Source organism: Actinomycetospora succinea (genome assembly GCF_004363095.1).
In the GTDB taxonomy this organism is placed as follows: Bacteria; Actinomycetota; Actinomycetes; order Mycobacteriales; family Pseudonocardiaceae; genus Actinomycetospora; species Actinomycetospora succinea.
Map to the genome: position 1 here is coordinate 1 of NZ_SNYO01000014.1, position 113,002 is coordinate 113,002.

General features: G+C 73.9%; 111 protein-coding genes, 1 tRNA gene, 1 rRNA gene and 1 pseudogene (1 of these 114 cut by a window edge). 58 read left to right on the forward strand and 56 right to left on the reverse strand.

Annotated features, from left to right (window positions below):
• The 11 genes from rrf to EV188_RS29165 form a co-directional block, all read left to right on the forward strand.
• A 5S ribosomal RNA gene (gene rrf / locus EV188_RS33295) occupies positions 1 to 76 on the forward strand; the annotation flags it as partial.
• A gap of 134 nt (positions 77 to 210) precedes the next feature.
• Positions 211 to 2,193, forward strand: coding sequence for a tetratricopeptide repeat protein (locus EV188_RS29125; protein WP_208114422.1), 1,983 nt, complete (start codon positions 211 to 213; stop codon positions 2,191 to 2,193).
• The gene (locus tag EV188_RS29130) at positions 2,190 to 3,188 is read left to right on the forward strand and encodes an HAD-IIA family hydrolase (RefSeq protein ID WP_133829854.1); all 999 of its coding nucleotides are present in this window, start codon (positions 2,190 to 2,192) and stop codon (positions 3,186 to 3,188) included. The genes EV188_RS29125 and EV188_RS29130 overlap by 4 nt, the downstream gene beginning before the upstream one ends.
• A gap of 54 nt (positions 3,189 to 3,242) precedes the next feature.
• Positions 3,243 to 3,416, forward strand: coding sequence for a hypothetical protein (locus tag EV188_RS32055; protein WP_166660154.1), 174 nt, complete (start codon positions 3,243 to 3,245; stop codon positions 3,414 to 3,416).
• A gap of 5 nt (positions 3,417 to 3,421) precedes the next feature.
• Entirely contained in the window at positions 3,422 to 4,264 is an 843-nt protein-coding gene (locus EV188_RS29135) for a TlyA family RNA methyltransferase (protein WP_133829855.1), read from the forward strand.
• A 34-nt stretch (positions 4,265 to 4,298) separates the two neighbouring features.
• Positions 4,299 to 5,252, forward strand: coding sequence for an NAD kinase (locus EV188_RS29140; RefSeq protein ID WP_133829986.1), 954 nt, complete (start codon positions 4,299 to 4,301; stop codon positions 5,250 to 5,252).
• Positions 5,253 to 5,385: 133 nt separating this feature from the next.
• Positions 5,386 to 7,293 (forward strand): DNA repair protein RecN, encoded by a 1,908-nt coding sequence (gene recN, locus EV188_RS29145; RefSeq protein ID WP_133829856.1) that lies wholly within the window; start codon positions 5,386 to 5,388, stop codon positions 7,291 to 7,293.
• Positions 7,294 to 7,388: 95 nt separating this feature from the next.
• Positions 7,389 to 8,582, forward strand: a complete 1,194-nt coding sequence (gene steA / locus EV188_RS29150) for a putative cytokinetic ring protein SteA (protein ID WP_208114423.1) — start codon at positions 7,389 to 7,391, stop codon at positions 8,580 to 8,582.
• Positions 8,582 to 9,496 carry a copper transporter gene (locus EV188_RS29155; RefSeq protein ID WP_243742084.1) on the forward strand — a complete coding sequence of 305 codons (915 nt, stop codon included), beginning with the start codon at positions 8,582 to 8,584 and terminating at the stop codon, positions 9,494 to 9,496. Before steA ends, EV188_RS29155 begins: the two co-directional genes overlap by 1 nt.
• A gap of 85 nt (positions 9,497 to 9,581) precedes the next feature.
• The gene (locus EV188_RS29160; RefSeq protein WP_133829858.1) at positions 9,582 to 11,300 is read left to right on the forward strand and encodes a CTP synthase; all 1,719 of its coding nucleotides are present in this window, start codon (positions 9,582 to 9,584) and stop codon (positions 11,298 to 11,300) included.
• Positions 11,297 to 11,974 carry an NUDIX domain-containing protein gene (locus EV188_RS29165; protein WP_133829859.1) on the forward strand — a complete coding sequence of 226 codons (678 nt, stop codon included), beginning with the start codon at positions 11,297 to 11,299 and terminating at the stop codon, positions 11,972 to 11,974. The genes EV188_RS29160 and EV188_RS29165 overlap by 4 nt, the downstream gene beginning before the upstream one ends.
• A 129-nt stretch (positions 11,975 to 12,103) precedes the next feature.
• Here the strand turns inward: EV188_RS29165 and EV188_RS29170 are convergent, their stop codons facing one another.
• Positions 12,104 to 12,997, reverse strand: a complete 894-nt coding sequence (locus tag EV188_RS29170; protein WP_243742085.1) for an LLM class flavin-dependent oxidoreductase — start codon at positions 12,995 to 12,997, stop codon at positions 12,104 to 12,106.
• Between the two features lie 68 nt (positions 12,998 to 13,065).
• Between EV188_RS29170 and ald the strand changes: the two genes are divergently transcribed.
• Positions 13,066 to 14,184: an alanine dehydrogenase gene (gene ald, locus EV188_RS32335; RefSeq protein ID WP_133829860.1), complete on the forward strand. Its 1,119-nt coding sequence runs from the start codon at positions 13,066 to 13,068 to the stop codon at positions 14,182 to 14,184.
• Positions 14,181 to 15,104, forward strand: coding sequence for a site-specific tyrosine recombinase XerD (xerD, locus tag EV188_RS29180; RefSeq protein WP_243742086.1), 924 nt, complete (start codon positions 14,181 to 14,183; stop codon positions 15,102 to 15,104). Before ald ends, xerD begins: the two co-directional genes overlap by 4 nt.
• Before the next feature lie 45 nt (positions 15,105 to 15,149).
• Here xerD and EV188_RS29185 read toward each other — a convergent pair whose 3' ends face one another.
• On the reverse strand, positions 15,150 to 16,607 hold the full coding sequence (locus tag EV188_RS29185) for a cytochrome P450 (RefSeq protein WP_424922961.1): 1,458 nt from the start codon (positions 16,605 to 16,607) through the stop codon (positions 15,150 to 15,152).
• 103 nt (positions 16,608 to 16,710) lie between these two features.
• Here EV188_RS29185 and EV188_RS29190 point away from each other — a divergent pair, with 103 nt between their 5' ends.
• Positions 16,711 to 17,289 carry a TetR/AcrR family transcriptional regulator gene (locus EV188_RS29190; protein WP_208114424.1) on the forward strand — a complete coding sequence of 193 codons (579 nt, stop codon included), beginning with the start codon at positions 16,711 to 16,713 and terminating at the stop codon, positions 17,287 to 17,289.
• Between the two features lie 32 nt (positions 17,290 to 17,321).
• On the opposite strand, the gene EV188_RS29195 is transcribed toward EV188_RS29190, so the two are convergent.
• Positions 17,322 to 18,560 carry an MFS transporter gene (locus tag EV188_RS29195; RefSeq protein ID WP_133829861.1) on the reverse strand — a complete coding sequence of 413 codons (1,239 nt, stop codon included), beginning with the start codon at positions 18,558 to 18,560 and terminating at the stop codon, positions 17,322 to 17,324.
• Between the two features lie 247 nt (positions 18,561 to 18,807).
• On the opposite strand from EV188_RS29195, the gene EV188_RS29200 reads away from it, so the two are divergent.
• The 4 genes from EV188_RS29200 to EV188_RS29215 are packed head-to-tail and all read left to right on the forward strand — an operon-like array spanning position 18,808 to position 22,642.
• On the forward strand, positions 18,808 to 19,761 hold the full coding sequence (locus EV188_RS29200) for a ParA family protein (protein WP_133829862.1): 954 nt from the start codon (positions 18,808 to 18,810) through the stop codon (positions 19,759 to 19,761).
• Positions 19,758 to 20,567 (forward strand): segregation and condensation protein A, encoded by an 810-nt coding sequence (locus EV188_RS29205; RefSeq protein WP_133829863.1) that lies wholly within the window; start codon positions 19,758 to 19,760, stop codon positions 20,565 to 20,567. The genes EV188_RS29200 and EV188_RS29205 overlap by 4 nt, the downstream gene beginning before the upstream one ends.
• On the forward strand, positions 20,564 to 21,151 hold the full coding sequence (gene scpB / locus EV188_RS29210; protein ID WP_133829864.1) for an SMC-Scp complex subunit ScpB: 588 nt from the start codon (positions 20,564 to 20,566) through the stop codon (positions 21,149 to 21,151). The genes EV188_RS29205 and scpB overlap by 4 nt, the downstream gene beginning before the upstream one ends.
• 15 nt (positions 21,152 to 21,166) lie before the next feature.
• Positions 21,167 to 22,642 (forward strand): carboxylesterase/lipase family protein, encoded by a 1,476-nt coding sequence (locus EV188_RS29215; RefSeq protein WP_133829865.1) that lies wholly within the window; start codon positions 21,167 to 21,169, stop codon positions 22,640 to 22,642.
• On the opposite strand, the gene EV188_RS29220 is transcribed toward EV188_RS29215, so the two are convergent.
• Positions 22,639 to 23,031 (reverse strand): hypothetical protein, encoded by a 393-nt coding sequence (locus EV188_RS29220; RefSeq protein ID WP_133829866.1) that lies wholly within the window; start codon positions 23,029 to 23,031, stop codon positions 22,639 to 22,641. The genes EV188_RS29215 and EV188_RS29220 overlap by 4 nt on opposite strands.
• A 109-nt stretch (positions 23,032 to 23,140) precedes the next feature.
• Between EV188_RS29220 and EV188_RS29225 the strand changes: the two genes are divergently transcribed.
• The 4 genes from EV188_RS29225 (at position 23,141) to EV188_RS29240 (ending at position 26,739) form a co-directional block, all read left to right on the forward strand.
• Positions 23,141 to 23,881 (forward strand): pseudouridine synthase, encoded by a 741-nt coding sequence (locus EV188_RS29225; RefSeq protein WP_133829867.1) that lies wholly within the window; start codon positions 23,141 to 23,143, stop codon positions 23,879 to 23,881.
• A gap of 92 nt (positions 23,882 to 23,973) precedes the next feature.
• Positions 23,974 to 24,723 (forward strand): (d)CMP kinase, encoded by a 750-nt coding sequence (cmk, locus tag EV188_RS29230; protein WP_133829868.1) that lies wholly within the window; start codon positions 23,974 to 23,976, stop codon positions 24,721 to 24,723.
• 30 nt (positions 24,724 to 24,753) lie between these two features.
• Positions 24,754 to 26,136, forward strand: a complete 1,383-nt coding sequence (gene der, locus EV188_RS29235; RefSeq protein ID WP_243742087.1) for a ribosome biogenesis GTPase Der — start codon at positions 24,754 to 24,756, stop codon at positions 26,134 to 26,136.
• A gap of 39 nt (positions 26,137 to 26,175) precedes the next feature.
• Complete coding sequence (locus EV188_RS29240) at positions 26,176 to 26,739, forward strand: TIGR03086 family metal-binding protein (protein WP_133829869.1); 564 nt, start codon at positions 26,176 to 26,178, stop codon at positions 26,737 to 26,739.
• Here the strand turns inward: EV188_RS29240 and EV188_RS29245 are convergent.
• The 3 genes from EV188_RS29245 to EV188_RS29255 are packed head-to-tail and all read right to left on the reverse strand — an operon-like array spanning position 26,699 to position 30,388.
• Positions 26,699 to 27,649: an RNA polymerase sigma-70 factor gene (locus EV188_RS29245; protein ID WP_133829870.1), complete on the reverse strand. Its 951-nt coding sequence runs from the start codon at positions 27,647 to 27,649 to the stop codon at positions 26,699 to 26,701. The two genes, EV188_RS29240 and EV188_RS29245, sit on opposite strands and share 41 nt — an antisense overlap.
• Complete coding sequence (locus tag EV188_RS29250) at positions 27,646 to 28,851, reverse strand: NAD(P)/FAD-dependent oxidoreductase (RefSeq protein WP_133829871.1); 1,206 nt, start codon at positions 28,849 to 28,851, stop codon at positions 27,646 to 27,648. Before EV188_RS29250 ends, EV188_RS29245 begins: the two co-directional genes overlap by 4 nt.
• A 37-nt stretch (positions 28,852 to 28,888) precedes the next feature.
• A complete protein-coding gene (locus EV188_RS29255; RefSeq protein WP_133829872.1) occupies positions 28,889 to 30,388 on the reverse strand; it encodes a mannitol dehydrogenase family protein in 1,500 nt (499 codons plus the stop codon).
• A 185-nt stretch (positions 30,389 to 30,573) separates the two neighbouring features.
• Here EV188_RS29255 and EV188_RS29260 point away from each other — a divergent pair.
• Positions 30,574 to 30,647 (forward strand) — tRNA-Pro (locus EV188_RS29260).
• 495 nt (positions 30,648 to 31,142) lie between these two features.
• Positions 31,143 to 31,625, forward strand: a complete 483-nt coding sequence (locus EV188_RS29265) for a hypothetical protein (protein WP_133829873.1) — start codon at positions 31,143 to 31,145, stop codon at positions 31,623 to 31,625.
• 207 nt (positions 31,626 to 31,832) lie between these two features.
• On the opposite strand, the gene EV188_RS32845 is transcribed toward EV188_RS29265, so the two are convergent.
• Positions 31,833 to 32,339, reverse strand: coding sequence for a tyrosine-type recombinase/integrase (locus EV188_RS32845; RefSeq protein WP_243742088.1), 507 nt, complete (start codon positions 32,337 to 32,339; stop codon positions 31,833 to 31,835).
• 706 nt (positions 32,340 to 33,045) lie between these two features.
• Here EV188_RS32845 and EV188_RS29275 point away from each other — a divergent pair.
• A complete protein-coding gene (locus EV188_RS29275) occupies positions 33,046 to 33,846 on the forward strand; it encodes a hypothetical protein (RefSeq protein WP_133829874.1) in 801 nt (266 codons plus the stop codon).
• 430 nt (positions 33,847 to 34,276) lie between these two features.
• Positions 34,277 to 35,542, forward strand: a pseudogene (locus EV188_RS29280) (IS3 family transposase).
• Between the two features lie 184 nt (positions 35,543 to 35,726).
• Here the strand turns inward: EV188_RS29280 and EV188_RS29285 are convergent.
• Genes EV188_RS29285 through EV188_RS29295 form a run of 3 tightly spaced genes read right to left on the reverse strand, consistent with a single transcriptional unit; the run spans position 35,727 to position 39,525 of the window.
• A complete protein-coding gene (locus tag EV188_RS29285) occupies positions 35,727 to 36,866 on the reverse strand; it encodes a cobalamin-independent methionine synthase II family protein (protein WP_133829875.1) in 1,140 nt (379 codons plus the stop codon).
• Positions 36,867 to 36,883: 17 nt separating this feature from the next.
• Positions 36,884 to 38,371: an aldehyde dehydrogenase family protein gene (locus EV188_RS29290; RefSeq protein ID WP_243742089.1), complete on the reverse strand. Its 1,488-nt coding sequence runs from the start codon at positions 38,369 to 38,371 to the stop codon at positions 36,884 to 36,886.
• A complete protein-coding gene (locus EV188_RS29295) occupies positions 38,368 to 39,525 on the reverse strand; it encodes an LLM class flavin-dependent oxidoreductase (RefSeq protein WP_166660157.1) in 1,158 nt (385 codons plus the stop codon). Before EV188_RS29295 ends, EV188_RS29290 begins: the two co-directional genes overlap by 4 nt.
• 239 nt (positions 39,526 to 39,764) lie before the next feature.
• Between EV188_RS29295 and EV188_RS29300 the strand changes: the two genes are divergently transcribed.
• Positions 39,765 to 40,664, forward strand: coding sequence for a MarR family winged helix-turn-helix transcriptional regulator (locus EV188_RS29300; protein ID WP_166660158.1), 900 nt, complete (start codon positions 39,765 to 39,767; stop codon positions 40,662 to 40,664).
• Here EV188_RS29300 and EV188_RS29305 read toward each other — a convergent pair.
• Positions 40,622 to 41,350, reverse strand: a complete 729-nt coding sequence (locus EV188_RS29305; RefSeq protein ID WP_243742090.1) for a class II aldolase/adducin family protein — start codon at positions 41,348 to 41,350, stop codon at positions 40,622 to 40,624. The two genes, EV188_RS29300 and EV188_RS29305, sit on opposite strands and share 43 nt — an antisense overlap.
• A gap of 142 nt (positions 41,351 to 41,492) precedes the next feature.
• Here EV188_RS29305 and EV188_RS29310 point away from each other — a divergent pair, with 142 nt between their 5' ends.
• Genes EV188_RS29310 through EV188_RS29320 form a run of 3 tightly spaced genes read left to right on the forward strand, consistent with a single transcriptional unit; the run spans position 41,493 to position 44,685 of the window.
• Positions 41,493 to 42,539 (forward strand): cupin domain-containing protein, encoded by a 1,047-nt coding sequence (locus EV188_RS29310; protein WP_133829879.1) that lies wholly within the window; start codon positions 41,493 to 41,495, stop codon positions 42,537 to 42,539.
• Positions 42,536 to 43,789: an FAD-dependent monooxygenase gene (locus EV188_RS29315; RefSeq protein ID WP_133829880.1), complete on the forward strand. Its 1,254-nt coding sequence runs from the start codon at positions 42,536 to 42,538 to the stop codon at positions 43,787 to 43,789. Before EV188_RS29310 ends, EV188_RS29315 begins: the two co-directional genes overlap by 4 nt.
• A complete protein-coding gene (locus EV188_RS29320) occupies positions 43,789 to 44,685 on the forward strand; it encodes a fumarylacetoacetate hydrolase family protein (protein ID WP_133829881.1) in 897 nt (298 codons plus the stop codon). Before EV188_RS29315 ends, EV188_RS29320 begins: the two co-directional genes overlap by 1 nt.
• Before the next feature lie 12 nt (positions 44,686 to 44,697).
• On the opposite strand, the gene EV188_RS29325 is transcribed toward EV188_RS29320, so the two are convergent.
• The 8 genes from EV188_RS29325 to EV188_RS29360 form a co-directional block, all read right to left on the reverse strand.
• A complete protein-coding gene (locus EV188_RS29325) occupies positions 44,698 to 45,171 on the reverse strand; it encodes a nuclear transport factor 2 family protein (protein WP_133829882.1) in 474 nt (157 codons plus the stop codon).
• A gap of 36 nt (positions 45,172 to 45,207) precedes the next feature.
• A complete protein-coding gene (locus tag EV188_RS29330; protein WP_133829883.1) occupies positions 45,208 to 46,458 on the reverse strand; it encodes an acyl-CoA dehydrogenase family protein in 1,251 nt (416 codons plus the stop codon).
• Position 46,459: 1 nt separating this feature from the next.
• Positions 46,460 to 47,173: an SDR family NAD(P)-dependent oxidoreductase gene (locus EV188_RS29335; protein ID WP_133829884.1), complete on the reverse strand. Its 714-nt coding sequence runs from the start codon at positions 47,171 to 47,173 to the stop codon at positions 46,460 to 46,462.
• A 72-nt stretch (positions 47,174 to 47,245) separates the two neighbouring features.
• Positions 47,246 to 48,244, reverse strand: a complete 999-nt coding sequence (locus EV188_RS29340) for an AraC-like ligand-binding domain-containing protein (RefSeq protein ID WP_166660159.1) — start codon at positions 48,242 to 48,244, stop codon at positions 47,246 to 47,248.
• Between the two features lie 160 nt (positions 48,245 to 48,404).
• Positions 48,405 to 48,719: an FHA domain-containing protein gene (locus EV188_RS29345; protein ID WP_341770810.1), complete on the reverse strand. Its 315-nt coding sequence runs from the start codon at positions 48,717 to 48,719 to the stop codon at positions 48,405 to 48,407.
• A 26-nt stretch (positions 48,720 to 48,745) separates the two neighbouring features.
• Entirely contained in the window at positions 48,746 to 50,104 is a 1,359-nt protein-coding gene (locus tag EV188_RS29350; RefSeq protein ID WP_133829887.1) for an MFS transporter, read from the reverse strand.
• 53 nt (positions 50,105 to 50,157) lie between these two features.
• Positions 50,158 to 50,616, reverse strand: coding sequence for an SDR family NAD(P)-dependent oxidoreductase (locus EV188_RS29355; protein ID WP_208114425.1), 459 nt, complete (start codon positions 50,614 to 50,616; stop codon positions 50,158 to 50,160).
• A 5-nt stretch (positions 50,617 to 50,621) separates the two neighbouring features.
• Entirely contained in the window at positions 50,622 to 51,737 is a 1,116-nt protein-coding gene (locus tag EV188_RS29360; protein WP_133829888.1) for an NDMA-dependent alcohol dehydrogenase, read from the reverse strand.
• Between the two features lie 211 nt (positions 51,738 to 51,948).
• Between EV188_RS29360 and EV188_RS29365 the strand changes: the two genes are divergently transcribed.
• The 8 genes from EV188_RS29365 to EV188_RS29400 all read left to right on the forward strand — a co-directional run bounded on the left by EV188_RS29365 (position 51,949) and on the right by EV188_RS29400 (position 59,074).
• Positions 51,949 to 52,374, forward strand: coding sequence for a Zn-ribbon domain-containing OB-fold protein (locus EV188_RS29365; protein ID WP_166660160.1), 426 nt, complete (start codon positions 51,949 to 51,951; stop codon positions 52,372 to 52,374).
• A complete protein-coding gene (locus EV188_RS29370; RefSeq protein WP_208114426.1) occupies positions 52,371 to 53,525 on the forward strand; it encodes a thiolase family protein in 1,155 nt (384 codons plus the stop codon). Before EV188_RS29365 ends, EV188_RS29370 begins: the two co-directional genes overlap by 4 nt.
• Complete coding sequence (locus tag EV188_RS29375; RefSeq protein ID WP_133829890.1) at positions 53,522 to 54,061, forward strand: SDR family oxidoreductase; 540 nt, start codon at positions 53,522 to 53,524, stop codon at positions 54,059 to 54,061. Before EV188_RS29370 ends, EV188_RS29375 begins: the two co-directional genes overlap by 4 nt.
• Positions 54,058 to 54,795, forward strand: coding sequence for an SDR family NAD(P)-dependent oxidoreductase (locus EV188_RS29380; RefSeq protein WP_133829891.1), 738 nt, complete (start codon positions 54,058 to 54,060; stop codon positions 54,793 to 54,795). Before EV188_RS29375 ends, EV188_RS29380 begins: the two co-directional genes overlap by 4 nt.
• Positions 54,796 to 54,815: 20 nt before the next feature.
• Entirely contained in the window at positions 54,816 to 55,895 is a 1,080-nt protein-coding gene (locus EV188_RS29385) for a CaiB/BaiF CoA transferase family protein (protein ID WP_133829892.1), read from the forward strand.
• Positions 55,896 to 55,960: 65 nt separating this feature from the next.
• A complete protein-coding gene (locus EV188_RS29390; RefSeq protein ID WP_243742091.1) occupies positions 55,961 to 56,635 on the forward strand; it encodes a GntR family transcriptional regulator in 675 nt (224 codons plus the stop codon).
• 82 nt (positions 56,636 to 56,717) lie between these two features.
• Positions 56,718 to 58,241 (forward strand): class I adenylate-forming enzyme family protein, encoded by a 1,524-nt coding sequence (locus EV188_RS29395; RefSeq protein WP_166660161.1) that lies wholly within the window; start codon positions 56,718 to 56,720, stop codon positions 58,239 to 58,241.
• The gene (locus EV188_RS29400; RefSeq protein WP_133829894.1) at positions 58,238 to 59,074 is read left to right on the forward strand and encodes an SMP-30/gluconolactonase/LRE family protein; all 837 of its coding nucleotides are present in this window, start codon (positions 58,238 to 58,240) and stop codon (positions 59,072 to 59,074) included. Before EV188_RS29395 ends, EV188_RS29400 begins: the two co-directional genes overlap by 4 nt.
• Here the strand turns inward: EV188_RS29400 and EV188_RS29405 are convergent.
• The 7 genes from EV188_RS29405 to EV188_RS29435 form a co-directional block, all read right to left on the reverse strand.
• Positions 59,064 to 59,906, reverse strand: a complete 843-nt coding sequence (locus EV188_RS29405; protein WP_208114427.1) for an SDR family NAD(P)-dependent oxidoreductase — start codon at positions 59,904 to 59,906, stop codon at positions 59,064 to 59,066. The two genes, EV188_RS29400 and EV188_RS29405, sit on opposite strands and share 11 nt — an antisense overlap.
• A 36-nt stretch (positions 59,907 to 59,942) precedes the next feature.
• Positions 59,943 to 61,463 carry a GMC family oxidoreductase gene (locus EV188_RS29410; RefSeq protein ID WP_133829895.1) on the reverse strand — a complete coding sequence of 507 codons (1,521 nt, stop codon included), beginning with the start codon at positions 61,461 to 61,463 and terminating at the stop codon, positions 59,943 to 59,945.
• 72 nt (positions 61,464 to 61,535) lie between these two features.
• On the reverse strand, positions 61,536 to 61,751 hold the full coding sequence (locus tag EV188_RS29415; protein ID WP_133829896.1) for a dodecin family protein: 216 nt from the start codon (positions 61,749 to 61,751) through the stop codon (positions 61,536 to 61,538).
• A gap of 104 nt (positions 61,752 to 61,855) precedes the next feature.
• Positions 61,856 to 62,074, reverse strand: a complete 219-nt coding sequence (locus EV188_RS29420) for a hypothetical protein (protein ID WP_133829897.1) — start codon at positions 62,072 to 62,074, stop codon at positions 61,856 to 61,858.
• Positions 62,075 to 62,231: 157 nt separating this feature from the next.
• Entirely contained in the window at positions 62,232 to 63,227 is a 996-nt protein-coding gene (locus EV188_RS29425) for a TIGR03617 family F420-dependent LLM class oxidoreductase (RefSeq protein ID WP_133829898.1), read from the reverse strand.
• Between the two features lie 18 nt (positions 63,228 to 63,245).
• Positions 63,246 to 63,725, reverse strand: coding sequence for a cupin domain-containing protein (locus EV188_RS29430; RefSeq protein ID WP_133829899.1), 480 nt, complete (start codon positions 63,723 to 63,725; stop codon positions 63,246 to 63,248).
• A 39-nt stretch (positions 63,726 to 63,764) separates the two neighbouring features.
• The gene (locus EV188_RS29435; protein WP_133829900.1) at positions 63,765 to 64,727 is read right to left on the reverse strand and encodes a CPBP family intramembrane glutamic endopeptidase; all 963 of its coding nucleotides are present in this window, start codon (positions 64,725 to 64,727) and stop codon (positions 63,765 to 63,767) included.
• Between the two features lie 201 nt (positions 64,728 to 64,928).
• Between EV188_RS29435 and EV188_RS29440 the strand changes: the two genes are divergently transcribed.
• On the forward strand, positions 64,929 to 66,002 hold the full coding sequence (locus EV188_RS29440; RefSeq protein WP_133829901.1) for an SDR family oxidoreductase: 1,074 nt from the start codon (positions 64,929 to 64,931) through the stop codon (positions 66,000 to 66,002).
• Between the two features lie 15 nt (positions 66,003 to 66,017).
• On the opposite strand, the gene EV188_RS29445 is transcribed toward EV188_RS29440, so the two are convergent.
• The 3 genes from EV188_RS29445 to EV188_RS29455 all read right to left on the reverse strand — a co-directional run bounded on the left by EV188_RS29445 (position 66,018) and on the right by EV188_RS29455 (position 67,771).
• A complete protein-coding gene (locus EV188_RS29445) occupies positions 66,018 to 66,257 on the reverse strand; it encodes a hypothetical protein (protein WP_133829902.1) in 240 nt (79 codons plus the stop codon).
• A gap of 93 nt (positions 66,258 to 66,350) precedes the next feature.
• On the reverse strand, positions 66,351 to 67,115 hold the full coding sequence (locus tag EV188_RS29450; RefSeq protein ID WP_133829903.1) for an alpha/beta fold hydrolase: 765 nt from the start codon (positions 67,113 to 67,115) through the stop codon (positions 66,351 to 66,353).
• Complete coding sequence (locus tag EV188_RS29455; RefSeq protein WP_133829904.1) at positions 67,112 to 67,771, reverse strand: TetR/AcrR family transcriptional regulator; 660 nt, start codon at positions 67,769 to 67,771, stop codon at positions 67,112 to 67,114. The genes EV188_RS29450 and EV188_RS29455 overlap by 4 nt, the downstream gene beginning before the upstream one ends.
• A 67-nt stretch (positions 67,772 to 67,838) precedes the next feature.
• On the opposite strand from EV188_RS29455, the gene EV188_RS29460 reads away from it, so the two are divergent.
• Entirely contained in the window at positions 67,839 to 68,726 is an 888-nt protein-coding gene (locus tag EV188_RS29460) for a sterol desaturase family protein (protein WP_133829905.1), read from the forward strand.
• A gap of 70 nt (positions 68,727 to 68,796) precedes the next feature.
• Complete coding sequence (locus EV188_RS29465) at positions 68,797 to 70,353, forward strand: acetolactate synthase large subunit (RefSeq protein WP_133829906.1); 1,557 nt, start codon at positions 68,797 to 68,799, stop codon at positions 70,351 to 70,353.
• Positions 70,354 to 70,360: 7 nt separating this feature from the next.
• Here EV188_RS29465 and EV188_RS29470 read toward each other — a convergent pair whose 3' ends face one another.
• The 7 genes from EV188_RS29470 to EV188_RS29500 all read right to left on the reverse strand — a co-directional run bounded on the left by EV188_RS29470 (position 70,361) and on the right by EV188_RS29500 (position 79,113).
• Positions 70,361 to 70,696, reverse strand: a complete 336-nt coding sequence (locus EV188_RS29470; protein WP_133829907.1) for a DUF1330 domain-containing protein — start codon at positions 70,694 to 70,696, stop codon at positions 70,361 to 70,363.
• Positions 70,697 to 70,726: 30 nt separating this feature from the next.
• Positions 70,727 to 71,515: an SDR family NAD(P)-dependent oxidoreductase gene (locus EV188_RS29475; RefSeq protein WP_133829908.1), complete on the reverse strand. Its 789-nt coding sequence runs from the start codon at positions 71,513 to 71,515 to the stop codon at positions 70,727 to 70,729.
• The gene (locus EV188_RS29480) at positions 71,512 to 72,303 is read right to left on the reverse strand and encodes an alpha/beta hydrolase (protein WP_133829909.1); all 792 of its coding nucleotides are present in this window, start codon (positions 72,301 to 72,303) and stop codon (positions 71,512 to 71,514) included. The genes EV188_RS29475 and EV188_RS29480 overlap by 4 nt, the downstream gene beginning before the upstream one ends.
• 85 nt (positions 72,304 to 72,388) lie before the next feature.
• Positions 72,389 to 75,133: an ATP-binding protein gene (locus EV188_RS29485; RefSeq protein ID WP_133829910.1), complete on the reverse strand. Its 2,745-nt coding sequence runs from the start codon at positions 75,131 to 75,133 to the stop codon at positions 72,389 to 72,391.
• A 236-nt stretch (positions 75,134 to 75,369) separates the two neighbouring features.
• The gene (locus EV188_RS29490) at positions 75,370 to 75,756 is read right to left on the reverse strand and encodes a YchJ family protein (RefSeq protein WP_133829911.1); all 387 of its coding nucleotides are present in this window, start codon (positions 75,754 to 75,756) and stop codon (positions 75,370 to 75,372) included.
• 37 nt (positions 75,757 to 75,793) lie between these two features.
• On the reverse strand, positions 75,794 to 77,080 hold the full coding sequence (locus EV188_RS29495; protein WP_166660162.1) for a PP2C family protein-serine/threonine phosphatase: 1,287 nt from the start codon (positions 77,078 to 77,080) through the stop codon (positions 75,794 to 75,796).
• 110 nt (positions 77,081 to 77,190) lie between these two features.
• Positions 77,191 to 79,113, reverse strand: coding sequence for an ABC transporter ATP-binding protein (locus EV188_RS29500; protein ID WP_133829913.1), 1,923 nt, complete (start codon positions 79,111 to 79,113; stop codon positions 77,191 to 77,193).
• A 112-nt stretch (positions 79,114 to 79,225) separates the two neighbouring features.
• On the opposite strand from EV188_RS29500, the gene EV188_RS29505 reads away from it, so the two are divergent.
• Genes EV188_RS29505 through EV188_RS29515 form a run of 3 tightly spaced genes read left to right on the forward strand, consistent with a single transcriptional unit; the run spans position 79,226 to position 82,057 of the window.
• On the forward strand, positions 79,226 to 81,190 hold the full coding sequence (locus EV188_RS29505; protein ID WP_133829914.1) for a 3-oxoacyl-[acyl-carrier-protein] synthase III C-terminal domain-containing protein: 1,965 nt from the start codon (positions 79,226 to 79,228) through the stop codon (positions 81,188 to 81,190).
• Between the two features lie 28 nt (positions 81,191 to 81,218).
• The gene (locus tag EV188_RS29510) at positions 81,219 to 81,626 is read left to right on the forward strand and encodes a hotdog family protein (protein WP_133829915.1); all 408 of its coding nucleotides are present in this window, start codon (positions 81,219 to 81,221) and stop codon (positions 81,624 to 81,626) included.
• Entirely contained in the window at positions 81,623 to 82,057 is a 435-nt protein-coding gene (locus EV188_RS29515) for a MaoC/PaaZ C-terminal domain-containing protein (protein WP_133829916.1), read from the forward strand. The genes EV188_RS29510 and EV188_RS29515 overlap by 4 nt, the downstream gene beginning before the upstream one ends.
• Here EV188_RS29515 and EV188_RS29520 read toward each other — a convergent pair.
• Positions 81,990 to 83,639, reverse strand: a complete 1,650-nt coding sequence (locus tag EV188_RS29520) for a class I adenylate-forming enzyme family protein (protein ID WP_133829917.1) — start codon at positions 83,637 to 83,639, stop codon at positions 81,990 to 81,992. The two genes, EV188_RS29515 and EV188_RS29520, sit on opposite strands and share 68 nt — an antisense overlap.
• Before the next feature lie 107 nt (positions 83,640 to 83,746).
• Between EV188_RS29520 and EV188_RS29525 the strand changes: the two genes are divergently transcribed.
• Positions 83,747 to 84,790 carry a hypothetical protein gene (locus EV188_RS29525; RefSeq protein ID WP_133829918.1) on the forward strand — a complete coding sequence of 348 codons (1,044 nt, stop codon included), beginning with the start codon at positions 83,747 to 83,749 and terminating at the stop codon, positions 84,788 to 84,790.
• A gap of 30 nt (positions 84,791 to 84,820) precedes the next feature.
• Here EV188_RS29525 and EV188_RS29530 read toward each other — a convergent pair whose 3' ends face one another.
• A complete protein-coding gene (locus tag EV188_RS29530; RefSeq protein ID WP_133829919.1) occupies positions 84,821 to 86,110 on the reverse strand; it encodes a heparin lyase I family protein in 1,290 nt (429 codons plus the stop codon).
• Between the two features lie 191 nt (positions 86,111 to 86,301).
• Entirely contained in the window at positions 86,302 to 86,892 is a 591-nt protein-coding gene (locus tag EV188_RS29535; RefSeq protein WP_133829920.1) for a TetR/AcrR family transcriptional regulator, read from the reverse strand.
• 99 nt (positions 86,893 to 86,991) lie between these two features.
• Here EV188_RS29535 and EV188_RS29540 point away from each other — a divergent pair, with 99 nt between their 5' ends.
• Both EV188_RS29540 and EV188_RS29545 read left to right on the forward strand, forming a co-directional pair.
• Positions 86,992 to 87,438 carry a DUF4267 domain-containing protein gene (locus EV188_RS29540; RefSeq protein WP_166660163.1) on the forward strand — a complete coding sequence of 149 codons (447 nt, stop codon included), beginning with the start codon at positions 86,992 to 86,994 and terminating at the stop codon, positions 87,436 to 87,438.
• Between the two features lie 10 nt (positions 87,439 to 87,448).
• Complete coding sequence (locus EV188_RS29545) at positions 87,449 to 87,889, forward strand: anthrone oxygenase family protein (protein ID WP_424922962.1); 441 nt, start codon at positions 87,449 to 87,451, stop codon at positions 87,887 to 87,889.
• 11 nt (positions 87,890 to 87,900) lie between these two features.
• On the opposite strand, the gene EV188_RS29550 is transcribed toward EV188_RS29545, so the two are convergent.
• From EV188_RS29550 to EV188_RS29580, 7 genes are all read right to left on the reverse strand, one after another.
• Positions 87,901 to 89,097 carry a cytochrome P450 gene (locus tag EV188_RS29550; protein WP_133829923.1) on the reverse strand — a complete coding sequence of 399 codons (1,197 nt, stop codon included), beginning with the start codon at positions 89,095 to 89,097 and terminating at the stop codon, positions 87,901 to 87,903.
• Positions 89,094 to 90,290 (reverse strand): cytochrome P450, encoded by a 1,197-nt coding sequence (locus EV188_RS29555; protein WP_133829924.1) that lies wholly within the window; start codon positions 90,288 to 90,290, stop codon positions 89,094 to 89,096. The genes EV188_RS29550 and EV188_RS29555 overlap by 4 nt, the downstream gene beginning before the upstream one ends.
• 81 nt (positions 90,291 to 90,371) lie before the next feature.
• The gene (locus tag EV188_RS29560) at positions 90,372 to 90,983 is read right to left on the reverse strand and encodes a dihydrofolate reductase family protein (RefSeq protein WP_133829925.1); all 612 of its coding nucleotides are present in this window, start codon (positions 90,981 to 90,983) and stop codon (positions 90,372 to 90,374) included.
• A 70-nt stretch (positions 90,984 to 91,053) separates the two neighbouring features.
• On the reverse strand, positions 91,054 to 91,482 hold the full coding sequence (locus tag EV188_RS29565; protein ID WP_133829926.1) for an acyl-CoA thioesterase: 429 nt from the start codon (positions 91,480 to 91,482) through the stop codon (positions 91,054 to 91,056).
• 36 nt (positions 91,483 to 91,518) lie between these two features.
• Positions 91,519 to 93,813: a bifunctional salicylyl-CoA 5-hydroxylase/oxidoreductase gene (locus tag EV188_RS29570; protein WP_208114428.1), complete on the reverse strand. Its 2,295-nt coding sequence runs from the start codon at positions 93,811 to 93,813 to the stop codon at positions 91,519 to 91,521.
• A gap of 3 nt (positions 93,814 to 93,816) precedes the next feature.
• Positions 93,817 to 94,020: a hypothetical protein gene (locus tag EV188_RS29575; protein WP_133829927.1), complete on the reverse strand. Its 204-nt coding sequence runs from the start codon at positions 94,018 to 94,020 to the stop codon at positions 93,817 to 93,819.
• Positions 94,017 to 95,378: a phenylacetate--CoA ligase family protein gene (locus EV188_RS29580; protein ID WP_133829928.1), complete on the reverse strand. Its 1,362-nt coding sequence runs from the start codon at positions 95,376 to 95,378 to the stop codon at positions 94,017 to 94,019. The genes EV188_RS29575 and EV188_RS29580 overlap by 4 nt, the downstream gene beginning before the upstream one ends.
• A gap of 104 nt (positions 95,379 to 95,482) precedes the next feature.
• Between EV188_RS29580 and EV188_RS29585 the strand changes: the two genes are divergently transcribed.
• The gene (locus EV188_RS29585) at positions 95,483 to 95,875 is read left to right on the forward strand and encodes a RidA family protein (protein ID WP_133829929.1); all 393 of its coding nucleotides are present in this window, start codon (positions 95,483 to 95,485) and stop codon (positions 95,873 to 95,875) included.
• Positions 95,876 to 95,879: 4 nt separating this feature from the next.
• Here the strand turns inward: EV188_RS29585 and EV188_RS29590 are convergent, their stop codons facing one another.
• Complete coding sequence (locus EV188_RS29590) at positions 95,880 to 96,728, reverse strand: PaaX family transcriptional regulator (protein ID WP_133829930.1); 849 nt, start codon at positions 96,726 to 96,728, stop codon at positions 95,880 to 95,882.
• Positions 96,729 to 96,796: 68 nt separating this feature from the next.
• Between EV188_RS29590 and ppk2 the strand changes: the two genes are divergently transcribed.
• Complete coding sequence (gene ppk2, locus EV188_RS29595) at positions 96,797 to 97,630, forward strand: polyphosphate kinase 2 (RefSeq protein WP_133829931.1); 834 nt, start codon at positions 96,797 to 96,799, stop codon at positions 97,628 to 97,630.
• On the opposite strand, the gene EV188_RS29600 is transcribed toward ppk2, so the two are convergent.
• Positions 97,627 to 98,223 carry a TetR/AcrR family transcriptional regulator gene (locus EV188_RS29600; protein WP_133829932.1) on the reverse strand — a complete coding sequence of 199 codons (597 nt, stop codon included), beginning with the start codon at positions 98,221 to 98,223 and terminating at the stop codon, positions 97,627 to 97,629. The two genes, ppk2 and EV188_RS29600, sit on opposite strands and share 4 nt — an antisense overlap.
• Positions 98,224 to 98,323: 100 nt before the next feature.
• Here EV188_RS29600 and EV188_RS29605 point away from each other — a divergent pair, with 100 nt between their 5' ends.
• On the forward strand, positions 98,324 to 98,953 hold the full coding sequence (locus EV188_RS29605; protein ID WP_166660164.1) for a response regulator transcription factor: 630 nt from the start codon (positions 98,324 to 98,326) through the stop codon (positions 98,951 to 98,953).
• A 3-nt stretch (positions 98,954 to 98,956) separates the two neighbouring features.
• A complete protein-coding gene (locus EV188_RS29610) occupies positions 98,957 to 100,276 on the forward strand; it encodes a sensor histidine kinase (RefSeq protein ID WP_133829934.1) in 1,320 nt (439 codons plus the stop codon).
• 1 nt (position 100,277) lies between these two features.
• Here EV188_RS29610 and EV188_RS29615 read toward each other — a convergent pair whose 3' ends face one another.
• The gene (locus EV188_RS29615; protein ID WP_243742092.1) at positions 100,278 to 100,823 is read right to left on the reverse strand and encodes an NUDIX hydrolase; all 546 of its coding nucleotides are present in this window, start codon (positions 100,821 to 100,823) and stop codon (positions 100,278 to 100,280) included.
• Positions 100,824 to 100,845: 22 nt separating this feature from the next.
• A complete protein-coding gene (locus tag EV188_RS29620; RefSeq protein WP_243742093.1) occupies positions 100,846 to 101,466 on the reverse strand; it encodes a TetR/AcrR family transcriptional regulator in 621 nt (206 codons plus the stop codon).
• Between the two features lie 169 nt (positions 101,467 to 101,635).
• On the opposite strand from EV188_RS29620, the gene EV188_RS29625 reads away from it, so the two are divergent.
• Together EV188_RS29625 and EV188_RS29630 are read left to right on the forward strand one after the other, a co-directional pair.
• Entirely contained in the window at positions 101,636 to 102,439 is an 804-nt protein-coding gene (locus tag EV188_RS29625; RefSeq protein ID WP_133829936.1) for an SDR family NAD(P)-dependent oxidoreductase, read from the forward strand.
• A gap of 5 nt (positions 102,440 to 102,444) precedes the next feature.
• Positions 102,445 to 103,998, forward strand: a complete 1,554-nt coding sequence (locus EV188_RS29630; RefSeq protein ID WP_133829937.1) for an AMP-binding protein — start codon at positions 102,445 to 102,447, stop codon at positions 103,996 to 103,998.
• A gap of 34 nt (positions 103,999 to 104,032) precedes the next feature.
• Here EV188_RS29630 and EV188_RS29635 read toward each other — a convergent pair whose 3' ends face one another.
• The 3 genes from EV188_RS29635 to EV188_RS29645 all read right to left on the reverse strand — a co-directional run bounded on the left by EV188_RS29635 (position 104,033) and on the right by EV188_RS29645 (position 106,611).
• Positions 104,033 to 105,466, reverse strand: coding sequence for an HNH endonuclease signature motif containing protein (locus EV188_RS29635; RefSeq protein WP_133829938.1), 1,434 nt, complete (start codon positions 105,464 to 105,466; stop codon positions 104,033 to 104,035).
• Positions 105,467 to 105,552: 86 nt separating this feature from the next.
• Entirely contained in the window at positions 105,553 to 105,771 is a 219-nt protein-coding gene (locus EV188_RS29640; RefSeq protein ID WP_133829939.1) for a CbtB domain-containing protein, read from the reverse strand.
• Positions 105,772 to 105,864: 93 nt separating this feature from the next.
• Complete coding sequence (locus EV188_RS29645; protein WP_133829940.1) at positions 105,865 to 106,611, reverse strand: hypothetical protein; 747 nt, start codon at positions 106,609 to 106,611, stop codon at positions 105,865 to 105,867.
• Between the two features lie 117 nt (positions 106,612 to 106,728).
• Here EV188_RS29645 and EV188_RS29650 point away from each other — a divergent pair, with 117 nt between their 5' ends.
• From EV188_RS29650 to EV188_RS29665, 4 genes are read left to right on the forward strand one after another with little or no spacing between them, the layout of a single operon-like run.
• Positions 106,729 to 108,288 carry an amidase gene (locus tag EV188_RS29650; RefSeq protein WP_133829941.1) on the forward strand — a complete coding sequence of 520 codons (1,560 nt, stop codon included), beginning with the start codon at positions 106,729 to 106,731 and terminating at the stop codon, positions 108,286 to 108,288.
• A 25-nt stretch (positions 108,289 to 108,313) separates the two neighbouring features.
• The gene (nthB, locus tag EV188_RS29655; RefSeq protein WP_133829942.1) at positions 108,314 to 109,006 is read left to right on the forward strand and encodes a nitrile hydratase subunit beta; all 693 of its coding nucleotides are present in this window, start codon (positions 108,314 to 108,316) and stop codon (positions 109,004 to 109,006) included.
• A 13-nt stretch (positions 109,007 to 109,019) separates the two neighbouring features.
• A complete protein-coding gene (gene nthA, locus EV188_RS29660; RefSeq protein WP_133829943.1) occupies positions 109,020 to 109,622 on the forward strand; it encodes a nitrile hydratase subunit alpha in 603 nt (200 codons plus the stop codon).
• Positions 109,619 to 110,038: a nitrile hydratase accessory protein gene (locus EV188_RS29665; protein ID WP_133829944.1), complete on the forward strand. Its 420-nt coding sequence runs from the start codon at positions 109,619 to 109,621 to the stop codon at positions 110,036 to 110,038. Before nthA ends, EV188_RS29665 begins: the two co-directional genes overlap by 4 nt.
• Positions 110,039 to 110,045: 7 nt before the next feature.
• Here the strand turns inward: EV188_RS29665 and EV188_RS29670 are convergent, their stop codons facing one another.
• The gene (locus EV188_RS29670) at positions 110,046 to 110,420 is read right to left on the reverse strand and encodes a hypothetical protein (protein ID WP_133829945.1); all 375 of its coding nucleotides are present in this window, start codon (positions 110,418 to 110,420) and stop codon (positions 110,046 to 110,048) included.
• A gap of 92 nt (positions 110,421 to 110,512) precedes the next feature.
• On the opposite strand from EV188_RS29670, the gene EV188_RS29675 reads away from it, so the two are divergent.
• Positions 110,513 to 112,027: a hypothetical protein gene (locus EV188_RS29675; RefSeq protein ID WP_133829946.1), complete on the forward strand. Its 1,515-nt coding sequence runs from the start codon at positions 110,513 to 110,515 to the stop codon at positions 112,025 to 112,027.
• A gap of 29 nt (positions 112,028 to 112,056) precedes the next feature.
• On the opposite strand, the gene EV188_RS32060 is transcribed toward EV188_RS29675, so the two are convergent.
• Positions 112,057 to 113,002: the 3' portion of a coiled-coil domain-containing protein gene (locus tag EV188_RS32060; RefSeq protein ID WP_166660165.1), read on the reverse strand. The gene runs 98 nt beyond the window's last position; only the last 946 of its 1,044 coding nucleotides appear in the window; the start codon falls outside the window, past its right edge; its stop codon occupies positions 112,057 to 112,059.

The following is a 113,002-nucleotide window of genomic DNA, read 5'->3' on the forward strand; positions in this document are numbered from 1 at the left end:
GAACCCGGAAGCTAAGCCCTCCAGCGCCGATGGTACTGCGACCGACAGGTCGTGGGAGAGTAGGACACCGCCGGAACACCCGACCACCCCCACACCACGGGGTCGGCAACAGAACGACGACCGCAGAGGTCGCCACAGAAGTGAGCAACACTTGACGGGCAGGACTCCGGCCGGAGCCCTGCCCGTTCGCATGTCCACAGGAGGTCCGTGATGTCGTCCGACCCGTCGGAGGGTGCCGGCGCTCGCGGAGGCGACGACGGCCCTCGCCGCGGCACCACGGCAGGCCCGTCCCGCGACGACCAGGGCTCGGGCGGGCGCACGCCGTCCGGGCGTGACCGCGGCGCGCCGCGCGGTGGCGGTGACCGGCGCGGTGGCGGACGCCCGACGGGCGGCGGCCACCGTGACGACCGTGGCGGCGACCGTCGCTCGGGCGGTGCCGGCGGGAACGACCGTGGTGGCTCCCGGGGTGGCCCGCGCCGTGGCGACGGCGGCCAGGGCGGGCGGCCGAGCGGGCCCCCGCGCGACCGTGGCGGAGCGTCGAGCTCCCGTGGCGGCAGCGGCGGGCCGGGAGCGCGCGGTGGCCGTCCCGACGACCGGCGCGACGACCGCGGCGCCCGCGACTCCCGCCCGCGCGACGGGCAGGCCCGCGACGACCGCGGCTCTGGGCGCCCGCGTGACGACCGCGGCGGCGACCGGCGCGACGACCGCTCCCGCGGCACCGGGTCGCGCGGCGGCGGACCGAACGACCGCCGGCCGGACGACCGCCGCGGCAGCGACGGACCCCGTGGTGGGCGCCCGCGTGACGACCAGCGCGGCGGCGACCGTCCGCGGAACGACCGGCCGCGCGATGACCGGCCGCGTGACGACCGGCCCCGTGATGACCGGCCCCGTACCGACCGGGACGACCGGTCCCGCAGTGACCGGCCGCGGACCGATCAGCGCGGTGGTGACCGGCCGCGGACCGACCGGCCGCGTGACGACCGGCCCCGCGAGGACCGGCCGGGCGGGGCTCGTCCCCGTGGCGGCCGGCCGAACGGCGCGCGTCCACAGAACGGGCGGCCCGGTGGCAGCCGGGACGGCGGTCGTGGGTTCGACCGGCGCGAAGGTCCGACCCGTCAGGACCGTCCCCGTGGCGGGCCTCGCGACGACCGTCGACCCGACCGCCGGCGCGAGGACGCCCCGGCCGGCGCCGCCGACCGTCCGGAGCGCGTCGACCACTCGGTCGAGCCCATCGCCCGGCACCAGGACGCGGCCCCGCGCCCGACGGCACCGCCGCTGCCGGACGACATCACCGCCGACCTCCTCGACCAGGAGGCGCGCCGTGACCTGCGCGGCCTGCCCAAGGACCTCGCCGACATCGTCGCGCGGCACCTCGTGGCCGTCGGCGAGCTCGTCGACGACGACCCCGAGGAAGCCCTCGCCCACGCCCGCTTCGCGCGGTACCGGGCGAGCCGTGTCGCGATCGTCCGCGAGGCGTCGGGCCTCGCCGCGTACCACGCGGGGGAGTGGGCCGAGGCGCTCTCCGAGCTGCGGGCCAGCCGGCGGATGGGTGGTGACGGGCACCTGCCCGTGATGGCCGACGCCGAGCGCGCGCTGGGGCGCCCCGAGCGGGCGATCGAGCTGTCGCGCAGCCCCGAGGCCCGGGACCTCGCCACCGAGGACGCCGTCGAGCTCCTCATCGTCGTGTCCGGTGCTCGCCGCGACCTCGGGGAGAACGAGGCCGCGGTCGTCGGGCTCCAGGTGCCCGAGCTCGACGCGTCGCGCGACGACCCGTGGGTGCCGCGCCTCTTCTACGCCTACGCCGAGGCCCTCCAGGCGGCCGGGCGCACCGACGACGCGGTCCGCGCGTTCCTCGAGGCCGCCCGCACCGACCTCGACGGCGAGACGGACGCCGAGGAGCGAGCGATCATGCTCGGCGTCGGGGACCCGGACGCCGGCGAGGACCCCGCCGACGAGACGTCCGCGGCGGACGACGTCCTCGCGGACGACGAGGACGTCGCGGACGGTGACGCCGTCGTGGACGACAGCGCCGCCGCACATGACGACGCCGTGGCTGACGAGGCCCCGGCGGACGACGACATCGCTGACAGCGACGACGCCGCCGAGGACACCGGCGTCGAGCACGCGCCCGCCGAGGCGCCGCGCGAGAACGCCCCGACGGGCGCCGCGGAGGCCCCGAGGTTCTCCGGGTGAGCGACCACAGCGACCACACCGACCACGACGCGCTGCTCGTCGACCTCGACGGCACGGTCTACCGCGGGCCCGACGCGATCGAGGGCGCGGTCGAGACCCTCGAGGCGGTGCGGGCGCGCGCGGCCGTCTCGTACGTCACCAACAACGCGTCGCGCGGCCCCGACGAGGTCGCCGACCACCTGCGCCACCTCGGGCTGACCCTCGACACCGACGCCGTGGTGACGAGCGCGCAGGCCGGTGCCGCAGTCGTCGCGGAGCAGGTGCCGTCGGGGTCGAAGGTGCTGGTCGTGGGCACGGAGGCGCTCGCCGAGGAGATCCGTCTCGTGGGGCTCGAGCCCGTGCGCGCCGAGGACGACGAGCCCGTCGCCGTCGTGCAGGGCCACTCGCCGGACACGGGCTGGCGCATCCTCGCCGAGGCCGCCCTGGCGCTGAACAGGGGCGCGGTGTGGGTCGCCTGCAACGTCGACCCGACCCTCCCCAACGAGCGGGGCCTCCTGCCTGGCAACGGGTCGATGGTGGCCGTCCTGCGCACGGCCTGCGTGCGGGAGCCGGTGGTGGCCGGCAAGCCCGCGGCGCCGCTGCTGCGGCAGGCGATCGAGCGGGTGGGCGCGCGGCGTCCACTGGTCGTCGGCGACCGCCTCGACACCGACATCGCGGGCGCGCACAGCGTCGACGCCGAGAGCCTCCTCGTGCTCACGGGCGTCTCCACCGCCGCGGGCCTGCTCGCCGCGCCGGCCGGGCAGCGCCCGACCTACCTGGGCGCCGACCTGCGGGTCCTGGGCGGCGACCTCGCCGCGACCGCCGTGGACGACGGCGACACCGGCGGCTTCACCGCGCGCCGCGAGGACGGGCACCTGGTGCTGGAGGGCGACGGCGACGACGCCACCGCCGCTCTGCGCGCCCTCTGCCGCGCCGCGTGGTCGTCGGACGACGGGTGGGACGGGGTACGGGGCGCCGAGAAGATGATCAGCGCGCTCGGGCTGGCCAGCGCCTGACGGGTTAGCGTGGACGCCGACAGCATCCGGGCCGACGCCGGGGGAGGACGCGCCGTGACCGAGCACGACGACGCGCTCGCCGCCCTGCAGGGCGCCGTCGCGGCCCTGCCCGACGCGGCGAGCGGTGCTGACGAGGGCGACGACTTCGACGCCGCCGAGCACGCGACCCGGTTCGAGGCGGTGCACGACGCGCTGGTCGCCGTGCTGGCCGACGTGGACCGGACCTGACCGCGGTGGCCCGGTCCACCGCCCGCCGGCTCCGTCTGGACGCCGAGCTGGTGCGACGCGGTCTCGCCCGGTCCCGCGAGCACGCCGCCGGGCTGATCGCGGAGGGCCGGGTGACCGTCGGGGGCACGGTGGCCACCAAGCCCGCGACGGGTGTCGAGACCGCGGCGGCGGTGGTCGTGCGCGAGGACGTCGACGACCCCGGCTGGGCGTCGCGGGGTGCGGGCAAGCTGCTCGGCGCGCTCGAGGCGTTCGGTCCGCGGGGCCTCGCCGTCGAGGGCCGGCGCTGCCTGGACGCCGGCGCGTCGACCGGCGGGTTCACCGACGTGCTGCTGCGCCACGGGGCGCGCGAGGTCGTCGCCGTCGACGTCGGCTACGGGCAGCTGGTGTGGGCGCTGCAGACCGACCCCCGGGTCGCGGTGCACGACCGCGTCAACGTCCGCTCGCTGACGCCCGACGACATCGGCGGGCCGGTCGACCTCGTCGTCGCCGACCTGTCGTTCATCTCGCTGGGCCTGGTCCTCGACGCGCTCGTCGCGTGCACGGTCCCGGGCGGCGACCTCGTCCCGATGGTGAAGCCGCAGTTCGAGGTGGGCCGCGACCGGCTGGGCGCGGGCGGGGTCGTGCGCGACCCCGCGCTGCGCGTATCGGCCGTCCTCCACGTCGTGGCGTCCGCGCGGGCGCGGGGGCTGGTGCTGCGCGACGTCGTCGCGAGCCCGCTGCCCGGGCCGTCGGGGAACGTGGAGTACTTCTGCTGGCTGCGACGGGCACCAGCGGGAGAGACCGGCGTCGACCCCGAGACAGACGACGAGACGCTCGTGCGACGGGCCGTGGAAGCAGGTCCCCAGTGAGGACGACGGGAGTGAGCCGGTGACCGACGGGCTCGTGGAGGCCGACGCCGCAGGCGTCGCGGGGAACGGCGAGCGCGGCACCCGCGACGCGCTCCTCGTCGTGCACACCGGCCGGGAGGCGACGCGGAAGGTGGCGTCGCAGGCCGCCCGCCGGCTGGCCGACGCCGGGTTCGCGCTGCGGATCCTCCCCGACGAGTACTCCACCGACGAGGGCCTGTTCGACGACCTGCCGGAGGCGCAGCGCCCGCGCACCGTCACCGCCGAGTCCGACGCAGCGCTCGGCATGGAGATCGTCCTGGTGCTCGGCGGCGACGGCACCCTGCTGCGCGCGGCCGAGCTCGCCCGTCACGCGCGGGTGCCGATGCTCGGGGTCAACCTGGGTCGCGTCGGCTTCCTCGCGGAGGCCGACCTCGACGACCTCGACGAGGTCCTCGACGCCGTCGTCGGGCGCACCTACCGCGTCGAGGAGCGCATGACCGTCGACGTCGTCGCGCACCAGAACGGCACCGAGCTGGGCCGGACGTGGGCGCTCAACGAGGCGATCGTCGAGAAGATGAACTGGGCGCGGCTGCTCGACGTCGTGCTCGAGGTCGACGGCCGCCCGGTCTCGGAGTTCGCCTGCGACGGGGTGCTGTGCGCGACGCCGACGGGGTCGACGGCCTACGCGTTCTCCGCGGGCGGGCCGGTGGTGTGGCCCGAGGTGCAGGCGATGCTGCTGGTGCCGAGCAACGCGCACGCGCTGTTCGCGAAGCCGCTGGTGATCTCGCCGGACTCGTCGGTGGCGCTCGAGGTGTCCAGCCGCGGGGACGCCGGCGTGCTCGTCTGCGACGGGCGGCGCACCATCGAGCTGCCGCCGGGCTCGCGCGTGGAGGTCGTCCGCGGCCGCAACCCCGTGCTGCTGGCCCGTCTGCGCGTCCAGCCGTTCACCGACCGGCTCGTCCGCAAGTTCGGGCTGCCGGTCCAGGGGTGGCGGGGGCGCCGGGGCTGACCGTGACGATGGGTCGAGCTTCGCTTCGCTCCGTCTCCCGCCGACCGCGGTGCACCGACCGTTCGACCATGTGTTCGATCGGATCGGCGTGTTCGGCCCCGGAGCGTCGGGGGTCGTGGTTATCGTGAGGCCCGTGCTCGCCGAGCTGAGGATCCAAGGTCTCGGGGTCATCGAGGATGCCACTCTCGATCTGCACCCCGGGCTCACCGTGGTCACGGGGGAGACCGGGGCAGGCAAGACGATGGTGGTCACGGGGCTGCACCTGCTGGGTGGCGGTCGCGCCGACTCCTCGCGTGTCCGCCGCGGCGCCACGCGCGCCATGGTCGAGGGCCGCTTCCTGCTGCCGCCCGCCGAGACGGACGCCGAACCACCGGGAGACGAGGACGCCGACGAGGCGCCACGCTCCGCCCTGCACCTCGCCGCCGACGCGGGCGCCGCGCTCGACGACGACGGCAGCCTCATCGCCGCGCGCACGGTGTCGGCCGACGGGCGCTCGCGCGCCCACCTCGGCGGGCGGTCGGTGCCGATGGCGGTGCTCGGCGACGTCACCGACGCGGCGCTCGCCGTCCACGGCCAGCACGAGGCGCTGCGCCTGCTGCGGGCCGCCGAGCAGCGGGCCGTGCTCGACAGGTTCGCCGGCGCCGCGGTCGCCGAGCCGCTGGCCGCCTACCGGCGCACCCGCACGGCGTGGCGGCGCGCGGTCACCGAGCTGACCCGCCGGCGCGACCAGGCGCGCGAGATGAGCCGCGAGGCCGACATGCTGCGCCACGGGCTCACCGAGATCGAGGCGGTCGACCCCCAGCCGGGCGAGGACGCCGACCTCGTCGCCGAGGCCCGCCGCCTCGCCGACGCCGATGACCTGCGCGCCACCGCCACGGGCGCGCTCGCCGCCCTCGCCGGCCCGCCCGACGGCACGGGCGAGGACCCCGACGCCGTCGGGCTGCTGGGCGAGGCGCGCCGGCGCCTGCAGGGCAGCGACGACCCGGCGCTCGCCGGGCTCGACCCCCGGCTCGCCGAGGCCGCCGCCCTGCTCGGCGACGCCGCCGCCGAGCTCACCGACTACCTCGAGCGCCTCGAGGCCGACCCGGCGCGCCTCGAGCAGGTGCTCGCCCGCCAGGCCGACCTCAAGGGTCTGACCCGCAAGTACGCCGCCGACATCGACGGCGTCCTGGCCTGGGCCGACGACGCGCGGGCGAAGCTCGAGGGCCTCGACACCTCCGACGAGGCGCTCGCCGCGCTGGCGGCGGAGGCCGAGCAGCTCGCGGGCGAGGCCGCCGGGCACGCCGCCACCGTGTCCGCCGCGCGCCGCGAGGCCGCCGACCGGTTCGGCGCCGCCGTGTCCGCCGAGCTCGACGGGTTGGCGATGGGGTCGGCGTCGGTGCAGATGGCCGTGGCACCCAAGGACGCGGCAGGTCCCGAGGCCCTCACCGTCGAGGGCCGGTCGGTCGTCGCCGGCCCCGACGGCGTCGACGAGGTGGAGCTGCTGCTCACCCCGCACGCGGGCGCGCCGGCGCTCCCGGTGCACAAGGGCGCCTCGGGCGGCGAGCTCTCGCGGGTCATGCTCGCCGTCGAGGTCGTGCTCGCGGGGGCGGACACCACGCCGACGCTGGTGTTCGACGAGGTCGACGCCGGGGTCGGCGGGCGCGCGGCGGTCGAGGTCGGGCGCCGGCTCGCGCGCCTCGCGCGCACCCACCAGGTGGTCGTCGTGACCCACCTGGCGCAGGTCGCGGCCTATGCCGATCGTCACCTGGTGGTCGACAAGGGCGGGCTCGCGGACGCCGGCGACACCGACGGCGTCACGCGCAGTGCCGTCCGGACGCTCGACGACGGCGACCGCACGATCGAGCTGGCGCGCATGCTGGCGGGCACCGAGGAGACCGAGACCGGCCGCGCCCATGCCGAGGAGTTGCTCGCGGCCGCCGCGGCCGACCGCTCGGCGAGCACCGAGGAGGGGGACGCCGGCGCCGACGCCCCCACACCGATCACGCGCGGCGCGACCACGCGGCGTAGCGGCAGCCGCCGGAGTCGCCGGGCCGGGTGACCGCGGCGCGTCCCCTCGGCGCGTCGGCTCCGTCCGCGGCGTCCGGCCGACGACCATCGAGGCATGGGTCGCGGCACGGGTGCGGGGTGGCGGGCATGAAGTGGCCACGGGGTCGCACGAAGGAGGCGCCGGCCGGCGTCGTCGGCACGGCACGGCTCGGCGGGCGCTCCGGCGGCGAGGTGTCCCCGGAGCTGCTGCGCCGGCTGGGACGCGGCGACGTCGCGGTGATCGACCAGGTCGACCTCGACCGCGCGACCGCCCACGCGTTCGTCGACGCGGGCGTCGCCGGCGTCATCAACGTCTCGCCGTCGATCTCGGGGCGCTACCCGAACCTCGGCCCGGAGATCCTCACCGACGCCGGGATCGCGCTCGTGGACGACGTCGGCGACGGCGTGCTGCGCCGCGTCCGCGACGGCGCCTCGGTCCGCCTCCACGACGGCGGCGTGTACCTCGGCGAGGACGAGGTCGCCCGCGGCTTCGAGCAGACCGCCGAGACCGTCGCCGACCAGCTCGCCGAGGCCCGCTCCGGGCTCGCCGCGCAGCTCGAGGCGTTCTCGGCGAACACGACGGAGTTCATGGGCCGCGAGCGGGCCATGCTGCTCGACGGCGTCGGGGTCCCCGGGCTCGAGACGGCGATGAACGGCAAGACCGTCCTCGTCGTCGCCGGGGGCTCGGACCGCACCGAGGAGCTGAAGAGCCTCAGGCACTTCGTCCGCGAGGAGCGGCCGGTCCTCGTCGGGGTCGGCGGCGGCGCCGCGGCCCTGAAGACCGCGGGGTTCACGCCGACGGTCATCGTCGGCACCGCGCTGGAGATCGACCCGGACCTCGCGCGCAAGGCCGTCGACGTCGTCATCCCCGCCGACACCGACGGCCACATCGCCGGGCTCGCGCGCCTGCAGGATGCCGGCATCGACCCCGTCGGCTTCCCGTCGTCGGCGAACCCCGAGGACATGGCGCTGATCCTCGCCCAGCGCCACGGCGCCTCGTTGGTGGTCGGGTGCGGGTTCGACGCGACGCTCTCCGGGTTCCTCGACCGCGGCCGCACGGGGAGCAACCCGTCGACGGTGCTCACGCGGCTGCGCCTGGGGCCGACGCTGGTCGACGCGTCGGCGGTGGCCGCCCTCCACCGCCACCGGGTCACCACCGGGGCGGTCCTGCTCCTGCTGCTGGCCGTGATCGCGGTCGGCGCGACGGCGCTGTTCGCCAGCGGCCTGGCCGAGGCCATCGTGATGCTCGTGCGTGAGGGGTGGGCGGCCGCGCTGGCCGCGGCTCAGGGGGTCGGGAAGTGATGTCGCTGCGCTACCACGTCGTGTCGATCGCGGCGGTGCTGCTCGCGCTCGCGCTGGGCGTCGTGCTGGGGGCCTCGGCGCTGTCGGGCCGGGTGCTCGGCGCGCTGACCTCGGACCGCGACCAGCTCGCCGGCGAGGTCGTGCAGATGCGGGGCGAGCGCGACGCGGTCGGCGCCCAGCTCCTGGCCACCCAGCGCCTCGTCGGGGCCGGCGCGCCGTCGACGGTGGCGGGGGTCCTGCCGGGCCGGGGCGTCGCGGTCCTCGCGGCCCCGGGCGCCGACCCGGCGGACGTGGACGCCGTGTCCGACCTCGTCACCCGGGCCGGCGGGCGCGTCACGGGCCAGGTCGCCCTGACCGACGCCGCCGTCGCCCCCGACCGCGCGGAGGCCCTGCGCGCCCTGGTGCCGCGGCTGCTGCCCGCCGGCGCGCAGCTGCCGACCACCACCGACACCGGCACCCTCACGGGCTCGCTGCTCGGCTCGCTGCTGGTCGCCCGCCCGGGCGGCGCGAGCGAGCGGACCACCGGCCCCGAGGTCGCGACGGCGCTGCGCGCGCTCTCCGACGCCGGGTACGTCCGCACGCCCGAGGCGCTCGGCTCCACGCCCGGCGAGCTCGCGCTCGTCGTCACCGGGGCCGGCGCCGACCCGGCCCGCGACACCGTGCTCGCGCGGATCGCGGGGGAGATGGACCGCGTGGGCGCGGGCGCCGTGCTCGCCGGGCGCACCGGGTCGGGCGCGGTCGGCACGGTGCGGGCGGACCCCGCCCTGCGCACCGGCCTGTCCACGGTCGACGCGCTCGAGGGCCCGGCGTCGCGGGTCGCGACGGTGCTGGCGCTGCGCGAGCAGGCCGACGGGCGGACCGGCGTGTACGGACCCGCCGCGGGCACGTTCACGCCGCAGCCCGCCGCCGGCTGAGGGTCGCTCGGGTGGGTGGGGAGCGCGGTCCGTTACCCTGAAGCCCCGTGGATGGCGGAGTTTCTCCTCGGATCGCAGCCCTCTGATGCAGCCGGCGCGGACGACCAAGCACGTGTTCGTCACCGGCGGCGTCGCCTCCTCGCTCGGCAAGGGGCTGACGGCCTCGAGCCTGGGGCAGTTGCTCACCGCGCGGGGTCTGCGCGTGACGATGCAGAAGCTCGACCCCTACCTCAACGTCGACCCCGGGACGATGAACCCGTTCCAGCACGGCGAGGTCTTCGTCACCGAGGACGGCGCCGAGACCGACCTGGACATCGGGCACTACGAGCGCTTCCTCGACCGTGACCTCTCGGCGCGGGCCAACGTGACGACCGGCCAGGTGTACTCGACGGTCATCGCCAAGGAGCGGCGCGGCGAGTACCTGGGCGACACGGTCCAGGTGATCCCGCACATCACCGACGAGATCAAGTCGCGGGTGCTCGCGATGCGCACCGACGACCCCGCGCCCGACGTGGTGATCACCGAGGTCGGCGGCACGGTCGGCGACATCGAGTCGCTGCCGTTCCTCGAGGCCGCGCGCCAGCTGCGCCACGAGGTCGGCCGCGACAACTGCTTCTTCCTGCACGTCTCGCTGGTCCCGTTCCTCGCGCCGTCGGGCGAGCTCAAGACCAAGCCCACGCAGCACTCGGTGGCCGCGCTGCGCAACATCGGTATCCAGCCCGACGGGCTGGTGCTGCGCGCCGACCGCGACATCCCCGAGGACATGACGCGCAAGATCAGCCTCATGTGCGACGTCGACGAGGACGGCGTCGTCGCCTGCCCCGACGCGCGGTCGATCTACGACATCCCGAAGGTGCTGCACACCGAGGGCCTCGACGCCTACGTCGTCCGCCGGCTCGGGCTGCCCTTCCGCGACGTCGACTGGACCGTCTGGGGCGACCTGCTCGACCGCGTGCACCACCCCACCGAGACCGTCGAGATCGCGATCGTCGGCAAGTACGTCGACCTGCCCGACGCCTACCTCTCGGTCACCGAGGCGCTGCGCGCCGGCGGGTTCGCCCACCGTGCCCGCGTCGCCGTGCGCTGGGTGGGCTCCGACGAGTGCGAGACGCCGGCCGGCGCGGCCGCGGCGCTCGCGGGCGTCGACGGCATCCTCGTGCCCGGCGGCTTCGGCATCCGTGGCATCGAGGGCAAGGTCGGCGCGCTCGACCACGCCCACCGCCGCGGCCTCCCGGCGCTCGGGCTCTGCCTGGGCCTGCAGTGCATGGTCATCCACGCCGCGCGGTCGATGGCCGGCCTGGAGGGCGCCAACTCCGCGGAGTTCGACGAGCAGACCCCGCACCCCGTCATCTCGACGATGGCCGACCAGACCGACGTGGTCGCCGGCGAGCGCGACATGGGCGGCACCATGCGCCTCGGCGCGTGGCCCGCGCTGCTCGCGCCCGAGACCATCACCCGCAACGCATACGGCACCGGGCGGATCACCGAGCGCCACCGCCACCGCTACGAGGTCAACAACGCCTACCGGGACCGTCTCGCCGAGGCCGGGCTGGTGTTCTCCGGGACCTCGCCGGACGGCGCGCTCGTCGAGTTCGTCGAGCTGCCGCGCGACGTGCACCCGTTCTTCGTCGGCACCCAGGCCCACCCGGAGCTCAAGAGCCGACCGACGCGGGCGCACCCGCTGTTCCGCGCGTTCGTCGCCGCGGCGCTGCGCCACGTGTCGTCGCAGCGTCTGGACCTGGAGACGGACACGTCCGACGCCGTCGACGCGGTGCTCGACGAGCCCGCCGGCGCGACCACGTGACGGCGCCGCGCACGCCCGACTCGCTCGCCGACCCGCACCACGGACACCCGCCCCACGACTTCGCCGTCGAGAGCAGCGAGACCCTCTACGAGGGCGCGATCTTCGCGCTGCGGCGCGACGACGTGCGGATGCCGGGCGGGCGGATCGCCGGGCGGGAGAAGGTCGAGCACTTCGGCGCCGTCGCGATCGCGGCGCTCGACGAGGACGACCAGCTCGTCATGATCTACCAGTACCGGCCCGCCCTCGGGCGCCGCATCTGGGAGATGCCGGCGGGCCTGCTCGACGACCCCTCCGAGGAGCCCGTCGTCGCGGCGCAGCGCGAGCTGGTCGAGGAGGTCGGGATCGAGGCCGACGAGTGGTCGACGCTCGTCGACATCGTCGGCTGCCCGGGCTTCGCCGACGAGTCGGTGCGCGTGTTCCTCGCGCGCGGGCTGCGCTCGGTGGAGCGCCCGGCCAGCGGTGACGACGAGGAGGCCGACCTCGTGATCCGCCGGATCCCGCTCGACGACCTCGTCGCCGGCGCGATGTCCGGCGCGCTGGTCAACGGGCCGTGCGTCGCGGGCGTGTTCGCCGCGGCGGCGGTGCGCGACGGCCGCTCGGCGGCGCGCGCCGTCGATGCGGAGTGGCTCGACCGCCCCGGCGAGTTCGCCGCGCGCCGGTCCGCGCGCCGCTGACTGCTCCGCGTGGCCCTTTCCGCTCGCCCGTCCGCGGCTCGCCCACACGAACGAACGGCGCTTTCGTTGCTTCGGTAGCAGCGAGAGCTCCGTTCGTTCGTCGGGCGGGCGCGCGAGGGGCGGCGCCGACTACGCGGTCCGGCGGAGCAGGTCGGCCAGCAGGTCCAGGCTCGCGTCGACGCCCGGCGCGACGTACATCGGGTCGACGAACACGTCGGTGAACCCGGTCCTCTCGACCAGCTCCCGCGCGCCGTCGGCGATCTCCGCGGCCCCGAGACCCTCGGCGACGTTGATCCGCAGCGCGGTCCCGACGTCCTTCGGCTCGCGTCCCGCCTCCCCGGCGGCGGCGTCGATGTTGGCGCGGAACCGCAGCAGGGCGCGGGCCTGGCCCTCGAGGTCGGTGCTCGGCAGGCGCCCGACCGGAAGCCACCCGTCGGCGCGTCGCCCGACCCGGCGCAGCGCGGCCTCGCTCCAGGCGGAGAGGTACACCGCCGGGCGGGGCTGCGGGGTCTCGACGTGCACGGCCGGCAGCGGGAAGCGCGAGCCCGTGAGCGGCGCGGGCGTGTCCGACCAGAGGGTGTCGAGGCCGTCGAGCAGCTCGTCGAGCCGGGCGCCGCGGGCGTCGAAGCCGAGCCCGGCGCCGGCGTACTCCTCGGGCGACCAGCCGATGCCGAGCCCGGCGAGCAGACGCCCGGGGGCGAGCGCGCCGATCGTCGTCAGCGAGCGGGCGAGCACCGCCGGCGGGTAGAGCGGCCCGACGAGGACGCTGGTGCCGAGGGTGGCGCGCGTCGTCACCGTCGCGGCCACCGCGAGCAGGGCGACCGGGTCGAGCGCACGGCGGAACTCGACGGGGATGGTGTCGGTGCCGCCGTAGCCGACCTGCGGGTCGACGGCGGCGAGCAGGCGGTCGCCGACCCACAGGCTCGCGGCCCCGGCCTCCTCGGCGCGGGCGGCGAACTCCCCGATCCTCGCCACCTCGTCGGCGGCGTCCCCGAACTGCGGCAGTGTGGTCCCGAGTCGCACGGTGATCAGTCTGTCGCTCCCGCGCGCGGCGGGCCGACCGGGGCGGCGGACGCCGCTATGGTCCGGCCATGAAGGTGGGCGTGCCGCGGGAGGTCAAGGACCACGAGGACCGGGTGGCGCTGACGCCCATCGGCGTCGCGGAGCTGGTGCGCCACGGTCACGAGGTCGTCGTCGAGGCCGACGCGGGCGTCGGGTCGGCGATCACCGACGACGCGTTCCGCGAGGCGGGCGCATCCGTGATCGACGCCGCCGACGACGTGTGGGCGACCAGCGACCTGCTGCTCAAGGTCAAGGAGCCGGTGCCCGAGGAGTACCACCGGCTGCGCCGCGACCAGGTGCTCTTCACCTACCTGCACCTTGCGGCCTCGCGCGAGTGCACGCAGGCGCTGCTCGACGCGGGCGCGACGGCCGTCGCCTACGAGACCGTGCAGACCGAGGACGGGGCGCTGCCGCTGCTCGCGCCGATGAGCGAGATCGCGGGGCGCATGGCGCCGCAGGTCGGCGCGCACCACCTGGAGAACGCGCAGGGCGGGCGCGGCGTGCTGCTCGGCGGCGTGCCCGGGGTGCGGCCGGGCCGGGTCGCGGTGATCGGCGCGGGGACCTCGGGGCTCGCGGCCACGACGATCGCGGTCGGGCTGCGGGCGTCGGTGGAGGTGCTCGACGTCAACGTGCGCGCGCTGCGGCGCGTCGACGAGATCTTCTCGGGGTCGGTGCGCACGGTCCTGTCGAGCACCCCGGAGGTCGAGCGCGCCTGCCGCGAGGCCGACCTCGTCATCGGGGCGGTCCTGGTGCCGGGCGCGAAGGCGCCGGTGCTGGTGCCGAACGAGCTCGTCGCGCAGATGCGCAGCGGGTCGGTGCTCGTCGACCTGGCCGTCGACCAGGGCGGATGCTTCGCCGACACCCGCCCGACCACCCACGCCGAGCCGACCTACCGGGTGCACGACTCGATCTTCTACTGCGTCGCGAACGTCCCGGGCGCGGTGCCGACGACGTCGACGCGGGCGCTCACCGGCGTCACGCTGCCCTACGTCGTCGCGCTCGCCGACCAGGGGCTGGCGGCCGCGGCCGCCGCCGACCCGGCGCTGGCCAAGGGCGTGAACGTCGTCGACGGCGAGCTGACCTCGGCCGCGGTCGGCGCGGCGCACGACCTGCCGGTGCGGTCGCTGGCCGAGATGCTGCCGGGGTGACGCCGGACCGGGCGGTGAGCGTCTACCTCGACCACCTGCTCGTCGAGCGGGGCACGGCGGAGAACACGCTCGCGTCCTACCGGCGCGACCTGCGCCGCTATCTCGAGCACCTCGAGGCGGCGGGCGTCGGGGACCTCGCCGACGTCACCGAGCGCCACGTCGGCGACTTCCTCGTCGCCCTGCGCACCGGCGCCGACGGGCGGGCGCCGCTGGCGACGGCGTCGGCGACCCGGGCCGTCGTCGCCGTCCGGGGCCTGCACCGCTTCGCGCTGGCCGAGGGCATGGTGGCGCTCGACGTGGCCCGCGAGGTGCACCCGCCGTCGCCGCCGCGGCGGCTGCCCAAGGCGCTGGACGTCGCGACCGTCGACCGGCTGCTCGAGGCGCGCGGCGGCGAGGCGGACGACCTCGCCGGCGTCCGCGACCGGGCCCTGCTCGAGCTGCTGTACTCCACCGGCGCGCGGATCTCCGAGGCCATCGGCCTGGACGTCGACGACGTCGACAGCACCCAGCGCGCAGTGCGCCTGGCGGGCAAGGGCGGCAAGGAGCGGATCGTGCCGATCGGGCGCCCGGCGCTCGCGGCCCTGTCGGCGTACCAGGTGCGCGCCCGGCCGGGGCTCGCGAGCAAGGGCCGGGGGACGCCGGCGCTGTTCCTCAACGCGCGGGGGGCGCGCCTGTCGCGGCAGAGCGCGTGGGCGTCGCTGCGCGAGGCCGCCGACCGGGCGGGCATCGCCGGCGACATCTCCCCGCACACCCTGCGCCACTCGTTCGCGACCCACCTGCTCGACGGCGGCGCCGACCTGCGCGTCGTGCAGGAGCTGCTCGGCCACGCCTCGGTGACCACGACGCAGATCTACACCCAGGTCACCGTCGACACCCTGCGCGAGGTCTTCGCGATGGCGCACCCCCGCGCCCGTATGTGAACGAAATTCCCGGCTATAGCCGGGGATTTCGCTCACATGGGCCGATCAGCGCAGCGGCTCCAGGCGCAGCGGGAGCCCGTCGGCGGGGACGGGCAGCGAGGTGTTGTCCCAGCGCGGGCGGTAGCCCGGCGCGACGGTGATCCGGTGGTTGCGGAGCAGCTCGTGCAGGATCGCGGTGACCTCCAGCGAGCCGAAGAGCATGCCCAGGCACTTGTGCACGCCGCCGCCGAACGGGATCCAGGCGTCGCGGTGGGCCTTGTCCTCGCGGCGCGGCTCGGCGAAGCGCTCGGGGTCGAAGACGTCGGGGGCGGTCCAGACCGCCGGGTCGTGGTGGTTGGTCGCGCCGGCGGCCATGACCAGCTGGCCCGCCGGGACGTGGTGACCCAGCAGCGCGGTGTCCTTCACCGTCCGGCGCATGACGACCGGCACCGGCGCGGCGAGGCGCAGAGACTCCTTGATGACGAGGTCGAGCGTCGTCAGCGACTGCAGGGCGGCGAGGTCCGGCGGTGCCCCGGTCATGGAGTCGAGCGCCAGCGACTCCTCGCGCGCCCGTTCCTGCCACTCCAGGTGGGCGGCGAGGTAGTACGCCGCGGCGGCGCTGGTGATCGTCGAGGTGTCGTGCGCCGCCATCATCAGGAAGATCATGTGATTGACGACGTCGTCGTCCGAGAACGCCTCGCCCTCCGGGGTCGTCGCCCGGCACAGCACCGAGAACAGGTCGTCCCCGTGGCCGGCGCGCTTGGCCGGGAGCGCCGCGCGGAAGTAGCGCTCGAGCAGGGCGCGCCCGCGCAGGCCGGCGCGGTAGCGGGTGCCGGGCAGGTCGCGGCGCACGATCGAGCTCGCCGCCTGCACGCAGTCCATGAACGCCTGGTTCACGGCGTCGGACTCGGGGCCCGAGCGGTCGTCCATGAAGACGTGGGTGGCGACGTCGAGGGTCAGGCTCTTGAGCATCGGGTAGATGCGGATCTGCTGCCCGCGGGGCCAGCTCGGGATCGCCTCGCGCAGCACCGGCACGGTCCGGTCGACGTACCCGCGGATGCGCGGCGCGGTGAACGCCTCCTGCATGACCCGGCGGTGCACGCGGTGGTCGTCACCGTCGAGCAGCATGAGGCCGCGGTGGAAGAAGTCGTCGACGAGGAAGCGCCAGCCGTCCTGCGAGTAGGCCTTGTCGGGGTTGGTCAGCACCTCGTGCGTGGCGTCCGGGCCGGCGGCGATGACGACGTGCTCGCCGACGAACCCGCACCACGAGACCGGGCCCAGGGCGGCGTGCCGCGCGCGGGTGAAGGCGCTGCCGTAGCGGATGTAGGACAGCGTGTGCCCGATGACCGGCGGGCCGGCGTCGCCCGGGACCGGCTTCAGCCCCGACCCGGCGGGCGGTGCCGCGAGCGGCACGATCCGCTGCGGCCGCGTCTTGTCGAACAGGCGCCGGTCGACCTTCGCCGGCATCGGCGTGAGCACGACGGACGACAGGCGCTCGCCCGTCGCGGTGCGGACCAGGGACACGGCCACCTCCAGGACACCGGCTGCTGCGTCCGCACGCTAGACACGAATTGCTGTTGTGTCCACGGAGGAGACGCAAGGCTCAAGAGCGTCTACAGTCCGGGGCGTGCCCAGCCGGACGTTCGCCGACCGCACCCGCGGGCTCGTGCGCGACGAGGCGCTCGAGCGGGCGGCCGAGCTGCTCGTCGCCGGCGGCTGGCGCGGACTGCGGCTGCAGGACGTCGCCGACGGCATCGGTGTGAGCCGTCAGACGCTCTACAACGAGTTCGCGAGCAAGCAGGGGCTCGCCGCCGCGCTGGTGCTGCGGCGGACCGAGGAGTTCCTGGCCGGCCTCGAGGCCGCGCTCGACGGCGAGGACGACCTGTACCGGGCGTGGGTCGAGGCGGTCCGCACGACGCTCGACACGGTGGCGCGCGACCCGCTGCTGCGGGTGCTCCTCACCGGGCAGGGCGCCCAGGACCTGCTGCCGCTGCTGACCAGCGAGGCGGAACCGCTCATCACGGCGGCACGCGACCGCGCGGCGGCGTTCCTGGTGCGTCGCCGGCCCGACCTCGACCCGGCGACGGCGAGCGCGGCGGCCGAGATCGCCGCGCGGCTGACGATCAGCCACGTCGTGCTCCCGCTACACCCGCCCGACGTCGTCGCCGACCAGATCGCGACGACGGTGGTCCGCTTCCTCATGTGAGCGAAATTCCCGGCTATGACCGGGAATTTCGCTCACGTACGAGCGGGCGCCCGGCCGACGAGGGCGACGCCGACGGCGCCGAGAGCGGCGACGACGGCGAAGGCGTAGAAGCCCCACGGGTAGGCGATGCCGGCCTGGAGCAGGGCGCCGCCGAGGATCGGGCCGGCGATGGCGCCGAGACGCCCGATCCCGCTCGCCGTGCCGAGCGCCGTGCCCCGTGCCTCGGCGGGGTAGAGCTGCGACACGTACGCGTAGACCAGGACCTGCGCGGAGAACACGAAGATGCCGGCGAGCAGCACGCTCACGTACACGCCGATCCCGGGCAGGCGGATCGACAGGAGCGCGAGGAAGAGCGTGCCCGCGGCGAACCAGCCGATGGCCGCGGGGCGCACGCCGATCCGGTTGGCGACGGTGCCCGCGAGCAGGAGCCCGAGGATCGCGCCGATGTTGAGCACGAGCAGCAGGGCGAGCGCCGCGCCGAGCTCGTAGCCCGCCGAGCGCATGATCTCGGGCAGCCACGTGTTCAGGCCGTAGACCAGCAGCAGGCCCATGAACGACGCGATCCAGAAGGCGATCGTCGGGCGCGCCAGACCGTCGCGGAAGAGCGAGCTCAGGGGGTTGCGGCGCTCGCGGCGCCAGCTCGAGTCCCGCGTCCCGCGCCGCTGGAGGAACTCGGCGGACTCGGGCAGCCGCATGATGATCAGCGGCAGCAGGATCACCGCCGGGATCGCGCCGGCGACGAACATGGCCTGCCACCCGAGCGGGCCGATCAGCAGGATGCCGAGCAGCGCGGTCAGGACCGCGCCGACGTGGTAGCCGGTCATGAGGATCGTGGTGGCGCTGCTGCCCTTGCCTGCGGGCGCGTACTCGGCGACCAGGGCGAGCGCGACCGGCAGCACGCCGCCGAGCCCGATCCCCGCGAGGAAGCGCAGCACGCCCAGCACCTCGGGGTTCGGCGCGAACGCGCACGCCAGGGTCAGCACCGAGAAGCCGGCGACCGTGGCGATCATCGTGGCCCGCCGGCCGATGATGTCGGCGATCGGCCCGACGGCCAGGGCGCCGACCATGACGCCGAGCAGCCCGACGGTGACCACCACCGAGGCGCCGGCGGGGTCGAGGTCCCAGCTCGGGTCGCGCAGCAGCACGGGCAGCACGACGCCCAGCACCACCAGGTCGAAGCCCTCCAGGGCCACCGCCGACCAGCACAGCGGGCGCACCCAGCCGGCGGTGGCGGCGCGCGGGCTCGCGGAATCGGTCTGTCGGGTCGTCATCGCTCACGTCCTCGTGGTGTCGACGGGGGGCGACAGTGGACGGGGAGTATGCGAGTCGTCACACGACGGCGTCTCCGATGGTTCCGCCCACCGGAAGATCGTGACACAACGGGCAGACGGTGTGGCCGTGGGTGATGGGACGAGGTGGCGAACGTCCTGCTCGGCGAGTCGCGCGCCGACGCGCGCGGAGCGCCTCCTAGGCTGATCGCACGAGCACACGGCCGGGCACGCGAGGGAGGGACACGCGATGTCGAACCCGCAGCCGGTCCTCTGGTCACCGGGCGGGCAAGCCTCTGAGCAGGAGCACCCGCCCGCACGACCGGACACCGGCGTCGGCACCCCGGGCGTCGCGGACACGGCGGTGGAGCCCGCCGGCGAGGTGCCCCCGGGTCGCCCGCGCCGGCACATCCCGGTCCCCGGCCCCCTCGACGGGCACGGTCCCGCGACGGTCCTCGCGATGTGCAACCAGAAGGGCGGCGTCGGCAAGACGACGTCCACGATCAACCTCGGTGCGGCGCTCGCCGAGTACGGACGCCGTGTGCTGCTGGTCGACTTCGACCCGCAGGGCGCCCTGTCGGTGGGCCTGGGCGTCCAGCCGCACCAGCTCGAGACCACGATCTACAACCTGATCATGGAGAAGGGCGTGACGATCGACGACGTCATCCGCCCGACCACCGTCGAGGGCATGGACCTCCTGCCCTCGAACATCGACCTCTCCGCCGCCGAGGTCCAGCTGGTCACCGAGGTCGGCCGCGAGCAGACCCTCGGCCGCACGATCGGGCCGGTGCTCGACCGCTACGACTACGTCCTCGTCGACTGCCAGCCCTCGCTCGGCCTGCTGACGGTCAACGCCCTGGCCTGCGCGGACGGCGTGCTGATCCCGCTGGAGTGCGAGTTCTTCAGCCTGCGCGGGGTCGCGCTGCTCATGGACACGATCGAGAAGGTGCAGGACCGGCTGAACCCCAAGCTGGAGATCACCGGCATCCTGGCCACCATGTACGACCCGCGCACGCTGCACACGCGCGAGGTGATGACCCGCGTCGTCGAGGCGTTCGGCGAGCTCGTCTTCGACGCCGTCATCAACCGCACCGTCCGGTTCCCGGAGACCACCGTGGCCGGCGAGCCGATCACCCGGTGGGCGTCGCGCTCCACCGGCGCCGAGGCGTACCGCGCCCTGGCCCGCGAGGTCATCGCCCGGTGACGCTCACCCCGGAGAGGACGGAGGCTCCCGAGCGCGCGAGGTTCCAGGTCAGCCTGGACAACTTCACCGGGCCGTTCGACCTGCTGCTCCAGCTGATCGGGCGCCACGAGCTCGACGTCACCGAGGTCGCGCTGTCCCGCGTCACCGACGACTTCATCGCCTACACCACCGCGCTGGGCGACGACGCCGACCTCGAGGAGACCACCGGCTTCCTCGTCGTCGCGGCGACCCTGCTCGACCTCAAGGCCGCGCGGCTGCTGCCGCAGGCCGAGGTGGAGGACGAGGACGACCTCGCGCTGCTCGAGGCGCGCGACGTCCTGTTCGCCCGCCTGCTGCAGTACCGCGCGTACCAGCAGGTCGCGGCGCTGTTCCGCGAGCTCGAGGGCGCTGCGCGGATGCGTTACCCGCGGGCCGTGACGCTGGAGCCGCGGTTCGCCGAGATGCTCCCGCCGGTCCAGCTGGGCGTGGACGCGGACGGGTTCGCCGAGCTCGCGGCGGCGGTCTTCCGGCCGAAGCCGCCCCCGACGGTCGGCCTGGACCACCTGCACGCCTCGACTGTCTCGGTGCCCGAGCAGATGACGATCCTCGCCGGACGCCTGCAGGCGCAGGGTGCGGCGACGTTCGCCGAGCTGGTCGCCGACTGCGAGGAGGGCATCGAGGTCGTGGGACGCTTCCTCGCGGTGCTCGAGCTCTACCGGGCCCGCGACGTCGCCCTCGACCAGCCCGAGGCGTTCGCCGAGCTGCGCGTCCGCTGGGCGCCCGGGGGTGACGCGGGCAGCGCGAGCGCGACCGGGGAGGACGAGTGACCGATCCCGACCCGCTGCGGGCGCTCGAGGAGGACCTCGAGGACCCCCTCGCCTCCGACGGCGAGCTCGTCGCGGCGCTCGAGGCCGTGCTGCTGGTGGTCGACGCGCCGGCGCCGACCGACCAGCTCGCCGACGTCCTCGGCCAGCCCGTCGCCCGCGTCCGGGAGGCGCTGGAGACCCTCGCCGCCGAGTACACCGAGCGCGAGCGCGGGATCGAGCTGCGCGCCACCGGCGAGGGCTGGCGGCTCTACAGCCGCGACCGGTTCGCCCCGTACGTCGAGCGCTTCGTCCTCGACGGGCAGCGCACGCGGCTGACCCGGGCCGCGCTCGAGACCCTCGCCGTCGTGGCCTACCGCCAGCCGGTGACCCGCTCGCGCGTCGCGGCGGTGCGCGGCGTCAACGTCGACGGCGTGATGCGGACGCTCGCCGCCCGCGGACTGATCATCGAGGCGGGCACCGACGTCGGCGGCGGCACGCTCTACAGCACCACCGAGCTGTTCCTCGAGCGCCTGGGCCTGCAGTCGATCGACGAGCTCCCGCCGATCGCGCCGCTGCTGCCCGATGTGGACGACATCGACGAATAGGGGACCCCGGGCCCGATGTCAGAGATCCGGAAGACCACGGGTGGCGCGGTCCGCGGACTCGTCGCCGACGGCGTCGCCTCCTTCCTCGGCGTGCCCTACGCCGCCGCGCCGGTGGGGGAGCGGCGCTTCGCCCGCCCCGAGCCCGCGCGCTGGGACGGCGAGCGCGACGCGACGACCCACGGCCCCACCGCGCCGCAGCTGCCGACCCGCCCTGGCATGCCCGACCTGAGCCCGATCACCGGCCCGGGCTGGGTGCCCGGCGACGACTACCTGACCGCCGACGTGCGCACCCCCGACACGGGCGCGGCCGGCCTCCCGGTGATGGTGTTCGTCCACGGCGGCGCGTTCACCCTCGGCGCGTCCCGGGCCTCGGCGTACGACGGGACCCGGCTGGCACGCGAGGGCGCGGTGGTCGTCACCGTCAACTACCGGCTCGGCGTGCCCGGCTTCGCCGCCATCCCCGGCGTCGTCGCCAACCGCGGGCTGCGCGACCAGATCGCCGCCCTGCAGTGGGTCCGCGACAACGCCGCGGCGTTCGGCGGCGACCCCGACCGGATCACCGTGTTCGGCGAGTCCGCGGGCGCCCTGAGCATCGCCGACCTGCTCGCCGCCACTCCGCCCGGCCTCGTGCGCCGCGCGGTCGTGCAGAGCGGCGGCGGCTCGCACCTCCTCGCGCCCGTGCAGGCCGCCGTGACGACGCGGGCGCTCGCCGACGGGCTCGGGGTCGACCCGGGCGGGCTGGTCGACGTGTCCGACGAGGACCTCGTCGCCGCCGTCGGCGGGCTCGCGATGAACCCGCCGGACCTCGCCGTCCAGGGCCTGCGCGACCCGCTGATGGACCTCGCGCCGCTCGGTCCCGTGATCGACGGCGACCTGCTCGACGGCCAGCCGGTCGACGCGCTCGCCGCCGGCGCGGCCGCGGACGTCGACCTGCTCGTGGGCGCCAACGCCGCCGAGATGGCGCTCTACACCATGATCGGCGAGGCCGTGGGCCTGCCCGCGCCCGACGACGAGGTGCTCCGCGCCGCCGTCGCGCGCCTGCACCCCGACCCCGACCGCGTGATCGACGCCTACCGCAGTGCGAAGCGCGGCGCGACGCCCGCCGAGCTGCACGACGCGATCCGCACCGACTACATGTTCGCCGTGCCCACCCGCCGCCTCGCCGACGCCCACACGGGCCGGACCTGGCGCTACGAGTTCGCCTGGGGCTCCGGCGACCGGCTCGGCGCCTGCCACGGCCGCGAGCTGCCGTTCGTGTTCGACGTCGTCGACCGCGTCGACACCGGGGCCTTCGCGATCCCCGACAGCGAGGAGACCCGCGCCCTGGCCGCCCGGATGCGCACCGCGTGGGTGGCGTTCGCGCGCGACGGCGACCCGGGCTGGCCCGCCTACGAGGCCGACCGGCCGACGACGAGGCGGTTCGACGTCACCGACACCGACGTCGACGCCCCCGACGGCCCGGAGCGCGACCTCTGGGACGGGGTCCGTTAGACCGGCGCGACGTCCTCGCCGAACCGCACCGACAGCTCGGCGAGGAACGCGTCGGCGAGGCGCTCGACGGCGTCGGCGTCCGGCGCGATGCGGTCACCGGGCTGCAGGCCCAGCACCGAGCGCTCCGGCTGGTACTTGATGACCTTGTTCGGCGTCAGCACCCCGCCGTGGTCGAGCAGCGACTCGGCGATGAGCTCCAGCTCGGTGACCGGGTTGGTGTCCTTGCCGGACGCCGACCGGATGCGGTGCACGAAGCGGCGGTCGAGCGCGAGCAGCAGCGCCGTCGCGAGCACGGGGTCGTCGTGCACCCGCAGCGCCGCGACCTCCGCCCGCACCGCCGTGCGCGCCTGGTCGATCTCCGCGGGGGTGAAGGTCTTGCGTCCGAGCATGGTCCGGCCCTCCTCGTCGGTGTTCCTCACCTCCAGGTCGCAGCCCGGGCCGCGAATGTGACGAGATGCGCTGCGTAGGCTTGAGGACGAGGTCGATCAGAGGAGTGCCGTGAGCGGGTCGGAGGGCGTGCGCCTGCAGAAGGTGCTGGCCGAGGCGGGTGTCGCGTCGCGGCGGCAGGCGGAGATCCTCATGCGGGACGGCCGGGTCGCGGTCGACGGCAAGGTCGTCAAGGAGATGGGCATCCGGGTCGACCCGGACACCGCGGTGATCCACGTCGACGGCTCCCGGATCGTCACCGACACCGAGACCGTGCACCTCGCGCTGAACAAGCCCGAGGGGATGCTCTCGACGATGTGGGACGACCAGGGCCGCCGCTGCGTCGGCGACATCGTCCTGGAGAAGGCCGAGGGCCAGCGCCTGTTCCACGTCGGGCGCCTCGACGCGGCCACCGAGGGCCTGCTGCTGCTGACCAACGACGGCGAGCTCGCGAACCGGCTGATGCACCCGTCGTACGAGGTGCCCAAGACCTACCTCGCCGAGATCCGCACGCCGATCCCGAAGGACCTCGGGCGCCAGCTGCGCGCCGGTGTCGAGCTGGACGACGGCCCGGCGGCCGTCGACAGCTTCAAGGTCATCGACCGCTCGGGCGCGCGGGTGATGGTCGAGCTCGTGCTGCACGAGGGCCGCAAGCACATCGTGCGGCGCATGCTCGAGGCCGTCGACAAGCCGGTCCAGCGCCTCGTGCGCACCGCCGTCGGCGACGTCCGGCTCGGTGAGCAGCGCCCGGGCACGCTGCGCAAGCTCGGCCGCGACGAGGTGGCCTCGCTGTACCAGGCCGTGGGGCTGTAGAACACAACGGCCGGGGCGGACATCCCCCCTGTTCGCAGGGCACAATGGTCTTCCGAACGAAGAATGCTCGACGTTCGGGAGGCACACCGGTCATGGACGGGACGCTGCGCGGGGTGGTCGCCGTCGACGGGCCCTCCGGGACGGGCAAGTCGACCACGGCGCGCGGGCTCGCGATGCGCCTCGACGCCCGCTACCTGGACACCGGCGCGATGTACCGGGCGGTCACGCTCGCGGTGCTGCGCTCCGGGCTGCCGCTCGACGTCGCCACCACCTCCGCGGACGGCAGCGACGACGTGTCCGCGGTGGCCCTCGCGGCGCGCGTGACCGTGTCGACCGACCCGGCCGAACCCCGCGTGCGCCTCGACGGCGAGGACGTCGCCGCCGAGATCCGCGGGACGGCCGTGACGGGCGCGGTGTCCGCGGTGTCGGCGCTGACCGATGTGCGGACCCATCTCGTGGCCGAGCAGCGGCGCATCGTCGCCGAGGCGCTCGCGGACGGGGCCGGCATCGTCGTCGAGGGCCGCGACATCGGCACGGTGGTCCTCCCCGACGCCGGGCTCAAGGTGTTCCTCACCGCCTCGTCGCTCGTGCGCGCGGGCCGGCGCACCGCGGAGGACACCGCGGCCGGCCGGGTCGACGCGCCGGACGCGCAGACCGACCTGGCGCGGCGCGACCAGCTGGACTCCTCCCGCGCGGCGTCGCCGCTGCGCCCCGCGGAGGACGCGGTCGAGGTCGACACCTCGGCCCTGGACATCGACGGCGTGCTCGACCGCCTGCAGGACCTCGCCGGCGACCGGGATATGATCGTGGGCTTCGCCGACGCGGGAGTCGGCTCTCACTAGGGACACAGATTGAACGAGGAAGGGCCCGCTGTGCTCGCCGACGGCGACACGGGAACGGGCATCAACGGAGACGACGCACGCCCGGTGCAGCCGGTGCTCGCGGTCGTCGGACGCCCCAACGTCGGCAAGTCGACGCTGGTCAACCGCATCCTGGGGCGCCGCGAGGCCGTGGTCCAGGACGTCTCGGGCGTGACGCGCGACCGCGTCGCCTACGACGCGCTGTGGAACGGGAAGCGGTTCACGCTGCTCGACACGGGCGGCTGGGAACCCGACGCCAAGGGCATGCAGGCCGCGATCTCGGCGCAGGCCGAGACGGCGATGGCGACCGCGGACGTGATCCTGCTGGTGGTCGACGGGCAGGTCGGCGCGACCGCGGTCGACCAGGCGGTCGCGCGCACGCTGCGCCGGTCCGACCGCCCGGTGATCCTGGCCGCCACCAAGATCGACGACTCGCGCGGCGAGGGCGAGATCGCGGCGCTGTGGCGCCTCGGGCTCGGCGAGCCGCACCCGGTCTCGGGCCTGCACGGGCGCGGGTCGGGCGACCTGCTCGACGTCGTGCTCGACGCGATGCCCGACAGCCCGCGCGACGACGTCGACCTCACCGGCGGACCGCGCCGTGTCGCGCTGGTCGGCAAGCCGAACGTCGGCAAGTCCAGCCTGCTCAACCAGCTCACCGGCGAGAACCGCTCCGTGGTCGACGCGGTCGCCGGCACCACCACCGACCCCGTCGACTCGCTGGTCGAGATCGACGGCGAGGTCTGGAAGTTCGTCGACACCGCCGGCCTGCGCCGCAAGGTCGGCCAGGCGTCGGGCACCGAGTACTACGCGTCGCTGCGCACGAAGGCCGCGATCGAGGCCGCCGAGGTCACCGTGCTGCTGCTCGACGCCTCGGAGCCGATCAGCGAGCAGGACCTCCGCGTCGCCTCCCAGGTCGCCGAGGCCGGACGGGCGCTCGTGCTGGCCATGAACAAGTGGGACCTCGTCGACGAGGACCGCCGCCACGCGATGGTCCGCGAGCTCGAGCGGGCGCTCGTGCGCTTCCCCTGGGTGGAGCGGGTCAACATCTCCGCGCGCACCGGCCGGGCGGTGCAGAAGCTCGCGCCCGCCATGCGCACCGCGCTGGAGAACTGGGACCGGCGGGTGCCCACCGGCCAGCTCAACCAGTGGATCTCCGACATCGTCGCGGCCAAGCCACCGCCCGTGCGCGGCGGCAAGCAGCCGAAGATCCTCTACGCCACCCAGGCGCAGAACCGGCCGCCGACGTTCGTGCTGTTCACCTCGGGGTTCCTCGAGGCCGGGTACCGCCGCTTCCTCGAGCGCAAGCTGCGCGAGACGTTCCCGCTGACCGGCACGCCGGTGCAGATCAACGTCCGCGTGCGCGAGAAGGGTGCCCGCGGCGGCCGCAAACGCTGATACATTCCTAGGACCATCGAGTCCTGAGGGGTGAACAGCATGCTCGATCTCGGTCCTGCCGCTCGTGAGGTGTCCCGCGTGATCGGGGGGATCGGCGACGACGACCTCGACCGGCCGACGCCCTGCGGGGAGTGGCGGGTGCGCGACCTCGTCGGCCACCTGCTCGCCTTCACCGCCCACTTCATCCGGGTGGCGCGGCACGAGGCGGCGGAGGCCGGGGGCGGGCCCGAGGACGTGCCGGCCGACTGGCGCGCCGTGCTCGACGGTCGCCTCACCGAGCTCACGGCGGCCTGGGCGGAGCCGTCGGCCTGGGAGGGCGAGGGGAGCGCCGGCGGGCTGACCATGCCGCGCGCCGACCTCGGGGTGGTCGCCGTCGAGGAGCTCGTCCTGCACGGCTGGGACCTGGCGCAGTCGGTGGGCGCGGAGTTCTCCGTGCGCGACGAGGACCTCGACGCGGTCCGCGGCTTCGTCAGCCAGTTCGAGCACGCGCCGCAGGAGTCGCGTACCGGGCTCTACGGGCCGGTGGTGGACGCCGCGGCGAGCACCGAGCTCGAGCGCGTCCTCACCCTCGCCGGTCGGGACCCGCGTCAGCCGGTCGGTTAGCGGCCCGGCGCGCCATCGCCTCGTCGCGCAGGCGCCAGGCGTCCGCGACGGGGCCCAGGTGGGCGAGCTTGTCCGGGTTGACCACCGTGCGGACCGTCTGGACCCGCCCGTCGAGGACGTCGAGGGCCATGACGGCGACGATGTGCCCGTCGGCCTCGGTGACGAGCACGCCCGGCTGGTGGTTCACCTCGCGCGGCTCGACGCTCATGGTGCCGTCGAACATCGCCGCGAACGCACCGATCAGGCGGGCCACCTTGGCCGCGCCGACCACCGGCTTCGTCAGCGCCGGGCCCTTGCCGCCACCGTCCGCGACCGCGGCGACGTCGGCGGCGAGCAGTTCCTCCAGGCCGTCGAGGTGGCCGTCGGTGATGGCCTCGACGAACCGGGCGGCGAGCTCCTCGCGGGCCCGCCGGTCGGCCTCGAACCGGGGCCGACCAGCGGCCATGTGCTGGCGCGCCCGGACCGCGAGCTGGCGGCACGCCGCCTCCGAGCGCTCGACCGCCGCGGCGATCTCCGGGAAGTCGAACGCGAAGACCTCGCGGAGCACGAACACCGCACGCTCCAGCGGGCTCAGGCGCTCGAGCAGCAGCAGTGCCGCCATCGACACCGAGTCCGCCAGCTCCGCCGAGCGCGCCGGGTCGTCGTAGGGATCGGTGAGCAGCGGCTCCGGGAACCACGGCCCCACGTACGACTCCCGGCGCACCCGCGCCGAGCGCAGCACGTCGATCGAGATGCGGGTGACGACGGCCGAGAGGAACGACTTGACCGACGCCGGCTCGGTGTCCGTCGACGCGAAGCGCAGCCAGGTCTCCTGCACGGCGTCCTCGGCCTCGCTGACGCTGCCCAGGATCCGGTAGGCGATCGCGAACAGCAGCGGTCGCAGCTCCGTGAACTCCTCGGACCGGCTCATGCCGCGGGCTCACCCCGGACGGGTCGCGCCGCCCGCTCGGCGTGCGGCCAGCGCACGGACCCCGGCAGCCGGCGCTCGACGCCCGCGGCGCGTGCCGTGCCCCGGACCTGCACGTTCTTGGCCAGGACCGCGGCGCGGCCGGTCCACGCCCGGCCCCGCGCGACGTCCTCCTTCGTCGTCGGCTGCAGCACGGCGTGGCGCCGGCCCAGGCTGACGACGCGGGCGGTGAAGCCGAGGTCGAGGGGGACGTCGTCGCCGGAGCGCCCGAGTGCCTCGGCGCGCAGCACGTCGGCGGCGTGCGCGGCCGAGGGGAACGCGTACTGGCACGACATGCTGTAGCGATCGCCGCCGGGCGCGGGGGCGTGCCCGGCGTCGCCCACGGCGACCACGTGCGGGTGGGAGACCGAGCGCAGCGTCCCGTCGGTGAGCACCGCGCCCTGATCGTCGACCGCGAGGCCGGCCCGCCGGGCCAGGGGAGGGGCGGCGAACCCGCCGCACCAGACGGTGAGGTCGGACGGCAGCACGTGCCCGCCGTCGAGCAGCAGCCGGTCCCGCTCGACGGCCCGCACCCGCGTCCCGCCCACGAGCTCGACGCCGAGTGTCCCGAGGGTGTCGCGCACGTGCTCGCGCCCGTCCGGGGTGAACCAGCCGCCGACGTCGCCACTGGTCACGAGTCGGACCGCGACGTCGGGGCGGCTCTCCGCCAGCTCGGCGACCGTCTCCAGGCCGGTGAACCCGCCGCCGACCACGGACACCTGGGCGTTCTCCGGCAGCGCGGCGAATGCAGGTCGCAGCCGGCGGGCGGACTCCAGGTCCCCGACGGCGTGCACGTGCTCGGCGCCCGGCACCGGCACGGTCGTCGTGCTCCCGGCGGCGATGACGACCCGGTCGAACGCGAGGTCCCGCACCCCGTCGGGTCCGGCGACCGTGGCCCGGCCGGTGTCGGGGTCGAGCTCGGCGACGGTGCCCTCGATCAGGGTGACCCCGGCGCCGAGCAAGTCACGCAGACCCGGCGCGGGGACAGGACGCCCGATCGCGACGTGGTGCAGGCGCAGCCGGTTGACGAACTGCGGGCGCGGGTTGACGACGGTGACGTCGACGCGGTCGCGGGCGCGCCCGGCGAGGCGGACGGCCGCGGTGGTGCCGGCGTAGCCCGCGCCGACGACGAGGACCTTCAGAGCAGCGGTGGGTGCGGTGTTCATGCTCCCGTGACGAGACGGCCGCCGCGGCTGTGACACGTCAGCGGGGGAGACGTGCCTCGAGCTCCTCGACGGTCGCCCGCGCGCCCTGCTGGTGCAGCGCGTCGAGGTGGGCGCGGTAGGCCGTGGTGAACCGCTCGTCGTCGATCAGGCCGCCGAACAGGTCGCGGTCGGCGAGGAACGCCAGCGGCTCGTCGGGGTAGCGGCGGGCGGCGGCGATGCGGTCCTCGGCGCGGCCGGTGTCGACGACCTCGATGGGCTCGCCCGCCTCGTCGACGCCCTCCGCGTACCGGGCCCACGACGCGACGATCAGCGCCGAGCGGTCGATCTCCCCGCCGTTGTCGAGGTTGATGCGGATGACCGGCACCAGCCACGTCGGGATGCGGTCGGAGCTCTCGGCGGCGAGCCGGGCGAGGGTGTCGCGGATCTCCGGGTTGGCGAACCGCTCGATCAGCGTCGCCTTGTAGTCGTCGAGGTCGACGCCCGGCACCGGCTGCAGCGTCGGCGTGCCCTCGCGGTCCATGTAGGCGCGGGTGAAGCCGGCGAACAGGGGGTCGCCCGCGACCTCGTGGGCGTAGCGGTAGCCCGAGAGGTAGCCGACGTAGGCGATCGCCTGGTGGCTGGCGTTGAGCAGGCGCAGCTTCATCAGCTCGTAGGGCTCGACGTCCGCGACCACCTGCACCCCGACGTCCTCGAACGGCGGGCGCCCGGCGGCGAACCAGTCCTCGAGCACCCACTGCGTGAACGGCTCGCACACGACGGGCCAGGCGTCGACGATCCCGGTGCTCGCCTGGAGCTCCTCGCGGTCCTCGTCGGTGGTGCGCGGCGTGATCCGGTCGACCATCGAGTTCGGGAACGGGACGCTGGCCTCGATCCAGTCGGCGAGCTCGGGGTCGCGCCGCCGCGCGTAGGCCGTGATCATCGCGTGCGCGACGTGCCCGTTGCCCTGGATGTTGTCGCAGGACATGACCGTGAACGGGCCGGTGCCGTCGTCCCGGCGGCGGCGCAGGGCCTCGACGACGTAACCGAAGGTGGTCTGCGGCGCGGCGCCCTGCGCGGCGGCGATGTCCGCCTGGATCGCCGGGTCGCGGTCGTCGAACTCTCCGGTGCTCGCGTTCTTGTGGTAGCCGCCCTCGGTGACGGTGAGGCTGACGATCCGGGTGGCCGGGTCGGTCATGCGGTCCAGGACGGCGTCGGGGTCGTCGGGGGCGTAGAGGTAGTCGACGATCGAGCCGATGACGCGCGCCTCGCGCCGGCCGTCGGCGTGCTTGAGGACCAGCGTGTAGAGGTCGTCCTGCGCCTCGGTGACCTCGGCCATCCGCTTGTCCGACTCGAGCACGCCGACCCCGCAGATGCCCCAGTCCAGGGCCTTGCCCTGGTTCATGAGCTCGTCGAGGTACATCGCCTGGTGCGCCCGATGGAACCCGCCCACCCCGAAGTGCACGATGCCGACCGACACCGCGCCGCGGTCGTAGGTCGGGCCCGGGACGTCCGCGGGCAGGTGCGCCAGGTTCGCCGCCGTCAGCGTCGTTGCAGCCACGATGTTCACTATGGCGTGGACCACCCGCCGAACGCAGCCGGGTGGCGGGGGAAGATCGCTGCGGATGTTCCCGCGGGCGTGTGGTGTGGGCCGTGCGGAGCAGCGCGGGCGATCTTGATCCCCGTGCACGGAGGCGCCGACCCTGTCGGGTACCGTGGTCACGTCGCGGGCACGAGGCGACGGTGCGGGACGTGGCGCAGCTTGGTAGCGCACTTGACTGGGGGTCAAGGGGTCGCAGGTTCAAATCCTGTCGTCCCGACACGCACCACGAACCCCTCTGGCCAGGGTATCCGCCCAGGTCAGAGGGGTTCTTGTCGTTCAGGGCGTGGATCATGAGGTTGCTCCCTCGGACGAGCGCTTGGGACCACTTTGGGACCACGGCTGGAGTTGGCTTCGTGGCAGGCCCCGGCTCGGTGTGCCCGCTGGCTTGCGGGGCGACGGCGGTGCAAGATTGGCCGGCGTCGGTTACTGAACCACTTCTTGGGGGCGCTGGTAGATGACGCTAGACTTCGTCGTCAATGTCGTTGCCGGTGTTTTTCTTCTTGTCGTCGGGTTTGTCTCTCGTCGACTCGTGTCAAGGGTGAGGACTCGTTCGACGAGGCGTCTGTGGCGACAGAAGGATCGGCGGAACTCCCTCGTTGTCGCGATGACTACGTACCAGGGGCCGCACCCGTCAAGTGGTGTTCGCACCAGCTTTCGTGAAGCGAGAGTGTTAGCCGAGCTCATGCCGACCCTTGTCAGTATTGGAGCCTCGGTGTCTGTCAGTGAGACAAGGATCGAGCACGCCACCGGAATAACCAATAACGATATAGTGGTTCTGGGTGGTACCCATACGAACAAGCTGGCTACTGAGTTCCTTCAAAGATTGGCTCCTCACGTCAAGACCCACGGAGAAGATCGGACTGCCCGGTCCTTCGAGATCATGGGCAAGCCCTACAAGACCGAGTACTCCGAGAGTGGGTCGCACGTCGAAGTAGATCACGGCCTGATTGTGCGAATGCGAAACCTGTATTCCAGTGACCCCGCCCGTTTGGCTACATTCTTGGCTGGCTGCCACGGTCTTGGAACTGGTGGTGCAGCACAGGTGCTGGTGAACGAGCACCTGGCTCGGCAGGTACTCAAACGGGCCACCGATGCTGACAGTTTCATCGCAGTGATTCGCGCACGCGAAGTCGGATCGGATTACGTAGTAGATGTCGAAGACGTTCACTCGCCGATCAATCTCCCTGCGCAATAACCGTCACGCTTCTTCTGTCGAAGGGGGGGGCGGCTCGCTACACCGCTCGGAGCGTCGGTCCGCCGTGGCACCCCGCAGGTAGTTCGTCAGCAACTCGCCGTCCCCGAGGACAGCGTCGTGATTTGGGTGCAAGTACCGCTGCGTGGTCGAGAGCAAGCCGTGTCCGGCGATCTTGCGGAAGATGTGTACCACGCCGGCGTCGGCCATTCACGTCAGTCCGGTGTGCCGGAGATCATGGCGGCGGAGGTAGCCCAGACCGATCGACTCGACGACCTCGTCCCAGTGCGTCGCGTCTCGCGCGTCTCGCGCGTCTCGCCGCATCGCCGTAGTGATTCGCCCGCTGCGCGGGCCCACGAACAGCCGGCCGTCGGTGAGCGAGGAGCGAGCGACCAGCTCGGCGATCATGGGCCGAACTTCTTCGATCAGCGGGACGAGCCGAGCGCGCTTGCCCTTGGTGGCCTTATCCACGAGACCGCCCGGGGAGGGCGTGGTCTGGCGGCGGACGTTCCAGGTCCACGTGGTCGTGTCGATGTCGTGCACCCAGCAGTCGGACACCTCGCCGATGCGGGCCGCGGTCGCGCCGGCGAAGGTGAGCTGATCCCGACCGGCGCGGGCGGCTGCGATCTTCTCGGCGGGTCGCGGGCGGGTGCCTTCCCGGCGCCGACGGTCCTGGCGAAGACCTATTGCCCCTTTACCGAGAACCCGCCCGCTCACCGGGCACCACCCACGGTCAGAGCCGGCGCTGGCGCGCCAGCGTGGCCCGGCCCTGCCGGGCCACGCCTCCCCGCACCCCCAATGACTGCGTCGGGGGCGGGGCGGCGAACCCGGGCGGGCCAGGCCACCACGACAACGACAGCGACGACCTGGACCACGATGGCACCAGGAGCAGCACGAGGCTCGGCCTCCGGCGGCCAGGCGCTCCGCCCTGGACCAGGGCACCGACCTCAGGAGAGCCCCCGACAGCGACGAGCTCGGGGGAGTGGTGGTGGTCGGGGCGGGGCCTCACCCACGACGACGCGCCCGAGGGCTGCCAGACCGCCCGCACAGCCGCAAGCGCCACCAGACAGGCCAGCCGGCGGATCAGCACGACGGGGGCGCTTGCACCCGCACGAGCGGCCCGGCAGGGCAGAGCCCGCGCCGCCGAGGGAGAGACCCCGAACACGCGCCATGGCGGGCTCGCCGTGGATCTCTGAGCCGAACCTTGGGCTAGGCACGAATGGGACACACGGGCGACGATGTTGTGGTCTTGTCGCGCTCTAGTCAGTGAACTCGGGATAGACGTGAGTGTCCTATTCGGTGGTGGGTGCTGCGAGATTCGAGTCACGGCCGGTAGCTGTGGTCTGCATCGACCGTGATATCGCCTCAGGCTTGACGTCGATCGCTCTTCCTGCCAAGTTCTCTTCCGTGCCGAGGGGGGACGATGACCGCTCACGAATCGAGCAACACAGCCAGTTCCGCGGCTGGGAACGATGGTCCAATTCGTAACCCGCTCTGGGTCATCTCGCTCTTCCTCGGACTGTGCGAGGTTGTAGCGGGCACTGTCACGGCGCTAACCTTCGGCTTAGTTCAAATCGTCTTCGCCTTCTTCGTGGTGTCGTTCCCGCTCCTGGTTGCCGGTGCGTTCTTCTACACTCTGTGGTCGCGCCCAATGGTGTTTTATGCCCCTCGGGACTATCCAGATGCAGTCGAACCGATGGCCTTTGCAAAGGCCGTTAATACTCGGACTCGACAGGTGGTTGAGGTTGCGACTGATGCAGCTCTCGCCTCCGTCGGAGGCCTTGCCGACTCGCTGCTGAGCCAAGGGGCTATCAGCACTGACACATGGACGGAGATCGAGCGCGAGAGTCGGGAAAGAGTTCAGGCGTCAATGAAGCGCAAGGTCATCGACGTGGATTTCAGTGCGCTCGGAGCGCCACGGATCGAGGAGTTCCTAGTGACACCTCTCTCGACCGTGGCTTCCTTTCTTGACGATGTTTGGTTCTTGCTTGACGATGACGGATATCTAAGCCGGTTTCCCGCTCATACTTATGGTGAGAGATGGGTGTTGCAGGATACGAAGACAGGCCATATCTATTGGGAGATTGGGGGCACGTGGGCCGCAAAGGATCACGGAAATCGGCAGGATTCGCGGTCGCTGGGCGCGGTGGGGGTGCAGACGGGGGACGTACTAAGGGTGGTCGACCTGAACGAAAGGAACTCGGAGCCTCAAGCTGATGGCTGAGCTGGAGAGCTGTTCTGGTGCGCAAACTAAACACCAAGCTCAAGCGTTCTGCCGGTGTGCAGCGGCCTTCTCTGCTGCCATACGCCGGCGGTGCAAGTCGAGGAGACGACGTATCTCATGCATGAGGGACGGCTGAGCGGAGGCGGACTCTCCGCGGCCCGAGCAGAGGCGGCGCGAGCACTGGGACCAACTTGGGACCACACGAGCCGCGCTACGGGGCACAGCTCCTGCGCATTTGATTCCGCGGGTTCGCCCCTGCACACGCTCTGAGCTGCAGTGACCGCTTGCCCGCCGTCGTGGGGGTCAACGGGTCGCAGGTTCAACTCCTGTCGTCCCGACGCACTTCACGGGTCCGCTGACCACGGTTTAGCCGCCGGTCTGAACCGCCCCGGCGTGTCCGGATTTCAGACCGTCTGAGGAAGATCTGGTCATGTCACGTCGATCCCAGCCGCCGTATCCCGCGGAGCTGAAGCAACGAGCGGTGCGGATGGTCGGCGAGATCGAGGCGGACTACGAGTCGCGGTGGCAGGCGATGCGCGCGGTCGCTGAGAAGCGCGGGATCGGGTCGACCGAGACGGTCCGGCTCTGGGTGCGCCAAGTCGAGATCGATGGCGGGACCCGGACGGGCACCACGAGCGAGGACTCCGAGGAGCTCAAGCGACTGCGCAGGGAGAACGCTGAGCTGCGGCGGGCCAAGCACATCCTCAAGGCGGCGTCGGCTTTCTTCGCGGCCGAGATCGACCGGCCACATCGGCGCTCGTGAGGTTCATCGACGAGCACGCCGCCCACACCTCGGCTGGGCGGCGTTGGGGCGTCGAGTCGATCTGCACCGTGCTCACCGAGCTCGGTGTGTCGATCGCCCCGTCCACCTACTACGACGCCCGCCGCGCCCTGGCCGAGCCGTCTGCCACCGCCCAGCGCGATGAGCGTCTGGCCGGCGAGGTCGCCCGGGTGCATGCCGAGAACTACGGCGTCTACGGCGCCCGCAAGGTCTGGGCCCAACTGAACCGCGAAGGCGTCCCGGTCGCGCGCTGCGCGGTGGAACGGCTCATGCGCGCCCAGGGCCTGGCCGGGGTACGTCGCGGATCCGCACCACCGTCGGTGGTCAGGGTCCGCGGGCCCGGGATCTGGTCGGGCGGGAGTTCAACCCGCCCGCCCCCGACCGGCTCTGGGTCGCCGACTTCACCTACGTCGCGACCTGGCCGGGCATGGTCTACGTCGCCTTCGTCATCGACCCTACTCGCGGCGCATCCTCGGATGGCGGGCCGCCACCACCATGCGCATCAGCCTAGTGCTCGACGCGCTCGAACAGGCCGTGCGGACCCGCGCCCAGCAGGGCGTCGACGAGCTCGGCGAGCTCGTGCACCACTCCGATGCCGGCTCGCAGTACACCTCGATCGCGTTCACCGAACGCCTCGCCGACACCGGCGCCGCACCCTCGGTCGGCTCGGTCGGCGACGCCTACGACAACGCCCTGGCCGAGTCGACGATCGGGCTGTTCAAGACCGAGCTGATCAAGCCGCGAGCGCCGTGGCGCACCGTCGAACAGGTCGAGATCGCCACCCTCGAATGGGTCGATTGGTTCAACCACCGCCGACTGCACAGCACCTGCGGCGACATCCCACCCGCCGAACTCGAAGCCGCCCACTACCGTCACCACCGGCCCCACCCCGAGCCGGTGCACTCAAGCCCGTAGCTCTCCGGACACGTCGGAGCGGTTCAGGCAGCGGGCCCTTCTCATGCTTGGCGTCTGTGCCCAGTAGCGGCAGCGTCAGGGGCCGGGGACCGGGAGGGGACCACGGAGGTCGCAAGAGAGGTCGGGCTCCGACGCCGCGCCGCGTGGGGCCTCCGGGGTGAGGCACGCGGTCGAGCACGGCGCGTCAGGCCCAGACCGTCTCGGCGGCGCGGAGCAGCACGTCGAACTTGCGCCACTGCTCGTCCGCGGTGAGGTCGTTGCCCTCGATGGTGGACGCGAACCCGCACTGCGGGCTGATCGCGATCCGGTCGAGCGGGACGTACCGCGCGGCGTCCTCGATCCGGCCGATGACCTCGTCGACGGTCTCGACACGGGCGGACTTGGTGCTCACGACACCGAGCACGACGGTGGTCCCCGGGCGCACGAACCGCAGCGCGCGGAAGGACCCGGCCCGTTCGGTGTCGTACTCCAGCAGGAGCCGCTGATGGACCAGCTCGCCGAAGACCTGCTCCGCGATGGCGTCGTAGGAGCCCTCGCGGTGCCAGTGGCCCTGCTCGTTGCCGCGGCAGAGATGGATGCCGAACGTCGTGCCCGGTGTGTCCCGGACGACGGCGTTCTCGGCCGCGAGCGTGCGGGTGAGCAGCTCGGCGGGGTCCAGTCCCCGCCGCCGGAAGCGCTCGAGCGAGGGCGGGTCGACGTAGGCGGTCAGGCCGGGCGCGTCGACGTGGACGTAGCGGCACCCGGCGTCCACCAGGCCGGCGACGATGTCGCGCTCCACCGCGACGACGTCGTCGAGGAACGCCCACGGGTCGGGGTAGATTGCGGACGAGCCCGCGGCGTCGAAGGTCTGGAAGATCCTGTCGGGGCCGAGCAGCGTCGTCTTCACCGGACGGTCGGTGCAGTCCTGCGCGAACACGAACTCCCGCCGCGGGGCGCTCTCGCGCAGCCGCAGGTGCTCGGTGGCGACGGTCGCGCTCGACGCGGACGGGGCCTCGGCGCGGTCGCCGGCGGCCGCGTCGAGCACGCGGTCGGCGTGGGCGGCCCACAGGTTCCCGCCCAGCTCCCGGTACCCGTCGACCTCCGCGAAGCTGTCCATGAAGGTGGAGCGCCGGTACTCGCCGTCGACCACGACGGGCAGGCCGACCTTCTCCTGCGCGCGGACGACCTCGCGTACTGCGTCGTCCTGGGCGTCGCGCAGCGCCTCCGGCGAGAGCCCGCCGCTGCGGAACCGGGCGAACGCCTCGATCAGTGACGGCGGGCGCAGGAGGCTCCCGACGTTGTCGACCCGCAGGTCGTCGAGGGGGCCCGCAGAACCCGGAGTCATGGCGTCGTCCTTCCTGGTCACAGGGCGAGGTTCACGGACTTGACCCGCGTGTAGCTGAGTAGCTCGTCGGAGGACTCCTCGAGCCCGACCCCCGAGTTCTTCCAGCCGCCGTAGGGCATGCCGAGGTAGTGCGGGCCCGCGGTGTTGATCCAGACGTAGCCGGTCTCGAGGGCGCGGGCGACGCGGTGCGCCCGGCGGACGTCGTCGGTGAAGACGCTCCCGGTCAGCCCGTAGCGCACCCCGTTGGCCATGGCGACGGCCTCGGACTCGTCACGGAAGCGCAGGACGGTCAGCACCGGTCCGAAGATCTCCTCGGTGGCGACCGGGTGCGTCGGCGGGAGGCCGTCGAGCACGGTCGGCGCGATGAACAGGGCGTCGCCGACGCCGTCGGGGCGCCCACCGCCGACCAGGACCTGCGCTCCGTCGCGCCGTGCGTCGTCGAGGTAGCCGACGACGCGGTCGAACTGTCGCTGGCTGACCATCGTGCCCTTGTCGGCGGCGGGGTCGAGGGGTGAGCGGTAGTGCTGCTCGCCGAGCAGGCCGCGGAGCCGGCCGACGACGTCCTCGGCGATCGACTCGTGCAGCAGGAGCCGCGACGTCGAGCCGCACGACTGGCCGGACCAGGTGAAGTTCATGCCCTGCACCGCGACGCGCGCGACCTCGTCCGGATCGGTGTCGGGGAACGCGATCAGCGCGTTCTTCCCGCCGAGCTCGAGGGTGACGGTCTTGACGCCGACCTCGGCGGCGGCGCGCTGGATGCCGCGGCCCGTGCGCTCGCTGCCGGTGAAGCCGATGCGGTGGACGTCGGGATGACGCACCAGGGCGTCCGGGACCTCGGGGCCGTCGCCGACGACGACGTTCACCACGCCCGCGGGCAGGACCTCGCGACAGATCTCGGCGAGCAGCAGCGCCGAGAGCGGGGTGGCCTCGGCCGGCTTGAGCACGACGGTGTTGCCGGCGACGAGCGGCGCGGCGATCTTGCTGGCCGCGAACATGATCGGGTGGTTGAAGGGGATGATCTTGGCGACCACGCCGTAGGGCGCTCGCTCGGTGAAGTGCAGGCCGGTGCTGGCGGGCACCGATGAGCCCTTCATCTCCAGCGCCAGCCCGGCGAACCAGCGCAGCGCGGTGACGGCCATCCGCACGTCTCCCGCCATCACGGAGATCGGCGCCCCGCCGTCGACGGCGTCGAGCAGCGCCAGGTCGTGGGCGCGTGCGGCGACGGCGTCCGCGAGGGCGCGCACCACGTCGGCGCGCGCCGTCGCCGGCAGCGCGGCCCACCCGGGGTACGCGCGCCCGGCCGCGTCGACCCCGGCGGTGGCGTCGGCCGCCGTCCCGTCCGGGACCTCGGCGATCGCGCGCCGGCTGTAGGGGCTGGTGACGGTGAACGACCGTGCGGTCCCCACCAGCTCGCCGCCGATGAGGAGGCGCCAGTCCCGGTCGAGCAGCTCGCCGGCCCGCCGTTCGTTGGCCTCGAGTGCCGTGGTGGCCTGCAGAGAAGTCACCGCACGCCCGCCTGGACGAGCAGCGGGTGGGTCTCCTCCTGGAACCGGGCCATGTCCTGGAGGTAGCGGGGCCACGACAGCACGATCCCGTCGAGTCCGCCGGTCGTGCTCAGCTCGACGAGGGTGTCGGTGATCTGCTCCTTCGTCCCGACGATGGGGTAGCCGGCCCAGCCCGCGATGAAGTGGAACTTCATGGCCTCGAGCGTCTCGGGGGCGAACGACTGCGAGTTGATGCCCATGCCCGTGACGAGGTTGTCGACCGCCTCCCAGTCGCCCCGTTGGTTGACGTAGTAGTCGAGGAACTGCCGGGCCTCGGCCTCGGTGTCCTCCTGCACGACGTACGCGTTGGTCCAGACCTGCACCTCGCGGCCGTACTCCTCGCGCGCGAGCCGCTTGAGGTCGTCGACCTTCACGCGCATCGCCTCCGGGCTCTGCTGCGCGAGGTCGGAGCTCGCGAAGAGCACGTCGCAGTTGCGGGCGCCGAAGTGCCGTCCCGCCCCGGAGCTGCCGGCGTTCATCAGCACGGGGTGGGGCGCCTGCAGCGGCCGGGGCGCGATCGAGGCCTCGGTGACCCGGAAGTACTTCCCGTCGTAGCTGAACGGCTCCTCGGCGGTCCAGAGTCGCACGATGATGTCGACCCACTCCTGGCCGACCGCGTAGCGCTCGTCGTGGGGGAGGAGCTCCGCGCCGAACATCTCGATCTCCGGTGCGTGCCAGCCCGTGACGACGTTGAGCGCGAGCCGCCCGCCGGAGATGTGGTCGATCGTGGCGGCCTGCTTCGCGGCCATGACGGGGTGGATGGTCGGGACGTGCGAGGTCACGAAGAGCCCCGCACGCTCGGTGGCGCTCGCGATCCCGGCCGCCCAGGTGAAGCACTCGAACCCGGCGCCGTTGAAGTTGGTGGGGCCGCCGAAGCCGCGCCAGCGGCCCACGGGCACGAGCGCCTCGAACTCCATCGCGTCGCCCATCGCGGCGAGCGCGGTCGTCTGGCCCCAGTCGGCCTCGAGCACGCCGTCGATGGTCGAGATCGCGCAGCCGCCGGACAGGTTGGTCGAGAAGGTCCCGAGCCGGAGCGTCCGGTCGACGTAGACGGGGTGGCGGGCCTCGCGCAGCTGGTCGGCGCGGCGCGTCTCCGGGCGGGTTCCCACGGTCACGGCGTCCTCCTCGACGGCAGGGAAGGAAATACAACGTATACGGAGTATTGAGGAAGCTACGAGCGCTCTACATGCCTGTCAACGACCTGATGTGCAGCTTCCGTCGCCTCGGCGGGCTCTCGCCTGCGATCCGTACACGGTCGACCGGGCCGAGTACGATCTCCGCAGAGGGGGAAGGGAGGGCTCGCCCGGTGACGGACGTGATGCCAGAGCGGGGACGACCCCACGCGCAGGCCTCGATGGTCGAGCTCCGGGAGGCGCCCGGGCACCTCGTCCGTCGCGCGCAGCAGCGGCACACGCTGCTCTGGTCGCGCGAGTTCGGGGGCGACCTCACCGGCCCGCAGTACGCCGTGATCTGCGCGATCGGCGCCGACAGCACGCTCGACCAGCGGGCGGTCGGCGAGCGCGCCTCGCTGGACAAGTCGAGCACCGCCGACGTCGTGGCCCGCCTCGAGGGTCAGGGCTGGCTGCGGTTCCGCAAGGACCCCGCCGACGCGCGGCGCAAGACGCTGAGCCTGACGGCGCTGGCCCGCACCGCGATCCCCGACGTCACCCGCCGGGTCGCCGCGGTCCAGGCGAGCGTCCTCGCGCCCCTGCCGGCCGGGACGCGGGAGGCGTTCGTGGACGCCCTCCGGCTGGTGGCATACGCCGGGGAGCCCCCGGTGCCCGGCCACGTCGACGACTCGATCCTGGTCCTGGCGAACTCGCCCGGCCACCTCATCCGGCGCGCCCAGCAGGTGCACACGGTGGCCTGGAACGAGGAGGTCGGCCGCGTGATGACGGCGCCGCAGTACGCGGTCCTCAGCGCGCTCTGGTCGCACGCCGAGGGCGTCGACCAGGGCACCGGCGCCGAGCTCGCGTCCGTCGACCGGTCGAGCATGGCCGACATCGTCGCCCGGCTCGCCCGCCGCGGCTGGGTCGCACGGACGCGGGACGTCGCCGACGCCCGCCGACGCCTGCTGACCCTCACCGACGACGCCCGCGGCGAGGTCGCCCAGATCACCGCCGCGGTCGAGCGCGTGCAGGTCAGGATGCTCGCCCCGCTGCCGGACGAGCGGGACCGCGGTCTGTTCCTCGACCGGCTCCGGCTGCTGGCCTACGCCGAGGACGTCGACGGTCCCGACCCGGCGGGTCCGTAGAGCGCGTCCGCCCGCCGCACCAGGTAGCGGAAACCGGCGTCGAGCTGCCGGGTGTTCCAGACGCTCTCGCGCTTGACGCGGACCTCGGCGTCCGGCGTCCAGATCGCCGGGCCGCCGCCCCCGGCGGCGGCGAGCTGGATCCGGCACGCGCGTTCGAGCAGGGCCGCGAACATCACCGCGCTCGCCACGTCGGCCCCGACGGTGACCAGCCCGTGGCCCGGGACGAGGCACCCCGCGGCCGTACCGACCGCCACGGCGAGCGCGTCGCCCAGCGCGGCCGTCGCGATCAGGTCGCTCGTGCGGCGGAACCGCACGACGTCGGGGTCGGCGAACGGGACCGCGTCGTGGGACAGGGGACGCAGCGGCACGTCGAGCGCCGCGAACGCCGCCGCGGACTCGGCGTGCGTGTGGACGGTCGCCGACGCGTCGGGACGCGCGCGGAGCAGGGCGGCGTGGATGTGGAACTCGATGTGCCGTGGTCCGTCGCCGGCCAGGACCTCCCCGTCGTCGGACAGCAGCACGACCCGCTCGGGCGTGACCTCCTCCATGCCCCAGCCCGCGGCCTTCATCCAGAGGCCGCGCCTCGCGGGGTCGCGCACCGCGGCGTGGCCCCACACCAGGTCGGCCTGACCCGCGGCGGCCAGGGCCCGATGGGCGGCCACGACGTCACCGACGACCTCGGACACGGCGCCTCCTCGCAGATCGGCAGGACGAACGTGTACGGATGATAGTCGGCGGACCGGTGCGGGCTTGACCGCCGATGTGCCCGAACGTAGCGTGCAACAGATAGTCAGTATACGTAGCATTTCCGGTGAACGGAGAAGGACGATGGCGACCCGGCGCTTCAAGGCCACCGACCCGGAGCTGGACGAGCTGTACGGGCGGTTCGCCGATCAGGGCCTGCAGCCGCTCTGGGAGCTCGCCGGTCTGCTCACCGCCGAGCCCCGCGTCCAGGCCGTCCCGTACCGCTGGTCCGGTCGGGTCCTGCGCGAGCTCGGCACGCGCGCCGGGGAGCTCGTCCCCGTCGACCGCGGCGGCGACCGCCGGGTGCTCGCCTGCGCCAACCCTGGACTCGGCGGCGCCCCGTACGCGGTCGGCACGTTGTGGGCGGCGATCCAGTACCTGCGGGGTCACGAGGTCGCGCCCGCCCACCGCCACACCCCGGCCGCGCTGCGGTTCGTCGTGGAGGGCGAGGGCGTCTGGACACTCGTCGACGGCGATCCCCTGCACATGGGCACCGGCGACCTGGTCCTCACGCCGAGCTGGACCTTCCACGAGCACCACAACCCGCGCGACGAGCCGATGATCTGGGTGGACGTGCTCGACCTGCCCGTGGTCGCGGCGCTCGATGCGATCTTCTTCGAGGAGGGCCCCACCGAGGAGGCGGACACCCGCACCGCGGTGCTCTCGAACTCGGAGGCCCGGTACGGCGGCGGTCCCGGACTGGTCCCGAGCGGGGCGGCCCCGCCGGTGGGCCGGTCCCCGCTGCTCGCCTATCGCTGGGCGGAAACCGACCGCGCGCTGGCGGGGCTGCTGGAGGCCACGGGGGAGGGCGACGCCGTCCTGCGCTACACCGATCCGGTCTCGGGCGGCGACGTCATGCCGACCATGCGCTGCGAGATCGCGCGCGTCCTGGCGGGCGTCGCGACCACCCCGGCCCGTCAGACCGGCGGGCGCGTGCTCTGCGTGCTGCACGGACACGGCGAGATCCGGATCGGCGCGGAGCGCTTCGAGGTCGAACCGGGCGACCTGCTCGCGGTGCCGTCGTGGACGCCGTGGTCGGTGCACGCCGAGGCCGAGATCGACCTGTTCAGCACCAGCGACGCGCCGGTGCTCGAGGCACTCGGGCTGCTGCGCGCCGAGACGTGCGGATGACCCGGTCGCGACAGGTCCCGGCCCTCGTCGTCGGCGGCGGGATCGGCGGGCTCGCGACGGCGCTGTCGCTGGCCCGTCACGGTCAGGCCGTGCACCTGATCGAGCGGAACGCGGGCTTCACCGAGATCGGGGCCGGCCTGCAGTTCGGGCCGAACGCGAGCCGGGCCCTCGACGCGCTCGGGGTGCTCGACGACGTCCTGCCGCGAGCGGTCCGGCCCCCGCGGGCGCAGTTGATGGACGCCCTCACCGGCCGGCCGATCACGACCCTCGACCTCGGGCTGGCGTTCGTCGAGCGCTACGGCTACCCCTACCTGGTCCTGCACCGCTCGGACCTGCTCGAGACGCTCGTCGACCACTGCCGCCGGCACCCCCTCGTCACCCTGGAGAACGGCCGGACCGTGGTCGACGTGGGCCTGCACCCCGGGCTCGCCCGCGTGCGCTGCGCCGACGGCACCGTCTACGAGACCCCCGCGCTCGTCGGCGCCGACGGGCTGCACTCGACGCTGCGCGCCGCGGTCGTCGACGACGTGCCCGTCTGCGCCGGGTACGCCGCCTACCGCGGCACGATCCCGCGGCGCGACGCCGCCCACGCGATCGCGCCCGACGAGGTCGTCCTGTGGATCGGCCCCGGCACGCACCTCATCCAGTACCCGGTGCGCGGCGGCGAGCTCTACAACCAGGTCGCGGTGTTCCGCAGCCCCCGCTTCCACGCGGGACACACCGCGCCCGGCGACTGGGCGTGGCCCGAGGAGCTCGATGACGCCTTCGCCCGGGCGTGCCGGCCGGTGCGCGACGCGGTGGCCAGCATCGGGCGGGACCGCCACTGGCCGATGTACGACCGCGAGCCGGCGAGCACCTGGATCAGCGGCCCGCTGGTGCTCACCGGCGACGCCGCGCACCCGATGCTGCAGTACCTCGGGCAGGGCGCGTGCCAGGCGCTCGAGGACGCCGTCGAGCTCGGGTATCGGTTCGCGTGCCACACGACCGATGTCGACCGGGCGTACCGCGAGTTCGAGGGGGCCCGGTGGGCGCGGACGACGCGGTGCCAGACCAGCGCCCGTCCCTGGGGGGAGCTCTGGCACACCGAGGACCCGCTGGTCCTGGCCCTGCGCCGTCGCGTGCTCGGCGACCGCGCGGCCGACGACTTCCGCGAGTTCGACTGGCTCTACGCGCCCCTTCCCGCGGACGCGGCCGCTCCCGCCCTGGCCGGTGTCCCGGCCCCGCCCCCGACCCGACTGGGAGCCCGCTGATGCGCTACTCGTCCTTCCGCGACCGTGACGGGCGCACCCGGGTCGGCGTCGCGGAGGACGGAGCGCTCCGGGACGTCACCGACCTCCTGCCCGACGGTCCCGGCAGCCCGATGCGGCGCCTGATCGCGAGCGTCCCCGACCGGCGGGCGTTCGCCGGGGCCCCGGAGATCGACCCGGCGACCGTCGAGGTGCTGCCGGTCGTCCCCGACCCCACGAAGATCGTCGCCGCGCCGGTCAACTACCGCGCCCACCAGACCGAGATGAGCTCGGCGAGCACGATCGACGCGCTCGGCGTCTTCCTCAAGGCCCCGAGCTCGCTCGCCGCCGACCGCGGGGTGATCCGCCTGCCCTACGTCGACCGTCGGGTCGACCAGGAGGGCGAGCTCGCCGCGGTGATCGGGCGGACGGCCCGCCACGTCGCCGAGAGCGAGGCGCTCGACGTCGTGTTCGGCTACACCGGTCTGCTCGACATGACGATGCGCGGCGGCGAGGACCGCTCCCTGCGCAAGTCGTTCGACACCTTCACCCCGCTCGGCCCGACGGTGGTGACGCCCGACGAGGTGCCCCCGATCGACGAGCTCGAGCTGCACCTGCGGGTCAACGGCACCCTGCGGCAGCGCGCCGACCTGCGCGACCTGATCTGGGGTCTCCCGCGCCTGCTCGCCTACGTGTCGAGCGTCATGACGCTGCACCCCGGCGACGTGGTGTCCACCGGGACGCCCGAAGGGGTCGGCGAGGTCCACGACGGCGACCGCATCGACCTGAGGATCACCGGCCTCGACGGGCTCACGGTGACCGTGAGCGGCGAGGGCGCGACGATGTGCCCGACCCTCGGCGCGGGGCGGGGACCGGTCCCTCCGTCCGCACTCACGCCGGTCGCGGAACGCCGGGCATGACGGGCGGTCCGGTCACGCGCCGAGCATGACCTGCGGATCGCCCGACCAGAACCTGTTCTCGATCACGAGTCGCGACATGCGCCAGGCCGCGTCGGATCGGACGAAGGTCATGTCGTAGCGGTTGTGCATGGTGCAGTGGCGGTCACGGACGCCGCGCGGGTGGTGGATGGCGTTGACGGAGGCCGTGACGCGGAGCCCGTCACCCTCGGCGTGCAGGACTCGGACGTTGGTGGCGAGGTGCAGTGTGTCCATCGGTCCGACGCTGGCCGCGACGCCGTCGAGGATGCCCTGGCGGCCCTCGAGGACGGGGAAGTCGATGCCCATGGCGCGGGCCGCGGGTCCGAAGTCGAGGGTGGCGTCGGCGGTGAAGACCGGGCCGAGGATCATCGGGTCGTTCTCGTCGATGCCCGCGGCGAAGTCGGCGAGCGCGGCCTCGATGGCGAGGCGGTCGTCGGCGGTGAGGTCAAGGCTGATGGGCGTGGCCATGGGGTGGTCGTCCCTTTCACGAAGTGGCGGTCGGCGTCAGCTGTCGACGGTGACCCAGGGGTCGTAGGAGGGGTTGGCGAGCAGGGTGTGGAGGCGGCGGCGCCGGAAGCCGTTGTTGCCGCCGCTGAACAGGGGGTAGGCGAGGGCGTCCTGGAGGAGGCCGGCGAGGGGCAGGTGGTGGCCGTAGGACTCCACGCCGATGACCCGCATGAGCTCGACCAGGGTCTGGACCGCGGCTTCGGAGCCGAAGATCTTCGCGTGGACGGACAGCTCCTCGGCGGCCGGTGAGCCGTTGTCCACCGCGGCACACGCCGCCCGGGTCAGGCCGCGGACGGCCTGGATGCGGGTCTTGACGTCGGCGAGGGCGAACCCGACGCCCTGGTGCGCCACGACCGGGACGAGCCCGCCCCGCCGGTCGGTGCGCGCGAACTGCAGGGCGACGTCGAACGCGGCACGCATGACGCCCGTGGCGCAGGCCCCGATGAGGGCGCCGCCGAAGGACGCGGCGACGATGCCGAGCCCGTCGCCGACCTCGCCGATCAGGTCGGCGTCCGGGACGCGGACGTCGGTCAGGGTGAAGCGGGGCAGGAGGTGCGCCCGGTGGCCGACCGGATCGAGGAGCTCGGTGATCGTCAGTCCCTCGATCGGGCCCGGGACGAGGAACGCCGCCGTCGAGCGCTGCGGGTCGGGGTCGCCCCCGGCGCGGCACACGACGGTCATGAGGTCGGGCCCGTGGCCGTCCCAGCCCGTCGCGTGCGACACCCACTGCTTCTCGCCCAGGATCGTCCACTGCCCGTCGTCGTGACGGGCCGTGGTCCGGAGGCCTACGTCCGGGCCGGTTCCGGGGTCGGGCTGGTCGAGGTTGGCGGTGCCGCCGGGCTCGGAGAGGGCGAGGGAGGCGATGGGGGTCCCGGTCGTCGCCAGGAACGGTCCGAGGAACCGCTCGTGCTGGGCCGGTGAGCCTGCCCGCAGCAGCGGGGTGAGCCCCAGGCCGGTCGAGAAGAGGTGCAGGGCGACGCTCGGGTCGCCGGCGACCAGTTCCTCGGCCAGCACCGCGGTCGTCGAGGCGCCCGTCCCGTCGCCGCCGAGTGCCTGGGGGACGAGGCGGCGCAGGAAGCCGGCCTCGACCATCTGCCGGTAGAAGGGTCGGGTGGCCCGGTAGCGCTCGGTCGCGGTGGGCAGGGGGTCGGTGACGTCACGGACGTGGGCGAGGACGTCGCCGGCGAACTCGCGGGCCCGGGCGCGCACGGCCGCGTGCTCGCTCCGAGGGGTGGTCGTCGCGGTCACGTCAGTGACCCGCGCTCTGGCCGCCGTCGACGTGCAGCGTCTCGCCGGTCACGAAGGTCGCGGACTCGAGGTAGAGGACGGCGTGGACGATCTCGTCGATCTCGCCCATGCGGCCCAGCGGGTGGAGCGCGGCGTAGGCGTCGTGCGCCTCGACGGGGTGCATGGGGGTCTTGATGATCCCGGGCGACACCGCGTTGACCCGCACGCCCGAGCCGGCGTACTCGATGGCCAGCGACCGGGTCGCCGCGTCGAGCCCGCCCTTGGTGAGCGAGGCGAGCACCGAGGGGACCGCGCGCATCGGGTGGTCCACGAGCGAGGTGGTGAGGGTGACGACGTGGCCGCCGCCCTGCTCGAGCATCGTCGCGACCGCGCGCCGGGTGATGGCGAAGAAGCCGGCGAGGTTGAGGCCGACCATCGCGGCGAAGTCCTCGTCGGTGTAGGCGGTGAAGGGCTTGGCGAGGAACGAGCCCGCGTTGTTGACCAGCGTGTCGATGCGCCCGAACCGCTCCAGCGCCGCGTCGACCACCCGCTCGGCGGTCCGGGGGTCGGTCAGGTCCCCGGGGACGATGTGCACCTGCGGGTCGTCCGTTGGCGCGACGGAGCGCGACGTGGCGACGACGGCGTGGCCGAGCTTGCGGTAGCCCTCGACGACACCGGCGCCGATGCCCCGTGATGCGCCGGTGACGATGACGACCTTCTGGTCGGTCGCGGTCATGGTTCTCTCCCTGGACGTGCGTCGTCGAACGAGCCGCCGTCGGGCGGCCGTGGGGTGGGGTATCGGTGGGGTCTAGGCGTGCAGCGGTCGTGGACCGCCGCGCTCCCACCGGCCCGAGCGGCGGATCTCGCCCGCCGTCATGCCGAACTCGGCCTTCAGGGCCCGGCTCAGGTGCTCGGTGTCGGTGACGCCCCACCGGGCGGCGATCGCCGCCGCGGTGCGGCCGTGCAGCGACTCGTCGACGAGGTCGCGGCACACCCGCTCCAGGCGTTGCCGCCGGATCCAGGCCGACAGGGTGCTGCCGGTCGGCGCGAGCACCTTGTGCAGGTAGCGCACGGACACCCCGTGGGCCCGCGCCACCGACTCGACGGTGAGGCCCGGGTCGGACAGGGACGCCAGGCAGTGGGCCAGCACCCTGTCGGCGAGGTCGTCGCCCGCGCTCTGCGGGGCGATGTCGACCAGCTCGGCGATGACGAGCGAGACGATCGCGTCGGCGAGGTACTCCTTGCTCCGGCTTGCCGCACCGAGGGTGCAGGCGTCGACCTTGGCGGCGAGGCCCTCGAAGAGCACGCCCACGACGTCGCGGGGGCCGCAGTCGGTACCGACGGCGACGGCCGTCCGCCCGGACAACGCATCCGCGTGCGAGCCGAGCGCGGCGACCGGGACGGTGACGACGACGGCCTCGTACGGCTCCCAGAACGTGACCTCGTAGGGCCGCGAGGTGACGTGGTTGACCAGGTCCCCGGGGCCGAGCAGGCAGTGGCGGCCGTCCTGGGTGACCCCGGCCCGTCCCTCTCGGAGCAGGGCGACGGCGAGGAACGCGGGGTCGCCGGGATCGATCAGCTCGGGGCCGCGGGTCAGCACGCAGGGACTGCCGCTGACCACGGAGACCTGGACCTCACCCGCCGCGGCGCTGCGCACCGAGCTGTGGAAGGTCCCGTCACCGAGGGGCCGCACCCGCAGCGGCGCGAGCGACCGCGCGAGGTGCGCGGCGAACCGGTCGCCGTCGTCGGTCTCCGCCGCGGCGACCGGGCGGGGCGGCACGGAGTCCTCGAGAGCCCCTGAGCTCATCCGCCACCTCCTCGGTCGACCGAGCCGATCCCCGATCGGGCCCGTGCGACGACTGTAGGAGGGCCCGACGGGCTCCGGCCGCCACCGAGCGCACCGGCAGGCGCCAGATCGTGCACAGCGACCCCCGCCGCGCTCGCGCCCCGGAGCGAGCATCTCCCCGCTAGGTGCGGGCGCGGAAGAGCAGCGCGGAGTGTCCGACGCGGATGGTGTCGCCGTCGGCGAGTTGCCGGGTCTGCACGGGGACGCCGTTGACGAAGGTGCCGCTGGTCGACCACCGGTCGTACAGGACGGCGTGCCGACCGTCCCACTCGATCACGAAGTGCCGGCGGGACACGAGGACGTCGGTGAGCACGAAGGCGGCGTCGTCGCCGCGACCGACGACGTTCGCGCCGAGGACCACTCGGTAGGAGCGGTCCGAGCCGTCGTCGACCGTGAGCAGCGGACCGTCGGTCGCGCCCTCGATCGGACTCGCCACACGACCGGTGTACCGCATCCGTTCGATCACGACAATCGGGAGGAGGAGTTCACGGGCCCCAGGTCGGCGGTCGTGGCGGCGAGCGAGCGGTGCGCGGTCTCCGGCAGGACCTTCAGGAGGACCAGGCCGACCGCCAGCGCGATGGCGGCCAGGTAGATCGCGGGCGCGACCGGGCTGCCGGTGGCGGCGGCGAGGGCCGCCGCGACGAGGGGAGCGGTGCCGGCGATCGGCCCGACGCCCAGGCTGTAGGCGAGCGCGGCGGCGCTCGAGCGGGTCCGGGCGGGGAACAGCTCGACCAGGACGATCGACGACATGACGTTGAGTCCGGCCTGCGGGACGGCGAACAGGCACATGCCGACCAGCGCGAGCACGGGCGAGCCCGACCCGACGAGGAACAGGACCGGGACGGCGAGCACCGCGTGGGCGAGCGCGCCGCCGACGTACACGGGCCGGCGTCCGATCCGGTCGGAGAGCCGGCCGGCGAGCGGGCACAGCACCACGTAGACGAGCAGGGCGAGCGATACCACGCCGAGAGCGGTGGTGCGGGAGCCCTCCACGGACATCGCGGTCGCGAAGTAGGTGGCGAGGTAGTAGAAGCCGACGCCGGTCACCGAGGCGCAGGCGAAGGCGATCCACAGGGTTCGGCGCTGGCTGCGGAGGGCCTCGCGCAGGGGCGTGGCGAGGACGTCGTCGTTGCGGCGCAGCTCCCGGTAGACCGGGGTCTCGTCGAGCCGTAGACGCAGGTAGAGCCCGACGAGTCCGAGCGGCGCCGCGAGCAGGAACGGCACCCGCCAGCCCCAGGCCTGCATCTGGGCCGGGTCGAGCAGCGCCTCCAGCGCCAGCACCGAGAGCGTGCCCGCGACGATGGCCAGGCCGCCGGAGGCGGAGACGAGGCTGGCCCGGGCTCCCCGTCGCGCGGCCGGTGCGTACTCGACGAGGAAGGCCGACGCGCTCGTCCACTCGCCGCCGGCCGAGAGGCCCTGGATGCAGCGCAGGAGGACGAGCAGGACCGGGGCGGCCAGTCCGATCGACGCGTACGAGGGGAGCAGGGCGATGACGGTGGTCGCCCCGCTGATACCGAGGACGGCGGCCGACAGGGCGACCCGCCGGCCGTACCGGTCGCCGATGGAGCCGAGCAGGGCGCCGCCGAGGGGACGGAAGACGAACGCGGCGCCGAAGACCGCGAGGGAGGCCAGCAGGGAGGCCGTGGGGTCGGTGGACGGGAAGAAGACGCGTCCGAGCACGGTCGCGACCGCGCCGTAGATGGCGAAGTCGAACCACTCGGTGAAGTTGCCGATGACCGTCGCGGTGACGACGGATCGCGGCAGCGTCGAGGGCCGCGATGGCTGTGCCGAGGACTCGGTCGAGGAGTCGGTCGATGACATGGAGGTGCTCCGGATGTGCTGAGGGCGCGGTGGGCGAGCGAGAAGGGGCGGGCTCAGCCGGCGGCGACGCTCGTGCCGCCGTCGGTCATGGCCACCGACCCGACGAGGTACGAGGCGCGGTCGGAGGCGAGGAAGGCGATGACCTCGGCGATCTCCCGGGGCTGGGCGGCGCGCCCGATCGGGGTGTTGCTGCCGTGGTCGAGCGTCATGTCGGCGACCGTCTTGTCGATGATGACGCCGGCGTTGTTGACGAGGACGTCGAGCCGCCCGAACCGCTCCCGGGCGAGGGCCACCGCCCGGCGGGCGCTGTCCTCCTCGGTGACGTCGGCGACAGGCGCGACGTTCTCGCCGCGCAGTTCCTCGACCGCGTCGTCCCGGTCCTCGGCGACGACACGGACGCCGCGCTCGACGAGCAGCTCGACGGTCGCGCGACCGATCCCGCTGGCGGCGCCGGTGACGATGGCGACCTTGCCGGCGAGGTCGTCGGGACGGGTGCTGGGGGAGAGGCTCACGATGTCTACTTGGTGAAGTCGAGGATGCCGCGGATGATCTTGCCGTCGCGGAGGTCCTGGTAGCCGTCGTTGAGCTGGTCGAGCGTGTAGCGGCTCGTGATGAGCTCGTCGAGCTTGAGCCGGCCGGCGTCGTAGAGGCGCAGCAGTCGGACGATGTCGTACTGGGGGTTCGAGGAACCGAAGAGCGTGCCCTTGACGGTCTTCTGGTTGTAGACCATCGCCGAGCCGGACAGGTGCACCGTCAGCTTCTCCGGGTTCGCCACCCCCGTGATCACGACGGTGCCGCCCTTGCCGACCACGTCGAACGCGTCGCTGACGACCTGCTCGTCCATCACGCCGACGACGCACAGCGCCTGGTCGGCGCCCTCGCCCCACGTCAGCTCCTTCACCGCGGCCGCCGCCTCGGCGGCGTCGGCGAAGGCGTGGGTGGCCCCGAACTCGAGGGCGGTCCGCCGCTTGAAGTCCACGGGGTCGACGGCCACGACGTACTTGGCGCCGGCGTGCACGGCGCCCTGGACCGCGTTCATCCCGACGCCGCCGACGCCGTAGACGACGGTGGTGTCACCGGGACGGACGCCACCGGCGTTGACGGCGGTACCCCAGCCCGTGGGGACGCCGCAGCCCACGAGGACCGCCGAGTCGAGGGGCAGCCACGGGTCGACCTTCACGCACGAGGCGTCCGAGACCGTCGCGTACTCGGAGAACGACCCGAGCATGCAGAACGCGCCGACCTCGCCGAGCTCGTCGTGGCGCATGCGGAAGGTGCCGTCGGGCATGCTGCCCTCGAGGATCGTGGCGCCCATGTTGCACAGGTTCTGGCGGCCGGTGGAGCAGTAGCGGCAGATGCCGCAGGCCGGGGTGAAGCTGCAGACCACGTGGTCGCCGGGCGCGACCTTGGTGACGGCCGAGCCGACCTGCTCGACGACGCCGGCGGCCTCGTGCCCGCCGACGATCGGGAACCGGACGACGTTGTCGCCGTCGACCATGTGCAGGTCGGAGTGGCACAGGCCCGACGCGGTCATCTTCAGCAGCACTTCGTGCGGGCCCGGCTCGTCGAGCTCCAGCTCGAGGATCTCGAACGGCGTATGCGGTCCGGTCAGGACGGCGGCGCGGGTCTTCATGGGTTCTCCTCGGTGCGATGCGTATCTTTGATACAAACCGACGACTCAAGCGTGGCAAGATCGGAGTCTCTGACTCGCTTCGCAGCTGCTCAGCGCGGGACAGCGCTGCAGCGGAAGTCCGATCCACCATCGCATGGTGACAAACTTGTATCAAGGATTTATTGTCAGTCCTGCTCGCTGGTCCGGCGGGCGTCTGAATCAGGAGGGACCGATGTCCATCCCCGTCGCGGTCGACCGCCCGTTCCGGTCCGACCTGCTCACGCTCGACCCGCCCCGTCTGCGGGGCTCGCGCTGCCCGCGGTGCGCGACGACCGTCTTCCCGCCGCGCGCGTTCTGCCCCGCGTGCCGCTCGGGCGCCGAGCCCGAGCACGTCGCCCTGGGCGTGGAGGGCCGCGTCTGCTCGTTCACCGTGGTCCGGCAGGCGCCGGCGGGCATCGAGGTGCCGTACGTCCTGGCCCAGATCGACCTGCCCGCCGACGGTGTCCGCCTCATGGCGACGGTCGTCGGTGTGGCCCCCGAGGACGTCGTCCTGGACATGCCGGTGACCCTCGAGACCTGCCCCTTCGGCAGCGACGAGGACGGTGCCGTCCTGGTCGGCTACCGCTTCCGCGCCACCGGGGCGGAGGTGACGGCGTGACCCTCGCCCCCGCCCACGTCGCCGGCGTCGGCATGATCCGTTTCGGGCGCTACCCGGCGGACGTCACCCTCGAGGACATGGCCGTCCGCGCCGCGCGCGCGGCGGTCGACGACGCCGGGACGGACCTCTCCGTCATCGACGGCCTCTACGTCGGCCACGTGTTCGGCGGGCCGGTCGCCGGGCAGCGCGTCGCCGCCCAGCTGGGTCTCGACGGTCGACCCGTGTCCAACCACGAGAACTACTGTGCGAGCGGTGCGAGCGCGGTCCGCGAGGCGTGGGTGGCCCTGGCCGCCGGCCTGCACGACGTCGCCCTGGTGATCGGCGTCGAGAAGATGACCGACCGCGTCTCCGGCGGTGTCCGTCCCGACCCGGGTGACCTCGACGCGGCCGTCGGCTACGTCATGGCCGCCGGGCACGCGATGAGCGCCCGGCGCTACATGGCCGACCACGGCGCGACCCGCGAGCAGATCGCGGCGGTCGCGGTGAAGAACCACGCCCACTCGGTGCACAACCCGTGGGCGCAGTACCAGAAGCCCATCGACCTCCCGACGGTCCTGAACGCCCGCCCGATCGCGGAGCCGCTCGGGCTGCTCGACTGCAGCCCGATCTCCGACGGGGCCGCCGCGGTGCTGCTCGTCAGCCCCGCCGGCCTGCGCCGACTCGGGATCGACGGGCCGACGCCCCGGGTGCTCGGCGTGGGTCTCGTCAGCGGCTCGGTGCAGACCGGCCTCGGCGACCCGAACGCCGAGGACGTGTCGCGGCGGGCGGGGGAGCAGGCGTGGGAGCTGTCGGGGGTCGACCCGGCCGACCTCGACCTGGTCGAGATGCACGACTGCTTCACCATCGCCGAGATCGTGCGGATGGAGGGGCTGGGCCTGGTCCCGCGCGGCCAGGGGGCGGCGTGGACCGCGGCCGGCGAGACCGCGCTCGGCGGCCGCCTCCCGGTCAACCCGTCGGGCGGTCTGCTGTCCCGCGGCCACCCGGTGGGCGCGACCGGCGCCGCCCAGGTCTGCGAGCTGACCTGGCAGCTGCGTGGCAGCGCCGGCGGCCGGCAGGTCGAGGGCGCGCAGGTCGGGCTGGCCTACTGCAAGGGCGGCACCGTCAACGGCACGGACGGCGGCTCGGTGACCACCGTGGTGATGACGCGATGACGGGCGTGCTCGACGACCGCCGCGACCTCGTCGCCGGCGTGCTGGGGGAGGGCTCGCTCGTCCCCGCCGTCCGCGCGGCCCTCGACAGCATCACCCCGGGGCTAGCCCGCGCCTTCTGCGTCGTCCCGGCCGTCCCGGACCCGGCGCCCCTGACCGACCTGGACGACGGGCGTCTCGACCGCGAGGTCGGCGACGCCCTGGCCGCCACGCTCGCCCACGTGCAGCAGGCCGCGGCGACGTTCGCCGGCGGTGGGCGACTCGTGGTCGTCCTGCCGCACGCCCCACTGCTGGGGACCACCCGCGGGGCCGCGGCCTCGGCCGTCACGAACGGCGTGCTCTCGATGGCCCGCACGCTCGCCCTCGAGCTGGCCCGCGACCGCGTGACCGTCAACGTCCTCGCCGTCGACGCGGACGCGCCGTCCGTCCGGGCGCTCGCCGCGGAGCTCGAGGCCCTCCTCGGGGACGCGGGCGCCGACGTCACCGGGCAGGAGATCTCCCTGACCGCCGGGGCCGGACTGGGGAGGCTGCGACCGTGAGCAGCACCGGAGCACCCGTCGCGCTCGTGACCGGCGGCGCGGGCGGCATCGGCCGCGCGATCGCCGCGCGGATGGCCGTCGCGGGCCACACCGTCGTCGTGGGCGACCTGGAGGCAGACGCCGTCCGCGCCACGGCCGAGGAGACGGCCGGGGCCCACGGCGTCGTCCTCGACGTCGCCGACCCGGGCTCGCGCCGCGCCGCCGTCGCCGCCTGCGAGGACCTCGGCGGGATCGACGTCCTGGTCAACTGCGCCGGGGTGCTGCGCGACGCGCGGCTGGCGAAGCTCGACCCGGGCCTGTTCCGCCGCCTGCAGGACGTCAACCTCCTCGGCCCGCTCGCGCTGACGCGGCTCGCCGCGGCGGGGATGGCCGCGCGGGGCAGGGGCGCGGTCGTCAACCTCGCGTCCCGTGCCTGGCTGGGGACGTTCGGGTCCACGGCGTACTCGACGGCCAAGGGCGGGCTGGTCGGGGCGACCCGCAGCCTCGCGCTCGAGCTCGGTCCCCACGGGATCACGGTCAACGCGCTCGCCCCCGGCTTCGTCGACACCGCGATGACCGACGGGCTCCCGCCCGAGATCCGCCGGCGGACGCTCGCCGCGATCCCCGTCGGGCGGGCCGGGCGCCCCGAGGACGTCGCCGACGCCGTCGCCTACCTGGCCGGCGCCTCCTACGTCACCGGCCAGGTGCTGCCCGTCTGCGGCGGGCGCAGCGTGGCCGACCCCTACGCGGCCTGACACCACCGGAGGTGGACACCATGACCGGCCCCCTCGAGGGCATCCGCGTCGTCGAGTTCGGCGGCCTCGGCCCGGCACCGTTCGCCAGCATGCTGCTCGCCGACGCCGGCGCGGACGTCGTCCGCATCGACCGCCCCGGCGGACCGGTCGACGGGGGCGCGCTGCTGCGCGGACGCCCGTGGATCGGACTCGACCTCAAGGACGACGCCGACCTCGCCACCGCCCGCGAGCTCGTCGACGCGGCCGACGTCCTGCTCGAAGGGTTCCGGCCCGGCGTGATGGAACGTCTGGGACTCGGGCCGGAGTCGTGCCACACCGGGCTCGTCTACGGCCGGATGACCGGCTGGGGACAGGACGGCCCCCGCGCCCGCCAGCCGGGCCACGACATCAACTACCTGGCCCTCACCGGCGCCCTGCGCTCGATCGCGCGCCGTGGCGAGGCGCCGGTTCCACCGCTCAACCTGGTCGGTGACTACGGGGGCGGGGGGATGCTGCTCGCGGTCGGCGTGCTGGCCGCGCTGCTCGAGCGTGGACGCACCGGGCGGGGGCAGGTCGTCGACGCCGCGATGGTCGACGGGGTCAGCCTGCTGATGACGGGGATCTGGAGCCGCGCCGCGCAGGGGCGGTGGCCGGGGGAGCCGGGGACCAACGACATCGACACCGGCGCCCCGTTCTACGACGTCTACGCCACGGCCGACGGCGAGTACATGGCCGTCGGCAGCATCGAGCCGCAGTTCTGGCGCCGGCTCCTCGACGGCCTGGGGCTCGCCCCGGAGGTCGTGGGCGATCAGTGGGACCGCGCACGGTGGCCCGAGGTCAAGGTCCTCGTGGCCGCGGCGTTCGCCACCCGCACCCGGGCGGAGTGGACCGAGCGCTTCGACGACGTCGACGCCTGCGTGACGCCCGTGCTCAGCATGCGCGAGGCCGCCGCCGACCCGCACCTCGCCGCCCGCGCCACCCTCGTCCGGGACGCGGACGGCCACCCCGGACCGGCGCCGGCGCCGCGGCTGTCGGGGACCCCGTTGCGCTGCGGGCCCGCCGACGACCCGCGGGCCCTGCTCGCGCGCTGGGGCGTCGGGACCGTCGGGGCGGCGTCGTGAGCGCGGCCGGGACCGAGCCCTCGGCGCTGATACGTTATCCGCGACGGCGAGGGCAGGAGGCGGACGTGACGGGACGCCGGGCGGGCCGGCCGACGATCCAGCGACGACGCAGCGGCATCGAGGTCGCGGAGTACATCCGCAGCATGATCTTCGACGGCACGCTCTCCGCGGGGCAGCGCGTGCCGCAGGACACCATCGCCGCGGACCTCGGCGTCAGCCGCCTGCCGGTCCGCGAGGCACTGATCACCCTCGAGGCCGACGGGCTCGTGGCGTCCGAGCCGCACCGGGGCACCTACGTGGTGCCGATCCGGGCCGAGGACATCGAGGACCACTACCGCATCTACGGCATGGCCCAGGGGCTCGCGGCGGCCGGCGCGGCCCGGCGCATCACCGAGCCCGTGCTGGAGCGTCTCGGGGAGCTGCACCAGCAGATGGCGGGCAGCGACGACCCGGAGCTCGTGCACGACCTCAACTGGGAGTTCCACTCCCTGATCAACCACACCGGCGCCAGCCGCCGCACCCTCTCGGTGCTGCGTCACCTGTCGCGCAACCTCCCCCGCGAGGTCTACAGCCTGCCCGCGGCAGCGAGCGCGCAGGCCAACGAGGAGCACGCCGCGATCGTCGCCGCCCTGCGGGCCGGCGACGCCCGCGAGGCCGACCGGACCAACCGCGAGCACATGCAGCACGAGGGCGACCAGGTCGTCGCGGCGCTCAAGCGCTCCGGGGTCCTCAGCGACTGACGCGGGCCGGAGGCGTCGACGCCTCCCTTGACCACGAGGATTATCAATGATCACAGCTGACCCGCGTCCGAGCGAGGACTCCGTGGCCACCGCACACCCCCAGACCCTGGTCGACGCCGTCGACCTCGCCCCGCCCGGCGCGGAGGCCGTCGTCGGCGACGAGGGCCGGCTGACCTACGGCGCACTGCGCGACCGCAGCACGCGCCTGGCCGCCGATCTCGTCCACCGCGGGCTCCGGCCCGGCGACCGCCTCGCGATCCTGCTGCCGAACGGGGTGCGCTGGGTGGTGACGGCGCTGGCGGCCCACCGCGCCGGTCTGACCGTCGTCCCGCTCAACACCTGGTACCGCGCCGCGGAGCTCGGACACGTCCTGTCGGAGGCCGACGTGGCGCTCGTGGTCACCGACCGCGCCGTCTTCGGCCGCGACACCGTGGCGGAGCTGGACGCCGCCGGGTTCCCGCGCGACGGCGTCCTGCTCTGGGGTGACGGCGACGACCTCCCCCTCGCCGGCGACCCGCCGACCGTCGACCTGCCGGGCCCGGCGCCGACCGACCTCGCGCTGATCCTCTTCACCAGCGGCAGCACCGCGCGCCCCAAGCCGGTGCCTCTCGAGCACGGCAAGCTGATGGCCAACACCCGCGAGATCGCCCGGCGGCTGAACCTGCGTCCCGACGACCGGCTCTGGCTGGGCGCACCGATGTTCTTCGGCTACGGCTGCTCCAACGCCCTGCCCATGGCTCTCGGCGCCGGTGCCGCGCTGTGCCTCGAGTCGCGGATCGACGGCGACCGCTCGCTCGCCGTCATCGCCCGCGAGCGCTGCACCGTCTACTACGGCTTCGGCGCCACCACCCGGCTGCTCCTGGCCGCGCCGACGTTCGCCGACCACGACATCTCCTCGCTGCGCACCGGCACCACGGGCTTCAGCGCCGAGGAGAAGCGGCTGGCGATCGAGGAGCTCGGCGTCGACGGCGTCTGCAGCGTCTACGGGCTCTCCGAGGCCTACGGGCACTCGGCGATGTCCGACGCCGACGACGACCGGGAGGTGCGCCTGCACACCAGCGGCACGGTCCTGCCGACCCAGGAGCTGCGGATCTGCGACCCCGACGGCGCCGCCCTGCCGCCGGGCGGGACCGGTGAGATCGAGCTGCGCGGCTGCGTCATCGACAGCTACCTGGGGCGCGCCGACCTCGACGGCGGTGTCTTCCGGACCGGCGGCTGGATGCGCACCGGTGACCTCGGCACGCTCGACGAGCGCGGCCGCCTGCGGGTCGTCGGGCGGCGCAAGGAGATGCTCAAGGTCAAGGGCATCAACATCGCCCCGGTGGAGGTCGAGGACCTGCTGGTCGCCCACCCGGAGGTCGCCGAGGCGTACGTGGTGGGGCTGCCGGGGGAGGCCGGCGACGAGACCATGGTCGCCGCCGTCGTCGCCCCCCGCGCCGACCCCGACCTCCCCGGCACCCTCGTCGCCTGGATCCGCGAGCGCGCCGCCAGCTACAAGGTCCCGTCGCGCATCGAGCTGCTCGCCGCCGGGGACGTCCCGCTGACGGCGACCGGCAAGGTCAGCAAGCAGCTGCTGCGCGACGAGCTCGCGAGGAGGACGCGATGACCCCGCTACGTTCCCTGCGGCTCCTCGCCGAGGGCATCGGGTTCACCGAGGGGCCCCTGGTCACGCGCGACGGCCGGCTGCTCGTGGTCGCGCTGTCCCGCGGCCTCGTGGTCGAGATCGACCTCGAGCGCGGCGGCGTCCGAGGCGCCGTCGAGACCGGCGGCGGGCCCAACGGGCTCGCCGAGACCGACGACGGTGCGGTCTGGGTCGCCCAGAACGCCGGAGCGGTGACGTCCAGCCGCTCGTCCCGGCCCACCCGGCCGGGGCTGCAACGGGTCGTCGGCGACGCGGTCCTCGACGTGCCGGTGCCCGGCACCCGGGCTCCCAACGACGTCGTCGTCGGGCCCGACGGCCGTCTCTGGTTCACCGATCCCGGACCGCCCGGCGACACCGACCACGGCCGTCTGCTCGCCCTCGACCCCGCGACGGGCGAGAGCGAGACCCTGCTCGACGAGCAGGACTTCCCCAACGGGCTGGCGTTCGACCGGGACACCACGACGCTGTGGCTGGCGCACACGGAGGAGGGGCGGATCAGCAGGCACCGCTGGGAGGACGGACGGCTCCTGCCCCTCGCCGCGGGACCGCGGCTGCCCGACGGGGGCCCGGACGGGCTCGCGCTCGACGCCCACGGGCTGCTCTACGCGGCGGCGCCGGCCGCCGACGCGGTCTTCGTCTACGCGCCCACCGGGGAGCTGCACGCACGCCTGGACCTCGGGGAGCGCACCTTCCCCACCAACGTCTGCCTCGCGGGTCCGGGTGGTGAGCAGCTCGTCGTCACCGCCGCGCGCGGTGGTCGCGTGCTCGTGCTGCCCGCGTCGGGCGTCACACGCTGACCGCCCCGGACGCCGCGGTCAGCTGGAGCTCGTGCGTCCAGCACGACCGGTCCTGCCGGTGCAGGTAGTGGAAGGCGTCGGCGATGCCCACGGGGTCGATCAACAGGTCCGGACGCTCCTGCAGCGCGGGGAGGGCCCGTGTGCCGGGCGAGTCGATGAAGCCGTCCACGACGACGTTCGCGACGTGGACGCCGTGCTCGGAGTACTCCTCGGTGAGGGCCTGGGCGAGGGCCCGCATCATGGTCCGCGGGTAGTAGAGCGACTGGCCGGTCGACCGCTTGCGCCCCCGCAGCGAGTACTGGTTGTTGGAGAACAGGATCGAGCCCGAGCCCCGCCGTCGCATCGCCGGCAGGACCTCCTTGGCCACCAGGAACGGACCGCGGCACGCGGTCGCCACGGCCTCCTCGAAGAGCTCGTCCGGGAAGTGCTCCAGGAGCTCCTGGTCCTCGGGCAGCTCGCGCCCCGCCATGTAGCCGGCGTTGTAGATCAGCACGTCCGGGTCGCCCGCCTGCGTGCGGATCGAGGCGAACGCGCCGGCGACCGACTCCGCCGACCCCACGTCCAGCTCGACGACCGAGCAGGAGCCGCCGTCGTGGTCGATCGTCGCGGCGAGCGCCTCCGCGTTGGCGCGCCGGCGGGTCGTCAGGACGACGTGGTGACCCTCGCGCGCGAACCGTCGGGCCAGCGCCCCGCCCAGCCCCCACCGGCGCTCGGCCGGGAGGTCCTGTCCGACGTCGCGGCCGTGGACGAATCGCGTGTTCGGCCCGTCGGGCTGCCACTTCGAGGTGGCGCCGACGATCACGGTGACGGGCAGGGCGCGAGGGTTGTCCACTCGATCTCCTGTCGTGGGGACGGTGCGCGGCGCCGGTCAGCGCAGCAGGGCGGACGCGCGCTCGGCGACGAGGATCGTGGTGGGGTTGGTCGGTACGCGGGGGATCGTCGGCAGCACCGAGGCGTCGACGACCGCGAGCCCGTCCACCCCGTGCACCCGGCAGTCGCTGCCGACCACGGCCTGCGGATCGCTCGACGGGCCCATCCGGGCGGTCCCGCAGGCGTGGTTGTAGTGCGACGGCGCGCGGCGCACCGCGTCGGCGAGGTCGTCGTCGCCGACGTCCGGGCCGGGCGCGCGCTCGCCGACGAGCAGCTCGGACAGCGGCGGGGTCGCGGCGAGGCGGCGTGCGATCCGGACCGCCTCCGCGACCCGGGGCGCGTCGTCCGGGTGCGTGTAGAGACCCAGGTCGATGATCGGTGCGTCGCTCGGGTCCGCCGAGCGCAGCCGCACGCTCCCGCGCGAGCGCGGCTGCACGCAGGCCACGAAGAAGATCATGTCCCAGCCGGTCGGGTGCTCGCTGACCGGCGGGACGAACGCCTCCGGCAGCGCCGCGGTCGGGACCGCGGCGGTCGGCAGCACGTGCAGGTCGTAGTCCGGGTCGGCCGGGTCGTGCCGGACGCTGAGCGCGGTCTGGAACATGGGTGCGGCCGTCGTGTCCGGGGGGCGCGCGGCGTGGATGTTCCACATCACGGGGTGCTCGGTGAGGTTCTGCCCGACGCCGGGCAGGTCACGGACCAGGTCGACGCCGAGCTCGGCCAGGTGACCCGCCGGTCCGATCCCGGAGCGCAGCAGGATCGCCGGGGTGTTGTAGGTCCCGGCCGCCAGGACCACGGTGGCGGCCGCGATCTCCTCGCCGGACCGGAGCCGGACACCGACGGCGCGGTCGCCGTCGACGAGGACCCTGTCCACCTCCTCGCCGCCGCGGACCTGCAGATTCGCGCGATCGCGGACGGGGTTGAGGTAGGCCAGCGCCGTGCTCTGGCGGATGCCGTCCACGGCGCTGAGCGGAGCGAGGCCGAAGCCGGGCGGGCCCGGCGCGTTGACGTCGTCCACCTCCGCGTAGCCGAGCGCAGCCGCGGCCTTCGCGCTCGCCGCCGCCGTCGGGGCGAGGTCCTGCCAGCCGTCGCGGGTGATCCGGTAGACGCCCGTGCGGCCGTGGAACTCGTCGGCGCCGTGGGCGAAGCTCTCCATCGCGCGGTAGTCCGGCAGGACGTCGTCGTAGCCCCAGCCATGGTTCCCGCGGTCGACCCAGGCGGCGTGGTCGGCCGGGCGCGCGCGCATGGCGAAGCAGTAGTTCGTCGACGACGAGCCGCCGATGACCTTGCCGCGGGGCACGGCGACCGCGTTGCCGAACTCGTCGGGCTCGGCGGTGTAGCCCCAGTCATGGGTCTGCGGTGCGTAGGCGGCGCCGGCGATGTCCTCGGGGAGCTCCGCCTGCGACAGGTAGTCCGGACCGGCCTCGATCAGCAGCACCGACCGGTCCCCGTCGACGCTGAGCCGGTTCGCGAGCACGCAGCCGGCCGAGCCACCACCGACGATCACGACGTCGTACGCCATCTCCGACCTCCCGCCGCCACGGTCCGGTCATCGCGACGTTAGCCCGCGGACGTCGGTGGTCAAGACGTGGCGTCAGTCGCTCGTCTCGAACTTGAAGGAGATCTCGAGGCGGACACGGAAGGCGCTCACCCGACCGTTCTCGATGACGAGGTCCGAACGGACGAGCTCGGCGATGCGGATGTCGCGGACCGTCTTGGCGGCGGTCTCGACGGCGTTGCGGGCAGCGGCCTCCCACGACTCGGTGCTGGTGCCGATGACTTCGGTGACGCGGTAGACGGTGTCAGCCATGTCGAGACCTCCTGAGGGGACGCATCGCGTCGCGGGGTGAACTGTGACCCAGGCCACAGCGTCCAGCGACGATATCCCCCGCTCGTCGTCGTCGCCAACGTCGCTCAGGGAACCGGCTCTCCGTGGGCGACGGGGCACGTCGTCTCGATCAGCGGACTCGTCGAGGCGCCGCAGCGGTAGGCCGCGTTGGCCAGGACCGAGCACCCGCACCCGGCGGCGCGCGCCGCCGGGCTCCCCGGCAGCAGCATCTCCGCGCCGGCCGGTGCTGGCGGGCCCGGTCCGACGTCGGTGCCGGGTCGTGGGGTGGGTTCTGCGGGGTCCATCGCGTACCGAGTCTGCGAGGCCGTCGGGGGCAGGCGGTGCTGCGATGAGGGAAGTAATTGCCGCATCCGAACGGCGCGGTGACGACGGGCCCGCGATCTGCGGCATCTCACCGGAGCTGTGGACGGGACGGGACGGCCGACCGCGACGGGCCGGGACTCAGGAGCGGTCGAGGTCCCGGAGGCTCGCCACCAGCTCGGCGAAATGGCTGGGCGGAGGGCTGTCGCCCGGGCGGTTGAGCCGGATGCGGTCGGCCACCGCGGCGTAGCGCTCCCGGAGGAGCCCGGCGACCTCGCCCGGCGACCCGACGGCGCACATCGCGTGGAGGAGGTCGTCGTCGACGAGGGCGGGCATGTCGTCCCACCGGCCCTCCTTCGACAGCCGGTGGAGCTCGTCCTGCAGGTCGCCCTGCCCGTGGAGCTCGAGGACCCGGCGGTACGCGGGCGTCGAGCCGTAGAAGGAGATCTGTCGACGGACCGCCGCGACGTCGCTCTCGTCGAGCGCGACGAACGGGGAGAGCGCGATCCGCAGGGGAGGGCGGCCCGGCGGCCGGTGGGTCCTGACCTCGGGGAGGATCACCTCCTCGAGGTAGGCCTGGGTGCAGAAGGGATGGACGAAGAGCCCGTCGGCTACCTCGGCGGCGACGCGGAGCATCCGCGGCCCGACCGCCGCGAGGAAGACCGGCGGCGGGCCGTCGGGGTTCGGCGGCGGCGTGAAGGCGGGCGGCATGAGGGAGTGCTCGTAGAACCGTCCGCGGTGCGCCAGGGGCTCACCGGTCGCCCAGGTGTGCCAGATCGCCCGCAGCGCGACGACGAACTCGCGCATCCGGTCGGCCGGCTCCGACCAGGGCATGGAGAACCGCCGGGCGACGTGCGGCCGGATCTGGCTGCCCAGCCCGAGGATCAGCCGCCCGCCGGAGAAGCGCTGCAGATCCCAGGCGGGATACGCGACCGTCATCGGGGTGCGGGCGAAGGCGATCGCGACCGACGGGCCCAGCCGGAGGCGCTGCGAGTGCTCGCACGCCAGGGTCAGGGACAGGAACGGGTCGGCCCGGTTCTCGGTGTTCCACGCGCCGTCGAACCCGATCTCCTCGCACGCGCGGACGTCGCGGGCGACCGAGGACAGGGCCGTGTCGAGCCGTGCGTCGATCTCCATCGGACGTGGAGTTTGCGCCTATGCGCCGGGGACGGAGCCGGGCGGGAGGAACTCCACGTCGTGCAGCGCGGACTGCCGGACCACCTCGTCGGGGTCCTGGAGGTCGTGCAGCTGATCGAACAGGTGGGCCAGGTTGCCGGTCGGGCTCACCCAGAACAGGGCGCGGGCGTCGGACTCGCCACGGTTGTAGTAGGCGTGGGGGAGGCCGCGCGGCATCAGCACCGTGTCCCCGGGACCGGCCTTCTCCCACTCCCCGTCGAGGTAGAGCGTGAAGACGCCGCCGAGGACGTGGATGTGCTCGTCCTGCGTGGGGTGGACGTGGGGCGGCACGCCGGTGCCCGGCGGGTCGAGGGTCTCGAACGCGAAGCTGGACTCGCTGATCGCCTTCGCCCAGTAGGTGTGGCCGAGCACGTTCCACACCCGTCGGTGCTGACCCTCACCGGCGCGCACGATGCCCTTGGGCAGGGGCCCCAGCACGATCTCGTCTCCCTCGAACATGCTCGGACGGTACTGCGGGTGTCCACGCCCCGGACCGGGTCAGGCGACGGCGCGCGGCTCAGCGGCCCCCGTGACCGCCATGGGCCGGCTGGTCTCGACACCCCGGCGCCGGGACAGGATCAGCACGGAGGTCGCGTAGAGCACCGTCCCGAGCATCGACACGGCGAACACCCCGGCCCCGACGTCGGTGTAGTCGGCGATGGCGTCGGTGCCGCCGGAGGCGGCCGCGGCGACCCACGCAACGGTGTTGTGGACCAGGTGCAGGGCCAGGGCGGCCTCGAGGCCTCCGGTGCGCAGGGTCAGGACCGAGAGCACGACCGCGAACACGACGAGGTCGGCGAAGCCCCACACGCTCGCGGTCGCACCCTCGTGGACCAGCGCGAACAGGACGGCGCTCACCGCGACGCCGGGCCACGGGCTGCGGACGACGGCGCCGAACGTCTGCACGATCCAGCCCCGGAACAGGTACTCCTCGGCCGCGACCTGCAACGGCGTCACGGCGAGGGCCACGACCGCGACCCCGACGAACGACGACCAGCCCACGAAGGCGCCCTGGGTGGGAGCGACGAGCTCGCCCACCAGCCCGGTCACGGCGGAGACGGCGAGCGCGGGGACCAGGCAGACGGCGAGCCAGCGACCGCGCAGGCGCCCGGTGACGGACGACAGCGTCCCCGGGCGGCGTCGCTCGACGAACCGTACGACGAGGAGCACCGCGGGCAGTGTCGCGGCGATGATCAACAGGCCGAACCCGGCGGACCAGGCGGGATCGGCCGGGAGGCCGTCGACGTCGAGGGGAACGCCGGCGATCGCGGCGGCCAGGCCGGTCGTCATGCCGACCACGAGCACGAACAGCAGGCCGGCGACGACGATCGACAGCAGCGCCGCGGGACCGACCCACCAGCGGCGTCCCGGTGTCCGGGCGAGGTGGTCGTAGGTCACCGGGGGCGGGGCGTCGGCCTCCGGAGCCGGTGTCGGCGGGGTGGACGGGTGCACAGCGGTCATGGGTTCCTCCGGCAGAGTGCAGTGGCGGGCGTGACGGCCCTGCCAGCAGCGTCCTGCGGTCGACCGGCGAGGTCTGTGGCGTCGTGGCGCGAATGTCCTGGTCGCGGGAGCAGGCTCTTGTCACCGGGAGGACAGGTCACGGCCGGGGCGTGATGGCCCTGCTCACGGTTCGCGGCGGCCCGGTCGGGTGCATCCGAGGACATGTCACCCCTGGATCGACCGCTCGTCGTCGGCGTCACCGGCATCAGCGGGCACGCCCTGGCCGAGCGCCTCGCCCCGCAGACCGGGCAGACACTCGGGCTCTCCCGCGGCAGCACGTCCCCGGTGCCCGGTGTGGAGCCCCTGCACGCCGACCTCACCGACCCGGAGGCGCTGCGCGAGACGCTGGCCGGCACGAAGGCGACGTCGGTCTTCCTCACCGCCTGGTCGCGGCAGGAGACCGAGGAGGACAACATCCGGGTCAACGGCGCCCTGGTGCGTGATGTCCTGGACGCGGCCTGCGCCGACGGGACGGTCGAGCACGTCGCGCTGGTGACCGGGCTCAAGCACTACCTCGGCCCGTTCGAGGCCTACGGCCAGGGCGAGCTCCCGGAGACGCCGTTCACCGAGGACACCCCGCGCCTCGATGCGCCGAACTTCTACTACGCGCAGGAGGACGAGCTGGTCGCCGCCGCGGAGCGGCACGGTTTCGGATGGAGCGTGCACCGCGCCCACACGATGATCGGGTTCGCGGTGGGCAACGCCATGAACATCGGCTCCACCCTCGCCGCCTCTGCGGCGATCTGCCGCGAGACGGGCCGGCCGTTCCGCTTCCCGGGCTCGGCCCAGCAGTGGCACGGGCTCACCGACATGACCGACGCCGGCCAGCTCGCCGACCAGATGGTCTGGGCGGCGACGACGCCCGGCGCGCGGAACGAGCCGTTCAACATCGTCGACGGTGACGTCTTCCGGTGGCGGTGGATGTGGCCGCGGCTCGCCGAGCTGCTGCACGTGACGCCCGAGGGCTTCGACGGCGAGCCCGCCCCGCTCGAGCAGCAGATGGAGGGCATGGCACCGGTGTGGGAGCGGATCGCCGAGCGCGAGGGCCTGCGCGAGTCGCAGCTCGACCGCGTCGCCTCCTTCTGGCACACCGACGGTGACCTCGGGCGCGACATCGAGTGCGTCACCGACATGACCAAGTCCCGCCTCGCCGGCTTCACCGGCTACACCCGGACCCTCGACGCCTTCGCCCGCGTGTTCGACCGTCTCCGCGACGAGCGCGTCGTGCCGTCCTGAGGGGGAGAGCGGCGGCTACGCGGCGGCCAGGGCGGCCCGTCCGACGTCGGTGATCGTCGCTGTTCCCCGACCGGCCTCGGTGGCGATGAACCCGGCGGCCGCCAGCCGGAGTCCGACCTGCTGGTCGCTGCAGTAGACGCCGTCCACCATCAGCGTCATCCCGATCTCGCCGGAGCGACGGCAGCGTCCGCCGGCGACCGCGCGGAGCACCGCCCGGTCCCGCTGGCTGAGTGGTTCGCGCGTCGTCGTGGTCATGGTCGGCTCCCTTCGAGGTCGTCCTGCTTCTCACCTCCTCGACGAACGGGACGACCTGATTTCGACACCCTCGGCCAACGTTCTCCGGTGGGGTCAGGCGCTCCAGGCCCGCGCGCGCCAGAAGGCGGTGAGCACGCGCGCGGCGCGGGCCGGGTCCTCGCTCATCCACCAGTGACCCAGCTCGTCGAGCACCGCGACCTCGGCGCCCGCGCGGTCGGCGGCGCGCCGGCGGAGCTCCTCGGTGCCACCGAAGGGGTCGGCGGTGGCGAGGAGCGCGAGGCCCGGGCGAGCCGCCAGGGTCGGCAGCTCCTTGCCGAGCGTGGCCATCGCCGGCTGGGCGGCGGACCGGTAGAGCGCGAGGATCGCCTGCTTCATGTCTTCGTTCTGGGCCCCCGCGAGCTGCAGGGCCTCGGCGTGGCCCACGCCGAACGATTCCATCTGCTCGGCGCGCTGAGCGGGGGTCCCGCCGAACAGCTCCTCGAGGTGCGCCTCGCCGTCGCCGGGCGTCTGCCAGATCTGCGCGAGGTCGTGCCACGTGTAGTCCGGCTCGAAGAGGCCCAGCGCGTCGCTGGCCCAGCTGCGCACCAGCTCCGGGCGCGCCATGAGCGCGGTCGCGAGGTGCCCCCCGCCCCAGTCGTGGCCCAGCAGGTCGACGGGCCGCTCGAAGCGCTCGAGCTCGCCGATCAGCCAGTCGCGGTACGCCGTCACGGTCGCCGGGAAGCCGGCGGGCAGCGGCACGCCGAAGCCGGGCGGCGAGAGGCGGACGACGTCGTCGACGCCCGCGCGCGCCAGCTCGGCGACGAGCGGGTCCCACAGCGCCGCGCTCTCCGGATTGCCGTGCACCAGTACCACCGTCATGGCGCTGCATCCTGCTCTCTCGGTGTGGGTGCGGCGACGCGGCGGGTGTGGTCGGACACCAGCGCCGCGATCAGCCGGGTCACCCGCTGCGTCATCTCCGCGGCGTCCTGGTCGGGGTGGGCGACCCACCAGTCCATGAACGAGTCCACGATGCCGAGCCACGTGCGGACCATCGCCGAGACGTCGAGGTCGTCGGTGATCCCGGCGCCGCCCAGCAGCTCGAGGACCCCCTCCCGGGCGAGGGCCTCGATGCGCGCCGCGTACTGCGCGACGACCTCGGCCGCGGGCCCGTCCTGCGGGGCCGTGCGGTCGCGCAGCAGGCGCCAGACGTGGCGGCGGTCGTCGAGCACGGCGAACATCGCCGCGAGCGTGCGCACCCCCCGCTCGACGCCGGCGCTCCCGTCGCGGGCCACCCGCTCGATCTCCGTGGCCAGCAGGCCGCCGGCCTCGGCGAGGCACGCCGCGTGCAGGCCCTCCTTCGAGCCGAAGTAGCTGTAGACCAGCGTCTTGGAGATGCCCGCGGCGTGCGCGACGTCGGCGACGCCGGTGGCGGCGAAGCCGTCGGTGCCGAAGGCGGTCGACGCGATGCGCAGGATCTCCCGCTCCCGGTCGGCGCGCGGAACCCCCTTCGTCCCGGCGTTCGGTCGCGCAGCCACGGTCCGACCCTAGCGCGGAATATGACCCTGCGGTAACTTACCCGACGGTCATATCGCTGGAGGGTCCATGGACGCACTGCTCGACCCGATGCAGAACCCGGTCACCTACGCGGCCCCGTTCTTCGTGCTGGCGATCCTCGTCGAGCTCGCGGCGCTGCGGTGGCTCGACCACGACGACTCGGTCAGCGGCTACGCCTTCCGGGACGCGCGGACGTCGATCTCCATGGGGGTCGTGTCGCTCGTGTTCCTGACGGCGTTCAAGGTGGTCACGTTCTTCGCGTTCAGCGCCGTGTACGTCTACCTCGCGCCGTTCCACCTGCCCACCGACACGTGGTGGTACTGGGTGCTGGTCGTGCTCGGGGTCGACCTCGGCTACTACGGGCACCACCGCTTCAGCCACCGCGTGCGGATCGCCTGGGCCGGGCACCAGGCGCACCACTCCAGCGAGTTCATGAACTTCGGCACCGCGCTGCGCCAGAAGTGGAACCCCTGGTTCGAGTTCTTCTTCTGGCTGCCGCTGCCGTTCCTCGGCTTCGCGCCCGGGACGCTCTACGCGGCGTTCGGCGTCAACCTCGTCTTCCAGTTCTTCGTCCACACCGAGCTCGTCGACAAGCTCCCGCGGCCGATCGAGTACGTGTTCAACACCCCGTCGCACCACCGCGTGCACCACGGCCGCGATCCCGAGTACCTCGACCGCAACTACGGCGGGATCCTCATCGTCTGGGACCGGCTGTTCGGCACCTTCGCCGCCGAGGCGCGGCGACCGTCGTACGGGCTCACCACGCCGGTCGAGACGTACAACGTCCTCACCCTGCAATACGGGCACTACGCCGACATCGCCCGCGACGTCCGCGCGGCCCGCGGCTGGCGCGACCGGCTCGGCTACGTCCTCGGCCCGCCCGGGTGGCAGCCGTCCGGGGGCCCTGCCCCGGAGCCGACCCTGCCGCGACGCTGACCGTGGTGTGAGGTGGACCCATGACGACCTCGCCGTGGTCCCCGTCCGCCACCCGCGACCGGCGCGACGCGTGAGGGGCGCCGAGGCCCTGGTCGGCTCGCTGGTCGGGGCGGGCGTCGACGTCTGCTTCATGAACCCCGGCACATCCGAGATGCACTTCGTGCAGGCCCTGGACGACGTCCCGGAGATGCGCGGCGTCCTGACCCTGTTCGAGGGCGTCGCGACCGGCGCGGCCGACGCCCACGCCCGGATCACCGGCCGGCCCGCGGCGGTGCTGCTGCACCTGGGGCCCGGGCTCGGCAACGGGCTGGCGAACCTGCACAACGCGCGGCGGGCCGGCACCCCGCTGGTGTGCGTCGTCGGTGCCCACGCCACCGACCACGTCCGCCACGACGCCCCGCTCGAGTCCGACATCACCGCGCTCGCCCGGACGGTCTCGGGCTGGGTGCACACGTGCGGCGACGTGCGCGACGTCGCCGACGACGCGGTGCGCGCCGTGGCGGCGGCCGCCGAGCGCGGCGGCCGGGTCGCGACGCTGGTCCTGCCCGCCGACGTGTCGTGGTCCGAGGGCGGTGCCCCGGCGCCCGCGCTGCCGGCCGCGGCCCCGTTCCCGCCGGCGCCCTCGCGCGTGGCGATCGCGGCGGCCGCGGTGCGCTCCGGCGGCGCGGTGATCCTGCTGGGCGGCCCGGCGCTGACCGAGCGCGCGATGGACGCCGCGGGCCGCGTCGCCGCCGCCACCGGCGCCCGCCTGCTCGTCGAGACCTTTCCGCGGTGCTGGGACACCGGCGCCGGCCGCCCCCGTGCCGACAAGCTCGCCTACTTCGCCGAGCAGGCGCTCGAGCAGCTCGACGGCGCGTCGTCGCTGGTGCTGGCGGGGGCGCGCTCGCCGGTGTCGTTCTTCGGCTACCCCGGGATCCCCGGCGACCTCGTGCCCGACGGCGCCACCGTGGTCGGGCTCGCGGACGCGGCGACCGACGCGGAAGCCGCCCTCGAGGCGCTGGCCGTCGAGGTGGCGCCGGACGCGGCCGCCGAGCCCGCGCCGCGGGACGCGCCGGAGCCCGCGCCCGGGCCGCTGGACGTGCGCTCGCTGTGCGCGGCGGTCGCGGCGACGCTCCCCGAGGACGCGATCGTGATCGACGAGTCGCTGACCGCCGCGGCGGTGCTCGCGCCGGCCCTGCAGACCGCGGCTCCGCACACCCAGCTGGCGCTCACCGGCGGCGCCATCGGCCAGGGCCCGCCCGCCGCGGTGGGCGCCGCGGTCGCGGCGCCGGACCGGTCGGTCGTCGCGGTGCAGGCCGACGGCAGCGCCCTGTACACGCTGCAGGCGTTGTGGACCCAGGCCCGCGAGCAGCTCGACGTCACCACGGTGCTGATCAACAACGCGGCGTACGCGATCCTCCGGGTGGAGCTGGCGCGCACCGGCGTGGGGGAGGCCGCCCACTCCGGGCGCGCCGGGCGGATGCTCACCCTGACCGACCCGACGCCGGACTTCGTGTCGCTGGCGACCGGCTACGGCGTCCCGGCGCGGCGGGTGGAGACGACCGAGGACCTGCTCGACGCCCTGCGGTGGGCCCACGACGAGCCGGGCCCGCACCTCATCGAGGCGATCGTCCCCGCCGTGGGGTGAGCGCGCCTCACACGTCCCTGTCGTTCAGCACGGGCCGCAGGTCGTCGAGCTTGTCGTAGGCCCACCACAGGTAGTTCTCGGTCCCGCCCTCCCGCAGGGGGTGGAGGTCGACGTGGTCGGGGTCGTCCTTGAACGCCCGGAACGCGTCGCTCGAGGGCCACTCGACCAGCACGAGGACCTGGCGGGGGGAGCCGCCCGTGCTGGGCGAGTCCTCGCTCAGCCGGCCGAGTGCGACGACGCGGCCGCCGTGCTTGCCGACCGCGTCGACGGATCGCTTCGAATAGGCCTTGTAGTCGTCGTTCGGGGCGAGGTCGAAGAGGTTCAGGGCGTAGACCGCACTCATGGCGGCAGCCTCCCAGGTGCCGCGTGCCGATCACATGGTGCTGACCATGCCCCCGTCGATGAGCACGTCGGCGCCGGTGATGTTGCCGGCGGTCTCGGAGGCGAGGAGCAGGACCAGCGAGGCGACCTCCGACGGGTGGGTGAACCGGTTGGTCGGGGTCCCGGCGACGGCGGCCGCCTGCACGCTGGCGGGGTCGGCGCCGTTCGCCTGGCCGATCGTGTCCGCGACCCCGCCCGGGCCGAGCCAGAGGGCGGTCTCGACGGGGCCCGGGCTGACCGTGTTGACACGGACCCCCGACGGCCCGAGCTCCTTGGACAGCGACTTGCTGAAGCTGCGCAGCGCGGCTTTGGCCGCGCTGTAGTCGATCACCCCGGGGTCCGGGAGCGTGGCGTTCACCGAGCAGACGGTGACGATCGACGAGGGGGCGCTGCGGACGAGGTGCGGGACGGCCGCGCGCGTGGCGCGGACCGCGGACAGCAGGTTCACCTCCAGTGCCCACTGCCAGTCCGCGTCGCTGACCTCGACGAACCCCTCGGTGCGGGGTCGGACGCCGCCGACGTTGTTGACGAGCAGGTCGATGCCGCCGAAGCGTTCCACCGCCTGGTCGACGAGCGTCCGGCTCCCCTCCGCCGTCGTCAGGTCGTCGAGGACGACGATCACGTCGCCCTCGTCGGCGAGCGCGTCGAGGTCCGCCGACCCGCTGCGCGCGCCGGCGGCGACCCGGACGCCCTCGCGGACGAGGGCGCGTGCGATCTCGAGCCCGATGCCCCGGCTGGCGCCCGTCACCACGGCGGTCCGGCCGGTGAGGTCGAGCTTCACAGCCCCTGCTCCTTCAGCCAGGTCAGGCAGAGGTCGGCGACCGCCGGCCACCCGGAGTCGATGATCAGCGAGTGGCCGCGGTCGGGGAAGGTCTCGATGTCGGTGACGGCGCTGGAGTGCCGGTACTGCTTGAGGGTCGAGCGCGTCACGGACTCGGGCACCGTGTGGTCCTTGCCGCTGGCGATCAGCAGCAGCGGCCCGCGACCTTCGTTGCCGGTCGCCACCTTCGCCGGCGAGTGGGGATCGAAGTTCGCCGACGCCGCCTCGAACAGCGGACGCCCCGGCGCCGGGATCGTCCAGCGCTCGTGCAGCCGGTCCGACTCGTCCTCCGGGACCGCGTTCGCGAAGGCGAAGCGGAACTGCTCGGCGGTCAGCGACACGGAGCGGTGCTTGTTGGCGGGGTTCTTGAACACCGGCAACGTCGCCCGCAGCGCCGAGAGCGGGACCGGGAGCACGCCCTTGATCTGGGCCGCGTCGATCGCCACGGCGGCGCGCCCGCGGTCCTGCCCGAGCAGCTTCTGGGCGATCAGGCCGCCGAAGGAGTGCCCGATGAGGATGGGGGCGGTGGGCAGGGCGTCGACGATCGCGGCGTAGTGCGCCACGACGTCGTCGATGCCGTGGTCCGCGATCGCGTCGGGGTCGCGGCGGGACGCCTCGACGGTGTCGCTGTCGCCGGGCCAGCCCGGGGCCGTCGGCTCGTAGCCCGCCGCGCGGAACCGCTCGATCCACGGGTCCCACGACGAGGCGTGCAGCCAGAGGCCATGGATGAAGAGCACGGGAGTGCCCACGGTCGTCTCCTTCGCCGGTACCGGCGGCCGGTGTCGTCCAGCGCCACGGACTCCCGACGCTAGGAGGACCGGGACCCCGTCGGCTTCAGTCGCGATGACTCAACACGGCCGGCAGCTGCGTCCGGCTGGTCACCCCGAGCTTGGGGAAGACCCGGTAGAGGTGCGAGCCGACCGTCCGGTGGGACAGGAACAGTCGCTGGCCGATCTCCCGGTTGGACAGCCCCTGCGCGGCCAGCTCGGCGATCTGCGCCTCCTGGGGCGAGAGCTGCTCGCGCGGCCGTTGCGCCGGCCGCCAGCCGCGCTCGCCCGTCGCCCGGAGCTCACGGTCGGCCCGGCGCGCCCAGGGGCGCGCGCCGGCGGCGTCGAAGGTGGTCCGGGCGGCGCGGAGCGGGGCGCGGGACTCGGCGGTCCGATGTTGCCGGCGCAGCCAGGAGCCGTGCGCGAGCTGGAGACGGGCGTGGTGCCACGGGTACATCGGACCGGCGCCGTCGAGAGCGGCGCGGAAGAGCTTCTCGGCCGTGGCGGGCTCCGCCAGGACCGCCCGCGAGTACTCCAGCGCGATCGTCGGCCCGGTGGCGGGGGAGTCGCCGGCGAGGCGCTCCGCCCCGGTGAGCAGCCCCGCTGCCTCCTCGCGGCGCCCGGCATGGGCGGCGGCGTCGGCGAGGTAGCTGATCGTCCAGAGCTGCTGGACGCGCTGGCAGGCCGGGTCGGTCGGGACGAAGACGCGGTGCAGCTCGCCGTACGCCGGTTCGGGACGCTCGGCGCCGAGCGCGGCCACGCCCCGGGCGAACTGGGCGGCGGCGAGCAGGGACGAGCTCGCGTTGGGCGTCCGCGAGGCCGTGTCCTCGGCCTCGGCCAGCAGCGGGTGGTGGACGTCCCAGCCCCCACTCAGGGCCTCGTCGACGACGAGGGCGAGGCGTGCGGTGGCGGCCCACACCGCCTGGCCGGTCTCGTCGGCGAGGCGGCGGGCCTCGTCGGCCGACCGCGAGGCGTCGAAGATCCCCAGGTTGATCTCGGCCCAGCTCCGCAGCGCGAGGGCCTCGGCCAGCAGGCCCAGCCTGCCGTGCGTGCGGAGCTCCTGGATCGCCGCGGAGAGGAAGGAGTCGGCACGGCCGAAGTCACCGACGCAGAACGCGGCGATGCCGAGCAGCCCGGCGAGGTCGGGCCGCCCGCCGGCGTCCGCGGGCCACTGCTCCAGGTGACCGACCACCGCCGGGGCCGTCTCGAGGGACTCCGAGAGCCCGAGCACGGCCAGCAGCCGCGGGTCGCCGGCCGCCAGCCCCACCTCGTGAGCGGCGCGCACGATGTCGTCCCGGACCTCCGGCCCGGGATCGCGCCACCACACGCGGCGGGCGGCACCGAACAGCAGCTGCATCGCGAGGTCGGTGTCGTCGTCGGACCGGGCGCGCCGGGACAGGTCGACGAGGTGCCGGATCTCCGCCGGCTCGCTGGTCGAGCCGTCGTGGAAGACCCCCGCGAGCCAGGTCAGCCGGGAGCGCTCGCGGACCTGCAGCGACATCGTCGAGACCTGCGCCGTGATCTGCTCCACCTGGGCGAAGCGCCCCAGCTCGTAGCCGAGCTCGGCGGCGCTGAGCAGCCGGGCGGCCCGTCCCTCCGGCGCGGGGCTCAGGGCGGCGGCCCGTTCGAACCAGGCGACGGCGGTGGCCGTCGCGCCGCGGCGCTGCGCGTCGGTGGCCGCCTTCTCCAGCTCGGTCGCGATCTGCTCGTCGGGACCGGACGCCGAGGACGCGCGGTGCGCGACGGCGCGGTCCGGGTGGGCGGACAGGACGCGGGCCAGCGCGGCGTGCGCCTCCCGCCGGGCGGCCGCCGGCATGGCGTGGCGGAGCGCCGACCCCACGAGGGGGTGGGCGATCCGGTAGGTGTCGCCGTCCACGGTCAGCAGCCCGAGATCCAGCGCCGGCGCTGCCGCCGCCGGCCGGCCCGCCGACGGCCGCAGGCTCGCGGCCGCGGCGAGGACCTCGTCGACGTCGTCGCCGTCGTTCAGCGCGGCCAGGTCCACGATGAGGCGGGCATCGACATCGAGCTCGTCGGCCCGCGCGACGAAGGCCTGCTCCAGCCGGGCGGTCATGGGCATCTCGTCGTCGGTGTCGGTCCACCCGCGCCCCTGCTGCACGGCGACGGCCAGCTCGCGGAGCGCGAGGGGGTTGCCGTCCGCGTGACCCACGATGCGGTCGCGCACCGCGGGCATCAGGCCGGGGGCTCGCGCGTCGAGCAGGGTCGCCGACGCGGCCTCGTCCAGGCCCCGGACCTCGAACCAGGCGACGGCGTCGTCGTCGGTGAAGGGCGCCGACGGACGGGGCGAGGCGCAGACCATCGCGATCCGCTCGGACCCGATCCGTCGCGCGACGAAGGCGAGCGCATCGACCGAGGGCTGGTCCATGCGGTGGAGGTCGTCGAGGCACACCAGCACCGGCGCCTCGGCGGCCGCGTCGACGAGCAGCTCGAGGACGGCGAGCGAGCTGAAGAAGGGATTGACCACCAGCGAGTCGCCCATCGCGAAGCAGGCGAGCAGCGACTCCCGCTGGTGCTCGGGCAGCCGGTCCGCGCGCGGGAGCAACGGCCGGACGAGCTGGTGCAGGGCCGCGAACGGCAGGTGCGCCTCGGCGTGGGCGCCCCGCGCGGCCAGCACGCGGAACCCCGCCGCCCGGGCGTGCTCCGTGACGCCGGCCAGCAGCGCGCTCTTCCCGACCCCGGGCTCACCGACCAGGCCGAGGACGACGCCGCCGTGGTGGACCGCGTCGAGCCGCTCCACCAGGGACGTGAGCTCCTCGTCGCGCCCGACGAGTCGCTCGTCCGGTGTGGGGGTCACGAGTGGAGCATCGTGTCCGCCGCCCGCGGCGTCCAGGAGTGGCGGGGGAGGGCCTCAGACCCCGCCGACGAGTGCCGAGCCCTGCCGGTAGGACTCCCAGGGGATCGTCCGGTCGGCGATGTCGCCGTCGGCCGGGGTGAGACCGGCGCGGGATCACCTCCGTGAGCACAGAGGCCGTCCACCGGGGTCAGGCTCTCGTCACCCCGAGGCAAGCCCCGGGATCACCCGGCATCGGGTCAGCGCACGGACCCGTCGCGGTAGAACCACCGCCCGGCCTCGCGGACGAACCGGCTGCGCTCGTGCAGGACCCCGGTCTGCTGTCCCTCGCGGTGGTGGGCGCGGAACTCGACGACGCCGTCGCTGTCGAGGAGGCCGCCGCCGACGCGGTCGAGCACCTCGAGCTGCGTCCAGCGGATCGCGGGGTCGAGCGTCAGGTTCGTCGGGCGGGTCGCGGGGTGCCAGGTCCGCAGCAGGTGGTCGACGTCGCCGCGCGCGAAGGCCGTGTAGCGCGACCGCATGAGGGCCTCGGCGGTGGGGGCCGCGCTGCCGGTCTCGCCGAGGTACCGGCCGCAGCACGCGTCGAACGGTTCGGGCAGGCCGCACGGGCACGGTCGGGGAGGCACGACCGTCGAGTATGCCGCCGCGGTGACGACACCGACGTCAGGCCGGCGGCGTCACCTGGACGACGACGACGGCCGCGTCGTCGTCGTTCGAGACGGCGCGCGTGTGGTGGTGCACCGCCGCGACGAGGGTGGCGGCGACCTGCTCGGGGTCCTGGCCGGCCGTCGTCGCGAGGGCGTCGCGCACGCCGGGCTCGTCGAACTGGCGGCCCCCGGGGTCCCTGGCCTCGGTGATGCCGTCGGTGTAGAAGACGAGCGCGTCACCGGGGCGCAGGTCGACGACGTCGATCCCTGTGGGGTGGTCGGCGGTCAGGCCGAGGACGCGCCCGCCCCCGGGCCGCTGCTCGACGGCGCCGTCGTGACGCCGGACGAAGGCGGGCGGGTGGCCCGCCCCGGCGATCACGACGGTCCAGCCGGTGTCGCTGCGGGTGAAGGTCGCGTAGACCGCGGTGACGAAGCTGCGGCCGGCGCCGAACCAGGACAGCAGGACCTCGTTGACGGTCGCGAGCACCGTCGTCGGGTCCCGCTCGGTATGCGCCGCCGTGCGCACCGCCGACCGGGCCATCGCCGTGGTGCGCGCGGCGGTGGGCCCCTTCCCGCACACGTCGCCGATCACCAGCCCGAAGCCGTCGGGGACGGGGAGGACGTCGTAGAAGTCGCCGAGGACGTCCACCCCGGTCCCGCCCGGGGCGAAGTGGGTGGCGATCGCGACGCCGGGGATGCGGGGCGGGTGCAGGGGGAGCAGGGACTCCTGGAGGGTCTGGGCGAGCTCGGCGGACTCCCGGGCGTAGATCTGCAGGTCGTGGACCGCCAGCCGCAGGGCGATCGCGTCGTTCGCCGCCGCGGCGAGCGTGCGCAGCGACTCGAGGTGTCCCTCGGTCCACGGCCGGACGCGGCCGTCCATGGCGCACAGGTTCCCGAGCACGTACCCGTCGGGATCCCGGATGGGGACGCCGATCCACGCGCGCGCCCCGAACGCCTTGATCTGCGCCAGGTCGCGCAGGCGGGGGTCGGCGGCGGTGTCCTCGACGACGATCTCCTCGCCGATGTCCACGATCACCTGGCAGGCCGCCTCCCGCGCGGGGACCTGCAGGGTGCCGTCGGGGCCGACCATGGCGGCCGAGTCGGGCGCGCCCTTGAGGAACGAGCGCACGTCGTCGACGACCGTCATGTACGCCATCGGCGCGTCCAAGAGGGTCGCGGCCAGGCTGCACAACCGGTCGAACGCCGCCTCCGGGCCGGTCTCGAGCAACCGGGTCGCCCGCACGGCAGCCGTCCGCGACGGGGACTCGACCCCCGTGCGTCCCGCCGTCACCGCTGCACTCACCCGCGCATCATCACAGACCGCCACGCTCGAGTCGGCCATGCGAGCGACCGTCCGAGGCGTCTGGGACGTCCGCCGACACGGGATCCACCAACGGGGTGATCGCCCCGGGCTCAGGCGACGTCGGTGCGCTCCTGCCGGAGCACCGCACCGTCGCGGAACCGGACCCCGTCGGCGCAGCGCGCCTCCACCTGGCCCGCGCCGAACTGCTCGGCGTAGAGCTTCGCGTAGAGCCCGCCCTGCGCCAGCAGCTCCGCGTGGGTGCCGTGCTCCACGAGGCGGCCGCCGTCCATCGCGAAGATGACGTCCGCGGCGAGCACGGTCGAGAGCCGGTGCGCGATCGCGATGGTGGTGCGACCGGACATCACCGTCTCGAGCGCGTGCTGGACGAGGCGCTCGCTGACGGTGTCCAGCGCCGAGGTGGCCTCGTCGAGGATCAGGATTCGGGGGTTCGCGAGGATGACGCGGGCGATGGCCAGGCGCTGCTTCTCGCCCCCGGACAGGCGGTAGCCCCGCTCGCCGACCACCGTCTCGTAGCCCGCCTCGAAGCCGACGATCCGGTCGTGGATGTTCGCCGCCCGGGCGGCCGCCTCGAGCTCGGCGTCGGTCGCGTCGGGGGCGGCGTAGCGCAGGTTCTCGGCGATCGTGGCGTGGAAGAGGTAGGTGTCCTGGGTGACCATCCCGATGACCTGCGCCAACGACGCCTGGGTCAGGTCCCGTACGTCGATCCCGTCGAGGCACACGGCGCCCCGGTCGACGTCGTAGAGCCGGGGCACGAGGTACGACAGGCTCGTCTTCCCGGCGCCGCTGGGTCCGACGACGGCGGCGAGCTGCCCGGGCTCGATCAGCAGCGACAGGTCCTGCAGCGCCCAGGTCGGCTCGCGCTCCTCGTCGGGCTCGGCGCCCGTGTCCTCGTCCTCCTCGGAGCGCGGGTAGCCGAACCAGACCTCGCGGAACTCGACCGACCCCCGGGCGTGCTCCTTGTCCAGGACCCGGGCCCCGGGCGGGTCGGTGACGGCGGGGACCAGGTCGAGGTAGGCGAAGATGCGCTGGAACAGGGCGAGCGAGGTCTGGACGTCGAGCGACACCCGCAGCAGCTGCACGGCGGGGAACAGCAGCCTGCTCTGCAGGGTGGTGAACGCGACGAGCGTGCCGGCCGACAGGAGCGCCGCGCCCGACCCCGCCCCGATGTAGCCCGCCACCAGGTAGACCGCGGCCGGGGTGATCGCGAAGAACGCCTGCACGACGGCGAAGAACGACTGGCCGGTCATGGTCTGGCGGACCTGGAGGTCGGTCTGCCGCGCGTTCTCGGCGCGGTAGCGCTCGATCTCGTGGTCCTGGCGCCCGAACACCTTCGCCAGCAGCACCCCCGACACCGACAGCGACTCCTGCGTGATCGCCGACATGTCCGACAGCGACGCCTGGGTGTTCGCCGCGACCTTCCGCCGGACCCGCCCGACCCGGATCTGCAGCACGATGAACACGGGCATGAGCACGAACGCGACCAGCGAGAGCTGCCACGACAGCGCCAGCATCGCGATCACCGACGCGACGACGGTGACGACGTTGCCCAGGATCGACGACGCGGTCTCGGTGACCACCGACTGCACGCCGGCGACGTCGTTGTCCAGCCGCGACTGGATCACGCCGGTCTTCGTGGACGTGAAGAAGCCCAGGTGCATGCGCTGGAGGTGGGCGAACAGCCGGTCCCGCAGGCCCTGCATGACGCGGTTGCCGAGCACGGTCGTCAGGTAGGTCTGCCCGACGCCGATGAGCCCGGAGACCAGGGCGATCACGATCATCGCCGCGACGAGGACCGTGAGCAGCCCGAGGCGGGGCCCGTCCGGGGCGAACAGGGCGTCGTCGAACACGGCCTGCGTGAGGAACGGGTTGGCGATGCCGAGCCCGGCGGTCACGAGGATCGCCAGGCCGATCAGGAGCAGGCGTCGCCGGTAGGGCGCGAACAGCGCGACGACCCGCCGTCCCAGCGGCGTCTCGTCGGCGGCCGTGCCCGCCGGTGCTGTGGTGGTGACCATCGCCGTCCTCGGGTTCCTGCTCGGGCGCACTCGACGGTCTCGGATGATCCGCCGCGCAGCGGAGTCCCGCAGCCCTCGCGCTCTCTAGGGTGGGCTTCTGAGGGGGTGGGCCGTGAAGCCGTTCGTCATCAACCGCCGGGGCCGTCTCGTCTTCCCGGCCAACTTCTTCGGCGAGCTGGACTTCACGGTCCTCGACACGCTCGAGCAGTTCACCGCGGTCATCGAGCGGGACTTCGAGGCGAAGGCCCCGACGGGCACCGACATCCTCCACCGGGTGGAGAGCGGCTCCTACCCGACCCGCTTCGAGCTGCTGCGCGACCTCGGCCAGAACCTGTTCTGGGTCAACCGGTACTCGATGACGATGTTCGACAAGCGTCCGACACGGTGGCGCGACGTCCCCCGGCACCGCGACGACGTCTTCCTCCCGGTGCTGACCCCGTGGGAGGACCGCGAGCGCAAGGTCGCGGCGGTCGAGCGCGCCTACCAGGAGCTGCCGGCGCGCTGGGCCGCCGACGCCGAGGACCGTGTCTTCGCCCTGCTCTTCGACGTGTTCCGGCACAAGCTCCACCACGCCACCGAGCTCCCCGCGATCAAGCCGACCGTCGCCGAGTTCCTCGAGCAGCCCGACGCGCTGACCTTCGTCATGCCCGACCACGACCCCGACCACCACCTCTTCCCGGTCGACGAGATCTTCGACGCCGACGAGGAGGTGCCCGAGCTCGAGGCGCTGATGCGCTGGTCGATGGTGCTGCACAACCTGTATCCGTGGGACGGCTCGCGCACGACGCTGCGCCACCCGGCCGACATCGGGCCGGACGACTTCGTCGTCACGTTCCACCCGCGCGACCGCGAGGTCGCGGCGTTCATCGACCGGGTCAAGCAGGCCCGCGCGACGGGTGCCCGCACGACGACCACGTCGACGCCGGTCGAGGCGGTACCGCCCCGCACGCCGTTCCCGCCGGTGCGGGTGCGCGAGGCCTTCCGGGTGCGGCCCGCGCTGGAGGCCCTGGCGATCGTGCGCGGCGAGCACGTCTGCGACAACGTCGACGTCATCCGCAACGCCAGCTTCTCGTGGTCGCCGATGAGCGCGGACGAGATCGCCCGCAAGACCGGGATCCGCCAGCGGCGCTACACGGCCCGCGAGCCCCACCACCTGGCGCTGGACGCCGCGCGGGCGGCGCTCGCGAAGTCCGGCCGGGCGCCCGCCGAGATCGGCGCGGTCCTGGTCAGCACCTGCACCAGCAACCGTCAGATCCCCTCCATCGCCACGTGGGTGTCGGGCGAGCTGGGGCTGGCGCAGACCCACACGTCGATGGACATGGTCGCCGCCTGCGCCGGGCTGCCCTACGGGCTCGCCGAGGCCGTCCGGCAGATCCAGGAGGTCGAGCGGCCCGTGCTGCTGGTGTGCGTCGAGAAGTTCTCGGACAAGATCGGGAGCGCGCGCACGTCCAGGATGATCTTCGGGGACGGCGCGGCGGCGATGGTCGTGGCCCCGGCCGCCGACGGCGCCCCGGTGGACGTCGAGGTGCTGCAGACCTACGCCAGCGGGCCGGTGTCGGAGGTCAACTCGATCATCTGGCCGAACCCGGAGTTCGACAACGACATCACCGTCTACGGGCCCGAGGTCAAGTCGCTGGTCCAGCGCTACCTGGACCAGATGCTCGGCGAGCTCTCCGAGCAGACCGACCCCGACGACCCCGGCCGCAGCCTGCTCGACAGCATCGAGCTCATCGTCCCGCACCAGGCCAACAAGACGATGATCCTCGACCTGGCCGCGAAGGCCGGGCTCTCGGAGGACCAGCTCTACTTCGACATCGAGTCCGTGGGCAACGTGTCGGCCGCGAGCATCCCGATCGCCCTCCACGACGCCGTCCGCGACGGGGCGATCGGCCGCCCGACGAGGGTCTTCGCCCCCGGCTTCGGGGCCGGCGCCGTCGGCGGCTACGCGGTGCTCCGCCTCGACCCGGCGATCGTCGCCGACGAGGTGGTGCTCGACCCCGTCGAGACCGACCGCGCGGCCCCGGCGCCCCAGACCCGGACGACGACCGACGACGTCCGCGTGGCCTTCGGCGAGTAGCCGGCCGTCACGGACAGGGAGGCCGCCCGTGGGAAGGGTCGCTCAGGAGTTCGCGGACGTCCCCTACGAGGACCTCGAGCCGGGCGTGGTCCGCACGACGACCCACCGCCTCGACCCCTCGCTCGTCGCCGAGTACGAGCGACTCGTGGGCCCCTCGCCGGACGGCTCGGTCTCGCCGTGGGTCTTCTGCACCTTCCTGCCCATGTACCGGGCCCTCGGCGGGCGCATGGAGCAGGGATCGATCCACACCCGCCAGCGGATGGTCGAGCACCGTCCGGTGTCGGTCGGAGCGACGCTCACCGTCGAGCTGCGGGTGCTGGAGAAGATCGAGGAAGGGGGTCGACGGCACGTGACGCTCGAGATCGTCTTCGCGGACGAGGCCGGTCCGGTCTGTTCCTCCACCGGTACCTACCTGTGGGGACACGCCACCCGATGACCCCGGCGGACCCCGTGCTCGCCGTCGTGCGGCGGACCTTCACCCAGGACGACATCGACGCCTTCGGGCACGTCAGCGGCGGCACCGGCCACATCCACACGGACCCGGAGTTCGCGGCGGCGACCCCGTTCGGTCGCACCCTGGTCCAGGGCCTGTACCTCCTGGCTCTGGTCGAGAGGGCCGTCGCCGAGGCCGCGCCGGGTCGGCACGAGGTGTCGGTCCGGTTCGTCGCGCCCGTGGGCGTCGGCGACGAGTTCCGGGTCGAGGTCCGTGACCACCCCGACTCGCCGGGAGACCTGGCGATCACGGCCTCCGTGGGGGAGCGGACCGCGGTGGTGGGCACGGCGACCAGGGCCCCGGAGGTCACTCCTCCAGCAGCGCGCGCAGGCGGAACTTCTGAATCTTCGTCGCCGACATCGGCCAGCTGGTGACGAAGCGGATCTCCCGCGGCACCTTGTAGGACGCGAGGTCGCCGCGGCAGAAGGCGATGAGGTCGGCTCCCGTGCACTCCGCGCCGTCCGTGGTCTCGACGAACGCCACCGGCACCTCGCCGTAGCGCGCCGACGGGCGGCCGACGATCTGGGCCATCCGGACCTCGGGGTGCGTGCTCAGGAGGGCCTCGACCTCGAGCGGCGAGACGTTCTCCCCGCCGACCTTGAGCACGTCCTTCCTCCGGCCGAGGAAGAGCAGGGAGCCGTTCGCGTTCAGGCTCCCGGAGTCGCCGGTGCGCACCCAGCCGCCGGGGAGGATCGTCGCGGCCGTGGCCTCGGGGTCGCGGTAGTAGGCGCGGAAGGCGTTCACGCCCCGGAACTGGATCTCGCCGGGCGCGTCGACGGGCACGAGCGTCTCGGGGGCGTCGGGATCGGCGATGCGCACCTCGATCCCGGGGATCGGGTTGCCGTTGCGTCCGAGCCGGTCGCCCTCCGGCTCGTCGAGCGCCGTCGCGGTGATCATGCCGGCGCCCTCGGTCATGCCGAAGTCGGTGAGCAGCGTCGCCTCGGCGGGCAGCAGCGCCTGGATCATCTCCTGGGTCTCGCGCGGCGCCACGTTGAGGACCGTGCGCACCGAGCGCAGCCGCTCAGGGGCGTATCCGGGGGCGCGCAGGAGCCCGAGCGTCAGCGGCGGGAACGCCGGGAACAGGTGCTCCGCGTGCCGGCGTTCGATGTGCTCGAGCGCGACCTCGGGATCGAAGTGGCTCATCGACATCACCGCGGCGCCGCGGACGAGCGCCGAGACGGTGGGTCCGATCCCGCCGACGTGGAAGAAGGGGCACGGGGTCCACATCGCCTCGCCCCGCCGCAGCCCGACGACGTCGGCGAACGCCGACCAGCTGCCGCGCAGCGCGCGGTGGGTCAGCTCGCAGCCCTTGGGGTCGGCGGTCGTCCCGGAGGTGTAGAGCAGGACGGCGGTGTCGTCGGCGGTCCTCGCGTGGGTGGCCGCGGTGACCGCGTCGTCGGGGACCCCGCGTCCCGCCTCGATCAGCCCGGGGAGGGGCGCGGCGAACGGCACCTCCTTGGCGCCGTCGAGGTAGATGCGGCGCAGACGCGGCGCGCCTGCCGCGGTCACGGTGCCGTCGGGGCCCGGGCGCAGGTCCGGCAGCGCCTCGGACACGAGCGCGGTGAAGTCGGTGTGCTCGTCGACGGCGTCGGTGGTGACGAGGAGCTCGGCGTCGCACCGGCCCAGGACGTAGCTCAGCTCGCGGCGCTTGAAGCGGGCGTTCAGGGGGACGAGGACGCCGCCCGCGAGGTGCACCCCGAACAGGAGCTCGACGTAGGTCGGCGAGTTGGTCATGAGGGCCGCGACGTGGCCGCCCGGGCGCAGCCCCGCGGCGATCAGACCCTTCGCCATCGCGACCGCGCGCCGCAGGAACGCCGCGTAGGTCAGGTCGACGTCCGGGAAGGACACGAAGGTCAGGTCGGGGTGCTCCTCGGCCCGGTGCACCAGCTCGACGGCCAGCGTGCCCTCGGTCGTCGCGGTGGCCCGCTCTCCACCGCCCGGCAGTGCCGACACCATCGCGACCTCCACGGCCGAGCGCCAAACAAACGGCAGTTTGACAACCTGCGCCGAGCGGTGTCAACGTCGGTCCCACCTGCTGGGGAGCCCGGAAGGACCGGCCACTGATGCGCTACCACGTGTACCTGGAGGGCGAACCCACGCTGGAGTCCTACCGGCTGAGCCACCGGCCGCGGGAGGACTACGCCCCCGTCTTCATCTGCCCGTTCGTCGTCCTCACCGACTCCTCGGGCCGGCTCTACAACGCCATGCGCGGCATCCAGGGCCAGAACAAGAACGAGACCCTGAACATGGGCGTCTACCGCCTCGACGGTCGCCTCGACGCCCAGTGCCCCGTCCTGTTCCCCTACGCCGAGAACCCGATCACCGAGCGGTACCGGGTGACGGAGACCGCCGACGCGGTGAGCTACGTCGGGGAGACGTGGCGCTACGACTTCGGGGTGAGCGACTACCGCTGGGTGGACGGCTCGGGTCGTCTCGACCTGACCGCGCGGCGGCTCGGCCAGGTCTGCACGTTCTGGGTGCCCGAGCAGGAGGGCTACGAGTACCCGCAGATGCTGCGCTCCCACCTCGGCAAGGCCACCGGCACGCTCGACGGCGAGCCCGTCGAGGGCCTGTTCATGCTCGACTACATCTACAGCAGGCCCGACGCGATGTGGAACGAGATGGGCATGCTCAGCAAGCTCCACAACGTGTGGCTGAACTGGCTCGTCGAGTACGAGGACGGGTCGTACGAGGGCGGCTACGCCTGGCGCGGTCGCCCGGGCACGGGGTTCGCGGCCGCGCACCAGGTGGTGGACGGGGTGAGCACCGCCCGCAGCGACGCGAGCGTGTCGACCCACTTCACCGAGCGCGGCACGGTCACCAAGGTCGACCTCGCGCTCGGGGCGGACGCCTCCCTGACGCTCGAGCAGTTCGGGTCGACCGACTGGCCGCTGCACACGTGCGGCACGGTCAGCTCCGCGGGCGCCGGCAAGACGATCGCCCGCAGCTGGAACTACACGGAGTTCTTCCCGCTGAACTGGAGCGCCGTGGCCGACTACCAGGCCGCCCACCACGCGCTCTACGGCCGGCGGCCCTCGTTCGCGCGACTGATGGAGGGCGCGCGGATCGAGGACCAGCGACTGGTGTTCCCGCGGGAGAGCGCCTGAGCTCGACCACCGCTCGGCCCGGCGGTCGGTCTACTCGGCGCTGCCCCGCTCGCCCGCGTCGTCACGACCCCCACCGTCGGTCTCCGTGGACGCGCGATCCCGGTCGGGGTCCCGGGGCGGATCGGTGTCCGCCGCCGCGCGGGAGGACGCGTCGTCGCGCGGCGTCGCGTGCCGGCCGGCCGTCGAGGCGTCCCGCGTGCGCGTGGTGTCGCGTGCCGGGTGGTCGCGGGAGGAGTCCCGGGTGCGCGTGGTGTCGCGTGACGAGTGGTCGCGTGCCGGGTGGTCGCGGGAGGAGTCCCGGGTCCGCGTGGTGTCGCGATCCGACTGGTCACGTCCGGTCCGGCTCGTCGGCTCGGGCGGCGCGGGGCGACGGCCGCCCTCCGCGACGGCCTGGTGGCGTGCCGGGGCCTCGCGGCTCGGGTCGGCGGCGGCTCCGTGCTCGACGCGCCAGCCGCCGAACCGCACCGTGCTCGGGACCCCGATCGTCCGGTCCCGGTGGAGGCCGATCTTGAGGTAGCTCTGCTGGCCCGGGTAGAGCGTGCCGCCCCTGGGGTGGTCGTCGACGACGACGGGCCGGCCGTCCCGCCAGACACTGACCTCCCCCTTGTCGGGGTCGGCGGAGAAGCGCACCAGCAGCCGCAGCCGGGTCCACTCGCCGACCGGTGCAGGCCCGAGGGAGCGCGTGAAGGTCCGTGCCCCCGAGGGATGGCCCTCGCCGCCGTGCAGGACGAGCTCGCCGTCCTCCACCCGGAGGTCCAGCGGCGCCTGTCCCGGACTGTCGTTCTCCCAGCGGGCGATGACCTGCCGAGCCGAACGCCCCGGGGCGAACGTGCCGTCGAGACGTACCGAGAAGGAGACGTCGTGCCGGGATCCCTCGCCGACGACGGGGATGGCCGGCTCGAGCTCGCTCCGCTGCCCGCGCCCGCTGAGGTGGAAGGACACCTCGTCGCCAGCAACGTGCGGAGGCGGCGCCGCGACGGTGTTCCACGGCGTCCGCTCGAAGGCGCGCGGACCGTCGCCGCGCCACACCTCCGACGGCGGTGCCTCGGCCGGCGCGGGTGGGAGCTCCGGCCGTTCGGCCGGGACGGCGCCGCTCGGGCCCTCGCCCGACGGGGGCGGCGCGGGGAGCACTCCCGGTCCGGCGCCCGAGGTGCCCGAGGCGTCGCCCCCGGAGCCGGCGTCCGGGTGGGGGAGGGACGCCTCGCGGAACCAGGGCATCGAGGTGCTGGCGACGGCGATCCCGCCCGCGAGGGCGCCGACGGCGACCAGGGACACCGCGCGGGCCCGCGCCACGCTCGGCGGTCGCCGGTGCGAGCGCACCTCTCCTGCCGTGATCGGCACCGGGCGCGTTCCCGCGCCGGTATCGCGATGGCGTCCCATGATCGCGCCGGCGACCCCCGGATCTCGACGACTCCACGGAGACGTTGCCGGAGGATCGGGCGGGAAACGCCCTACCGGCGAGCTTGGTGCCGGCGTTCCAACGGATTGCGCCGCCTGCGCGCGTCCGCTGATCAGCCCGCTGCGCCGACGAGGCGGTCCACGAGCACCTCCAGGCGCGCGGGCGCGTACTCGGCGGGCAGTCGCCCGGCCCGCGTCAGGGTCACGAGCCCGTGCAGGGTGGCCCACGCGACCTCGGTCAACGTTCCCGAGTCGGCGGACCCGGCGACCCGCGCGAAGACCTCGTCCAGGGCCTCGAACGCCGCCCGGAGGGGCGCCGGGGTGGCCTCGTCGGCGAACCGCAGGCCGGTGCTCATCGAGAAGATGGCGTCGTAGACCGCGGGGTTCTCGCGGGCCCAGTCCAGGTAGGCCGTGGCGAGGGCGCGCACGGCGGCGGTGCCCGAGGCGTCCGGCACTGCGGCGTGCACCGCCCGGTGCACCGCCTCGGTGAGCTCGGCGGCGCCCTCGAGCGCGACCGCCGACACGATCTCGTCCTTGCCGCCGAAGTGGCTGTAGAGCACCGGCTGGCTGTACTCGATGCGCCCGGCGAGCCGCCGGGTGGTCACCGCGTCCCAGCCCTCCGCCTCGGCCAGCTCGCGCGCCGTCGCGAGGATCAGGCGATGGCGCGCGGCCCGGTCGCGCTCCTTGCGCTGCTGCACCGTCACGACGTCACGCTAGCACGTTTTCTAGCGGCGCTAGACATGCGAGCGTTGACTGTCTAGCGTCGGTTGTGTTCCTAGCAGCGCTAGATTCCAGGAGACGCCGTGAACAGCAGACGGATCGGGACAGCCCTCCTCGGGGCGGTCGGCGTGGGCATCGCCGTCGTCGGCAGCAGGTACCTCGCCGACCCGGTGGGACAGGTCCCGGGCTACGTCGGGAGCACCACGCTCGACCCGGCGGTCGTCGCGGGCAACGCGAAAGGCGTGCGCGACCTGGCCGCCGGTGGCGCCGTGACCGTGCTCCTGGCCGCGCGGCAGTGGCGGGCGGCGGGGTGGTTCGCCGTCGGCGCGGCGACGATCCCGGTCGGCGACATGCTCGTCGTGCTCGCGCAGGGCGGGTCGGTGCTCACCGCCCTCGCCGTGCACGGCGCGACCGCGCTGGTCGTGCTGCTGGCGGGCGTGCTCCTCCTGCGGGGCAGCGCCCCGGCCACGGTGCCGGCTCGCGGCCGGCGGGCCGGCCGCGTCGTGACCAGCGCCGTCGGGCGGGTGTGACGTGATGCCGGTGATCCTGGGAGTCCTGACCGTCGTCGTGGTCGGCCTCATGGTCGGCGTCGAGCTCGCCGTCGCGGTGTTCGTGAACCCGATCTTCGACAGGCTCCCCGCGGACGGCGGGCCGGCGGCGCGCAGCGACGGGGCGCGCGTGCTGGGCCGGGCGATGCCGTTCTGGTACATCGGCGGGCTCGCGCTCGCCGTGGTGTGGGCCGTGCTGGCGTGGGGCGCGCCGGCGACACCGCTCGTGCTCGTCGCGGTCGGGCTGCTCGTGCTCAGCGTGGTGATGTCGGTGACGCTGCTGGTGCCGATCAACGACCGTGTCGCGGCCTGGGCGGCCGACGGGACACCGTCCGACTGGCGCGCGCAGGTCCACCGCTGGGACCGCTGGCACCACCTCCGCGTGGCGATCATCGTGGCCGCGTTCGTCCTGCTCGTGGTCGCGGTGGCGTGACCGGGGGAGCGTCAGCCGCCCCACGTGACGGGGAGCGCGGTCATCCCGCGGAACACCCAGCCGAACCAGGTGGTCTCGCGGCGCGGATCGGTGCGGAGGCCGGGGAGCGCGTCGTAGAGCATCGGCAGCGCCACCTCGCCGATCGCGATCCGCGCCGCCCAGTGCCCGGCGCAGACGTGCACCCCGCTGCCGAAACCGAGGTGTGCGCGCTTGGTGCGGGCGATGTCGAACTCGTCCGGCCGGTCGAACACCGCCGGGTCGCGGTTGGCCGCCCCGACGACCACGCCGAGCGAGGCCTCGGCGGGCAGCGCGATGCCCGCGAGCACACAGTCGCGCGTGGTCCGGCGCGGGTACATGCCGATCGGCGCCTGCCAGCGGATGGTCTCGTCGACGACCCGCGGCCACCAGGACGGGTCGGACAGCACGCGCTCGCGCTGCTCGGGGTGGTCGGTCAGCGCCCAGACGATCGCGGTGATGGTGTGCTGCGGCTCGTTCATGCCCCCGGAGATGGTGAGCTTGACGTTCGTGCGCACCGTCGCCTCGTCCAGCCCCGCGTGGAGCAGCGCCGAGGTCACCGACGCGTCGGGCCGGCGCCGGAGCACGGGGAGCAGCGCGTCGAGGTGGGCGTCGACCTCCTGTTGCGCGGCGTCGCTCCGCGCCCAGATCCCCGGGTCGTCCTGGAGGTTGCCGATGCCGGCGATGAAGGCGAGCGACCACCGGGCGAGCTCCTCGGCGGTGGCGTCGGGGAGCCCGAGCATGTCGACGAGGTTCTGCGCCGCGAGCGGGCCGGCGAAGTCGCGGTTCAGGTCGGCGTCGTCGGGTCCCCGCGCGCGCAGCGTCTCGAGATAGGTGCGGGCGTTGCGCTCGAAGCGCGCCAGCCAGGTCGCCCGGATCGCCTTCGGTCGCAGCGGGGTGTTGATCGGCGTGCGCTCCTCGGCGTGCGCGGCGCCGTCCTTGCGCAGCATCGGCCGCCCGCCGAGGGCCCGCGCCATGGTCGCCGACCCGCCCCGCACGTCGGCGGAGAACGTCGCCTCGTCCGCCTCGACGGCGCGGCACGCGTCGAACCCGGTGACCAGGTACCGGTTCAGGACCGGCACCCACGCGACCGGGCCGAGCTCGTGCAGCCGGGCGTAGGTGGCGTACGGGTCGTCGAGCAGCGTGGCGACGTCGATGTCGTCGGCGACGGGCGGCGGGACGGCGGTGCTCACGACGAGGCCGGCGCGGGGGAGCGGTGGACGATCACCTCGAGGCTCTCGAGACCGCGCAGGCCGTTGTTGAGCAGCGGGCGGGAGGAGACGACCTCGAACCGTTCGACGACGTCGGCGAGCCGGTCGAGCAGCGTGCCCATCTCGAGTCGCGCGAGGTTCATCCCGATGCAGACGTGCTCGCCGCGGCCGAACGCGAGCTGGTCCGACGGCCGGCGGGTGATGTCGAACCGGTCGGGGTCCGGGTACTTGCGCGGGTCGCGGTTGGCCGCGCCGTAGAGCAGCGCGACGCGGGAGCCCGCCGGCAGGGCCACGCCGTCGATCGTGTGGTCCTCGGTGAGGACGCGGCTGAACTGCGGGACCGGGGACTCGATCCGCAGGCACTCGTTGACGGCGTGCGGGATGAGCGACCGGTCCTCGCGCAGCCGGTGCCACTGCTCGGGGTGCTGGGCGAAGAGCGCGATCGCGGACGTCGTCGCGAGGATCGTCGTGTCGAGGCTCGGGGTGACGTAGTCCAGCATCAGGGCCGGGCACTTGTCGCGCGGGAGCTCGCCCCGGTCGGCGGCCTGGTAGAGCTGGTCCGCCCAGCCGTCGGGGACGATCTTGCCGGGGACGGCCTCCTCCGCGGCGAACCCCAGGAACTCCTCGACCAGCGGCATCGCGGCGGTGAACCGCTCGTTGGCCGGACCCTGGACGTCCCAGATCGCGGCCGCCCACTCCAGCATCTTGCCGCGGTGGCCTTCGCCGAGCCCGACGAGGTCGGACACGACCGTCATCGGCAGGTGCTCGGCCAGCTCGGTGGCGGCGTCGAACCGTCCCCGCCCGACCAGTTCGCCGACGATGTGGTCGGCCGCCGCCTCGATCCTCGGCGCCATCTCGCGGCTGAGCTCCGGGCGCAGCGGCCGGCCCAGCACCGAGCGCAGCATCGTGTGCTCGGGCGGGTCGCTGCACAGGGTGATGCCCTCGAGCGAGGCGTTGACGCCGGGATCGACGAACACGCCCTTGGCCGAGGAGAACGTCGGCCAGTCCATGAGGGCGGCGCGCACGTCGGCGTAGCGGGTCAGGGCGTAGAGGTCCTGGCGGGTCAGCCGGACGACGGGGCCGGCCTCCCGCAACCGCTCGTAGATCGGGTACGGGTCGATCCGCGCCTCGTCGCTGAAGAGGTCGACGTCGTCGACCGGGATCGTGTCGGTCACGGTTCGGCCCCCACCTCGGGTCGGCTGCCAGCGGCCGGGTCCGTGTCTAACACCCTCCGGGACCCGCAGCGAGGGGATCGATCAGCCGGCTTCCACCCTGCGGTAGCGGATGTGCGTGGACAGCGGCGAGTGCAGCACCTCGACGGGCTCGTAGTCGAAGGACGCGACGCCGTCGAACATGCGCTCGCCCCCGCCGAGCAGGGTCGGGGCGATGTCGAGGGTGAACTCGTCGATCACGCCCGCGTTGAGCGCCTGCCGGACGGTGGAGGCGCCCCCGGCGATGTCCACGCCCTGGTCGCCGGCGGCCTCGAGCGCCTGCGCGTAGGCGGCGTCGAAGCCGTCGGTGACGAAGTGGAACGACGTCCCGCCCTCCATCTCGATCGGCGCGTGGGCGTGATGGGTCAGCACGAACACCGGCGCGTGGTACGGCGGCTCGGCCCCCCACCAGCCGCGCCAGTCCTCGTCCCACTCGCCGCGGACCGGCCCGAACATGTTCCGGCCCATGACGTAGGCCCCGCGGGGGCGCATGAGCCACCCGGTCGCGATCTCGTCGGCCTCGGTCGCCCGCGGGTCCCCGATGTGCCACGTGTGCACCTCGATGCCCCGCTTGCCGAGCGGGTCGTCGCGGCTCTGGTCCGGCCCGGCGACGAAGCCGTCGAGGGAGATCGACATGTGGCAGGTGGTGTCCGTCATCCGCGCTCCTGAGCAGTTGCGAGTTGCAAGCAGTCAGGAGGTTAGCGGGGATGCCGCCCGCGCGGGAGAGTCAACCGGTCGGCGCGGTGCGGACCTGCAGACCCTCCAGCGCGGCGCGGCGCTCGCCCTCGATCGGCACCGTGTCCTCGGTGGCCCGGTCGACGAAGGCCTGCACGAACTGCCCGGTGAAGAACAGCTCGCCGTCGCCGCGGTACAGGCCGACCTCGAAGCGCACGCTCGAGGTGCCGAGCTCGCCGACGCGCAGGCCGGCCGAGACGACGTCGGGGAAGCCGGCCTGGGCCTTGTACTCGCAGTTCACCTCGATGACGAGCCCGACCGTGTCGCCGCCGTGCGGGTCGAGACAGCCGTTCTCGATCATCCAACGGTTCACGACCGTGTCCATGATCGCGTGGTGGACGACGTTGTTGAGGTGTCCGTACTGGTCGTTGTCGTTCCAGCGGGTCGTGACGTCCTGCCAGTGCACGTAGTCCTCGGTCACGGCCCCGGTGATGGGCGCTGCGGGGCGCGGGCAAACTCAGGGCGTCTGTTCGCGCCGGCGGGCCGAGAGCCCGGAGCGGTACTGCTTCGGCACCGGCACGTCGCGGTGGTCCTGGTCGAGGGCGGCGTTCCAGGTCCAGTACGGGTCCACGAGGTGCGGGCGGGCGATGGCGCAGAGGTCGGCGCGGCCGGAGGCGATGATCGTGTTGGCGTCCTCCACCGACGCGACGGCGCCGACGGTGATCGTCGGGATGCCGGTCTCCTGACGGATCCGGTCGGCGAACGGGGTCTGGTAGAGCCGCCCGTACTGCGGGTCGGCGTCGGTCGACGTCTGGCCCGTGGAGACGTCGACGACGTCCGCGCCGTGGGCCGCGAGCATCGGGGCGAGCGCGACGGCGTCGTCACCCGTGAAGCCGCCGTCGTCCACCCAGTCGGTCGCGCTGATCCGGACGCTGACCGGCTTGTCGTCGGGCCACACCGCCCGCACCGCGTCGAGGATCTCCAGCCCCAGCCGGGCGCGGTTCTCCGGCGAGCCGCCGTAGGCGTCGGTGCGCCGGTTCGACAGCGGCGAGAGGAACGACGACACCAGGTAGCCGTGGGCGTAGTGCAGCTCGAGCAGGTCAAACCCCGCCGCGGCGGCCCGGCGCGCGGCGTCGGCGTGGGCGGCGACGACGTCGGCGATGTCGGCGTGCGTCATCTCGCGGGGCACCGGCGAGTCCGACCGGTACGGGATCGGCGACGGGCCGATGACCTCCCAGCCGCCCTCCGGGAGCGGGTCGTCGATGCCCTCCCACATGACCTTCGTCGAGCCCTTGCGCCCGGAGTGGCCGATCTGCGCGCCGATGAGCGCCGGGGTCTCACGGTGGACGAAGTCGACGATCCGCCGCCAGGCCTCGGTCTGCTCGTCGTTCCAGAGCCCGGGACAGCCGGGGGTGATCCGCCCCTGGGGCGTCACGCACGTCATCTCGGTCATGACGAGCCCGGCGCCGCCGACGGCGCGCGAGCCGAGGTGGACGAGGTGCCAGTCGGTCGGGCACCCGTCGACCGCGGAGTACTGCGCCATGGGGGAGACGACGATCCGGTTGGGCAGCGTGACCCCGCGCAGCCGGAACGGGTGGAACATCGGCGGGGTGCCGTCGGCGACCTCGAGGCCGCTCGCCCGGGTCTGCGCGGCGAGCCACGCGTCGAGGCGTCCGACGTACGCGGCGTCGCGCAGCCGCAGGTTGTCGTAGGTGACCCGCTGCGAGCGCGTGAGCAGCTGGAACACGAACTGCAGCGGCGCGAGGTGGCGGTAGCGCGCCAGCCCCTCGAACCACTCGAGGCTGGTCTGGGCCGAGCGCTGCAGCGACGCCACCACCGGCTTGCGCTCCTCGGCGTAGGCCTTGAGCGCGGCGTCGACGTCGGACTCGCGGTTCAGCGCCCCGGCCAGCGCGATGGCGTCCTCGAGGGCGAGCTTCGTGCCCGACCCGATGGAGAAGTGCGCGGTGTGCGCGGCGTCGCCGACGAGGACCACGTTGCCCGCGTGCCAGTGCTCGTTGCGCATCACGGTGAACGACAGCCAGCCCGAGTTGTTGCCGATCAGCGGGTGGCCCTGCAGGTGCTCCGCGAAGATCTCCTCGCAGAACCGCATCGAGACCTCGTCGTTCTCGCCGGGCCGCCGTTCCACCGCGGCGTGCGCGTCGAGGCCGGCCCGCCGCCAGGTCGCCTCGTCGGTCTCGACGATGAAGGTGGAGCGCTTCTCGTCGAAGGGGTAGATGTGCGCCCAGAACAGGCCGTGGGGCGTGTCGACGATGAGGAACGTGAAGCAGTCGAACGGGCGCTCGGTGGCGAACCAGGCGTACCGCGCGGTGCGGCCCTCGCGACGGGGGACGAACCGGTCGGCGAGCGCCTCGCGGGTCCGGCTGTTGGCGCCGTCGGCGGCGAGGACGACGTCGTGGCCGGCGCGCAGCTCCTCCAGCGGCGGCGCCTCGGTGCCGTAGCGGACGTCGACGCCCAGCTCGGCGGCGCGCTCGCCGAGGATCTGCAGCAGGCGCTTGCGCTCGAGGGCGGCGAAGGCGTGGCCGTCGGAGCGCTCGACGGTGCCGAGGAAGTCGGTGTCGATCGCGGTCCAGTGCCGGAACTCGGCCTGGATGCGCTCGATCGACTCCGGGTCGGCGTCGGCGATGTTCTGCAGGGTCTCCTCGGAGAACACGACGCCGAAGCCGAACGTGTCGTCCGCGGCGTTGCGCTCGTAGACGACGATCTCGCGCTCGGGGTGGGACCTCTTGGCGAGGATCGCGGTGAAGAGCCCGCCCGGGCCGCCGCCGATGCTCGCGATCGTCCGTGCCGCCACGGCTCAGACCCCGTCGTCGAGGAGGTGCTCGAAGCGCAGCCCCAGGTCGGTGACGACGACCCCCAGGTGCGCGAGCGCGGCGCGGACACCCGCGGCGGCGCAGGGGGCGAGGTCGTCGTCGGCGGCGAGCGCGCGCAGGGTGTCGTAGGCGCCCAGCAGCGCGGTCTCGGGCGCGGTGAGCTCGGTGCCCAGCAGGTCGGTGGTCATGCGGACTCCATCACGGCGAGGGCGGCACGCTGCTGCTCGGCGCGCAGGTCGGTCAGGCGCTTGGCTTTGAGCTCGAAGCGCGGCAGTTCGTCGGCGGCGGCCCGGCGCAGCCGGAACCGCAGCCCCTCGTGGGCGTCGGCGAGCGCGGTGCCGAGGTCGGCCGCCAGCCGCTCCCACCCGTCGTCGGGCAGCGTCGCGACGGTCTCGACGACGAGGATGACCTCGTCGCGGCCGTCGAGGTGCTCGAGGCGGATCTGGAACTCCTCGATGCCGTCGAACCCCCGCACGACGGCCTCGACGGCGCCGGGATAGACGTTGGTGCCGCGCACGAGCTTCATGTCGTCGACGCGGCCGATGATGCCGCCGCGGTAGAGGTCGAAGGTGCGGCCGTTGCCCGCGGACTCCCCGGGGACCTTCACCACCAGGTCGGCCGTCCGGTAGCGCAGCAGGGGAGTGGTGCTGCGCCCGAACGACGTGCACACCCGCTCGCCGCGCTCGCCGTAGGGCACCTCGAGGCCGGTGGACGGGTCGACGACCTCCTCGATGAAGTGGTCCTCGATGACGTGGCAGCCGCCCGGCTGGTTCCCGGGCTCGAACATGACGATGGTCGACACCTCGGTCATGCCCGCGGTGTCGAAGGCCTTGGCGCCCCAGGCCCGCTCGATGAGCGCCTTGGTCTCGGGGATGGAGCCGGCGGGCTCGCCGGAGAGGATCAGGGTGTGGACGCGGCTCGCGGGCAGGTCGATCCCCATCGCCTCCGCCTCCTGGGCCAGGCGCAGCGCGTAGGTGGGGGTCGACGCGACCACCGTCGCCCCGAAGTCGACGATCTGCCGCACGCGGTTCGGCGTGGTCTGCGCGCCGCCGGGCACGGCGAGGGCGCCGAGCTTCTCCAGGCCGTGGTGCAGGCCCCAGAAGCCGATGAAGCTCCCGTAGCCGAACGCGACGTAGCCGACGTCGTGCGCGCGGACGCCCGCGCCCCACAGCGCGTAGCACCACATCTCCGCGGCCCACGACCAGTCCTTGCGGCTGTCGAGGGCGCGCAGCGGGGTGCGCCCCGAGGTGCCGCTGGTGGTGTGCAGGCGGACCGCGGCCTCGGGCCCGACCACCGGGAGCTCCCCGTAGGGCGGGTGCGCCTCCTGCCCGGCCATCCACTCCTCGCGGGTCAGGAAGGGGATCCGCCGCAGGTCGTCCCAGGTGCGCAGCCGCTCGGGATCGACCGCGGCCAGCGTGCGCGCGTAGTGCGGGCTGCGGTCCCTGGCCCAGGCGACGACGCGGCGCAGCTTGGCGAGCTGGAGCTCGCGCAGCTGCTCGCGGGGCAGCGTCTCGGTCTTGGGGTTCCAGAACGGCTGGTCGCTCACGGCGGTACCTCCGACGCCCGGTAGATAGCGTCTACGTCACGGCGGTCACGAAACCAAACTAAACTCGCTGTGCCGTCGGCACCAGGCCTCCCCGAGGAGAACCCATGAGCGACATCGCCCTGATCAACCCGGACGCGCTCGCGAAGCCCAAGGGCTTCACCCACGCGGTGCGCTGCGGCGAGCTCGTGCACCTCGCGGGGCAGACCGCGCTGGACCGCGACGGACGGATCGTGGCCGGGGGCATCGTCGAGCAGTTCCGTCAGGCGCTGTCCAACGTCGTGACGGCCCTGCGGGAGGCCGGCGGCGACCCGGCGCGCTTCCTGTCGGTGACGATCTACCTGACCGACATCCCCGACTACCAGGCCCACGGCAAGGAGATCGGCGGCGTGTGGCGCGAGCTCGTCGGCACCGACTACCCGGCGATGACCGGGGTGGGCGTCACCGGCCTGTGGCAGCCCGAGGCGCTGGTGGAGATCCAGGCCGTGGCGGCGCTGTGAGGTCTCAGCTCTCCTGGACGAGCCGGACGTAGCGCGCGGCGGGCTCGGCGAGCAGCGTGCGGAAGCGCGCGAACAGCTCCTCGGCGCGCAGCCCGATCCACTGCTCGGGGAGCGCCGCGAGCGAGAGCCCCGGGTCGAGGTAGGGGAGCCGGCGCCAGGCGGTGATCGCCGGGACGTAGTCGGCGAACGCCCGGTCCCGGTGCTCGTCGGGGTCGGCGTCCGCCTCCCAGCGCGCGGCGACGCCGGAGAACCGGCGCAGGTAGTCGGCGTAGGTGGCCTCGAGCGCCTCGAGGTCCCACCAGGCGGCGACCGTCCCCCGGGGGTCGGCGTCCGAGAGGTGCGCCGCCCGGAAGACGTCGGTGAACCCGCGTAGGCCGGCGCGGTCGAGCGCGGCGAGGACGGCGTCGGCGAGGTTGGCGGGCGCGACCCACGTGCCGGGGCCGATCGTGCCGAGGCCGAGCCGGGTCAGCGTCGAGCGCAGCCGGTGGCGCTTGTCGCGCTCGGACTCCGGCACCGAGAACACGACGAGCACCCAGCCCTCGTCGGCGGTGGCCCGCCGCCGGCCGTAGATGCGGTCGTCGCCCTCCTCGAGGATGGCCAGGGCCTCGGCCGACGCCCGGTAGCCCGCGACCCGGCCCTCCTTCTGCGGCTCCAGCCAGCCCCGCTTCTTCAGCCGGAAGACCGCCGACCGCGTGGCCTGCTCGTCGACGCCGAGGTCGCCCATGAGGCGCACGATCGTCGCGATGGAGAGCCAGCCCGCCCGCTCGCGGGCGTAGAGGCCGAACAGCGACACGATGAGCGCGCGGGGGGTCGCGGCGTCGATCTCCTCGGGCTCCGCGCGCGCCGTCGTCACGCGGTCACCGTAGGCCGCTCCTCTAGGACATGCTGGTGGCCTGCACCGTGAGAACAGGGGGTCACGCGATGACGACGGCCGAGGCGAAGCAGAAGAAGCCGAAGCGCTTCCCCAAGAAGATCTACGAGGCCGAGCTGCTCCGCCTGCAGGGCGAGCTGGTCCAGATGCAGGAGTGGGTGAAGGCGACCGGCACCCGGCTCGTCGTGATCTTCGAGGGACGCGACGCCGCCGGGAAGGGCGGGGCCATCCAGCGGGTCGTGGAGAACCTCAACCCCCGCGTCGCGCGCATCGTCGCCCTGCCCGCGCCCACCGAGCGCGAGCGCACGCAGTGGTACTTCCAGCGCTACGTGCAGCACCTCCCCGCGGCCGGCGAGATCGTGCTGCTCGACCGCTCCTGGTACAACCGCGCCGGCGTCGAGCGCGTCATGGGCTTCTGCACCCCGCAGGAGTACGACCGCTTCCTGCGCCAGTGCCCGACCTTCGAGGACATGCTCATCGAGGACGGGATCCTGCTGCGCAAGTACTGGTTCTCGGTGAGCCCCGACGAGCAGGAGAAGCGCTTCCGCGAGCGGCTCGAGAACCCGCTCAAGCGCTGGAAGCTCTCGCCGATGGACCTCGAGTCGATCAGCCGGTGGGACGAGTACTCGAAGGCCAAGGACGACATGCTGGCGGCCACCGACACCGACATCGCCCCCTGGACGATCGTCGAGTCCGAGGACAAGCGGCGCTCGCGGCTGAACATGATCGCCCACCTGCTGCACACGGTGCCGTGGTCGCCGATCGAGCTGCCGACGCTGGAGATCCCGGCCCGCCCGCCGGGCGACGGCTACGTCCGCCCGCCCCGCGAGCTCGACCGTGCCGTGCCCGACCACGCGGCGACGCTGCTGGGCAAGAAGGACTAGTCGTCGAGGACGCGCGCCAGGTCCTCGACCTGCGCGTCGAACAGCGCCTCGTGGTCGAGACCCTGCGGCGCGGCGCGGGCGTTGAGCTCCTGGCTGACCGCGCCGTGCAGCCGGGCGTGCGCGGCGAGCCCGGCCGGGTCGTCGCCGAGGAACCCGGTGAAGACGCCGACCACGCGCTCCATCCCGGCCGGTCCCTCGCCGTGGAGCGCGACCTGGAGCGCCGGGCCGGTGTGGATCAGCAGGTAGTGCCGGGGGTGGCGCAGCGCCCAGCGGCGGTAGTCGTGGGCGAGGGCGGACCAGCGCTCCCGGGGCGGGGCGCCGTCCGTCCGCGCGAGCGCGGACCGGAGGCTGCGCTCGAGCGCGGTGAAGCCGTCGGCGACGAGGGCGTCGATCAGCGCGTTCTTGGTCGGGAAGTGGTAGCGCAGCGTCGAACGGGAGATCCCGATCCTCGTGGCGAGCATCCGGTAGGAGATGCCGCCCGCCCCGCCGTCGGAGAGCTGGTCGAGGGCCGCGTCCTTGATGTCGTAGAGCAGCTCCTGGACGCGGCGGTCCCGCGGGCCCTGGGGCTCCGAGGGCAGAACGAGGCTCGTCATGTGGTCGCTGGTCCGCGTCGGTGCAGGTGGGCCCACCGGGGCCGGAGAGGCGAAAGGTTAGCCGCGGGATCCGCGGCTCCGGCTCCCTAAGATGAGGGGGGTGAGCAGCGCAGACGGCCCGTCGCCCGCGATGGCGGTGCTCGTGGTCGACGACCACCGCGTCTTCACCGACGCGCTGCGGATGAGCCTGGAGCGCCAGGACGACGTCGCGGCCGTGACGGTCGCCCATTCCGCGCGCGAGGCCCTGGCCCGCGCCCGCCGGGTCGAGCTCGACGCGGCGATCATCGATCTCGATCTCCCCGACGGCTCCGGGCTCGACGTCGTCGCGGCGCTGCGCGGGCTCCGGCCCGGGGCCCGGACGATCGTCCTCACCGCCCACGCGCGGCCCGACCTCGCCGAGCGGGCCATCGCCGCGGGCGCCGCGGCCTTCCTGGCGAAGGAGGGGACGCTGGACCGGGTGCTCGGCGCGCTGCGGGCGTCCGCGGCTCCGGTCGTCGACGTCCCGGCGGCGCTCGGGGCCATCGAGCTCACGCCGCGGGAGAGCGACGTCCTGCGCCTGCTCGGTCAGGGCCGGGAGCCCGCCCGCATCGCCGTGGAGCTGCGGCTCTCGCTGCACACGGTGCGCGGGCACGTGAAGGCGCTCATGGCGAAGCTCGGCGTCCACAGCCAGCTCGAGGCGGTCGTCGCGGCGCACCGCCGGGGCCTGATCAGCGTCGGCTCGAGGTACTGACCGGTGACGGCCGTGCTGCGCAGGGCGCTGGTCCGCCACGCCGTGATCACGGTCGTCGTCCTGCTCGTCGCCGTCGTCTCGATCGCCTCCGGGGTCGCCCTGTTCGCCCGCCAGGACGCCCACCGCACCGCCGAGCACACCGCGCGCCAGGTCGGGGCCGTCGTCGACGCGGCGGTGGCGCGGCACGACCTCTCCGCCGCCGTGGACCCGGCGACCCGGGGTGATCTCGACGCCGTCCTCCGCCCGTTCCTGACCAGCGGGATCCTGACGCGCGCCAAGATCTGGGCGCCGCGGGACGGCGTCGCGCGGATCGTGTACTCGGACGAGCCGCGGGTCGAGGGCGAGACCGCGCCCTACGGGCCGCAGACCATCGACGAGCTCGACGCCGACGGATCCCTGGTCCAGGAGGTGCCCGACGACGCCGAGCACCGCTTCGAGGTCGAGCACACCCGCGCGCTGCTCGAGGTGTTCACGACCTCCCGCGATGCGCGGGGCGGCGAGACCTGGCTCGAGCTCTACCTCCGGGTCGACGAGGCGGGCGCCGTGCGCGCCGCCGTCGTCCCCGTCGTGGCGGTGACCGTCGCCGGCCTGCTGCTGCTCGCGGTGCTGACGGTCCCCGTCTCGGTGTCCGTGGCGCGCCGCGCCGACCGCGAGCGCGCCGAGCAACGTGCGGCCCGCGACTACGGCCTGGCCGCCGCCGAGACCGCGCGGCGGGAGATCGCGCAGCGCCTGCACGACGGCGTGCTCCCGGACCTGGCGAGCGTCGGGCTGCTGCTCGAGGTCGCCCGCGACGACGGAGGCGAGGGTGGGTCGGCGGTGCTCGGGCAGGCGCACGCGCTGGTGGAGGACGAGATGCGCCGGCTGCGGGGGCTGCTCGACGACCTCGTCCCGCCGACCGTCGCGGCGGGCGGCCTCGTCGGGGCGCTCGAGCAGCTCGCGGCGCAGCTGGGCCCGATCACCGTCGAGGCCACGCCGGTCGGACCGCTGCCCGACGACCTGGAGCTCGCCCTCTATCGGGTGGGGCACGAGCTGATGCGCAACGCCGTGCTCCACGCGTCGGCGACCACCGTCCGCGTCACGCTGGAGTCGACGCCCGACGGGTGGGTCGCGCTCACCGTCGCCGACGACGGCACGGGCTTCGACGTGGGCATGGCACGCGCCGACGGGCACGTCGGCCTCCTGCTCGTGCGCGGGGTGCTGGCCGACCGCGGCGGCCGGCTGGAGCTGACGAGCACGCCCGGCCGGGGCACGACCGCCGTCGCCCGCGTGCCCGTGGTCCGACCGGCGGTGCGGGTCCGGGACCGCGTGCGGGCACCGGCGTGAGTCAGGTGTCCCTGGCGTAGAGGTACATCAGCGCCGTCGCCGTCGCGGCGCCGAGGATCTGCCCGGACGCGACGAGCTCGGGGATGCGGGCGACGTCGACCCACGTGGCGACCCCGTCCTCGGCCGGGTCGGTCGGGCCGCCGACGCGCGTGGCCCCGCGCCAGAGGTAGGCGTCGACGCGGGCGCGGACCTGGCCGGGCAGGGGCTCGAGCGAGAGCAGGTGCTCGGGCTCGCCGGACACGTGCCACCCGGTCTCCTCGGCGGCCTCGCGGGCCGCGGCCGTCACCGGCGCCTCGCCCTCGTCGACCATGCCGCCCGGCGCCTCGTAGCCCCACTGCGCGGCGGGGAAGCGGTACTTCCACAGCAGGAGGACCCGGTCGTCGGGGTCGACGATCAGCGCGACGGCGACCCGTGAGAGCTCGACGATGTGGTAGTCGAAGCGCTTGCCCTCGGGCGCCTCGACGTCGACGAGCTTGACCCGCATCCACGGGCTGTCGTACGCGGAGCGCTCACCGAAGATCGTCCAACCGCCGACCGCCTCGGGCACGCCGGGACCGTACCCCGGCGCGTCAGCCGAGGCGCGTGAGCAGGACCCGTGTGCCGGCGCGGACGTCGTCGAGGGCCGCCGGGTCGCCCGCGAGGTGCCGCAGCAGAGCCTGCTGGAACAAGCCGTCGAACGCCGCGTACGCGAGGCCGCTCGTACACCGCGGCGGGGCGCCGGCGAGCCCGGCGTAGGCGTCGACGATCCGCCAGATCATGCGTTCGAGACTGGCGTCGATGTCGGCGACGTCGAGCCGGAACGACTCGTCGAACAGCGACTGCGCGCGCAGGTCGTACCAGAGCCGGTGCAGGAGGGCGTCCTGCTCGAGGGTCGCGGCGAGCCCGTCGCCGGCGTCGCGCAGCAGCTGCTCGGCGTCGGTGGCGTGCGCCGCGATCGTGTCGTAGCGCTCCACGCAGCGGGCCTTGTAGCGCCGCACGCAGTAGGTGATCAGCTCGACCTTGTCGCGGAAGTAGTAGTGCAGGACGCCGAGGCTGAAGTCGGAGCTCTGCGCGATGTCGCGCAGGCTCGTGCGGGCGTACCCGCGGTCGGCGAGGGTCTGCAGCGCCGCGTCGGCGAGCAGGCGGCGGCGCTCCTCGAACTTGTCCACCCGCCGGCGTGAGAGCCGGTCTCCGGCATCGGTGCTGGTCACGAGGGTCCTCTCGCAGCGGAGCACGTCCGGGAGAGCGTAACCGGTCGCGTCGGACGCTCGTCCAGCTTTCGTTGGACGGTTGTCCGAAGACGTCCTTGACGGTCGTTCCGCGCCCTCCCTAGCGTGTGATCCACACCACCGACACCGACACGACGATGTGGGGACTTCCATGAGCGCGTTCGACCTGACCGGCCGCCGGGTGCTGATCACCGGAGGGGCCCAGGGCCTCGGTGAGGGCATGGCCCGGGCGCTGACCGGCGCGGGAGCGGCCGTGATGCTGGCCGACATCGCGAAGGACGTGGGGGAGAAGACCGCGTCGGCGCTGTCCGCCGACGGCGCCACCGCGCGCTTCGTCGCGCTCGACGTCACCGACGACGCGCAGTGGGAGGCGGCGGTCGCCCAGACCGTCAGCGAGCTCGGCGGTCTCGACGTGGTGATCAACAACGCCGGCCTCGAGGTCACCCAGCTGCTGGCCGACACCGAGCCCGACGACGTCCGCCGGATGCTCGAGGTCAACCTGCTCGGCACGATGCTGGGCATCAAGCACGCGTTCCGCGCGATGCGTCCCGGCGGCCCGGCCGGGCAGGGCGGCGCGATCATCAACGTCGCGTCGGTCGCCGCGACGATCGCGTTCCCGTCGATCGGCGGCTACTCGGCCACCAAGTCCGGCGTCGACCGGCTCACCCGGGTCGCCGCGATGGAGTCGGGCAAGCTCGGCTACGGCGTGCGCGTGAACTGCGTCTACCCGGGCCTCGTGCCGACCGCCATGGGCCAGAAGCTGGCCGTCGAGACCGCCGGCCTGGGCCTGTTCGAGAGCCCCGAGGCCGCCGTCGGCGCCGTGGTGGAGCTGACCCCGTCGGGCCGTCTCGGCGAGGTTGCCGACATCGCCGACGCCGTGGTCTTCCTGGCCTCCGACGCCTCCCGCTTCGTCAACGGCGCCGGCCTCCCGGTCGACGGCGGCATGGGCATGTGAGCGGGATGCGCCTGGTCGACCACCTGGACAAGGGGGCGTCGCTCGACCCCGACGCCCCCTGTCTGGTCTGCGACGGCGAGACCTCGACCTACGCCGAGGTCCAGCAGCTCAGCGGTCGCATCGCCGCGGCCCTGGTGGCCGACGGCGTCGCGCCGGGGGACAAGGTCGCGATCCTCTCGGCCAACGACCCGACGGCGTTCACCTGCGTCTTCGGGATCAGCCGCGCCGGGGCGGTCTGGTGCCCGGTCAACCCGCGCAACGAGGCGGCGGAGAACCGCGAGCTCCTCGACCTGTTCGGCTGCTCGGTGCTCTTCTTCCAGGCCTCGTTCGCGCCGCTGGTCGACGCGATCCGCGGAGCCTTGCCGCAGCTGCGCACGGTGGTCTGCCTCGACGGGGACCCGGAGTGGGCGCGGCGTCTCGACGAGTTCCTGGCGAGCGGGGGAGCGGAGCCCGTCGACCGGGACAGCGGCGACGACCTCGCGCTGATCGTCGGGACCGGTGGGACCACGGGCACGCCGAAGGGCGTGATGCTCACCGGCACCACCATCGAGACGATGACCGCGGTGACGCTCATGAGCTACCCGTGGCCGGAGCGGGGCGGGCGGCCGACCTACCTGGCGCTGGCGCCGCTCACCCACGCCGCCGGGGTGCTCTGCTTCCCGGTGCTGTGCCTCGGCGGCTCGATCGTGATCATGCGCTCGCCCGACGTCGGCGGCTTCCTCGACCACGTCGAGCGGTACCGCGTCACCCACACCTTCCTGCCCCCGACGCTGATCTACATGGTGCTCGACCACCCCTCGCTGCCCGAGCGCGACCTCTCCTCGCTGCAGTGCTTCTGGTACGGCGCCGCGCCGATGTCGGTGTCGCGGCTCGAGGACGCGCTGACGAGGATCGGGCCGGTGATGGCCCAGCTCTTCGGGCAGACCGAGGCGCCGATGATGATCTCGACCATGGCGCCGGAGGACCACTTCGAGCCGGACGGGTCGGTCGCCCGCGCCCGGCTCTCGTCGGCCGGGAGGCCGTCGCCGCTGGTGACGGTCGCGATCATGGCGGAGGACGGGACGCTGCTCCCGCGCGGCGAGCGTGGCGAGATCGTCATCCGCGGGTCGCTGGTGATGCGCGGCTATCTGGACAACGAGGCGGCCACGGCGGAGGCGTCGCGGTACGGCTGGCACCACACCGGCGACATCGGCTACCTCGACGAGGACCGCTTCCTGTTCATCGTCGACCGCGCCAAGGACATGGTCATCACCGGCGGGTTCAACGTCTACTCGACCGAGGTCGAGCAGGCGCTCATGGCCCATCCCGCCGTGGCGGACAGCGCGGTGATCGGCCTGCCCGACGACAAGTGGGGCGAGCGACTGACGGCCGTCCTCACGCTCCGGCCCGGGACCTCGCTGGACCCTGCGGAGCTGAAGTCGTTCGTCAAGGCCCGGATCGGCAGCGTGAAGACGCCGAAGCAGGTCGAGATCTGGGAGGACCTGCCCCGCTCCAAGGTCGGCAAGGTCCTGAAGACCGAGATCAAGAAGTACATCCTCGACCTCGAACCGGGGCGCTGAGGAGCCGGCGGGAGCCGAGCTCAGCACCTTGCCGTCAGGTGGGAACGCGTGGTCGTCCGCCGGGTCGGGGTCTTCGGTCGGTGTCGATGAACCAGGGTGGGGTGAACCAGGGCCGCCTGTTGATCATCTGGATGGTCCAGTGGCCGTGGTGGAGCAGTTGGTGGTGGTGGCGGCAGAGCAGGCACATGTTGTCCAGCGCGGTCGCGCCGCGGTGCTGGAGCCATTCCTGGATGTGGTGGGCTTCGCAGCGTCGGGGTCGGCGGGTGCAGCCGGGGAAGGCGCAGCCGCCGTCGCGGTGGTTGAGGGCGCGGCGGATGGCGTCGGGGGCGGTGCGCTGGCTGCGGCCGACGTCGAGGGGTTCTGACTGGGCGCCGAGGACCATGGGGATGATCTCGGCGTCGCAGGCCCAGCGTCGGACCGTGGCGGCGTCGACGTGGTGGCCGGAGTCCAGGGTGCCGTAGCCGCCCTTGTCCTGGAGGGCTTCGCAGAGCCAGCGGTGGTCGATGGTGATGGTGAGCAGGGCGCGGCCCGGTCGCTCGGTCCATCCGGAGTTGCCTGACTCGACGCGTCGCGGCTCGGGGATCAACGCCGGCGGCGCGTCGCCGCCCGCCTCGTCGTCCGCGTCGGCGGCGTCGGGAGCATCTGGCTCGTTGTCGCTCGCCTCGCTGTCGTCACCGGCCGGCTCGGACGGACTGCCGGCCGGGTCGGGGTCGTCGTGTTCCTTGCGGGCGTCGGTGGCGAGGCCGCGGGGTCCGCGGGCGTCGTGGGTGAGGTCCTTGAAGGCGTCGGCCTGGCGCCGTTCGAGGGAGCGTTCGTCGTCGGCGCCGGCTCGCGCGGAGAGCACCCCGAACACCTCGACGGTGGCTTCGGCGTCGAGCGGGTCGTGCAGGGTGCCCTTGAAGGTCAGCGAGCCGTCCTTGCGGCGCAGGAACCGCAGTTCGTCGCGGGTGTTCTCGCCCTCGGGTGGGGCGGCGCCGTCGGGGTCGTAGCCGTCGACGAAGGCCTTGGCGAGCTTGCGCAGCATCTGCGGTGGCAGCTCCTGCGCCTTCTCCGCGAGGGTCGCCTCCACCCCGGCCAGCTCATCGGGTGGTGGCGGCGTCGAGAGCCCCGACAGGTGCTCCATCGTCTCCCGGATGATCTTGACGTGCGCCGGGTCGATCACCCCCGCCGCCAGCGCCGCCCCGGTGCCGGGCAGCCGGGCGGGCAGCGCCTCACCCAGCAGCGAGCGTCGGGCACACAGGTCCACGGCCTCGGCCACCAGTCGCTTGGCGTCGGCGAAGTCGAGGTTGTCGCGGTCGGCGATCAGCGACTCGGTGGAGCGGTAGCCGCCGTTCACTGCGGTGCCGAGGTCGGCGATCCGCGCGATGGCTTCGAGGCGGCGGAAGTAGGCGGCGCGTTGAGCGATCATCTCGGCGCGGGCGGACTCGAGCGCTTCGCGCTCGCCCTGCCCGGCCTGGTATTCGCTCATGTGTTCGAATATAGACCCGACCCCCGACAACGCCGGGCCGGTTTCGCCGAGATCGCCTCAGCGGAAGTCGCGACCCGCCGGTGACCTCAGTGGCAGGGGAAGCCGAGGAAGTGCCGCGCGTCGTGCACGAGCTCGTGGATCACCGAGCTGTCGCCGAACAGCGAGGTGGCGCCCTGGTCGATCCCGATGAAGTAGTAGAGCACCAGGCCGACCACGAGGGCGCTGAGCAGCCACGGCAGGGTCTCGGACGCCGGGACGGCGACCGCGGCGGTCCGGGTCTTCGCGGTGGCGACACCAGAGGTCACGGGGAACTCCTCGGGGCAGGTGGCGTGTGGTCGGCGTGAACGAGCAAACCGGGTCACCGGCAACAGGTCAACAGGTGACGACGTTTCGGACCGTCACGTTTCCGCGCGCCGGCGGACGAAGGCGGCCACGGCGTCGGTGAAGGAGCGGCGCCGCTCGTCCTCCGGGAGCACCGGGCACGTGGCGCAGTAGGACGGCCCGCGCGCCCGGTTGCGGGCGGTCCGGAAGGCCAGGCAGCAGGTCCGGCGGTCCGCGTAGAGCCACGGCTCGCCGTCGACCGGCACGGCCTCGACGCGGACGAGGTCGGTCAGCCCGGCGTCCGCGAGCACGCGGCGGGCGTCGTCGAGGTGGCGCGCGTGGTCGGGTGCGGGCCAGGACAGGTGCAGGAACGCGACGGTGACGGCGTGCGCGATCGCGCCGGAGAGCACGCGGTGCCCCGCGCGGGTGCGGCGGTGCAGCACTTCGACGACGGGCACGAGGCCGGCCACGACCGAGTCGCCGGGAGCGTCCGTGAACGCCACCTCCCGCGCCCGGCCCGCGTCGAGGCGGACGTGGACGGAGTCGGGGTCGGTCGCCACCGAGCGCCCCGTCAGGACGCGGGAGGCGATCGCCGACGGCACCACCCGCTGGGCGTAGCCCTCGAGGAGCAGTGAGGCGGCGACCGCGTCGGAGTCGGCACCCACGCCGTCCCGCACCGCCGCCAGCGTCGCGTCGAGGCCCGCGCCGAACAGGTGCGACGCCGGGGTCCAGCCGGGCGAGGTCGGTGTCCCGACCCACGCGCGGAAGCGATCGCCGGGCGCGTCACGGCCGGCGACCAGGATCTCCAGCCCGTCGTCCGGCACCGGCCCAGGCTAGGGGGACGGGTCGAACGGATCATGTGAACGCGTCAGCGGGCGTTGACCGATGGCGGGGTCGTTCCTACTGTTCGTGAGACCCACGACACATCTCGAGGAGCTCCCATGCCGCCTCTGCCCGAGCCGGACCACGACGCGCTGACGGCGGTCTCCGCCGGCTACGGGCTCGGGCTCTCGGCCGACGAGATCGGCGAGTACCACCCCGCGGTCACCGGGCTGCTGGGGTCGTGGGACGTCGTCGCCGAGCTCTACGAGGCCGAGGCGCCGGCGGTCCCGGAGCGCGCCTGGTCGCGGCCCGACCGACCCGACAACCCGTACAACGCCTGGTACGTGCAGACGTCGATCACCGAGTCGTCCTCCGGCCCGCTCGCCGGCCGCACGGTCGCGATCAAGGACAACACCGCGGTGGCCGGGGTCCCGATGACCAACGGCTCGGACACCGTCCAGGGCTTCGTCCCGAGCACCGACGCGACGATCGTGCGCCGCCTGCTCGACGCGGGCGCGACGATCGCGGGCAAGGCCGTGTGCGAGGACCTGTGCTTCGCCGGCGCCTCGATCACCGCGAACACCGGCGACGTCGAGAACCCCTGGGACCCGAGCCGGACCGCGGGCGGGTCGTCGAGCGGCAGCGGCGCGCTGGTCGCGGCGGGCCTGGTGGACATGGCCACGGGCGGCGACCAGGGCGGCTCGATCCGCATCCCGGCCGCGAACTGCGGGCTCGTCGGGCACAAGCCGACCTGGGGCCTGGTGCCCTACACCGGCGCGTTCCCCATCGAGTTCACGATCGACCACGTCGGCCCGATCACCCGCACCGTCGGCGACGCCGCGCTCATGCTCCAGGTGATCGCCGGGCTCGACGGCCACGACCCCCGCCAGCCCGCCGACCTCCGGCCCGACGACTACCTCGGCGCGCTGGCGCAGGGTGCCCGCGGCCTGCGGGTGGGCGTGCTGGGCGAGGGGTTCGGGCTCGCCGAGTCCGAGCCGGAGGTCGACGACACGGTCCGCGCCGCGACGCGCGCGCTGGCCGACGCCGGCCTCGACGTCCGCGACGTGTCGGTGCCCTGGCACCTGCACGGGCCCAAGATCTGGGACGTCATCGCCACCGAGGGTGCGACGTCCCAGATGATCGAGACGTCCGGGTACGGCCTGAACTGGAAGGGGCTCTACGACCCGGAGCTGATGCACCACTACGGCGCGCAGTGGGCCGCCGACCCGACCGCGTTCTCCCGCACCGTGAAGTTCGTGCTGCTCGCGGGCCGCTACAGCCTCGACACCACCCACGGCCGGCACTACGCGATGGCCCGCAACCTCGCGCCGAAGCTCGCCGCCGCCTACGACGCGGCGCTCGCCGACGTCGACGTGCTGGTGCTGCCGACCCTGCCGCAGCGGGCGACGGTGCGCCCCGACCGCGACGGTCCCGTCGTCGAGACGCTGGGCCGCGCGCTGGAGATGCTGGCCAACACCGCGCCGTTCGACGTCACCGGCCACCCGGCGTGCTCGGTGCCCGCAGGCCTCGCCGGCGGGCTGCCCGTCGGGATGATGATCGTCGGGCGCCAGTTCGACGACGCGACCGTCCTGCGCGTCGCCCACGCCTTCGAGGAGGCCGTCGGCGGCTTCCCCGCCCCGGCCGGCGCACCCGCCGCGGCCCCTGTTCCCACGGCCTGATCCGTCACCAGCGAACGGAGACCCGATGAACGGCATCCACGACCTCGGCGGCCGCGACGGGCTCGGCCCGATCAACCCGACGCCCGCCGAGCCGGTGTGGAAGGCGGAGTGGGAGAAGCACGCCCACACCTTCTTCCCGCTCGCGTTCAGGGCCGGCTTCTTCGGCGTCGACCAGTTCCGGTTCGGCATGGAGCAGATCGAGCCGGTCGAGTACCTGACCTCGACGTACTACGAGCACTGGGTCCACTCGGTGGTCCACCACGGCGTGCGGCACGGCCAGCTCGACCCCACCGAGATCGAGAAGCGCACGCAGTACTACCTGGAGAACCCCGACGCGCCGCTGCCGGAGGGCAAGGACCCCGAGGGTGAGCTGGTCGCGTTCCTCGAGGCCGTCATCCCGGCCGGTGCTCCCGCCGGTCGCGACACCGGCAAGAAGGCGAAGTTCGCCGTCGGCGACCGCGTCACCGTCGTCGCCGACGCCCCCAAGGGCCACACCCGGAGGGCGGGCTACATCCGCGGCAAGACCGGGGTCATCGACCTCGCCCACGGCGAGATGATCTACCCGGACACCGCGGGCAACGACCGGGGCGAGGCGCCCGAGCACGTCTACACCGTCCGCTTCACCAACGAGGAGCTCTGGGGCGCCGAGGAGGCCGAGCCGAACGGCTCGGTGACCTTCGACGTCTGGGAGCCCTACATCGTCCCCGCGAAGAGCTGAGGAGCGCCGACCCATGAGCGCACCCGAGAGGGCCACCCAGGCGGAGATCGCCGCCCGGGTCAAGGCCATCGAGTCCATCATGATCGAGAAGGGCCTGATGACCACCGAGGCGGTGGACCGGCTCGCGGAGATCTACGAGAACGAGGTCGGCCCGCAGCTCGGCGCGAAGGTCGTCGCGAAGGCCTGGACCGACCCCGACTTCAGGAAGCGGCTGCTCGCGAACGCCACCGAGGCCTGCGCGGAGCTGGGCATCGGCGGACTGCAGGGCGAGGACATGGTCGCCGTCGAGGACACCGACGACATCCACCACGTCATCGTCTGCACGCTGTGCTCCTGCTACCCGTGGCCGGTCCTGGGCCTGCCGCCGAACTGGTACAAGATGCCGCAGTACCGGGCGAGCCTGGTCCGCGCGCCGCGCCGGGTACTGCGCGAGGAGTTCGGCTACGACGTGCCCGAGTCGGTCGAGATCCGCGTGTGGGACTCCAGCTCGGAGCTGCGCTACTGGGTGCTGCCGCAGCGCCCGGCGGGCACGGACCGCATGACCGAGGACGAGCTGGCGGCGCTGGTCACCCGCGACTCGATGATCGGCGTGGGGCCGACGAAGGCCGCGGCGTGAGCTCGCCCCTCCGGGAGGAGAGCGAGCTCGGCGAGGCCCGCCGGCGCGTCGAGTCGCTGGTCGCGGGCACGCCGGGCGGTGACGGCGAGGCGTCGTTCCGCGAGCCGTGGGAGCTGCGCGCCTTCTCCCTCGCGGTCGCGGCGTACCACGCCGGCCAGTACGAGTGGTCGGAGTTCCAGCTCTCGCTCATCGCGTCGATCCGGCGGTGGGAGGCCGACGGCGCCGACGAGGCGGAGGCGCCGTGGAGCTATTACGAGCACTGGCTGACGGCGCTCGAGACGGTGCTCGCCGGCAACGGGCTGCTCTCCGAGGCCGACCTGGACGAGCGCACCCGCGCGGTCCTCGCGACCCCGCGCAACGCGAACCACCACGAGGCGCACCGGGAGCCGGTGGCGATCGACCCGGCGGTGCGCTGACCGGCCCTCAGGCCAGCATGACGTCCAGGGGCGGCGGGCCCTGCCCGTTCCACGCCCACGCCAGCGTCGCCCGGACCCCGTCGCACCAGCCCGGACGGGCGGCGAGGTCCGGGACGAAGCGGTCGTCGTGCTGCGCCGCGCGCCACTCGTCCTCGATCGTCCCCGGGTAGGCGACGCACGCCCGCAGCGTCACCGGTGAGCGCACCTGACCCCCGCAGAGCGCCGTGCGCGAGGGGATCGCCGCGAGCCACCGGCAGGTGTGCGCCACGGCGTCGGCGTAGCCGTCGGGCTCGCGCCGTCCCGCCTCGTCCCAGACCGCGAGGAACTCCGCCTGCGGGACCCGGACGTTCGCCGCCCGGATTCGGGACTGGGTCGGGGCCACGGCTCCAGGGTGAACCGCGCACGCCGGGACCACCAGGGCCCGCCGCGTGACCCTGACGAGTGATCCAGATCTTGGTGCGGGAAGCTCCTGCGATGAGCACGACCGCGGTGCGAGGCGTTGTCCCGACCGACGGCGCCGCGGCGTCCCGCTACCCGTGGCGAGAGGCCGCCGCGGCGGCCGCCGTCGGCGCGGTCACCGGTGCCGTCGTGTTCTTCCTCGTGCACCGGGCCATCGCCGACGACGCGCTGATCTCGGTCAGCTACGCCCGCACGCTCGCCGAGTCCGGCACCTGGGGCGTGGCCCCGGGGCTGACGTCCAACTCGCAGACGTCGCCGCTCAACGTGTGGCTGCTCGCCGGTGGGACGCTGCTCATCGACCGGCCGATCATCGTGGTCGGCCTGCTGCTGTGCGCCTGCCTGGCGGCCGCCGGCTGGCTGGCCTGCGACCTCGCCCGGCGGGTGGGGGTGCACCCGGCGGCCGGGGTGCTGGCCGTCGCGCTGATCGGCACCTCGCCGGTGCTGGCGTCGACCGTCGGGCTGGAGGCGCACCTGACGATCGTGGCGCTGCTGGCCGTCGCGACGCTCGCGGTGCAGGGCCGGGTGGCGTGGACCGGTGTGGCGTGCGGGCTGGCGGTGCTCGCCCGCCCCGATCTCGCGGTCGCGGCCGGCGTGCTCGCGCTGCTCGTGCTGGTCGGGTCCGGCAGCGTTGCCGCGGCGGCGCGGCGGGCGGGGCTGGTCGCCGTCGCGGCGGCGGCGACGGCGCTGCCCTGGCACCTGTTCGCCTGGCTGCAGCTCGGCGGCGCGGTCCCGGACGCGACGTGGGTGCGCACCGCCGAGGCCGAGGGACCACTCCGCGCGGCGGTGGGGTGGTGGTCCTTCGAGCCGCGGACGGTCACGGTGAGCGTGCTGCTGGTGCTGGGCGGGACCGTGGGCGCGCTCGTGGCGGCACGCGCCCGGTGTCGCGCGCCGTGGCAGCGGGTGGTGGTGGCGCTCGCGGCGGCGGGCTGGGCCCACATGGTGGCGCTCGAAGCGATCGGGGCGCCCGGCGCGGGCTGGTACTACGCCCCGATCCTGGGGTGCTCGGCGGTCGCGGTCGCGCTGACCGTGTGCGCGACCCTCGGCGCGAGGCCGGGCCCGGTCGTGTACCCGGCCGCCGGTCTCGTGCTGGCGGTCGGGGCGCTGCTCGGGTTCGCCGGTGGTCCGGTGCCGTGGCCGTGGGCGCCGATGATGGCCAACTACGGCAGCGCCACCGACTACGCCGCAGCCGGTCGCGACCTCGCGACGCTCACCGGCGGTCAGGCCGTCGTCGGACCCGGTGAGCTCGGCGCGCTGGCGTTCTACTCGACGGTGCCCGTCCTGGACGACCTCTCCGAGCCGGCCCGCACCGATCTGGTGATGCACGAGCGGACCGACGGCAGCCGCGTCAGGTCGACGCTCCTCGCGTGGAGCACGGCGCACCGCCACTCGCCGCCGCCGATCCGGACCCGGTGGGCGCTGACCTACGCGGGCGAGCGGGAGGTGTCCGGCGCCGTCGTCCGGGGCTGGCCCGTGTCCTCGACGAAGCGCGGCCCGGACACGCTCCTGCTCGTCGACACCGCGTCCCGCTGATCGTCGCGGCGATGGCGCCCTGACGCGGGTCAGGCGACGCCGCGGCCCGGGTCCGGCTCCCGCGGCGCGTCGCCGGTGGAGCCGTTCGAGCCGTTGGCGCCGTTCGCCCCGACGAGCACCGGGCCGGCGAGCTCCCCGACGACGGGCAGCTCGAGGGTCCGGCGCAGCTCGCCGAGCTGGGCGAGCGTCCGGCGCCGGCGCTCCTCGAGCTCGGCGACGGCGTGGGCGGCCGCGTCGCGCCGGGCGTCCGCCTCCGCCTCGACGGCGTGGGCGTGCTCGTCGGCGCGCCGGCGCCGCTCCTCGGCGTCGGCGAGCGCCGCGGCCACCTCCTCCTGGCGCGCCGCGAGCGCGGTCTCGACGTCCTCGCGCCGGCGCCGCCGGGCGGCCTCGGCCTCCTCGTCGCGCCGGAGGCGGTCGGCGGCCGAGTCCTGCTCGCGCCGCTCGATCTCCGCGCGGGTGCGCTCGACCAGCTCGCGCTGCTCGGCGTCGGACTCCACGCGGTGGCGGTCGTGCTCGTCGCGGACGCGCTCGGCCTCGATCCGCACCGCCCGGGCCTCCTTCTGGGCGCCGAGCACGATGGCTGCGGCCCGCTCGGCGGCCTCCTCGAGGCGCGCCTGCGCCCGGCCCGCCGCCTCCTCCATGATCACGGTGGCGCGGTCGTCGGCGTCGGCCACGGTCGCGTGGGCCCGCTCCCGCGCGCGCTCGGCGACCTTGCCGGCGTCGTCGGCCGCGGTCGCGCGGATCGCGGTGGCCTCCTCCTCGGCGAGCCGCAGCAGGTGCTGCAGCCGCGCGGAGAGCCCGTCGACGGCGTACGGCCTGCCGACGAGGCGGTCGACGTCGGCCTTCGTCGTGCGGAGCTCGGCCCGCACCTGCTCCTCGGCCCGCACCATGGCGTCCCGGTCGGCGGTCATGACCTCCAGGTCCGCCTGCGCCCGGTCGAGCGCCTCCTCGACCTGCGTGCGGTCGTAGCCCCGG

Bases quoted from the DNA above. Each gene is read 5' to 3' on its own strand.
- EV188_RS29125 (WP_208114422.1), top strand. From the start codon at position 211: ATGTCGTCCGACCCGTCGGAGGGTGCCGGCGCTCGCGGAGGCGACGAC.
- steA (WP_208114423.1), top strand. From the start codon at position 7,389: ATGAAGTGGCCACGGGGTCGCACGAAGGAGGCGCCGGCCGGCGTCGTC.
- EV188_RS29155 (WP_243742084.1), top strand. From the start codon at position 8,582: ATGTCGCTGCGCTACCACGTCGTGTCGATCGCGGCGGTGCTGCTCGCG.
- EV188_RS29160 (WP_133829858.1), top strand. From the start codon at position 9,582: ATGCAGCCGGCGCGGACGACCAAGCACGTGTTCGTCACCGGCGGCGTC.
- ald (WP_133829860.1), top strand. From the start codon at position 13,066: ATGAAGGTGGGCGTGCCGCGGGAGGTCAAGGACCACGAGGACCGGGTG.
- EV188_RS29195 (WP_133829861.1), bottom strand. From the start codon at position 18,560: ATGACGACCCGACAGACCGATTCCGCGAGCCCGCGCGCCGCCACCGCC.
- EV188_RS29200 (WP_133829862.1), top strand. From the start codon at position 18,808: ATGTCGAACCCGCAGCCGGTCCTCTGGTCACCGGGCGGGCAAGCCTCT.
- EV188_RS29215 (WP_133829865.1), top strand. From the start codon at position 21,167: ATGTCAGAGATCCGGAAGACCACGGGTGGCGCGGTCCGCGGACTCGTC.
- EV188_RS29220 (WP_133829866.1), bottom strand. From the start codon at position 23,031: ATGCTCGGACGCAAGACCTTCACCCCCGCGGAGATCGACCAGGCGCGC.
- cmk (WP_133829868.1), top strand. From the start codon at position 23,974: ATGGACGGGACGCTGCGCGGGGTGGTCGCCGTCGACGGGCCCTCCGGG.
- EV188_RS29240 (WP_133829869.1), top strand. From the start codon at position 26,176: ATGCTCGATCTCGGTCCTGCCGCTCGTGAGGTGTCCCGCGTGATCGGG.
- EV188_RS29245 (WP_133829870.1), bottom strand. From the start codon at position 27,649: ATGAGCCGGTCCGAGGAGTTCACGGAGCTGCGACCGCTGCTGTTCGCG.
- EV188_RS29250 (WP_133829871.1), bottom strand. From the start codon at position 28,851: ATGAACACCGCACCCACCGCTGCTCTGAAGGTCCTCGTCGTCGGCGCG.
- EV188_RS29275 (WP_133829874.1), top strand. From the start codon at position 33,046: ATGACCGCTCACGAATCGAGCAACACAGCCAGTTCCGCGGCTGGGAAC.
- EV188_RS29285 (WP_133829875.1), bottom strand. From the start codon at position 36,866: ATGACTCCGGGTTCTGCGGGCCCCCTCGACGACCTGCGGGTCGACAAC.
- EV188_RS29300 (WP_166660158.1), top strand. From the start codon at position 39,765: ATGGTCGAGCTCCGGGAGGCGCCCGGGCACCTCGTCCGTCGCGCGCAG.
- EV188_RS29310 (WP_133829879.1), top strand. From the start codon at position 41,493: ATGGCGACCCGGCGCTTCAAGGCCACCGACCCGGAGCTGGACGAGCTG.
- EV188_RS29315 (WP_133829880.1), top strand. From the start codon at position 42,536: ATGACCCGGTCGCGACAGGTCCCGGCCCTCGTCGTCGGCGGCGGGATC.
- EV188_RS29320 (WP_133829881.1), top strand. From the start codon at position 43,789: ATGCGCTACTCGTCCTTCCGCGACCGTGACGGGCGCACCCGGGTCGGC.
- EV188_RS29325 (WP_133829882.1), bottom strand. From the start codon at position 45,171: ATGGCCACGCCCATCAGCCTTGACCTCACCGCCGACGACCGCCTCGCC.
- EV188_RS29335 (WP_133829884.1), bottom strand. From the start codon at position 47,173: ATGACCGCGACCGACCAGAAGGTCGTCATCGTCACCGGCGCATCACGG.
- EV188_RS29340 (WP_166660159.1), bottom strand. From the start codon at position 48,244: ATGAGCTCAGGGGCTCTCGAGGACTCCGTGCCGCCCCGCCCGGTCGCC.
- EV188_RS29350 (WP_133829887.1), bottom strand. From the start codon at position 50,104: ATGTCATCGACCGACTCCTCGACCGAGTCCTCGGCACAGCCATCGCGG.
- EV188_RS29360 (WP_133829888.1), bottom strand. From the start codon at position 51,737: ATGAAGACCCGCGCCGCCGTCCTGACCGGACCGCATACGCCGTTCGAG.
- EV188_RS29365 (WP_166660160.1), top strand. From the start codon at position 51,949: ATGTCCATCCCCGTCGCGGTCGACCGCCCGTTCCGGTCCGACCTGCTC.
- EV188_RS29375 (WP_133829890.1), top strand. From the start codon at position 53,522: ATGACGGGCGTGCTCGACGACCGCCGCGACCTCGTCGCCGGCGTGCTG.
- EV188_RS29385 (WP_133829892.1), top strand. From the start codon at position 54,816: ATGACCGGCCCCCTCGAGGGCATCCGCGTCGTCGAGTTCGGCGGCCTC.
- EV188_RS29400 (WP_133829894.1), top strand. From the start codon at position 58,238: ATGACCCCGCTACGTTCCCTGCGGCTCCTCGCCGAGGGCATCGGGTTC.
- EV188_RS29410 (WP_133829895.1), bottom strand. From the start codon at position 61,463: ATGGCGTACGACGTCGTGATCGTCGGTGGTGGCTCGGCCGGCTGCGTG.
- EV188_RS29415 (WP_133829896.1), bottom strand. From the start codon at position 61,751: ATGGCTGACACCGTCTACCGCGTCACCGAAGTCATCGGCACCAGCACC.
- EV188_RS29420 (WP_133829897.1), bottom strand. From the start codon at position 62,074: ATGGACCCCGCAGAACCCACCCCACGACCCGGCACCGACGTCGGACCG.
- EV188_RS29425 (WP_133829898.1), bottom strand. From the start codon at position 63,227: ATGGAGATCGACGCACGGCTCGACACGGCCCTGTCCTCGGTCGCCCGC.
- EV188_RS29430 (WP_133829899.1), bottom strand. From the start codon at position 63,725: ATGTTCGAGGGAGACGAGATCGTGCTGGGGCCCCTGCCCAAGGGCATC.
- EV188_RS29435 (WP_133829900.1), bottom strand. From the start codon at position 64,727: ATGACCGCTGTGCACCCGTCCACCCCGCCGACACCGGCTCCGGAGGCC.
- EV188_RS29440 (WP_133829901.1), top strand. From the start codon at position 64,929: ATGTCACCCCTGGATCGACCGCTCGTCGTCGGCGTCACCGGCATCAGC.
- EV188_RS29445 (WP_133829902.1), bottom strand. From the start codon at position 66,257: ATGACCACGACGACGCGCGAACCACTCAGCCAGCGGGACCGGGCGGTG.
- EV188_RS29450 (WP_133829903.1), bottom strand. From the start codon at position 67,115: ATGACGGTGGTACTGGTGCACGGCAATCCGGAGAGCGCGGCGCTGTGG.
- EV188_RS29460 (WP_133829905.1), top strand. From the start codon at position 67,839: ATGGACGCACTGCTCGACCCGATGCAGAACCCGGTCACCTACGCGGCC.
- EV188_RS29470 (WP_133829907.1), bottom strand. From the start codon at position 70,696: ATGAGTGCGGTCTACGCCCTGAACCTCTTCGACCTCGCCCCGAACGAC.
- EV188_RS29500 (WP_133829913.1), bottom strand. From the start codon at position 79,113: ATGGTCACCACCACAGCACCGGCGGGCACGGCCGCCGACGAGACGCCG.
- EV188_RS29515 (WP_133829916.1), top strand. From the start codon at position 81,623: ATGACCCCGGCGGACCCCGTGCTCGCCGTCGTGCGGCGGACCTTCACC.
- EV188_RS29520 (WP_133829917.1), bottom strand. From the start codon at position 83,639: ATGGTGTCGGCACTGCCGGGCGGTGGAGAGCGGGCCACCGCGACGACC.
- EV188_RS29525 (WP_133829918.1), top strand. From the start codon at position 83,747: ATGCGCTACCACGTGTACCTGGAGGGCGAACCCACGCTGGAGTCCTAC.
- EV188_RS29560 (WP_133829925.1), bottom strand. From the start codon at position 90,983: ATGACGGACACCACCTGCCACATGTCGATCTCCCTCGACGGCTTCGTC.
- EV188_RS29575 (WP_133829927.1), bottom strand. From the start codon at position 94,020: ATGACCACCGACCTGCTGGGCACCGAGCTCACCGCGCCCGAGACCGCG.
- EV188_RS29585 (WP_133829929.1), top strand. From the start codon at position 95,483: ATGAGCGACATCGCCCTGATCAACCCGGACGCGCTCGCGAAGCCCAAG.
- ppk2 (WP_133829931.1), top strand. From the start codon at position 96,797: ATGACGACGGCCGAGGCGAAGCAGAAGAAGCCGAAGCGCTTCCCCAAG.
- EV188_RS29600 (WP_133829932.1), bottom strand. From the start codon at position 98,223: ATGACGAGCCTCGTTCTGCCCTCGGAGCCCCAGGGCCCGCGGGACCGC.
- EV188_RS29625 (WP_133829936.1), top strand. From the start codon at position 101,636: ATGAGCGCGTTCGACCTGACCGGCCGCCGGGTGCTGATCACCGGAGGG.
- EV188_RS29630 (WP_133829937.1), top strand. From the start codon at position 102,445: ATGCGCCTGGTCGACCACCTGGACAAGGGGGCGTCGCTCGACCCCGAC.
- EV188_RS29635 (WP_133829938.1), bottom strand. From the start codon at position 105,466: ATGAGCGAATACCAGGCCGGGCAGGGCGAGCGCGAAGCGCTCGAGTCC.
- EV188_RS29650 (WP_133829941.1), top strand. From the start codon at position 106,729: ATGCCGCCTCTGCCCGAGCCGGACCACGACGCGCTGACGGCGGTCTCC.
- nthB (WP_133829942.1), top strand. From the start codon at position 108,314: ATGAACGGCATCCACGACCTCGGCGGCCGCGACGGGCTCGGCCCGATC.
- nthA (WP_133829943.1), top strand. From the start codon at position 109,020: ATGAGCGCACCCGAGAGGGCCACCCAGGCGGAGATCGCCGCCCGGGTC.
- EV188_RS29675 (WP_133829946.1), top strand. From the start codon at position 110,513: ATGAGCACGACCGCGGTGCGAGGCGTTGTCCCGACCGACGGCGCCGCG.